Origin of the sequence: Collinsella aerofaciens, assembly GCF_028206995.1 — a bacterium.
GTDB classification, from domain to species: Bacteria; Actinomycetota; Coriobacteriia; order Coriobacteriales; family Coriobacteriaceae; genus Collinsella; species Collinsella aerofaciens_AQ.
Genome location: NZ_JAQLFL010000001.1, coordinates 1 through 115,343, shown reverse-complemented (window position 1 = coordinate 115,343; position 115,343 = coordinate 1). Strand labels below are relative to the sequence as shown.

Sequence of the window (115,343 nt, the reverse complement as noted above, 5' to 3'; positions counted from 1 at the left end):
GTGCGAATGTGCAAACGCTCGGCGATGGCACGGACGGCGGCACAGCGGGCAGCCTCGGCCTCCTCCTGCGCCGGCGTAAAGATACGGTTGCGCCCCAGCACCAAGCCAATCACATTACGCGGGCCCAGAGCGTCGACGGCCAGCGCCGCCAGCAAAGACGACGGCAAGTCGCCCTCGAGTGCCACCACAGCACGCGACGTACCGTGGGCTCGGGCGTTGTCGCGCACGGCGAGCACCAGCGCCTGCCACAGCCACTCCTCGGAACGGAACTCGGGCAGTTCGTGATCCTCCAGGGCATCGAGCATCACGCCGCGCTGAATCTCCTGAACCAGCAGGCTCTCCTCAAAACACGGCGCCTGGGCCACCACGCGACCGCAGTCGTCGAGCACAAACGAACCGCCGGTATACACCGACTCGTCATAGGCACCGACCGGCGCCATGCAGGCAAACCACACGCTGCGCTTGGATGCGATCTTGCGGTAGGCGCCGCTGCGAACGGCGGCAATGGCGGCAGTCTCGCGGTCGGTCATGTCAAACGCGTTGAATTGGAAATAGGCAATGAGGTCGACGCCGGTCGGCAACATCTCGAGCTCGCGGTCCAAGTCAAAAATCACGGCGATGCGCACGCCGTCCACGTCGAACACCGGCGGCGCCCAACGCGTGTCGTTGTTCTCGCCACGCTGCAGGGCAATGCTCGAACGCGCCGGCACCACATGACCGTCCTTGAGCATCATGTAGTCGAGCAGCGGCTGGCCCTCAAACGAAACCGCCGCGGGCACGATGCAGATCATGTCAAGCTCCTGGATACGCTCGGCGACACCAGTCAAACCGGCAAGCACGTCGTGCTCAAAGTCAGCAGCGCCCACCAGGCCACCGGGCATGGCGCCCATAAAGAGCGGAGCCGGAACGCACAGCACGCGCGCCCCGCGCTCGTGGGCCAGACGAGCCTGGTCCTCGATGCGGCCGCAAATGCCCTCAATATCCCCAAGGCGCATATCGATCTGTGCAAGCGCGAGCTTCATGGCTCAGCCCTTTCCGTCGTAAACCATCGAAATCGTAGTAAAAGCGCCGGCCGCATAATGCAGCCGGCGCTTGCATGTGCATATGCTAGCTATGATACCCCGAGCGGGGGCGCGCTCCTAGAATGTCGCGGACCACAGCCCGTGCAGGTTGCAGTAGGCATAGACGGTACCGGTCTTGGAGCCGCCCGCGAAAAACGTCGCGGGTTTCATGCCGGGCTCAAGGTAATGGACCTCTAAGCGGCCCTCGGCCTCAAGCGCGATCCACTCAATGTAGTGCTCGGGCAGGCTGGGGTGCTCGACCGAGCCAACGCGTGCGCGAATCACGTGACCGTCGCGCTCGGTCTCGACAACAGGCACGTGCTTCTCGTGCGCCGCGTCCTCAGTGTTTGCAGTCAGTTCCGTGCAACCGGCAGGGGTCGCAACGCCGTCGCCAAGGGCAGCGATGAGCTTGCCGTCAGGGTCCTTAAAGAATTTCGCCATGATGTTCTCCTTTGCTGATGTGCCAATGTTCTTGATGGTTCTTATGCCCAAAGGCAGACAAACCATCCACGGCATTGCAAATGAACACATAACGGATCAGGCAAGCGGTCGGGCCAAAATGCGTCGACCGTCCTGCCCATTCCAGCAGTCCCACCCCGCGCGCGGCTAGCGCCCGTCGCCGCCGAGCAGCGCCAGAACATCCTCGCGGGTAAACAGCGCCGACGAGATGCCGTCGCCGCCGAGCACGCTGTTGACCAGGTCGCGCTTGGACTCCTGCATCTGCATAATGCGTTCCTCAATCGTGTCCTTGGCGATGAGCTTGTACACGGTCACGGTATGTTGCTGGCCAATACGATGCGCACGGTCGGTCGCTTGGTCCTGCGCCGCCACGTTCCACCACGGGTCGTAGTGGATGACCACGTCGGCCGCCGTCAGGTTAAGGCCCACACCGCCCGCCTTGAGCGAGATCAAAAAGACCGGCACCTCGCCCGCCTGGAACTGTGCGACCATCTTGGCGCGGCTCTCTTTAGACGATGCGCCCGTGAGCTTGAGGAAGGCGATATCCTCCTTGGCCAGGCGCTTGCCAATGATATCGAGCATGCCCGTAAACTGGCTGAACAACAGGATGCGATGACCACCGTCGAGTGCGCCGTGCACGAGCTCCATGCACGTATCGAGTTTGGCGCTCCCCGCCTTGTAATCCTCGTAGTGTAGACGCGGGTCGCAGCAGATCTGGCGCAGCTTGGTGAGCTCGGCGAGTACCTTGAGCTTGTCTTTCTTAAACTCGGATGCCTCGCGGTGCTGCACTTGCTGGGCAATGCGGTCCTGGTTTGCCAGGTAAAGCTTGCGCTGCTCACCGGCGAGCTGAGCCACGACAGTGTCCTCGATCTTTTCGGGCAGATCGGCCACCACGTCTTCCTTGACACGGCGCAGCACAAACGGCGACACGAGTGCCTGCAGGCGAGCGGCGCTGTCGCCCTCGGAGTGCTCGACCGGACTTTCGAAGCGCTTTGCAAACGATTCACGCGTGCCCAGCAGGCCCGGCATCAAAAAGTCGAAGATGCTCCAGAGCTCGGATAGGCGGTTTTCGATGGGCGTGCCCGTCAGAGCAAAGCGCACGCCGGCAGGCAGGCGCTTGGCGGCGCGAGCCACCTGGGTGAGCGGGTTTTTAATGTACTGGGCCTCATCGAGCACCACACGGGCAAAGTTCTGCTCGACGTACTCGTCGATATCGCGCCGCATAAGGTCATACGACGTCACGACCACGTTATGCTCAGCCACGCCGGCAATCTGCACGCGGCGCTGCGCCTTGGCGCCCACGATTGCGCAAACATCGAGCGAGGGCGCAAAGCGCTCCAGCTCGGCAGTCCAGTTGTACACGAGCGAGGCCGGGCATACCACGAGCGTGGGCTTGATGTCCCCCGCCTCCACGCGCGCCAGGACATGCGCGATCATCTGGAGTGTTTTGCCCAGGCCCATGTCGTCGGCCAAGATGCCACCAAGGCCCAGGTGTTCGAGCGAGCCGAGCCACTGGTATCCGTCGACCTGGTAGCCACGCAGCGTGGCCTTGAGCGAGGCAGGTACCGTAAAGTCCATCTTGCCGAGCGTGTCCAGGCGCTCGACGGTACGGCGGAACGCAGCGTCGCGATCGGCCTCAAGCGCCGGCGTGCGCGCAAGCATGCTGTCGACGAACAGGGTACTCGACGCGGGAAGCGACACGCCGTCGAGCAGGTCGACAGCATCGACCCCCAGATCCTCGGCAAGGCCAAACGCGGCGCGCGCCCCCTCATCCAGGCGAATGATATCGCCCGACGTGAGACGCGCAAACGTCTGGTGACGCTTGTAGGAGTCGAGGTAGATGGCAAGGTCCGCAGCCGAAAGCCCGCTCGCGCCCAGCTCGACATCGAGCAAGTTACTCTTGACGGTGGCGCGCACCGAGAGCTTGGGCGCAGGGCGGACCGAAATCTGGCGCAGGCGGTCGCTGAGCATGACCTCTCCAAGCTCGGACAGGGCAGACAGGCCCTCGGTCAGCAAGTGGAACAGGCTCTCGTCATCGCGCTCCTCAAACGCCAGGCCGCCCTCGCGGAAATCAAAGTACAGGGCAGCCGTGTCCATAACGCGAAACTCCGCCAGCGTATCGCGGGGCGGAACGCCGGGGCGTTGCTCTTCGAAAGGACTGCCCGGAGCACCAAGACTAAAGAGATCTGCCGACCAATCGCCGTAGGCCACCGTAATCTTGCAGGTCACAAGGCCATCGTCGACGCCAATCGCCATGGCAAAACTCGGCTCGGGCGCCACGGCGTCAAGTACGGCGGGAGCGGTCAGGTCGGTGTAGTCGCGCAAGATCGGCAGCGCCATGCGGCAGAACTCGCCCACCTGGTCGGCGGCGATATGGACCGGCATGCGGCAGGGCAACAAGTGCGATAGGAACGGCGCCGCATGCTGGGCAAACGCCGTGTCGGTACGGCGCGCGCGGCGCGTATCGACCAGATAGGCTGCGTCGCCTGCGACAAAGCAGTACGTATCGGCCGGCAGGCGCAAGTCGTAGCTGCCTCCCGCCGCCGGTGCAATCTTGGCGGCAAGGAGCGGCGGGCGCTTAGCCGGGACTTCGCCCTCCCCCTGCGGCGACGGCTCGACTGCCACCTCGTAGGTGCGATGCGTCGTCGTTCCCCGCGACCAAGCAGGCTCAAAGGACATGGTCCTGCCGCGCAGCAGGTCCAGCACGGACACGATGGAATGCTCGGATACCGGCAACTGACGCTCGGCGACAAAACCGTTGCGGACAAAGTCATACGACGCCGAGCGCGAGCTCGTAATATCGCCTAGGTAGGCGACCGTCATTGCGATAAAGTCGAGCAGCTTTGTCGACACGTCATCGAAAGCCTCGGGCACATGGGCAAACGTAAGCTTCTTGCCATAGGAGAACGTACCGCCGCGCACATAGGCATCGGCCATGCCGTCGATATCCTTAACCACGTAGGACACCGAACCGCTACGAATGCGAAACTCGAGCGCCCAGTTAAAACGATCGGCAAACAGCGGATTGTAGTACGGCACCAGCGAGGGCTCCAGCACCGCTTTGGGCGCATCGGGGTCAATGGTGCTGGCGAGCTTGCGACGCATGACCGCGAGCTCGTCCATGCGCGCGTCCGAAAGATCGGAAAGCGCCGCCACAAGGCTCGGGCTCGTGGGGACGGGCGCCGGGAAGGGAAAGTTGGGGTTGACCGCAGATGCGGTGGGCGCGGAGCGCGTGGGCTGCTTGGACTGTGCGGGCGGTACTGTAAACGTGCGGACCGGCGTGCGCAAACCCTCGACGGGCTCGGCGCCACTGGCATCCAGATACGCCAGCGCCGTGGCGATGGCGTGCTTGCACATGCCGGAATAGCGGAAGGCGGCGGGGCAATCGCAGTCGTAGTCGATAACCTCGTGCTCGTCCATGTCGAGCGCCACGTGCGTCTTGTACAGGTCGCCGCGCGAGCCGCGCACCGAGCCCTCGATGTTCACGTTTTTGGAGAAGCGCGAGCCGGAGTCCTCAAACGACAGCACGGCACCGTTGAGCATGAGCGAACGCCCCTTCATAAAGGTGCCGCTCAACGCCGCCTCTTTGCGAAGCGCCTGCACAAACGTCCCCTGTGCCATCACTTCCTCCAATCTCGCGCGGACCAGCAAGGTCGCCCTTAGATCACCGTCACGCGGCCTTGGTTACCCACGATGGCCTTGGCCTCTGCCAGCAGCGGAATCGAGCGTGCGTTGACCTTGGCCGGCACCTCGGCACGCAGTACGCGCCCGTCCACCTGCTCGATAAAGATCTCCACGCGGTCGCCGCCCGGGTTGGCGGTAAGCACCGTGGCAAGACGCGCCATATTGCCCTGGCTAAAGCGGCTGTTGGGCACCATGACCTCAAACACCTTGGGCTTGTTGTTCTCCTCGTTAAGCTCAAGCGGCACGATCTCCTGCGCGATGATCTGGTCGCCGCGGTCCGAACGCTCGAGCTTGCCCTTAATGCGAACAAACGCATCAGACAGCTGCGCACCGGTCTCGGGATCGACCTCGCCGTACAGGTATCCCTCGGCCTCTTTGTAGGTCTTGGGGAACACCACGACCGTGGCCTCGCCTTCCATGTCCTCGAGCTGCACAATACCCATGGGGTCGCCGTTTTTGGTCACGCGCTTGGACACGCTCGAGACCATGCCGGCCCACCACAGCGCCTTGCCCTCGGGAATCTCCTGGTTGATGGTACCGCCCGTGGGGTTTTGCACCTCGTAGCCGGTATCGATCTGCGAGAACGAGAAGTCGCGTGCCTTGGCTAGTGCATACTCAAACGGGCGCAGCGGGTGGTCCGAGACATAGATGCCCAGAACCTCCTTCTCCTGGCTCAGCTTAAGGTGACGGTCCCACTCCTGGCCGTCCGGATCGGGCACGCTCACCTCAAAGCCCGAGCCCTCAACGTCGCCAAACATATCGAAGAACGACGTCTGGCCACTCGCGCGATCTTTCTGGCGCTTTACCGCGGCATCGATGATGTTCTCGGGGTTGTTCTTATCCACAAAGTGCATCATCTGACGACGCGGATACCCCGTGGAGTCGAAAGCACCTGCCTTGATGAGCGATTCGATCACGCGACGGTTAGCCTGGCTCGAGTCCACGCGCTCGACAAAGTCGTGCAGTGTCTTAAACGGGCCGCCCGCCTCGCGCTCGGCGATAATCGCCTGCGCCACGCCAGTGCCCACGCCGCGGATGCCGGCCAGACCAAAGCGCACGCCCTCCTTGGTAGCCGTGAACTCGGTACCCGACTCGTTGACATCTGGCGACAGCACGGGGATGCCGTCATGACGGCACGCCGAGACGTAGTGAACGATCTTGTCGGTCTTGCCCGTATAGGACGTCAGAACGGCCGCCATGTACTCGTGCGGATAGTGCGCCTTGAGCCACGCCGTCTGCATAACCAGGATGGCGTAGCCGGCGGAGTGCGACTTGTTAAAGGCGTAGGACGCGAACTCTAGAACATCGTCCCAAATCTTCTGGGCGACCTCGCGCGTGTAGTTGTTCTTGATAGCGCCGTTCATCCAGTGGTCGTAGGTGGTCTCGTCCGAGCCATCCTCCCAGTGGAGCACCGTCGAGGTGAGCAGCTTGATCTTTTTCTTAGCCACGGGCTTACGGATACGCGAGTCCGATTCGCCCTTGGAGAAGCCGCACATCTCGACGGAGATGAGCATAACCTGCTCCTGGTAGACCATGGTGCCGTAGGTTTCGCCCAGGATGTCGTCCAGACGGTCGTCATAGGAGACGGCCGGCTCTTTGCCGTTCATACGGTTGATATAGGACGAAACCATGCCGGCGCCCAGAGGGCCCGGGCGGTACAGGGCAATCAATGCCACGACGTGTTTGTACTCGGTGGGCTTCATGTTCTTGATCGTGGCCGTCATGCCGGCGGACTCGACCTGGAAGACGCCGGCGGTGTGGCCGGAGCCCATGAGCTTAAAGATCTCGGGGTCGTCAAAGGGAATCTCTTCCTCTTTGATGTCGATGCCGAAGTTCTTTTTGATGTTGGCCTTGGCCTTGGAGATAACCGTCAGCGTACGCAGGCCCAGGAAGTCCATCTTGAGCAGGCCCATGTCGGCAACGGTATGGCCCTCGTACTGGGTAATCTCGACGCCGCCCTTGGTATCGAGCTTGGTGGGCACGTGCTCGTTGACGGGGTCGCGGCAAATCAGAACGGCGCACGCGTGCACGCCCTCGCCACGGGTAAGGCCCTCGATCGAGAGCGCCGTGTCGATGATGCGGCGGGCGTCGTCGTCCTTTTTATAGGCCTCGGCAAAGTCGGGGTTAAACAGATCCTCTTTGCCGGGTTGTTTTTCGAGTACCTGCTTGAGCTTGACCTTGGGGTCGCTCGAGACCATCTTGGACAGGCGCTGGCCCATGTAGACCGGGTAGTCCAGAACGCGCGCGGCATCGTTGATGGCCTGCTTGGCCTTGATGGTCGAGTAGGTGATAACGTGGGTGACCTTCTCGGGGCCGTAGAGCTGGCGAACGTGCTCCACGACCTCGAGGCGCCGCTCATCGTCGAAGTCCATATCGATATCGGGCATCTCGGTACGCTGCGGGGACAGGAACCTCTCGAACATCAGGCCGTTCTCGAGCGGGTCGAACGCGGTGATGTTCATGGCGTAGGCGACGATAGCGCCGGCGGCCGAGCCACGGCCGGGGCCGACGCCGATGCCGTTGTCCTTGGCCCATTGCACGTACTCGGCAACGATGAGGAAGTAGGCGGCAAAGCCCTTGTCGCAAATGACCTTGTATTCGTACTCAAAGCGCTCTTTGATGTTGACGCCACCGATTTCGCGTGTGGCCCAGTCATCGCCATAGTGTTGGCGCAGGCCCTTCTCGCACTCGCGGCGGAACTGGCTCTCGTGCGTCTCGCCGGGGTCGAGCAGCGGGAAGCGCGGCAGGATGATGGAATCCCAGTCCAGCTCCACGTAGCACTTGTCGGCGATCTCGAGCGTGTTGTCGCAGGCCTCGGGGCAATACGGGAACATCGCCCGCATCTCCTCCTCGGTCTTCATGTAAAACTCCGAGCCGGTCATGCGCATGCGGTTGGGGTCGTCGACCTTGGCGTTCATGCCGATGCACATGATGACGTCCTGTACGGGCGCGTCCTCGCGGCGCAGGTAGTGGAAGTCGTTGGTGGCGATGACCTTGACACCCACCTGTTTGGCAATGTCGATGAGCGTGCGGTCCATCTGCTCGTCGGTCAGGCCGTTGTCGGTGGTAATACCGTGTTCCTGGATCTCGATGTAAAAGTCGCCAGGGTCGAAGGTGTCGCGGAAGGTCTCGGCCCACTTGACGGCGCCCTCCATGTCACCGCGGTCGATGTACTTGGGGATGATGCCCGCGATGCAGGCGCTCGTGCAGATCATGCCCTTGGCGTGGCGGCGCAGGTTGTCGAGCGTCACGCGCGGCTTGTAGTAAAAGCCCTGCACGGCGGCCTCGGAAACCGTCTGCATCAGGTTGACGTAGCCCTCCTGGTCCTTGGCCAGAAGGATCATGTGATAGAGCTCGGGCTTATGGTCGCGGGCGAGCGTCTCGTCCGGCGTAAAGTAGACCTCGCAGCCAAAGATGGGCTTGATGACCAGGGGCGGCTTGAGCTCGTCGATATTGCCCTTCTCGTCCCACATGGCCATGTCCTTCACATACTGGGCATGCTCGCGCGGGTTTTCCTCGGGATCGGGCTCCACCAGCTCGTCGCGGCGGTCCTTTTCCAAGAAGGCCTTGTCGTGGCTCCAGGTTTTGTACTCGGGCGTATTGTGGTTGACGGCGTCGCAGGCCAGCGCCAGGTCGGGCACGCCATACATGTAGCCGTGGTCGGTAATGGCCACGGCGGGCATGCCCAGCTCAACGGCACGGTTGACCATATCCTGGATACGGGTTGCGCCGTCGAGCATGGAGAAAACAGTGTGATTGTGCAGATGGACGAATGCCATGTAATGAGCTCCGATGCGGGTTCGTGTGCTGACTGAACGATTTTACCGCACGGCGCGGACGGCACCCGAACCTAGCCAAACCAACACGGCTCCTCTTGCAGTTGCAGTGAAATACGGACTGTTTGGCGGCTTTTTTGGCCAAAACAGTCCGTATTCCACCGCAAGTTATCTGAGGGCTAGAAGTTGTAGGTGACCACTTGAGGTTCGGCGGGTTCGACGAAGAGGGTCGGATCCGGCTGCTCCACGCGGACGAACTTGACGGTCACGGCCTCAAAGCCCGCCTTGTGCAACACGTCGGCGTAAACGCGCGCCTGCAGGGCGTGCTTCTCGAGCAGCTGGTCCGGCGTCTCGTCCGGCGTGCCGCCCGTCTTGTAATCAATGACCAGGGCGCGCGACGGATCGGCCGGGTCGGTGGCCAGTGCATCGATGGCGCCCTCGGCATAGGCACCGTAGCGAGCGATGTCCTCGTCCTCGCAGCCCAGCGAAAAGAACGGCACCTCGGCGCGAACGCACGGCCACGCGAGCAGGTCGGCACGAACAGCCGACTTGAGCCAGCGGTCCAGGGCAACGTCGAAGCGTTCGCGCTGCTCCGGCGTCAGGCGCCACAAGCGTGCCAGCGCATCGGCACGCGCGGCGGGCAACGCGTCGGCACCCATCTCGATGAGCCACTGGCAGGCGGCGTGGAAGGCCGAGCCCAGCGCCATGGGATTGCCGGCGGGCTCGACAGCGGCCACGTCTGCATCCGTCATCTCCGAGCCATCCGACTCCGCATCATCGCCAGCCTCGTCCATGGGAACACGAGCCTCGGCGGCACGGTCTTCCGTCTCGGCATGGAGTGCCGCGGCGATTGACGAGTAGCTATACGAGTCACGCATCGGATACGGACAGATGCCCATGCGCACGCCCACCGCCTGGGGATACACGAGCTCAAACGCATCGGGCTTGGGGTCGGCAGGACCGGGGACGATTGTACTGGCCGAATCGTCGGCAGCATCTGCATCGGCATCGCCACGAACAAGCCTGCCCTCGGCATCCAGCGAAGCGTTGGCCTCAAACGCCTGCTCGCCAAAGGTAAAGCCCGCGAGCGAAATGAGCTCGTAGTCGCCCAGATGGGAGTTGTCGAACACCAGGCGGTCGGCATCGAGCTGCGGCATATCCAGAGCGTCGGTCGGCAAAATACGGCGCAGCACATCGTAGGTCAGATCGGTCTCGACATCGAAGGTCGGCGCCGTCACCTTGCCGCGGCTCACGCCGGCATCCATCGCCAGAATGACCAGCTCACGCGCTCGCGTCATGGCGACATAGAGCAGACGAGCCCGCTCCTCGAGCGAAAGCTGCAGGTCGTCGTTGCGCAGGCGAGCAAATGCCTCGGCGGGAGAACCCGTCGCACAGACGTCCTCCATGAGCTCCGGCGGCAGCCACAGCGACGTGCCCTTGCCCTTAAACGCGTGCTCAAACTGCTTTTTGACGTCGTCACCCTTCACAAAGGTACCGTCGGCGAGCTTAACGCCGCCGAAGCGTGCCGGCAGTGCCACGACCTGCGCTCCGCCCTCGACGCGACCCATCTGTGCCGCACCCGAGGACTTACGCACGCCAAAGCACTCGGCGACCGCCACGACCGGATATTCCAGACCCTTGGAGGCATGCACCGTCATGATGCGCACCGCGCCGTCGCCTTCCTCGTTGAGGGCACCTGGGGCTTCCTTGCCCGCCAAGAAGCGGTCGAAGGCCAGCGCGATGGAACGCGGCGAGTTGCCGAACTCGGCCTCCTCCTCGGCCACGGCGTCGAGTGCCTTGAGCACGTTGGCGGCAATGGCCTTGCCCTCGGGACCACGCTGTGCCAGACGTACAAACCAGCCGGAGGCGTTGACCACGTCGTGCGCGATGGCGGCGAACGAATCGCGGCCCACGCGACGAAGCGCATACCGCAGCACCTCGCGGGCGCGCGTCACGAGCGGCAAGTCTTGCAAACCCGGCACATCGGAATCGCTCATGATGCCCGCATCGATGTTGCGGCGCGACGTCTCGCCCGTCTGATCGTCGAGTTTGGTCGCCAGCGCCAGGAACTCCTGGGCGCCGAGTGCAAACATCGGCGAGGCGAGCAGCGGCATAAGGCCCTGCGCCGTATCGGCCGGATTGGCGAGCGCACAAACCAGGGCGCGCACCGTCTGCACCTCGGCTGCTTGGGCAAAGACCGAGCCGCCCGCGATGACGCAGTCGAGCCCCTGGTCGCGGAAGGCCTGGGCGTAGACGTCGGCGTTGGTCATGCGGCCCAGCAGCAGCACCATGCCGCCCTGGGGCTGGCCGGCATCGGCAAGCGCGCGGAATCGCTCGGCGATCGCACGGGCCTTGGCCTGTGTGCGTTCCTGCGTACTGCCGCCGGCAACAAAGAGGGCCTGGCGACGCGAGGCGTCTGCCACCAGCGTGTCCTTGCGGCCGTCGCTCGCCTCAAGATCCAAAAAGCCCTGCATCAGGCCGCCGTCATCGCCGTCGAAGACGCGTGCCACGTAACGCAGTACCTCGTCGTGGCTGCGGAAGTTGCGCACGAGTTTGACGAGTTCGCCGGCAGGGGCGTCGACCACGGCAGTCGCCTCGGGCGCGGCAGACGAGCCCACCTTGCGCTCCTGACGACGGAACACCTCGACCTCGGCGCCACGGAAGCGATAGATGGACTGCTGCGCATCGCCCACGGTGCACAGCGCGCGCTCCCCCGCACCCGTCAGGTAACGGATCAGATCGACCTGCATCTGGTCGGTATCCTGAAACTCATCGATCATGACCATCTTAAAGCGGCCCTCGTACGCAGCACGGATGGCAGGGTAATCGCGCAGGGCCTCGTAAGCCATACGCAGCAGGTCGTTATTATCGAGGGCGGACTGGCCAGCCTTCAGCGCGCGATACTCGGCCTCCACGGAACGGGCCAGGCCCACCAGCGCATCGAGCGCCGGGCCACCACAGGCAAGCACGATATTGATAAATGCATCGGCGGCCTCTGCCTTGAGCAGTTCGGCCTGCTCCTTGGGGAATGCCTTGCTCGCCCGCGGCATGCCGCACGACATCATGAGTCGCGCCGCATCGACCATGGTCTTGTCGCTCGCCTCGAACGCGTCGATGGCATCGAGCGCCGCCTGCGCCTTCTCGGTCGAGGACTTGCTTGCGCCCAGCGCCGCGCGATAGGCATCGGCGAGCGCCGAGGTATCGGCCTGGCCGCGCGCCACGCGCACGTCGTCCATACCGCCCGGCAACTGGCTCGACAGCTCCAGCAGGTCGCGCACCAGGCCCTTGATGGTCGTGCCGGTGCCAAAGGAACCGCCCTCGCCCGCCATGGGATACCAGGCATAGAGGGCCTTGAGCGATGCCGCGAGCTCGGGGGCGGCATCGGGTGCCGTCGCGCGGGCCAGCACGTGCTCAACAGCCTGGTCCATAAGCTCGTCGGTATCGGTGAGCACCGTGAACTCGGGGTCGATGCCCAGCTCCAGCGCATGCGCGCGCAGGATACGCGAGCACATGCCGTGAATGGTCGAGATCCACGCGTCGTCGACGGTCAGTGCCTCCTCGTCCATGCCCTCGTCGATAAGCGCACGGCGCACGCGGTCGCGAATCTCGGCCGCGGCATCTTTGGTAAAGGTAATGGCGAGCACCTGGTCCAGATGCTCAACGAACGGACCGGATTCGGGCGAGAGCGCATAGACGATGCGGCGCGTGAGGGTAAAGGTCTTACCCGAACCGGCGCCCGCCGAGACAAACAGCGGGCGGTCGAGCGTTTTGACAATCTGCAGCTGTTGCGGCATCAAAGTCGAAAGATCCATGGTCTACACGTCCCTCCTTACAAACGTTCCTTCGTGGTTATACGAGCAGCGCGCATGCGCGGCCTGAGCCGACGCCGGGTCGACGGCGGCAACGTTGCCCGCCTCGAGCTCGCGCAGGCGCTCGGCGATGCCGGCCTCCACGCGATCGAGCAGGGCATCGAAGTCCATGCTGCCGCCCTCGCCCGGGAAGCCCTTCTTGAGGCCCGGGATGCGACCGTCACCGCGCTCTTCCTCGAGCAACTCGGCGCTCGCCGCACCGCGCAGCGCGGGCTTGCCGCCCTTGGTCGAAAAATAGAGCGCTGCACGGGTATCCAAGCCCAGTGCCCGACGCATGGCCTGCGCGTAGATGAGCGTTTGGGTATGGGGCGGCAGCCAGCGCGGGTCGTCGATGGGAGCCTCGCCCGTCTCCTCGTCACGCACCGTGGGGTCGGCAAGCTTAAACTCCTCAACGCCCGAACGATGCTTGTAGTCGATTACCACGGCGCGGTTCTCGGCGTCCACATCCACGCGGTCGATGCGCCCGCCGAGCGGCCAACCGGCATACTCGACCTTAAGCTCATTAAAGGCGAACTCAAGGTAGCGTGGCGCAAAGGGGGCAAGTGCCTCGGACTCGTAGGCGAGCACGCCTTCCAGCTGCGGCAGAATCTCGGCCACCTGACGTTCCTCTACCGGAGAGAGCGGCACGAGCGGACCCTCGGCACCGCGCTTGCCGGCGTGCTCGGCCAAGGTCTCGTCAAAGACCTCGCGCAGCAGCTCCTGTGCGCGCGGCAGGTTCTCGGGCGTCACGCGCTCCATGCCCTCTTGGGGCAGACGGGCATGCAGATGCTCCAGCACGTCGTGGACAAAGTTGCCCTTCTCCATGTTGCCAAAGCCCGCGTCGATAGACTGGGGCTTGACGCGATACGACACGAACCAGCACAGTGGGCAGGTAGAATAGGCCTCGATCTGCGAGGCGGACGTCAGACGCGGCACGAGCGGCGCGTCCTCGCCCTCGCCATCGCGACGGCGCAGGACCAGATACGGAATGGCTTCATCGCTCAGATGCTGAGGAGCTTCGCAGGTCACGCGCTCGCGCCTAAAACCTTCGCCTGCAGCGGGATCAAAGTCGGCGATGATATCGCCCTCGCCCACGCGCGTGGGCTTGGCAGCGCCAGCGGCCTCGGCATGTGCCCGCAGCTCGGTCCATACGGCTGCCGGGTAGCACTCGCGCGCCTGGCGATCGTGCGTCACGCGGGCGAGCGCGACCGGACCGCTCGCCGCCTGCATCGCACGGCCAAAGCGCACGCGCAGCAGGGCGGCGGGCTCCAAAGACACGCCGTCGCGGCGCAGCTCGGCCGTCAATGTGGCAAGCGGGCCCTCTTCGTGCGAAAGCGGATAGCTGTCCAGGTCGACATCGGCAAACAGCACGGCATCGTAGCCGCCAGGACGCAAAACCGACGCATCGGCAAGCGACACGAAGCGCACTTGTGCCCGTGGCGTGCGATCGACCTCGTAGGTCGCGTAATCGTAAGCGGTACTGCGCTTGTCCACCTTGGTTCGAACGCCGTCGAGAACCGGCACGGTCGCGGCCTGCGACACGTCGAGTGCGCGAGCATCGTTCATAAGGATGTCGATGACATGACGCAGCAGAGCCGTCTCTGCCTGGCGACGGGCCTGGCCGTCAAGGCCGCCTAGGGCGCGATCGGGCAGCGCCTCGGCAACGGCGAGCATGGCCTTGAGCGCCGTCACGGGTTTGTCGCGCCACAGCGCCTGAAACACGTCCGAGACCACGCATGGCACGTTCTTAAACCAGTTATCTTCGCTAGCGGCCTTGCGGGCGCCCCTCACCTGGCCCTGCACGCTCTGCAGCAGGCTCTTGACGCCCGCAGTGGTTTTGTTGCGCGACAGGCGCATGTTCTTGTCGAAGCCGCGGGCGCTCGCGGCGTCGGCACCCGAAAGCGGGCTATAAATCCAGTCGGTAAGCTCTGAAGCGGGCCACCACTCGGTCTTGGAAGCGGTGCCCTCGTCGGCGGCTTTCATACGCTCGATCAGGTTGGCGAGCGCCGTAAACTGCCTGCCCGCGATGGACTGGGAAAACGCCGTGAACTCAGTCGTCTCGGCCGCAATGTGACGCGCCGCCAGACGAGAGGCGAGTTCGCCGAACAGCTGGGGTGCCCGGGCAGAAACAACGAGCACGCGCACGGGGTCGGCAGAAGCGCCGTCGACCTCGGAACCCCGGCACGTTTTTACCAGATCATCAATTGCGTCCGCATAAGCATGAGCACGGGCATGGGGGCCAGCGACCTCAATAAAGGCAGGCTGAGCGGCGGTCCCGTAAGCGGCATCAGACGCGCCGACACCCTCCCCTAGCGGCGCGATCTCAAACAACACATCGCGGGCATCAAATGCCGTGGCAAGCTCCTCGCGCATCGCCGCCTGCTCGCGGGCAAGCAGCACGACGACCTCTCCCCCATTGTTCGCCACGGCAGACAGCAGCTCGAGCAGACCGTGCGTAAACGACGTGATACCGCGCACGCATACGGCGCGAGTGCACGCCGGCAGACTATCGGCCAGGACACTGGTCATAATGTCAGCTGCCTCGCAGGGCTCAACCATATCTCGACGGTCCAAACCGCCCGCGTAGGCGCGCAAAAGCTCGAACAAACGAGCCTCGGCATCGCTTTTTGGCTCAGGCTGGCAGTTGTCGCCACGGCATCGTTCGGCACCCGTCCCCGCAACGCCCGGCAACACGTCGCGGGCCATGCGCGCGAGCATGCGCACTGTGCCCTGGCTGCGCGAAAGCGGCTGCAGAGCGGCGTCGTCGCGGCGGTCGATCATGTCCGAGAACAGCATCTGGCGCTGAAGGTTGTCCACAAAGCTGCGGCCATCGCCCATAAGCTCCCACAGCGAGCTGAGCCACGATGTGGGCGTCTTGTAGTCGACACCCAGTGAAACCCCGGCTTCCGCCGCATCATGGCGGCACAGGTCGAGCTCGGCAAATGTTGGCGCCAACAGAACAGCGCGCCCGTGGCGGGCAACCAGGTCGGCCAGTAGCGCCGCCTCGGCATCGCTCAAATCCGTGCCGGCATTGGTGGTATAGATTCGAACAGGCATGGTCCTCCGCTCAAACTGTTCGCAATAATCAATGCATCCATCCTACCCGCCCAAGCGGACAGATTTGCCCCACGCCAACAGATTTGATCCCTTGAGGACGGAGGAAAATGGATCACAGAGGGGGTCAGTCTAACCCGGTGATTCGTTTTCCTCCGTCCCCAAGGGATCAAAAAACCGCCCCCGGAGGGACGGTTCTTCGTAATTCAATGTTGTCGCTGGCCTACTCGCCATCCTCCAACTTAATGAGGATCTTGCGGTAGCCACCGTACTCGCCGTTCAGCGCCTTTGAAACGCGGCTCACCGTGGTGGACGAAGCGCCGGTACGGGCCTGAACCTCAACATAAGGCTCGCCCTCGTCCAAATAGCGCGCAACCTGCAAACGCTGAGAAAGGTCGCAAATCTCGCGCGGCGTGCAGATATCGGTCAAAAACGCTTGGATATCCTTCTCGTCGTCCAAAAGGCTAAATGCGTGGACCAGCTGCTTGACATCAGGCTTGTCAAACATGTTCTCGATATTCATCGATCACCGCCAAACCCGCCAAAAGGCATCGAAGTTGATACTGACATCGGGCATCGTTCACCCGTTCTATGCAATAGGGCAACGCCTGTGGCTTTTGCCCGTAGCAGTGTAGCACACCACCAAACTAAAGCGACAAGACTCTCTGCCAGCGGCGCGTTTTTCAGGACGAACGCCGTTTAGAAACCATATGCGCACGTAAGCTCCACGAATATTTGAGACAATGGGCGCCCAAACACCGCGGCGCGCCCGCGCAACCATCCAGGTCGCCGCCGTAAGCCGCTTCACGCGACGCCAGCAATCCCGGCGCAAGAAAGGATTCACGCCATGCGCTTTATGCTTAACTGGCTCTTCACCTCGATCGCCATCGCGATCGCCACGTTTCTCGTCCCCGGTATCCAACCCTTCGGCTTTGCCGAGACCTGGGTCTGCTTTGCCTTTGTGGGACTGTTCCTGAACATTGTCGATTCGTTCGTCAAACCGTTCCTCACGGTCATCTCGCTGCCGCTCACGATCATTACGCTGGGCATTTTCCAGCTTGTCGTCAACAGCTTTATGCTTGAGCTCGCGAGTTACCTGTCGGTCAACCTGCTGGGCGTCGGCATCTCCATCGCCAGCTTTGGATCGGCCTTTATGGGCAGCATCCTGGTGTCCATCACGCGCAGCATCCTCGACAGCATCGCCGAGGACTAAAACGGCCATTCCGGCCGTGTCCGTCTCAACAGCCCAAAACGAAGGCCGCCCATCGCAAAAATGGGCGGCCTTCTTATTTGCCAAGTCTCAAAGGGCGAGAAAATCTACCATTTCCACCCCGTCCCCAAATGCAGGTGTGGGTTAGATGACGTAGTCGTAGCCATGGTTGGGAGCGACAAGTTGATCGAGCGTCACACCGTCGAGGTAGTCGTTGATGAGCTTGTCCAGGTTCTTCCACACGTCGAGCGTGGGGCACTCATCCGAACGCGAGCAGCCCTTGCAGTCGCCATCCAGGCAGGCGACCGGCGCCAGACTGCCCTCGGTCAGGCGCAAGATCTCGCCCACCGTGTATTGCTCGGGCGGGCGCGTGAGCACATAGCCGCCGCCCTTGCCGCGCATGCCCGAGAGCATGTTGGCGCGCACGAGCGTAGCCAAAATGTTCTCGAGATATTTCTCGGAAATCCCCTGTCGCGCCGCGATCTCTTTGAGCGGGATGCGACCGGCTGCCTGGTGCTCGGCCAGATCGACCATAACGCGCAGGGCATATCTGCCCTTAGTAGAAACCAACATGTATAGTGCTGCCTTTCGGTCATTTAGTCCGTAGAAATTCTAGCCGAAATATTGGTTTTGAAAATACCCGTTCCGGTCAAGATGGTTAATCGACTCGTAATAATCTTCTATTTCCTATTGCGTTACTAGGCTTTACTGTCTACTATGCTTGCCAACAGCAAAACGAACAACCCATAAGGTTTGTGGGTTTCGCTGCTACACACACCGTAAAACCACACGGTATCCAGTCATTTGAACACTTTGGAGGTTCACCATGAGCAATGTTTACACGTCCATCGATCAGCTTATCGGCCACACTCCGCTTCTGGAGCTCACTCACTTTGAGGCCGATGAGGACCTCAAGGCCCGCGTGCTCGTCAAGCTGGAATACTTCAACCCCGCCGGCTCCGTCAAAGACCGCGTCGCCAAGAACATGATCGACGAGGCCGAGAAGGCCGGCAAGCTCGTGCGCGGCGGCGACTACACCATCATCGAGCCCACGAGTGGCAACACCGGCGTCGGCATCGCCTCGGTGGCGGCGGCTCGCGGCTACAAGGTGATCATCACCATGCCCGAGACTATGTCCGTCGAACGCCGCAAGCTTATGCAGGCATATGGCGCACAGCTCGTGCTCACCGACGGTTCCAAGGGCATGAAGGGCGCCATCGCCAAGGCCGAGGAACTGCAGAAGGAGACGCCAAACAGCATCATCGCCGGCCAGTTTGTGAACCCCGCCAACCCCGCCATCCACAAGGCCACGACCGGCCCCGAGATCTGGGATGACACCGACGGCGAGGTCGACATCTTCGTCGCCGGCGTTGGAACCGGCGGCACCGTGACCGGCGTGGGTGAGTTCCTTAAGGAGCAGAACCCCGAAATCAAGGTCGTCGCCGTCGAGCCCGCCACTTCCCCGGTGCTCTCCAAGGGCCAAGCCGGCCCGCACAAGATCCAGGGTATCGGCGCCGGTTTTGTGCCCGACGTCCTCGACACCCAGGTCTATGACGAGATCATCCCCGTCGAGAACGACGACGCCTTTGCGACCGGCCGCGCCGTGGGCCACAAGGAGGGCGTGCTCGTGGGCATTTCGTCCGGCGCCGCCGTGTGGGCCGCGCTGCAGCTGGCCAAGCGCCCCGAGAACGAGGGCAAGACCATCGTGGCCCTGCTTGCCGACACCGGCGAGCGCTACCTGTCCACGGCGCTCTTCCAGGACTAGGGCCTGTCGCCCATAGGTTGAGCCCACGGACGAGCCGGTCTCCTCTCTCCCGGCAGTCTGAGCCCATCCAATCAGGGTGTCCCACGAGACGCCCGAACTTGCTACAATGTCTGCGGCGCGGAACCAGCCTCCCGCGCCGCTTTTCTTTTTTGGCCACATGCCACCAAGGAGAACCTCCCCATGCACAACAAGCGCGTGCTCGTCGCCATGAGCGGCGGCGTCGATTCCAGCGTGACCGCGTACCTGCTCAAAAGCCAGGGCTACGAATGCGTCGGCGCCACCATGCGCCTCACCTGCCCCGCGCCCGATCCCGCCACGGGCATGAGTAAGGTCGACCGCGACATCGCCGATGCGAAGGCCGTCGCCGAGCGTCTGGGGATACCCCACCATGTGCTCGACTTGCAGCAGACCTTCGACCACAGCGTTATCGAGCGCTTTGTGAACGCCTACCAGGAGGGGCTGACGCCCAACCCGTGCATCATCTGCAACCGCCACATAAAGTTTGGCACGTTGCTCGGTGCGGCGCTGGACATGGGCTGCGACTACATCGCAACGGGTCATTACGCCAAAACAAGCCAGACAGTAGACGGCACCTGGCAGCTGCATCGCGGCGAAGATCCCAAAAAGGACCAGAGCTACTTTTTATATTCGCTTACGCAGGAGCGCCTGGCGCACACGATCTTTCCGCTGGCAGGCCTAGACAAAGAGCGCGACGTGCGCCGCATAGCCGCCGAGCAAGGCTTTACCAACGCCCAGAAGGCCGAAAGCGAGGACATCTGCTTTATTCCAGACGGTGACTACGCGGGCTATATCGAGCGCCGCTGCGGACATCCCGCTGCACCGGGCGACATTGTGTGGCGCGACGGCAGCGTGGTCGGACGCCATAACGGCGCGTTGCGCTATACCATCGGCCAGCGCAAGGGCTTGGGCGTCGCGATGGCGCATCCCGTGTATGTGACGGGCGTCGATGCCGCCAACAACACCGTGCATCTGGGCGAGGCCGAGGACCTAACGGCCACAGCACTCACGGCCGACGACTGGATCTGGAGCGCCCCTGCCGACCGCATGGAGGCAGAACTCGATGCCGGCGGCATTCGCGTGGGCGCCAAGTACCGTTACCGTCAGAAAGACCAAGCAGCGACCCTTACGCGCGGCGAAGACGGGCAAATGCTGCTGACTTTTGACGAGCCGCAGCGAGCCATCGCCCCCGGCCAGGCCGTTGTAGTCTACCACGGCGACATCGTCCTCGGCGGCGGCACGGTGACCGGCGCACTTAAGTAGCCCCATCCCCTTCATAAATTGCGGTGAAATAGGGACTGTTTAAGCGTTTAAAACCGCCAAACAGTCCCTATTTCACCGCAACTTAGAGAGGACGGCCTCGGTCGGTACTGCCGTATCAGCCGAGGCCGCTGCATCGCTAGCGCTGTACGTAGGCGCGGACGAGCTCGAAGGTGTTGCGCACGCCGTCCATGTGGCTACGCTCGTAGTTGTGGCTCGCATACACGCCGGGGCCGATCAGACCATGGCGAATGTCGTAGCCGGCAGAGAGCGTGGCTTCGACGTCCGAACCGTAATGCGGATACACGTCGATAGCGTAATCGAGCTCAAGCTCGCGCGCGATATTGGACAGCGCCGTCACCAGGTCGTAGTTGTACGGACCGCCCGAATCCTTGGCGCAGATCGACACCATGTGCTCGGTGCAGCCTAGGTCGTCGCCCACGCAGCCCATGTCAACGCTGATCATCTCGCGCGTGTCGGCCGGCACGAAGGCGCCGCCGTGACCCACCTCCTCGTACACGGTAAAGAGCAGCGAAACCTTACGCGAAAGCGTCACCTCGCCAGCGGCGACGGCACGCGCCAAGCCCAACAAAATGGCGGCCGATAGCTTGTCATCCAGGAAGCGGCTCTTAATGTAGCCGCTCTCCGTCACCGTCGTGCGAGGATCCATAGCGATGATGTCGCCGGTCTGAATACCCAGCTCGAGCACATCGTCCTTGCTGTCGACGTTCTCGTCGAGCAAGATCTCCATGTTCTTCTCGATGGTCTTGACCGGCTCGTCGGCCACGTGCGCCGAAGGCTCGGTGTTAAGAACCACGCCCGTGTAGACATTGCCGTCGCGCGTGTAGACGGTGCAGTTCTCGCCATCGGCCGTAGACCACTGATGCCCACCGAGCGTCGTGGGGCGCAGGCGGCCATTGTCCTTAATGGAACGCACCATGGCGCCTAGGGTATCGACATGGCTCGCCAGTACGAGCGGCTCGCCCTCGCCGCCAAGCTCAACGAGCACGTTACCCTTATTAGAACGCTCAGGCCCAAACCCCATATCGCGCAGGGTCTCCATCAGATAATCAGTCGCCGCACGAGTAAACCCCGTAGGCGAAGCGATAGAAGTCAGCGTCTTAAGCTGTCCTGCGATATAGGAGAGCGTCTCCTCTAGAGAAGCATCAATATTAGAAGTCATATGCATCCTTCCAAGTAAAACTAAGACCGAGTCCCGATTTTAACCGTTCTGCACGTGCAATGCCCCAGGAGCCGAGCCGCCTCCAGACGTCCCCGCACCGGTTTTGTGCACGTGCACGGTTTACAATCTCAATCTTGCATAAATCCTATTGGTATTTGCATAGAAATGAGGCATCTTTTTGCTTCGTCTCAGGGTGCCCCACCTTGGACCGTGCAAAAAACGGAGTATTCAGCACCGTGGGCCCCAACGGCCCCATCACGAACGACAAAACGACGCGGTTACAGCAGTGTTGCAGGTCGTCGCAAAGCAGAAACTCAGTAACAACCCCCTCCACTCATCGATAGCCCGCCCACAATGGCTGTCGATGGGCGCCTGCGGATCACTACCGCCCATTCACAACGTTATGCATTTTTAAGAGCTTGTTGAATACTCCCAAAAATGCACGCAGGGAAGTGCACCACCTATCCGCAGCGGGCAGTACGCCTTGGTTTTGTCCGTCTCAGGGCATCGACGCAGCACAAAAAGCCCCGCCGTGCGTAGCACGGCGGGGCCAGCGGCACGTCAAAAGACCATACACCTACGGGCGAAGGACCACCAAACTGGGCTAGGCAGCCGGGCAGATCTTCTTGAAGAGCTCGATGACGTCGTCGAGCGTTGCCTCGCGCGGGTTACCCGGGAAACAAGCGTCGGCCATGGCGTCCTTGGCCAGGACCTCGATCTCGTCAGCCTTCATGGCCTCGCAGACGTGCGGGATGTTCACGTCGGCGGAGAGCTGCTTGACGGCGGCGATGGCGGCGTCGGCGGCCTCGGCGGTGCTCATGCCCGTGGTGTCAACGCCCATGGCGACGGCAACCTTGGCCAGGCGCTCAGCGCAAACCGGCTTGTTGAACTCCATGGCGATCGGCAGCAGCATGGCGCAAGCGACGCCGTGCGGGGTGTCGTAGTGAGCGGACAGGGTGTGAGCCATGGCGTGGTCGATGCCCAGGCCAACGTTGGAGAAGCCCATGCCGGCGACATACTGGCCAAGGGCCATGCCCTCGCGGCCGGAGCCGGGCTGGCCGGACTTGGCCTCGGCGACGGAGTCACGCAGGTTCTCGCTGATCAGCTTAATAGCCTCAAAGTGGAACATGTCAGAGAGCTCCCAAGCACCCTTGGTGGTGTAGCCCTCGATGGCGTGGGTCAGAGCGTCCATACCAGTGGAAGCGGTCAGGCCGGCGGGCATGGAAGCCATCATGTCGGGGTCGACGACGGCGACCTCGGGGGCGTCGTTGGTGTCGACGCACACGAACTTGCGGACCTTCTCGGGGTCGGTGATGACGTAGTTGATGGTCACCTCGGCAGCGGTACCGGCGGTCGTCGGCACGGCGATGGTGAACACGGCGTGGTTCTTAGTGGGAGCAACGCCCTCGAGGCTGCGGACATCGGCGAACTCGGGGTTGTTGATGATGATGCCGATGGCCTTGGCGGTGTCCATGGAGGAGCCGCCACCGATGGTCACGATAGCGTCAGCCTCGGCGGCCTTGAAGGCCTCGACGCCGTCCTTGACGTTCTGAATCGTGGGGTTGGGCTTGATCTCGGAGTAGAGGCTCCAAGCGATGCCGGCGGCGTCGAGCTCGTCGGTCACCTTAGCGGTAACGCCAAACTTGACCAGATCGGGGTCGGAGCAGACGAAGATCTTCTTGTAGCCGCGACGCTGGAGCTCGCCGGGGATCTCCTTGATGGCGCCGGAACCATGATAAGAGATGGTATTGAGAACGAAACGATTAGCCATTGATAGCCTCCCATCGTGTGCGGGGCATCCATTACGCTCCACGCTATGAGTCCCATCCTAACGCTTTTGAAACAAAAAACGCGTGAGAACGTCAAACTATTTAAAGCGTTTCAACAGACGATGAAAAATATTGCGGCAAAGGGACAGCCCCTTTGCCGCATTCGGTTACTTTCGGCAGCCCTCTTTCCAAGCCTCGGCCGCAACCTTCCAGCGTAAGCGCAAGTCGCGCTCGCGGTCGATGAACATGATGGCAAACGCGACAAACAGCAGCAAGCTCGCCACGACGATGGCGTGCAGGCCCATGCGCTCAATGCACCAGTTGCCCAACACGGCGCCAAACACAAAGGTAAAGATCACGCCAAAGTACAGCAGGCCGTTTTCCAAAAAGCCGCGCCTGTGGGTGATGATGTAATCGTCCACGTTTTGCAGCGCGTTGCGCAAGTTGCCGATACACATGGTCGTAGCGATGCCGTGACCGTGGATCTTGCGGAAGCTCTCAACTTGCATGCCGCAGGCAAACGAGGTAAGGCAGTTGGCGAGCAGGTTGTAACCGCCACCGGGGATAAAGCTCACGCCCAGCAAGATAACGGCTTCAAAAAACACCGTCACCTGGCGCCAGTGAATCACGCTGCCAAACCGCTCGTGCACCAAGTCGGCAAGCATAATGCCCACGGCAAACGACACCACGGGGAAGAAATAGCGTCCCGCCAGCGCCCAGTTGCCCTCCGAGATGCTCACGCCCACGAGCAGGATGTTGCCTGTCTGCGCGTTGGCGAAAACATGGTCGCGCCCAATGTACGAATACACGTCCATAAAGCCACCGGCGAGCGCCAAGATGATGCCCAGCTCAATAGACTCCGATATCTGTTTGGCACGCTGCATCGTCGTGCATCCTCCTTGTTGACGACTCTCTCGTGCGTTGGCGGAAACATAGCCGCCGTTCATACTGTAACCCATTGACAACATGGCGTGCGCGCGAGACGGGTTCTCCAACGCGCAGATACACAGTCTGGAAACAAACAGCGGGCGCGGCGCCGACACCCGCACCGACACGCCGATCCGCCAGCCCATGTACTCCACCAGTCTTTTTAGCGCCGTCCCAAAAAGACTGGTTACAATTACGTGCAGCATACTAACAACGGGAGGAATCGTGGCAAAAAAGCCCCAGGACGCTCAGCACAACCAGCACGGCAAGCATGCCCAGCGCGGCCAGCAGCAAAAGCGCGGCGGCAAGGCCCAGGGCGGCCACGCCGCTCATACCCCGGCAGCGCCCGCCCGTCCCTGGCGCCCGGGCCGCGATAAGTTCCTCCCCGTCAGCCGCGCCGATATGGACGCGCGCGGCTGGGACCAGTGTGACTTCGTCTACATCTGCGGCGACGCCTACGTGGACCACCCCAGCTTTGGTATGGCCATCATCAGCCGCGTACTCGACGCGCACGGCTACAAAGTGGGCATCATCTGCCAACCCGACTGGACCGATCCCGCCAGCATCAGCGTGCTCGGTGAGCCACGCCTGGGCTTTTTGGTCAGTGCCGGCAACATGGACTCCATGGTCAACCACTATTCGGTGACCAAGCACCGCCGCCACACCGACGCCTATACCCCCGGCGGCGAGGAAGGTCACCGCCCCAACCGTGCCGTCACGGTCTACGGCAATCTCATCCGTCAGACGTTCAAGGACGCCCCCATCATCATCGGCGGCATCGAGGCGAGCCTGCGCCGCCTGGCCCACTACGACTACTGGCAGGATAAGCTCAAGCGCTCGGTGCTGCTCGACTCGGGCGCCGACATCCTCATCTACGGCATGGGCGAGCACGCGATCGTCGAGATCGCCGACGCGCTCGACGCGGGGCTGCCCATCGATCAGATTACCTATATCAATGGCACCGTCTACCGCACCAGCTCGCTCGACGAGGTCTACGACTACGACCTGCTGCCCAGCTGGGACGACCTTGCCGCCGACAAGCTCAACTACGCGCGCAGCTTTAACGTGCAGCAACAGAATATGGACCCCATCACCGGGCATCGCCTGGTAGAGCCCTACCCCAACAGCGTCTATGTGGTGCAAAACCCGCCGTCGGCGACGCTCACTACCGATGAGATGGACGAGGTGGCCGAACTCCCCTACGCACGCGACTGGCATCCCGATTACGACGCGGCGGGCGGCGTGCCGGCCTTTGCTGAGATCAAGTTTTCCATAAGCTCCAACCGCGGCTGTTTTGGTGAGTGCTCGTTTTGCGCCCTCACCTTCCACCAGGGCCGCGTGTTGCAGATGCGCAGCCACGACTCGATCATGCGCGAGGCCGAGCTGCTCACGCGCGATCCCGAGTTTAAGGGCTATATCAACGACGTGGGCGGACCGACGGCCAACTTTAGCCGCCCCGCCTGCGACAAGCAGCTCAAGCACGGCGTGTGCAAGAACAAGCGCTGCCTGTGGCCGAGCGTGTGCAAGAACATGGTGGTCGACGAGACCGGCTACACGCAGCTGCTGCGCGACCTGCGCCAGCTGCCGGGCGTCAAGAAGGTCTTCGTCCGCAGCGGCATCCGCTTTGACTACACCATGGCCGATGCCTCGGACGAGTTTTTGCGCGAGCTGCTGGAACACCATGTCTCGGGCCAGCTGCGCGTAGCGCCCGAGCACGTGAGCGACGCGGTACTGTCCGTGATGGGCAAGCCGAGCCGAGCTGTCTACGACGCATTCTGCCGTAAATTTGAACGCTTGAATCGCGAATACGGACTCAAGCAGTACGTGGTGCCGTATCTGATCTCGAGCCACCCCGGCTCGACCATGAAGGAAGCCGTGGACCTTGCCGAAGCCGTGCGCGACATGGGTTACATGCCCGAGCAGGTGCAGGACTTCTACCCCACACCGTCCACCATGTCGACGTGCATGTACTACACCGGCGTGGACCCGCGCACCATGAAACCGATCTATGTGGCGCGCGACCCGCACGAGAAGGCCATGCAGCGCGCGCTCATCCAGTATCGCAAGCCCGAGAACTACAAGCTGGTACGCGAGGCGCTGGAAAAGGCTTGCCGTCGCGACCTGATCGGCTACACCAAGCATTGCCTGATCCGTCCCGTGCCGCCGCGCCCGGGCGAGACGTCTGCTGGCGGTGGGCATGGCGCAGGCAAGAAGGGCGGCAAGGCCCACGGTGGCGCCGCTGGCAAGGGGCCTAAGGGCAGCAAGGGGCACAGCGGCATGTCGCGCGCGCAGAACACTGCCGGGCGCAACCGTGCAGCTCAGGGGCGTCAGGGTGCCAACGGAGGCGGCAGGCGCAACTAGGGAAGCGGTGCGCTCGCTGCGTCCATCCCACACGCGTGGCGCAGCGAGCGCATCGCCTCAACGAGGATGACGCCGGCGATAGCGACCGTAATTGCCACATCGAGCGGCGTGTTCACAAACCAGAGCAACGTCATGAGATACGACCCGGCATTAAAGGCAAAGTGCAGCAGGATCGTGTAGCGGAGCTTTCCGGTCGTCACGAGCACCCAACCAAAGATGAGGCCGGCGGCGCCGGCGTAGCAGCCCTGCACCCAGTTCATATGCATAAAGCCAAAGATGGCCGCCTGCAGCACAATCGCCGCGGCGATACCCCACGTGCTTGGGGCCGCCCAGGGCACCATGGCGCCGCCTTGCGCGCTCGCACGACGCCGGCGCTTCCAAAGTGGGCGGCACTGCGGATTAAACGCTCGGAGCGAAAACTCAAAAATAATGCCGCGCACCAGCAGCTCTTCACAAAATGGGGCGCCGAGCACCGTAGTCAGGACGGCGAGATAGCTGGTGTCGCCCATGCCTGTTTCCTCGACAAGCTCGCTGTAGTCGGCCGCGGCCTCGGGCAACAGCGACAGCGCGGCGTCGGTCACGTAACCAACGACCACCTGCAGGGCAAGGCCAATCACGATAACGCAGGCGATGCGTTTCCACGCCCCACGCGCTCCCCCGCCGAGCGGGTGCTCGCTTTGCCGGCGTGCCATAAACGAACGCGGCCACAGATAACGCCACCACAGCAGCGCCATCAAAAACGACGCCATCTGCGCGGCAGCCTGAAGCAATTGAATGCCGAGGTCATCGATCGAAAAACCCATGAACACTGACGCGACGCCCAGAGCGGAAAACAAAACCACGCTCAGGGCAATATCGGCAGCGACGACGCCAAAACAGGCAAGCGCCCAAATCATCGCATTGAGCATGCCGACCTCCTCCCGACGACTAGTCATTGGGGACGTTCTTCAACGACTAGCTGTTGAGGACACTCTTTGCCAAAGGCCCCGTTGGGCGAGATGTCAAACGGAAAGGTGCCGCAGCGATTGAACGCGGCGATAAACATGCGGATGGCGTTGGACGGCGTGGTGCCCACGAGCTGAGTTGCCGCCGCGAAGGCTGCCTTCTCCTCGGGCAAGACCTTCGCGACTACGGGGGTCATGTGTTCTGCCATGGCGCTTCCTTTTTGAAACGACGGTAGTGCGGATAGATGCGGGCCACGCGGCTGGGCGACGGGCTGTGAAGGCAACCCGATTGGCCCGCATCCGGAGTTTGTTTCTGCGGCGTTGGTATTACTTGGTATTCCTAAATATTACCCCGCAGATAGAATACCACACCCGACCCCATGGGAACGGAGGAAAACGAATCATTTTGTAGCTGAGTTAGTATTTAGAGCGTGATGATGTCCGAGATATCGAGGGCCTGAGCGTCGGCGACATCGTGCGTGGCGAGCAGGAGCATGCGGCCGTCGAGCAGGTCGAGCACGACCTCGGCGCATGCGTCGCGTGCGGCGGTATCTAGACCGGTAAAGGGCTCGTCCAGAATAACGGCGCCGCCCGGGCACAGCAGGGCTCGGGCAATCTCGACGCGACGGCGCTGCCCGCCCGAGAGCTCGGCCACACGAGCATGTACATCGATCCCCGGTACCAGCAGGTGCAACAGGGCTGCGGCACTCGAGGCGTCCACGTGCGCGTCGGCACACGCCAGTACGTTATCCAAGGCAGAAGCGTCCTCGACCAGGCGTACATCCTGAAACACCATCGAGCACGGCGCGCACTCCCCCGCCGCCAGCGCAAGCAACGTCGACTTGCCCACACCCGAGGCGCCCATCACGCAGGTACGTCCACCGGCGGGCACACGAAGCGCCAGACCGTCGAGCGCCGCCGCCCAGGGCGCACGATCGCCCACGGCAAGCGCAAGCTCCGCCGCAGCGCCTGCGCCAGCAGAGTCGCCCGAATGCCCGCGAGTACCACGCCCATGTGCCCACACGGCAGCACGCCACGCCGCGGGCCCCGAAGCTCGCAGCAACCACACCAGCACGCGCTCGCACGCCCACGAGGCAGCAACGACCAACACGGTCCACGCCAGCAGGTCCGCCGTCTCGATGAGCAGCTTTGCCTGATAGATGCGCTCACCCACGGTGCCCCACCGCCATGCCGATCAGCTCCGCCGCCACGCCGGCCTTCCAGCTCATGCCAATCACGGCGCGGGAACACGAAAGCACAAACGGCAGGACCTCGCGCCAGGTGTGGGCGCAAAACAGACGCCAACCCCGCACGCCATGCAGACGAAACATCTGCTCCAGCGGCTTATCCGCTTGCGCCAAGCCCTCGACCAGCGAAAAATACACGCCCGGAAGTGCCATCAAAAAGACCGCCGCAATGCTCACGCGCGCCGACCCCAACCAAATGAGCAGCAGGACCACCACGCAGGCAACCGGTGTCGCCTTAACAAACGAAAGCGCCGGCGCCACCAAGCGGGCAAACGTCAGCGATCGCACCGAGACTCCCGCCAGTACGCCGCCGCACACCGCGGCAAGCGCCAGCCCGCCCAAGATTCGCGCACCCGAGCCTGCCAGAATCGCCCATGTGCCGGCATCGCATACCAGTCGCAGCAACGCCACCACGACAGCGCCCGGCCCCGGCAAAATCAACGGCTGCGCCACGAAACCCGCCATCAGCACCCACACGGCAAGCCAAAAGGCGGCAACGGCACCTGCTGCCGCCACCGCCTTCATACGCTCTGTCATTTGTCGAGCAAACGCACGCACGGGCTACTCCATGTAGTAGAAATCGTCAGCCGGGAGCTTGCCGCCCACGGCGCTCGCGTCCGCATCGGCCAGCACCTGCAGGTACCCACCGAGCGCCGCCTTCATATCCCTCCCCGTCTGGCACACGAGCATGCACCCGGGAATCGCCTTTTCGGCAATCGCGGCGTTATCCACGATATCCGCATCGACCACGGCCTGAGCCCAGTCCGCCGGCGCCGCGTTCACGGCCTCAACGCTCGCAGCATGGCAGCTCAGGAATTCCGCCACGGCCTCGGGATGCTCCTCGGCAAAGGCACGGCGCACCACGGTCACGCCCGTCAGCAGGCGCGAGCCCGTGTCACCCGCCAGCTCATCCCACACATCGGTCAGGCTTACCGGAGCCGACAACTTGCCTTCGCTCTTTGCGATGGCAGCGGTCTTGAACGGCTCGGGCAGCACGCCCACGGCAGACGGATCGGCAAGCAGGGCCGACAGCACCTCGGTGGGCTCGCTCTTAAACTCAAGCGCCACCTGGCCGGTCAGGCCCGCGCGCTCCAACAGGTAGTTCATGACGTACTCCGGCGTGGTGCCCTTGCCCGTCATGTAGACGGTATGGCCCGCCAGATCGCCAAACGAAGTAACGTCCGCGTTACCCGTCACCACGTTCAGCACGCCCAGCGTGTTGATATCGATGACCTGCACCGCACCCTCGGTCTTGTTGTAGAGTACGCTCGCCACGTTGGCGGGCACCAGGGCGATATCGATATCGCCCTGAATGACCTTGGGCACAATCTCGTCGGCGGCAGTGTTGATCGCAAAGTCGAACTCATTGTCCGTGGCACCGTCGGCCGCCTGGTCCATAAACTGCACCAGCCCAATCGACGTCGGACCCTTGAGCGAGGCGACGTGCACCTCAACCGGCTCGGCAGCGGCACCGTCAGCGGCAGACCCGGCAGCCGAGCCCGCGGCAGACCCGGCACCGGCAGCCCCGCCGCCACAGCCCGCGAGCGCAAGCGACAGGGCGCCCGCGGCGAGCGCCGAGGCAAATCCTCGGCGCGTCATCTCAGCATCAAACGCACGCATCGCTAGCACGCCCCCTCGTTGGGCATCGTCCACGCATGATGGTCGGTATGCAGCAACTCCTCGGCCAGCGGCGAGAGCGGCGCACCCAAGAACTCGCGATAGCATGCCTGAACATCGGGGTTCTCGTGCGAGAAGCGAATGTCCGCAGCGGCGTCCAGGCCCCACAGCACCTGACCGCGCTCGGCTGCCAGCTCGCAGCCGTCGTGAATGGGCTGACCGCCGCCACCGACGCAGCCGCCCGGGCACGCCATAACCTCAACGAAGTCATAGCTCACACGGCCGTCGCGAATCGCGTCGAGCAGGCGGGCGGCGTTGCCCAGCCCGTGTGCCACGGCGACGCGCACCTTAGTGCCATCGATATCGGCGACGGCTTCCTTCCAGCCGTCGAGTCCGCGCACGTCGGTAAAGAAATCGGCATCCGGGTTCTTGCCCGTCACCAGGTAATAGGCCGAGCGCACAGCGGCTTCCATCACACCGCCCGTGGCGCCAAAGATCACGCCTGCGCCCGTGCCAAAGCCCAGCGGCGTGTCGAGCGGCTCCTCGACCAGCGTGTCCACGCTCACGTGGCTCGCGCGGATCATGCGCACCATCTCGCGCACCGTCAGCGCAACGTCCACGTCGGGCGTGCCGTCCTCGCCCACCATGCTCGGCAGCGCACACTCGGCCTTCTTGGCCGTGCACGGCATAACGGACACCACGAACAAGCGCTCGGGCTCCACGCCCAGCACCTTGGCGTAGTAGGTCTTGGCGATGGCGTCGAACATCTGCTGCGGCGACTTTGACGTGGAAAGGCTGTCGACAAACTCCGGATAGCGCGCCTTCACAAAGCGCACCCAGCCCGGGCAGCAGCTCGTAAACATGGGCCAGCCGCGACTGTCACCCTCGCCCTTGGCGACGGCGCCCAGGCGCTCGAGCAGCTCGGAGCCCTCCTCCATAATGGTGAGGTCGGCCGAGAAATCGGTGTCGAACACGTACTCAAAGCCAACGCGGCGCAGCGCGCAAGCCAGGCGCTCAACGGTGGCCTCCTCGCGCGGAATGCCGAGTTCCTCGCCCCAGGCGCTGCGCACGGCAGGCGCGATCTGCACCAGCACGATCTTGTCGGGATTAGCGAGCGCGTCAAACACGGTCTCGGTATCGTCGCGCTCGCGCAGTGCGCCCGTCGGACAATGCGTAATGCACTGGCCGCACGCGACGCAATCGGTCTTGCCGATCGGTGCGCGCCCGCGGGTACCCACGGCGGTATGTGTGGCGCGGTTGGTCAGGTCCCAAATCCCTAGGCCCTGCACGCTCTCGCACACCTTGATGCAGCGCATGCATTTAATGCACTTGTCGTTTTCGCGGATGATGGGGAAATCGAAATCCCAGCCCTCGCCCGCCAAATGCCTTTGATACGGCAGATAGAAAATGCCCAGGTCGTTGGCGATGGTCTGCAGGTTGCAGTTGCCGCTGCGCACGCAGCTCGTGCACTGCGAATCGTGCTGGGACAGCAGCAGCTGCACGTTGGTGCGACGGGCCTCGCGGGCCTTGGGGCTGTTGGTGTGGACCACCATGCCGTCGAGCACGTAGTTGTTGCAGGCGGCAACCAGCTGGTCGCAGCCCTCAACCTCGACCACGCACACGCGGCAGCCACCGATCTCGTTCAGATCGCGCAGATAGCACAGGGTGGGAATCTGGATGCCGACGGACTTGGCCGCATCCAGGATCGTGGTATGCTCGGGAACCACGACCTCGCAATTATCGATAGTGAGCTTGACCATGTTGTGCGCTCCGTTTTCGCTGTTGTCGCCGACGGTGGTTTTGTTGAGCTCTACCATTCCAGGTTCCTCCCTCCGCGGAACGCGCCAAAGCCAAAGTGGTCGCAGCGCAGGCAGCGGCTCGCCTCCTGGCGCGCCTCCTGCTCGGTGAGACCCTGCTCGACCAGATTCCAATCGTGAATGCGCTCGCCGGCCTCGCGCTCGCTCAGCTCGCAGCGGCCGCACTCGTGCTTGCCCTTAAACTGCACGGTCGGCAGCTCAACGTCGAGCTTGATCTTGTGGTCGAAGCCCAGGTAGCGGTCGATATTTGCCGAAGCCACGCGGCCGGCGTTGATGGCCCGGATGACGGTGGCGGGGCCGGTCTGGCAGTCGCCGCCGCTAAAGAGGCCATCGAAGTTAGGCACGGCGCCGTCCGAATCGGTGACCACGCAGCCCCACTTGCAGGCGATGCCCATGTCCTCAAACGGCTTGGAATCGATGTCCTGGCCAATGGCCACGAACACGCGCTCGCAGGGAATGACGCGCTCGGGCGTGGCGGCGGCACGCGGGGCCGGACGCCCACGACGGGGCTCACCGATAATCTGCGGCTGCACGCGCAGGCCACTCACGCGACCTTCCTCGCCCGTCTCGATAGCGAGCGGGGCGGTGAGCTCCAGAACCTCGCAGCCCTCGGCCTGGGCGCCGGCAATCTCGGCATCCTGGGCCGTCATGTCGCAGATTCGACGGCGGTAGACGATGCTCACCTTTTCGGCACCGCAGCGCACGGCAGAGCGAGCCACGTCCATGGCCACGTTGCCGCCGCCGATGACGCACACGCGCTGGCCGCTCAGGTCGGGCAGCTCGTCGTCTCCAATGGCACGCAGCATCTTGACGGCCGACTCCACACCGAGCGCCTCTTCGCCCGGAAGGCCGAGCTTCTTATCGTTGTGGGCGCCAATGGCCAGGTAAACGGCATCGAACTCGTCGCGCAGGCGGGCAAGCTCCTCGCCGTTGACGGAGTGGTCGAGTTCCACGTCGATGCCGGCGCTCAAGATCCAGTCGATCTCGGCCTGCAGGCGCTCGCGCGGCAGACGGTAGCTCGGAATGCCATAGCGCAGCATGCCGCCCAGGTGGTGGCGCTGCTCATAGATGGTCACCTTATGGCCCATCACGGCCAGGTAGTAGGCGCAGGAAAGGCCGGCCGGGCCGCCGCCGATCACGGCGATGCGCTTGCCGGTATTGTCGGCCACGCTGGGCTTGTAATCGTTGAGGTCACTGTGCTCAACGGCAAAGCGCTTGAGGGCGAGGATGTTCATGGGGTCGTCGACCATGCCACGGCGGCAATGCATCTCGCAGGGATGCTCGCACACCAGGCCGCAGACGAGCGGCAGCGGGTTATTCTTGCGGATGACCTTGACGGCATCGGCATAGCGGCCGGCCTCGACGAGCGAAATGTACCCGGGAATGTCGACGTGCGCCGGACAGCCCGAGACACACGGGACGCGGGCCTCGCGGTCAAAGCCGCAGGAGTGCTCGCGAATGTGATGCTCAAAATCGTCGCGGAAGCCGCGAATGGCCGTGAGCGCCATGGCGCCGGCCTCGTAGCCGATGGCGCAATCGCTCGAAAGGTAGATGGTGCGGGCCGTGCGCTCAATCAGGTTGAGTGTGGACTCATCGGCGCGCCCTTCGAGCACATCGGCGAGCAGGTCGCTCAGCGCGCTTAGGCCCACGCGGCAGGGCGTGCACTTGCCGCAGCTCTGGGTGGAGCACAGGTTGACGAGCGCTGCCGTAAACTCCACGGGACACGGGGCGAGCGAGCTCACCGCCAGACGACGTCCGAGCGCATCGTGCAGGTCGTCCATGACGGCCTGAGCGTGGCTGCGTTCCATTACATGCAGTCGAGCCATAAGATCCCCTCTCACATGGCAGCCCGGAGGCGAGGCCGGGCGAAGTTGCTACACGCACAACACTGACCTAAAAAGTTGTTAGGTCTCCACGCAGTTCGGCAGGCGGCATGAAATGTCACCCTCAGCGGTGAAATAGAACATTACCGCAGATAAATGCCATATTTGATAAAACGCGTTACCAAATTGCAATATTCAATGTGAAAAAGAGCGCCTTACTATTTTTCCTTTTTGATCCGTTTTCCTCCGTCCCCTTCGGATCACATGATCCCTTGGGAACGGAGGAAAACGGATCGTTTTTGGTGCAAAAGGGCCAGGTTTGTTTGCACCAATCTCACTTGCGCTAGATAAAGAGCTCGCATTCCTTCCGCACGACGCAAACCTTGCTCAGCATCTGGGAAACAGCGGATAGCTTGTTGGGATCAAGCTTACGAGCGCCTCGCGGACATACGGCAATGCAGCGCATGCAGGAGATGCACGCCTCGCCAGCTGCTCGTTTGGGGTCACCCTTGTCGATAGCACAAACGGGGCACGCCGCGGCGCATGCACCGCAGGAGACACAATCCCCTGTTGCCTCGGGTGCCATGCGGTGACCTCCGGCTTGTTTATAAGGACGATTGCCGGGGATAGAGGGCTCGGACGCATCCTCAGCCAACAGCTTTTGCTGAATTTGCTGCGCAAACTCTGCGAGCTGCGCCGCATCCTGCGCATCCGGACGACCGGCAGCAAACTGTCGCGCAATGGAATGTTCTGCAATGGCCGCAACTGCCGCGATCACCCGGAATCCCGCATGCTTCGCAACGTCCTCCAGCTCTACGAGCGTGTCCTCAAACGCGCGGTTTCCGTATACACAAACCAAAACAGCCCGAGCCCCGTTGCCGCGCACCATGCCCAACCGGTCAGCCACCACAGCCGGGATTCTACCGGCATACGCCGGCACGGAGATAACAGCCACGTCGTCCTTCGTCATCGAGACCTCGTGGAAATCCAACCCGCTATCGGTCAGATCGACGGTAACAGTATTCTTGTCCAGCGCTCCAGCCACAAGGCAAGACACCTTCTCCGTTCCACCCGTCGGACTAAACACAATTTCGAATACGCTCATCTAGACACCCTCCCCCTACGCTCAGCAACGCGTCAAGCCGTTTTCACATCCAGCCAGAGTATACGGCACGTGGGGTCCCCGTTTTAATGCACCAAGCACCCCAATGCACCCACCCTACGCTGTCTGCCTCTTCATTTTGCATAAATTATGGTACAGATTGTATATATTTACGGAATACCGCTGTGTTCTCCTGAGGTACCCCATCCTGGCCCGTGCAAAAAACGGAGTATTCTGCAACGTGACCACGCTAGCACCGCCGCGGGTGGGCAAAACTGTAGGGCGCCGTATCATTCTAAGTCCCGACATGGCGAAAATACGCGCCCCTGCTCCGGAAAACGGCGAAATCTGACTCAGAACGCTCGCCAGGGATATCCGAAGGCCACCGTTGGCGACGTCGGATCATATGCAGACAACTCGAACTGCAGAATACTCCAAAAAATGCACGGCGCACCCCATGGGACCCATTGCCGCATGGCAGAAAACAGGTCCACGGCATCCTCTAGATGCATTCCCGAGGAAATCACATTTGAACTAGCGATCGGATACGACAAGCAAAAAGGGCCCCGAGCGTAGTTGCTCGGGACCCTTGGTTCACCTCGCTCTAGCGGGCGATGCGTATGTTACTTGCGCTTGCCGCCGCCGTCACCGGGACGACGGGAGCTGCTACCACGCTTGCCGCCACGGCTGTTGCCATAGCTGCCGCGGTTATCGCGACCGCCGGCGCGGCCGCCACGGGAACCGGCCTGGTTGCCGCCGCGACCACCACGGTAGCCGCCGCGACGCTCTTCGCGGGTATCGTCGTAGTTGCGCCAGTCATCGCGACGATCGCGGCTGGCACGCGGATCACGACGGTCGCGCAACTCGTTAGAACGACCAGCGCCGCCGCGGCCGCCATTGCCGCGAGCACCCTCGCGACGCTCGCCGCCGCGGCTACCGCGCTCTTCAAAGCGCTTGCCGCCACGGGACTCACCGCCACGGGCAGCACGCTCACCACGACCCTCGCCGCCGCGACGCTCGTCACGGCCGCCGCGCTCGTCATCACGACCGGAACGACGGCGGTCGCCCGAACCGCGCTTGCCACCGCGCGAACCGCGGCCCTCGTCCTCGCGCTCGACACGACGACGGCCACCGCGATCCTCGTCCTCGCGGCGGCGGCGATGTGCCTCGCCCTGGAACTGCTTGGCACGACGCTCGGCACGGTTGCCACGCGGGGCCTGCTCGACAGCACCGCCGCGCTCCTCGGCAGCCACCTCGCGGGCCACGCTCTCAACAGCCTCGTCCACGCGAGCCTGAACGCCTTCGCGCACGCGGGTCTTGCCGCCGCGCTTGGGACGGCTCGGACGCTCGCCATCGCCGCGACGCTCGTCGCGACCGCGGTTGGAACGACCGGCCACATCGCCGTAGTCATCGCCGTTGCGTTTGCCGTCGCGACGCGCCTGCTCAAGCTTCTTCTTGCTCTTGGACTTGCCGCGCTTGGTCTTCTTCTTCACCTTAAAGGCGGCAGGATCGCGCTCGGGGTCAACGGCGGGCGGGTTGGGACCCACGTGCAGGTCGCCGGCTTCGTAAATATCGGCCGTCTTGTCCATGAGCTTCTCGATCTCGTAGAACTCGTCGACGTCCTGCTCGGTCACAAACGTGATGGCCCAGCCCAGCTCACCGGCACGGCCCGTACGGCCAATACGGTGGATGTAGTCGGTCGGCTCGGCCGGCACGTCAAAGTTCACGACGTAGCGCACGTCGCTAATGTCGATGCCGCGGGCGAGAACATCGGTTGCCACCAGCACGTCGACGGTACCGTCGCGGAAGGCCGAAAGGGCACGCTCGCGCTGGGCCTGGCTGCGGTTGCCGTGAATCGCGGCGGCCTTGATGCCCTTACGCTCCAGACGACGGCAGCAGCTGTCGGCGCGGTGCTTGGTGCGCATGAAGACGATAGTGCGCTCCGGGCCCTCCTTCTTGAGGAACTCGGGCAGCAGGTTGTTCTTGGCCTCGATGGACACCGGGAATACAAACTGGTCGACGGTGTCGGCGGTCGACGTAGCGGGCGCGATCTCCACGCGGGCCGGGTCGCTCACTAGATCGGTGATCTCGCCCACGGCCTCCTCGTCGAGGGTCGCCGAGAACAGCAGCGTCTGGCGCTCGGCCGGCGTCTCGCGCACAATGCGGCGGACGGCGGGCAAAAAGCCCATATCGAGCATGCGGTCGGCCTCGTCGAGTACCAGCACTTTGACCTCGCCCAGGTGGCAGGCACCCTGCTCGATCAGATCGACCAGACGGCCCGGCGTTGCGACCAGGATGTCGCAGCCGTACTTAAGTGCCGCGGTCTGCGGCTTGTAGCTCACGCCGCCCACGACGGTCACGGCAACATGGCCGGTGACGTCAGCGATTTTGCTTGCGACCTCGTCGATCTGCTGGGCAAGCTCGCGCGTAGGGGTGATGACGAGCATCACGGGGCCGCGGCCGTTGCCCTCGGGCTTTTTAACACCGCGACGGCGGTTGCGGCCGCCGCGCTCGCGCACGGGTTTGGGAGAAGCGATGTGCTCCAGATTGTTCATGGTCGGCAGCAAAAAGGCAGCCGTCTTGCCGGTGCCGGTCTGAGCGGCGGCAAGCAGGTCACGGCCCTCGAGCACCACGGGGATGGAGCCGGCCTGAACAGGCGTTGGCGCCGTGTAGCCCAGGTTCTCGATAGCACGAAGCATCTCGTCCGAAAGTCCCAGCTCGTCAAAGGCGGGCAGGCTCTCGGTAGCGGACTCGACGGCCTGGGCAGCATTGGCCTCATCGGCGGCATCGAAGGCAGCCTGGGTCATGGCCTCGCGGGCCTCGTCCAGGATCTCGGCGTCGGTGACGTCAGATACAGAATTACGCATATGTTGTTGTTCCTTATCTGCACGCGCAATGGGCACGGCATGCGGCCGCGCGGGCGTGCTTGGTAGTGCGCTAATACATACAAAAACGGGTGCGCACAGAGAGGACGTTGCTCAGCACGCTGGCGATCGCTTTGGCAGCCCTATCACGCGCCGTCCAGACGCAGCAGCTCTAAGCGATGGAGCAGATTCGCCGCTGGTTAGTATACCCGTGCATCGCATGCCCCCACGTAAACCACAGATGACGAAGCGAACGGGGCGGGCTCGAGGTGGGCCCGGCCGATTGTCTCAATCTGTAACATCTACAGGGCAAATCTTCCTCTACGTGTTACAGATCGAGACAAACGGTCGACACGGTTCACAAACGTCTCAATCTGTAACAGTTACCGAGTAAAATCGGTCCTAATTGTTATAGATCAAGACAGAGGGGGATTTCCGTCCAGTCCAAACCAAATCTCTCAGTCTTCCTGCAATTTCGAACATGTGGCCTATAATGTTGCTTTGGTTACGCTGTATATTGCGCAGCCATTTAATACGTCGCCCACCGGGAGCCATTAATTCCTATCGCCATATTGGCTAGGAAGCAATCAAAGGAGGTATCCGTGGCAGCAGAGACGCCTTGCTCGGTCCTCTATAACGATATTCGCTCGTTCGGCGGTCTTAAACATCTCGAGATCGCCCGAATGCTCATCAATGGAAACTCTTATCTCGGCAGTACCCTGCTCGAGAAATGCTCTTCCAACCGCTCGTATCTCACCCGTTACATCGTCCATCGCAAGCCTGACCAGTGCGCGCCCGCCATCTACAGCGACTTTACCGTCACCACGCTCAACCTTTCCGCGGCAATCTGCAGCAAGCTCGGCGGCGGCGAGTCCGCCTATCGGGCAATCGCCGAGCACTATCGCGGTCCGGCCGCCAACGAAATGATGTCGGCTCTCGCCAGCTACAAGCTGGACAGCCGCCTATATGCAAATGCCCTCAATCGCATCGACAACTTTGACGGCAATGCCGTGCGCGAGAAAAGCACGCTTTACCTTATGCTCTTTGTGGCAACGGGGGCGCTCGCCGATCCCGTTCAGGGCGTGGCCACCGTCGAGCGCTTTTGCGACAGCAAGACGGGCGGGCACTTTGGCACCACCGAAACTACCGTCGGACGTGGCTTTATGAGCAGCCTGGAGCAGCCGCGCACCGTCGCCCCCAACCTCGGTCTGCTCAGAACCCATGCCGACAACTGCGCCGACATGCAAATCCATCCCCTCACACGCGATCCGCGCGGCACCGTGATTGGTTCTTTGCCCAAAACCTCGCCCAGCATCACCGATGTAGGCGCCGACGCCTCGCGCGAGCATCTTCGTATTTGGCTCGAGGGTGAGCACTGGTACGCCCAGGGCCTTGGATCGACCAACGGCACAGTGCTCGAATCGGGCGCGGGCGACGGCGATATTGTGATTGAGCCGCCGCGCGACCAACGCGAGCCCGGCAAAGTCTATCCCCCCGTGGAAATCGCCAACAGCGACAGGCTCCATCTGGGTCTCTACACGACATTCCTTGTCATTGTGGACTAGCGCGGACGGCGATCGGAAGACGGTCGCCGTCCGTCTTTCGTCTTCTACCTTCTGCGTCGTAAACGACAATACTCAGCGGTATACGTGAGCAGTGCGGCTATCATGGTACTTTACCGATATCCGCACTGCTCACGTATACGCACGGCAACCCATGCCAGACAAAGGAACGCCATGGATACTACCGATAGCGCCTATGGCGACAAACTCATCCGTCTTGACACGTTCGACACCGCCGTGGCGGTCGACCCCAGCGCCGAGGACGACGCCAAGCGTCGGTTTATGACGCTTATTCTCCAGACGGACCACCGCAACAACGGCAATATCGGGCACGTGCTTCGCGCGACCAACACAAGCGGCGAGGTCTTTGCCGTCAAGCTGCTCAAGGACAACGCCATCCTTTCCGGCCAAGCCCCCGACCGTTCCGCCGAGCAATCGGCAGCGCACCTGGCCAACACCGCTGCGCTGTTCGAGGAGTACCGTCATCTGTGTACCGTCTCGCACCTGCGCGGATTTCCGCGCGTCTACGGCTACGGATCGTGCGAGGATGACCCGCTCATCCTCATGGAGTGGGTCGAGGGCACCTCACTCAAGCAGGCGCTGCCCCTGCTTCCTCACGACGCCTCGGGCGGGCTGACCACCCAGATGGTCGCCGCCGTCGGAAACGCCGTGCTTCGTGCGCTCTTGATGACCCAAGGCCTTGTGAATCCGGTCGTCCATCGCGACCTGTCGCCTGCCAATATCATGTTCCGCACCACCAGCCGAACGCTCGAGCAGCAGATTGCCGATTGTTCCTTTGACCCCTGCCTCATCGACATGGGCTCCGCGACCATGGCTCTCGGCGACGACACGATCACCCGGCGCGCCGACATCTGGCGCTTTGCCACGCCCGCATACGCCGCGCCCGAGATGCTCACGCAGGATATCGAAGGCATCGCGGCCCTTCGCCGTTCGCCGGCAATCGATGTCTACGCGCTTTCGAGCATTCTGTACCAGCTCTACAGCGGTCGCAAACCGTTTGACTTTGAGTCGACGGACGCCGCTGCAACCGGCTCGTTCTATCTCGTAAAGACCAAGACCAAGCCGGCGCCGCTCGAGCCGCGCTGCGAGGGCGATGAAGCGCTCGTCCAAATCATCATGAAGGGTCTCTCAGTCGAGCAGTGCGATCGTCCCACCGAGCAGCAGATGCTCGAGGTGCTCTCGGCATACCTCACCGATGCCGAATCCGAGGGCCGCGAAGGCGCGGGCAATGACGCCGCAATCGACATCGACTCCGGTACGCACCTTAAGGTCGACGTCGCCGGCGAGCGCGCGCGAGAGATCCTGGAGCAGGCCCGGCACGATGCCATGACCCGCCGCCGCTTTATTATCGGTGGCGTCGTTGCAGTCGTTGCGGGGCTCAGCGTCATTGGGGCGGCGACCCATGGCTTTGGCATCCCCGACTACCTGGACGGCATCCGCGGTGCGCTTGACGACTACACTTGGGATCAGCTGCAGGAGATCTCGCTCAAGATTAAGGCCGCCGAGACCCGTAGCGAGGCACGCGAGATTGCCAAGCGCTATCATCTGCTCGATGACAACGGGCATATCCCCTATCCGTGTACCAAGCGCGTGAAACTCACCAACGGGCTGGAGGTCGGCGCGCAGCTTGTGGGCATCCGTCACGATGAGCTTCTGGACGGTACGGGCAAGGCCGGGCTGACGTTTATATTCGACGCGGGTATTGCCGAGCGCAACGCTGCAGCTGAACCGCCGAGCGCCGGCTGGGTAGATTGCGAGCTGCGGGAATGGCTCAACGGCGACGGCCTTAAGCTGCTGCCCAACGAGTTGCGCGCACTCATTAAAGGGGTCAAGAAGGTCTCGAACAATGTGGGCGCCGCCAACAGCGCATCGTGCCTGAGCGAGTTGCCCGCAACCCTTTGGCTGCCCGCCATGGTCGAGCTGTGCGGTACACAACCGCCCGATTCGTTTGCCGAGGACTATCACTACCTGGCAGACATCTACAACGGCGAGGGCAAGGAGTATCAGCTCTTCCGCGAGCTCAAGGTGAGCCCGTATTCCACGAACGAGACGATGGTCCGCCAGTGGAAGGGCAAGGACACCTGTTGGTGGGAGCGCACGGTGAGCCCCGACACATCGGAGAGCGAAGGCACGCTCTATATGAACCGCGTGGGGCACGACGGCGACGTCTTTACGTACGCAACGCCTGCGGAAAAGCCAAACAAACGAACCTGTGTGATCCCCGGGCTCTGTATCTAGGGAGCGGGCATCTTGCCGTGACGGGACCCCTCCCCGGCAATTGTCTCAATCTGTAACAGTTAGAGGTCATTTTCCCTGCTAGATGTTACAGATTGAGATGATTGGTTGGGACGATCCATCGGCCAACCATCCATCCTCATCTGTAACGAAATGTCATATATTTCTTTCTGTACTGGACACCCCCAGGGGGTATGGGTGTATAGTATCGGCAGGTTAACAATTCCAATACCGAACCACAGAAAGGAGAAGCCATGGCTCAAGATAAATTCGATGTGGGCGGCATGACGTGCGCCGCCTGCCAGGCGCACGTGGACCGTGCCGTGAGCAAACTCGACGGCGTCCAAAGCGTCGCGGTCAATCTGCTCGCCGGCTCTATGCTGGTGGACTACGACCCTGCGCAGGTCTCCCCCGACGACATCTGCACCGCTGTCGACCGCGCGGGCTACTCAGCCTCGCCCATCAGCACGGGCACCGACGCTGTCCAAAGCGGAAGTGCGCAAGCCAGGTCCGGCGCCGCCCATATGGAGTCGCCCACCAAAAAGCTGGAGGCCGCCGCCTCCGCCATGCGCACCCGCCTCATCATCTCGATCATCTTCCTCATCCCGCTGTTCTACATAGACATGGGGCACATGCTTGGCTGGCCGCTGCCCGGCGTCTTCACCGACCATACCCACAGCATGACGCTCGCCCTCACTGAGCTCGTCCTGCTCATCCCCATCGTCTATGTCAACGACGCATACTTCATCAACGGCTTTAAATCGCTCGCGCATGGCGCGCCCACCATGGACGCCCTCATCGCCGTCGGCGCCACCGCGTCTATCGCCTGGTCGCTCTACGCCATGTTTATCATGGCCGACCAACTGGCCGCCGGACAGGTCCACGAGGCCATGATGACGGGCATGGACAATCTGTATTTTGAGAGTGCGGGCACAATCCTGTCGCTCGTCACCGTGGGCAAATACCTCGAGACGCGCAGCAAATCCAAAACCGGCGGCGCCATCGAAGCGCTGATCGACCTGGCGCCCAAGACCGCGACCGTCGTGGCCGAGGACGGCACCGAGTCCACCGTCGACGTCGACGCCATCCTTCCCGGCCATGTCCTGCGTGTGCGCCCCGGCGAGTCTATCCCTGTCGACGGCGTAGTACTCGAGGGCGCGTCGGCCGTGGACGAGAGTGCGCTCACCGGCGAGTCCATCCCCGTGGAAAAGACCGCCGGCGACACCGTCAACGCCGCCACGGTCAACCGCACCGGATCGTTTACCTTCCGCGCCACGCGCGTGGGCTCCGACACGTCGCTTGCCAAGATCATCCAGCTCGTCGAGGACGCCAACGCCACCAAGGCGCCCATCGCCCGCATGGCCGATAAGGTCGCCGGCGTGTTTGTGCCCGTGGTGTTCGTAATCTCGGCCGTGACCTTTGCGGTGTGGATGGCACTGACCGGCAGCGTGAACGAGGCGCTCACCTCCGCCGTGGCGGTGTTGGTGATCAGCTGTCCGTGCGCACTCGGCCTGGCCACGCCCGTCGCCATCATGGTGGGCACCGGCAAGGGCGCCGAAATGGGCATCCTGTTCAAAAGCGCCGAGGCGCTGGAAAACCTACGCAGCGTGGGCACCGTGGTGCTCGACAAGACGGGCACGGTCACCCGCGGCAAGCCGGCCGTGACCGATATTGTGGTTGCCGCGCGCGCCGACGGCTCGCCCGCCATGAGCGAAAAGGCGCTGCTCAAGTTAGCCGCCGCGCTGGAGCGCTCGAGCGAGCACCCGCTGGCCGAAGCGATTATGGCCGAGTGCGAGGCGCGCGGAATCGTGGCGCGCATGGTCGAGGACTTTGCCGCAGTGCCTGGACGAGGCGTTACGGCGCGCGAGGGGCAGAATGTCATCGCAGCCGGCAACGTGCGCCTGATGAACGAGCTGGGCGCGGAGGTGCCCGCCGGTCTTGCCGAGCAGTTCGCTGCCGAAGGCAAGACGCCGCTGTTCTTTGCCAAGAACGGTGAGCTTGTCGGCACCATCGCCGTGGCCGACGAGGTCAAAGAGACGAGCGCTGCTGCCATCGCCGCATTGCGCAAGCTCGGCGTCGATGTGCGTATGCTCACCGGCGACAACCGCGTGACGGCCGAAGCCATCGCCCGCCGCGTGGGACTGAGCAGCGAACAGGTCATCGCCGACGTCCTCCCCGCCGACAAGGAACGCCACGTGCGCGAACTGCAGGGTGCGGGCAGCAAGGTCGCCATGGTGGGCGACGGCATCAACGACTCCCCCGCCCTGGCGCGCGCCGACGTGGGCCTTGCGATCGGCACCGGCGCCGACATCGCCAAGGAGGGCGCCGACGTGGTACTCATGCGCAGCGACCTCATGGATGTTGCGCGGGCCATCGAGCTGTCGCGCGCCACGATCCGCAACATCAAGCAGGACCTGTTCTGGGCACTGTTCTACAACGGCATCGGCATTCCGCTCGCCGCGGGCGTGTTCTTCCCGCTCACGGGATGGCAACTCTCGCCGATGTTTGGCGCCGCGGCCATGAGCCTGTCGAGCGTGTGCGTCGTAAGCAATGCGCTGCGTCTGAAATCCTTTAAGCCTAAAGTGGCAAAATAGGCTAACCATTAAGTCCATTTAGAACGGGTTTTCCAGGTGCCCGAGATTGACCTGAAAGAGGAGCGACGCGTACTTTGGTACGCGAGCGACGGCTTGAAGGTCAAGGTCGGGTGCCTGGGAAAGCCGACACAACAGAGAGGAATACCCATGCGTTACACAATCAAGACTTCCGGCCTCATGTGCGGCCACTGCGACGCCACTGTCGAGACGGCACTGCTCAACGTGGCCGGCGTGACCGACGCCGACGCCGATCACGAGACTCAGACCGTCCAGGTGGAGTGCGCCGACACCGTGACCGCCGAGCAGCTCGCCGCCGCTGTCGAGGGCGCCGGCGAGAAGTTCCACGCCCTGTCCGTGACCGCCGCGTAGCAGCTACCAGAAGCATTCGACCCCATCGACCAGAAACGAGGACCCGCCATGATGGCAGACCACAAATCGGTGACCCGCATGCTCAAGACGGCACGCGGCCAGATCGACGGCATCTTGCGGATGGTCGAGGAGGACCGCTATTGCGTCGATATTTCCACGCAGCTCATGGCCACACAGGCGCTCCTCGCGCGCATTAACGCCGACGTGCTCAAGGCGCATATCGAGGGCTGCGTGACTTCGGCAATCGAATCGGGCGACGAAGACCTCAAAGCCGCCAAACTCGCCGAAATCGAACGCGTCGTCGACAAACTCTCCAAGTAATTGGGGCATTGGGGACAGGTACGTTTGCACCGTCTTGGTATTCCGGGGACAGGTATGTTTGCACCACATTGGTGCAGATTAACCTGTCCCCCTTGCTCTAAATCGGGTATAAAGGCGTGCAGCATATCGAACGAAAGGCAATTTGCATGAATGACTTTATGAAGGGTCGCAATGGTGCCGATGAACTCACCATCGTGATGGGTTTTGCCGGCATCGTCATCGCGATGATCGGATCGATAGCCCGCATCCAGTGGCTCAGCTGGATTGCCATCGTCGTAATCGTGATTGGCGTGCTGCGCGGCCTGTCCAAAAATATCGACGCACGTCACAAGGAGAACGAGGCCTTTGTCGCCGCGACTGCAAACGTACCCGGCTTGGGCAAGTTTGTAGCTAGCTTGGGCGGCGGAGCTGCAGCGGCCAACGCCTCGCGCGCAGCCGGTACTAGCAAGGAAGACTTTGAACGTGCCAAGCGCACAGCCAAGAAGATGTGGAAGGGCCGCAAGACCACGGCCTATCTAAAGTGCCCCAACTGCGGCCAGATGCTCTCCGTTCCCAAGGGCAAAGGCAAGATCCGCGTCACCTGCCCCAAGTGCCATGCCAAGATGGAGACGCGCTCATAGCTGCCATACCATGGGACAAATAAAAGCCGAGGCCTCGCACTGGGACCTCGGCTTTTTCTGATTATGACAAAAGGATTGTCCCTTTGTCGCATCGCCATATCGCGCGCTTACGCCACGCCATCGCGGGTAAGCTCCTCGGCCAACGCCTCGGCAGGCATGGCCATAATCGCGTCGAGCTCGGCGTCCACCTCGGGAATACGCTTCACCTTGAGCTTGCGCACCAGATCACCGCGACACATCACGTGCGTCGGATCACGCAGTGCGCACAGGTCATCGAGCGGGTTCTCGCGCGTCACCAGGATATCGGCGGCCTTGCCGCACTCGATTGTGCCGGTCTCGCCGCCCAGCCCCAGCAGCTCGGCATTGACCTGCGTGGCCGTATGCAGCGCGAAGGCGTTGCCCACGCCGACATACTTGGCAAAATAGGCCACCTCACGCCACATGTCGTACTGCGTCACGAACGGGCAGCTCGAGTCCGTGCCAAGGCCCACCTTAACGCCAGCTTCCAGTGCGGCACGGGCGCTCTCGATGATGCCCGAGCACACGATGTCACCGTTCTTCTTTTGTGTATCGGTCGAATGGGTCTTTTCCGGGTCGAGCAATACAAACGGCAGCGCCGGGCTGATCGTGCAGGTAACGCTGGGCGCACGCCCCTCGAGCTGCGTGCCCGCGGCGCCACGGTACAGTTCCATGATCTCGGGCGTCAACGGAGCGCCGTGCTCGATCGTATCGACGCCGGCCTGAAGCGCAGCGTTCACGCCTTCGGTGCTCTCGACATGGGCCATAACCGGCAGGCCCACCTCGTGCGCCGCCTTGCACGCCGCCGCGGCAACCTCGACCGGCATACGCAGCACACCCGGCTCGCCCACCTCGGTAGCGTCGAACACGCCGCCCGTCACGAACAGCTTGATGACGTCGGCACCGCGCGCATACAGGTCGCGCACCTGTTCGGCCGCCTCGGCAGGGCTGTTGGCCACCTGGGCGAACAAGCCCGCACCATGGCCGCCCGGCACCGTTACGCCCGTTCCCGGCGCCACCAGGCGAGGACCTTGATACTTGCCGGCATCGATAGCATCGCGCACGGCCAGATCGGCAAACAGCGGGTCGCCCGCGCCGCGCACCGTGGTCACGCCACTTGCCAGTTGTTGTTGGGCGCTGCCCTTAAGAATATGGCGCACAATGGCGCGCCCCACGGGATTATCGAGCTTCTTCATCAGCGCGCCCGCATCGCCGGCCGAGACAGGCTTGCCCGAGCCGCACAGGTGCACGTGCATATTGATGAGCCCGGGCATGAGATACGCACCGGCCAGGTCGATAACCTCGGCACCCGCTGGCGCCTGCGCCACAGCACTCGGCCCCATCCAGGTGATGACGCCGCGCTCAACAGTCACGGCCATATCGGGTTGCGGCTCCATATGCTCCGAACCATCCAGAATGGTCGCATTGATAAACAACGTGGGACGATCGGCAGACGCCATATCGAGCTCCTCCCTCACGATTAACTTGAACATTTGTCCATTATTATCCAGCGCGGCAGGGTTGCTGCGGACATATCGGCTAACGGAGGGAAGAGGGGATGTGGGGGACGGAATACGTTGCAGCCCCACCCCAGCAACACCAGGGAAATGTCTCGAACTGTAACAGGTACAGGGTTATTGGGCCCCTTGATGTTACAGATCGAGACATTCGGTCGACGTTTCACCGGTTTGTCTCGATCTGTAACAGTTACGAGCTCAAATAACCTCTAAACGTTACAGATTGAGACAAAACCTCTCAGCGCCCATACCACTGACGTCTCCACTCCTCAGCCAATTCAGCCTGCCGAGGAATACCCGCCAGCCTCATTTTCTCGACCAGCTTCCCCGGATTCTTGAGCTCATCAAACGTAAACCGAAGCACCTTGTGCCCGAGCATTGTCAGATGAGATTCCCGCTGACGCTCTGCCACGAATGGGTCTACCGACTCCCGGCCCCCGCCGCTCTGCAGGGTGTACTTCCCCTTTCCGTCGAGCTCGCCGATGACACACGTCCCGTCCTCGAGCTGCCAAAAATAGTCGACGCGAAATACCTGGCTCGGATCGAGCGGGTCGCGAAACTCAACCTGCAGCTCCGGAACTAGAAAGCCGTACGCAATAAAGAACGCTCGGAACCGAGACTCGCCGCCGTTTTCGGACAGCCCGTCCGCATACGACGCAATCACCTGTGCCCTGCGATACCCTCGCCTGCCCTCGCAATCGGCGCGGAGGCGCTCGCACAAATCCCAACGTGATACGCCTTTCGCCCGCAGTGCAGAATCGGCAATCGCCAACCCGTAGGAGAACGGCGCACGCAGTAAGCAATCCTCCACCGTGCGCCAAAACGACGTCACCCGCACGCCATCAACACGCTCGAGCGCGCCCGCCATCTGCGGACGCAACAACCTGCACCCGCTGCTCAACGTCACCGAACAACCCGTCTTAACAAGAAAGCGCGGCCCGAGCAGATCATTCGGCACCTCCAAACCCCACAAAAGCGCCGCGTCATAGCCCCAAAACGCCCAATCGGGATGAAATTCCGCAAGCCCTTTGATAGTCCTCAGCGCTCGCTCCGCCGACGTCAATGCATCCCAATCATGCTGAAAACAGAACAGGTACGGCTCGGGCTCCGCGATATCGTCGGTTCCAACATGGCGTCGCAGCCACATGAGCTCGGTATTGTCATGCGTTGCGAACAGCGCACCTTGCTTGGCCGTCTCCGTGAGCCGCGCGAGCATCCTGTTCCGCGCCAACGTGTTGCGAGTCGTATGTTTGTGTTTGAGAACGGTATTAGACACTTCCATCACCACCACGTCAGACAAATGGACCTTCGTCACCGTTACCTCCGCTGACAAATGTCTTGATCTGTAACAGGAAGACAGTCTTTGAGCCTCTAGTTGTTACAGAACAAGATCTTTCGGCAGCCGCCAACCTTCCGTCTCAATCTGTAACAGTTACGGGCCCAAACAGCCGCCAAACGTTACAGATTGAGACAAAGTCAGGGCAGCAGGGCGACGCCAGTCACATCCCCTACTCCCACTCCTGCTCGTAGATGTTGAGGGACTTTACGTAGCGCCCCTGGGCGCCCATGATGTCGCGGACCAGGCGCAAAAAGAAGCTGATGCACGAGGTGTCAAAGCCATCCTGCAGGTCCTCCGGATGCACCGCACCAGGCCCATCGACCGCCGTGTCACTCAGGCGTGCGATGTCATACAGATAGAGTTGTCCCGCCGTCAGCCAGACATCGTCGACGCAGGCGAGGCGCACCGCAATCGCTCCGTCGCTCCAATGCTCCTTTTGCACGATATGCGGATCGTAGACGTCAAAGCGACGGTCGGTGTGTGTGTCCTTCAGCGCGACCATACCAGTCGCAGGATCCTTGTCCAAAATACCAAAGCGCGAGAAATACTGCGTGTCGCATACCTGCTCGAGCCGCTTGAGCGAGGCAGGCGAAAGCGATGCCGGCGGCTCATCAACATACAGCTCGAGCAGCGTCTTGCCATGGCGATAGGGGCGCTCGAAGAGCAGCCAATCGGTAAATGCCATGTTGTAGGCCATGATTTCGTTTTGGGAAGGCTCGGTGCAATAGCCGAGCCACGGGTCGACAATGATCTCGAACTGCTCGCGCGCCGGCTCCAAAAACTGGAACTTCCGCAGCATCCAAAAATGGGCCATGTCGGCAATATCGTTGCCGACGGCTTCAGCCAGCTGCGCTCGGTCTAAAACGTGGTCAGTCACGGCATCCTCCTCAAACTGATGAACCTCAATTTGAGCTTACGAGGAGGGTGGGCAGCCACGACCAGCGCGGGCAAAATAGGCCTCCGGCTGCAAACCAGATGCTGACCAAACACTTGACGGGACACTTGACCGAATGAGCGCACCGCAAAGAAACCGCAGGTAGATATAGACAGTCAGTTCACTCATTTGAGGCAAACGCCCGCTACCACCACAGAAAGAGCAGAGTAGCACAGTCGCAAACGTCGACGAATGAACACTTGCACGTCGGCAAATGACAAAGTCGCCTGCGAACTCGCAAGGAGTGTCCCCGAATGCCGGCACATAAGGAACGTCCCCAGCTGCCGGCACTTGGGGACGTTCCTTTTGGGCCGGCATTCGGGGACAGCCCTTGACGATTCAGCTGTGGACAGCCGCCTTACAGCTCCAGCGCGTCGGCGACTTCGGCAGCGCAGGCCAGGGCGTCGGCCATAGCGTTCACCACGAGCGAGCTGCCGTTACGAGCGTCACCGGCAACATACACCGGCGCGGCATCCACAGCGACGCCGCCAACACGCGCCGCAAGATGCGAGCCCTCGGCGGCCATCACAGGCAGCGGACGACCAGCAGTGGCAACGGGCACGCCAACGGCGTCGAACACACCGTGCTCTGGGCCCGTAAAGCCGCAGGCGATGAGCACCAGCTGGGCCGGCACCTCGTGCTCGGAGCCCGCGATGCGCTCGGGCTTGCCAGCCGACCAATCCAGATCGACCACGCGCAGGCCCGCGGCCGCGCCCTTCTTGTCCAGCAGCACCTCGAGCGTATCCACGCCCCAAGCGCGCATCTCGCCGCCCATGACAGCGATGGCCTCCTGCTGGCCGTAGTCGGTCTTCTTAACGTTTGGCCACTGCGGCCAGGGGTTGCTCGCCGCGCGCGCATCAGGCGCCGCCGGCAAGAACTCAAACTGGCGCACGCTGCGCGCACCCTGACGTACCGCGGTGCCCACGCAGTCGTTACCGGTATCGCCGCCGCCAATGACCACGACGTCCAGGCCGTGTGCATCGACGACAGGCTCGCCGCCATCGAGCACCGAGACGGTCGAGGCCGTCAGGTAGTCCACGGCATACACCACGCCGGGTGCGTCAATATTCTCAGCAGCCAGCCCACGCGGGGCGCGAGCACCGGCAGCCACCACGACGGCGTCAAAGCCATTGAGCTTGGCCGCCACCGCAGGGTTCGTAACGTCAGCACCCAGCTCGAACACAATGCCCAGCTCGCGCATGAGCGCCACGCGACGCTCGACCACGGACTTCTCGAGCTTCATGTTGGGAATGCCGTACATGAGCAGACCGCCCGGGCGGTCGTCGCGCTCAAACACAGTCACGCGGGCCCCACGACGCGCAAGCTCCCATGCTGCCACCAGACCAGCGGGACCGGAGCCCACCACGGCAACCGTGGGTGCACCCTCCCCTGCCGGCTCAAAGCGGTGCGGACCGCCATTTGCCCACTCATGGTCGCTAATCGCGCGCTCGTTGTCATGGATCGTCGTGGGCTGGCCATCGACCGAGCCCAGGTTGCATGCGGCCTCGCACAGCGCCGGGCACACGCGACTCGTGAACTCGGGCATGGGCGAGGTGAGTGACAGGCGCTCGGCAGCCTCGTCCCAACGGCCGCGGTACACCAGCTCGTTCCACTCGGGAATCAGGTTGTGCAGCGGACAGCCGCTCGGACGTGCCTTGCCAAAGCTCGCGCCCATCTGACAAAACGCCACACCGCACATCATGCAGCGACTCGCCTGGGCACGGCGCGCGTCGTCGTCGAGCTCCACGTACAGCGGATCGAAATCGCGGCTGCGCTCCTCCACGGGGCGCAGCTCATGGGTCACGCGATCGATATCAAGAAAAGCACCGGGCTTACCCATGGCACTTACGCCTCCTTCTTGGTCGAAGCAACAGAGCTGGCGGTGGCGGGCGCAGCGCCAGCGACACCACCCGCCACATCAAAGCGAGCGACATCCGCGGCACTCGCGCGGCCGGTCACAATGTCAAACGCCAGCTCCTCGGCCTGCGCATGCGTCTTGCCCACGGCCTCGGCGGCGGCGACAATCGCCAGCACGCGCTCGTACTCGGTTGGAATGACCTTCACAAAGTGCTTGCTCATCGTCTCAAAGCTGTAGAGCAGCTTAATACCGCGCGGGCTCTGCGTCGCGTCCACGTGCTCCTGGATGAGCGCACGAATCTGCGCAAGCTCACCGGCCGTCGGGGCTTTAAGCTCAACGCTCTCGTGGTTCACACGGGCATCGAGCGTGCCGTACTGGTCAAAGACGTAAGCCACGCCGCCCGTCATGCCGGCGGCGAAGTTCTGCCCGACCTCGCCCAGGATGAGCGCCAGACCTCCCGTCATGTACTCGCAGCCATGGTTGCCGCAGCCCTCGACCACCACCGTGGCACCGGAGTTGCGTACGCCAAAGCGCTGGCCGGCCAGGCCGTTAATGAAGCCGCGGCCACTCGTAGCGCCAAAGAACGCAACGTTGCCCACGATGATGTTCTCGTCGAACTTGTAGGTCGCATGCGGGTTGGGGCGCACCGACACCTCGCCGCCCGAAAGGCCCTTGCCAAAGTAGTCGTTGGCGTCGCCGCACACGTTGAGCGTAATGCCGCGCGGCAGAAAGGCGCCAAAGCTCTGACCGGCCGAACCATCGCAATCGATGGTGATGGAGCCGGCGGGCAGACCCTCGGGATGCGCCTTGGTCACCGCGTTGCCCAAGATGGTGCCCACGCAACGGTTGACGTTGGCGATATCGGCGCGGAAGCGAATCGGACGCAGGTGCGCACGGGCATCGGCCGTATAGGGCACAAACAACGTGGAGTCGAGCGTCTTGTCGAGCTCACTGTCCGCAGCCATCTGCGGCAGGAAGTGACGACCGTCGGCACCCGGGATGTGGGCACCGAACTCGCAGGTCGCGCTCGCCAGCACGGGCGACAGATCGAGCAGGTTGGCCTTGCGGTTGCCCGGGACCTCAATCTGGCGCAAGCACTCGGGATGGCCGACCATCTCGTCGACGGTGCGGAAGCCCAGGCTCGCCATGACCTCGCGCAGCTGCTCGGCAACAAAGAGCATAAAGTGTTCGACGTGCTCGGGCTTGCCGCGGAAGCCGCGACGCAGGCGGCAGTTTTGCGTGGCGATGCCGGCCGGGCAGGTATCCTGCTGGCAGTCGCGCTGCATAAGGCAGCCCATGGAGATGAGCGGCATGGTCGCAAAGCCAAACTCCTCGGCACCCAGCAGGCAGGCGACGGCGACGTCGGTGCCGTCCATGAGCTTGCCGTCGGCCTCGAGTACCACGCGCGAGCGCAGGCCGTTTTGCAGCAACGTCTGTTGAGCCTCGGCAAGGCCAAGCTCCAGCGGCAGACCGGCGTGCCAGATCGAATCGCGCGCCGCAGCACCGGAGCCGCCGTTGTGGCCGCTGATCAAGATCTTGTCGGCGGCACCCTTGGCCACACCGGTGGCGATGGTGCCAACGCCGGCCTCGCTGACCAGCTTGACCGACACGCGTGCGCCGGGGTTGGCGTTCTTAAGATCGAAGATAAGCTCCGCCAGGTCCTCGATGGAGTAGATGTCGTGGTGCGGCGGAGGCGAGATCAGGCCGATACCGGGTGTGGACTGACGGACCTCGGCAATCCAAGGGTAGACCTTCTTGCCGGGCAGGTGACCGCCCTCGCCGGGCTTGGCGCCCTGGGCCATCTTGATCTGAATCTCGAAGGCGCTGCACAGGTAGCGGCTCGTCACGCCAAAGCGCGCGCTTGCCACCTGCTTGATGGCGGAGTTCTTGGAGTCACCGTTAGCCAGCGGGGTCTCGCGACGCGAGTCCTCGCCGCCCTCGCCCGAGTTGGAACGGCCGTGCAGGCGGTTCATGGCGATGGCCATGCACTCGTGTGCTTCCTTGCTGATGGAGCCGTACGACATGGCGCCGGTGTTAAAGCGGCGGACGATGTTGAGCGCGGGCTCGACCTCGTCGAGCGAAACCGGCGTGCGACCGCTGGCATTAAAGTCCAGTAGGTCACGCAGGCGCACAGCACGGCCGGTGCGGTGCAGGCGGGCGCTGTACTCCTTAAAGGTGTCGTAGCTGTCCTCACAGCAGGCGGTCTGCAGCAAGTAGACAGTCTGCGGATCGATGAGGTGATCCTCGCCGCCGAGCGGGCGCCACTTGGTCAGGCCCAACGTGGGCAGCTGATCGGGAGCCGGGCTCTTAAGGATAGCGAGCGCGGCGTCGTAGCGCTCATTCTGCTCGCGCTCGACGTCCTCGACACCCATACCGCCCACACGGCTCACCGTGCCGGCGAAGTACGCGTTGACGAACTCCGGAGTGAAGCCCACGGCCTCGAAGATCTGCGCGGAGTGGTAGCTCTGCACCGTGGAGATGCCCATCTTGGACATGATGGAGACGATGCCGGCGGTCGCAGCCTTGTTGTAGTTGGCGATGCCCTGCTCAGCTGTCACGTCCAGATCGCCGTGCGTCGCCAAGTCGCGAATGCACGCATGCGCGTTGTACGGATAGATGCCGCTCGCGGAGTAGCCCACCAGCGCCGCAAAGTCGTGCGGGGACACGGCGTCGCCACACTCCACCACGATGTCGGCAAAGGTACGCACGCCGGCGCGGATCAGGTGGTTGTGCACGCAGCCCACGGCGAGCAGCGACGGTACGGGCACCTCGCCCGCAGCGGCGCGATCGCTCAACACCACGATGTTCACGCCGTCGCGAACCGCGGCCTCAACGTCCTCTGCAAGCTGCTTGAGCGCAGCCTGCAGCGCACCCTCGCCGGCATCGCGGCGGTAGACGGCACGGAAACGGCGGGTCTTAAAGCCCACGCGGTCGATGGCGCAGATACGCTCGAACTCCTCCTCGCTCAGCAGCGGACGCTCCAGGCGCACCAGCTGGCAGGCCGTACGGGAGTCCTCGAGCAGGTTACCGTGGTTGCCCAGGTAGAGCGTGGTCGAAGTGACCATATGCTCGCGCAGGGCGTCGATCGGCGGGTTCGTGACCTGAGCGAACAGCTGATAGAAGTAGTCGAAGAATGAGCGCGTCTTCTTGGACAGGCAGGCCAGCGGCGCATCGATACCCATCGAGGCGAGCGGCGCCTTGCCCTGCTGGGCCATGGGACGCACGACTTCGTCAACATCATCCCAGTGATACCCGAGCTTGGCCATGCGCACGGCGGCGGGCACCTCGGTATCCTCGGCGGGTGTTGCCGCAACGGGCTCATCGAGCGCGTCAACGGTCAGCGTCTCCTCGGCAATCCAGTCGCGGTAGGGTTTTTCCTTGGCATAGCGGGCGCGCAGCTCATCGTTGTAGATCACGCAGCCGCGGGCAAAGTCAACCTCGAGCATCTGGCCCGGTCCCAGACAGCCGCTCGTCAGGATGTTCTCGGGGCTCACCTCGATGGTGCCCACCTCGCTTGCCAGCATAAAGCGACCGTCGCGCGTCACATAGTAGCGGGCGGGACGCAGGCCGTTGCGGTCGAGGGCAGCACCCAGGGTACGGCCGTCGGTAAAGGCGATGGCGGCCGGGCCGTCCCAGGGCTCCATGAGCATGGACTGGTAGGCGTCGTAGGCGCGGCGCTCCTCGCTCAGGCTGTCGTTGTGGTCCCACGGCTCGGGCAGCAGCATGGACGCGGCACGCGTGAGCGGACGGCCGTTCATGACCAAAAACTCAAGCACATTGTCCAGAATCGCGGAGTCGGAGCCCTCGCGGTTGATGATGGGCATCACGCGCTCAAGATCGTGCTGCAGCACGGGGCTGTACAGGTTGGGTTCGCGGGCGCGAATCCAGTTGACGTTGCCCTTGAGGGTGTTGATCTCGCCGTTGTGGATGATAAAGCGGTTGGGATGCGCGCGCTCCCAGCTGGGCGTGGTGTTGGTGGAGTAGCGCGAGTGGACGAGCGCCACGGCCGTTTTGACAGCGGCGTCGTTGAGGTCGATGAAGAAACGACGCATCTGCGTGGCGACCAGCATACCTTTGTACACGATGGTGCGCGAGCTCATGGAGCACACATAGAAGATCTTGTCGCGCAGGGCGAACTCAGCGTCGGCCTTCTTTTCGATGGTGCGGCGGCACACGTACAGGCGACGCTCAAAGGCATCGCCGGCGGGCGTGTCGTCCGGACGGCCCAGGAAAGCCTGCAGGATAGTAGGCATGCAGGCGCGGGCCGTCTCGCCCAGGTCGTGCGGGTCGACCGGCACCTCGCGCCAGAAGAGCAGCGGCACGCCGGCTTCGGCGCAGCCCTCCTCAAACACGCGGCGGGCATCCTCTACACCCTTGTCGTCCTGCGGGAAGAACAGCATGGCCACGCCATAGTCGCCCTCTGCCGGCAGAATCTGACCGCACTTTTGAGCCTCTTTACGGAAAAAGTGATGCGGAACCTGGAACAGGATGCCGGCGCCGTCGCCGGTGTTCTTCTCGAGTCCCGTGCCGCCGCGGTGCTCCAAGTTGACCAGAATGGACAGTGCGTCGTCCAGGATCTGGTGATGGCGCTCGCCGTTGATATCGGCAAGCGCGCCGATGCCACATGCATCGTGGTCGAATTCGGGGCGATAAAGGCCCTGCTGCTGAGCGGAATCTGCCTGCATCGCGATCCTCCCCTAGGTGTTAGACAGTCAGTTGAATAGGCATACTAGGGGCATCGCCGGCCCGTTGTGTTTCCCACCCGTTTCGAAACAATCGCGTAACGCACGCCCTACGAGTGGACACCGCCGACCTCAAGGACGGCAACAAGGGCCCCAAGTTCGACCTGTAAACTCACCGCTTCAAACATCTCAATCTGTAACAGGAAGACCCAATTTTGGCGCCTAGATGTTACAGATTGAGATGTTTTCGAGAGACGGTTCCGAATGTCTCGATCTGTAACACGAAGGGCCGGTTTTTGCAGCTAACTGTTACAGATCGAGATTTTCCATAGGACCATTTCTTCCTGTCTCGATCTGTAACACCTAGGTCCAATTTCCATCCCTAGTTGTTACAGATCAAGACATTTCGGCAACTCCTTTCCCCATCCTATTCAAATACAACAATTTTGTTAGTCTCGGTTAACCTTTAAGCCTAAAACGGGTATCCTTTGCGGCGTCAAACAAACGGCACGCAGGAGCGCACCATGCTCAACCATCTCAAACAACACTTTGGCTCCCGACGCACCGGTGGTCACGGAGGCCTAGACATTGCGCGGCACATCGGCCCCGGGCTGCTCGTGACCGTCGGCTTTATCGACCCGGGCAACTGGGCCTCCAATATGGCCGCGGGCTCGCAGTTTGGCTACGCGCTGCTGTGGATCGTCACACTGTCCACGATTATGCTCATTGTGCTGCAGCACAATGCGGCGCACCTGGGTATCGTCACGGGCGCCTGTCTTGCCGAGGCCACGACACGTTACCTCCCCCGCTTCGTTGGACGCACGGTGCTCGCCAGTGCCTATCTCGCGACCATCGCCACCGCCATGGCCGAAGTCCTGGGTGGCGCGATTGCCCTTCAAATGCTCTTTGGGCTGCCCGTGCGTGCGGGCTGCGTCATCGTGGCGGCAGTATCGATGGCGATGCTCATGACGAACTCCTGCAAGCGTGCCGAACGCTGGATCATCGCCTTCGTAGGCGTGGTAGGACTCTCGTTTTTGGCCGAGCTTGCACTAGTCAAGGTCGACTGGCCGCAAGCCGCCGCAAGCTGGATCACGCCCAGTATGCCCACTGGCTCTGCCGCGATTATCGTGAGTGTCCTGGGTGCGGTCGTTATGCCCCACAACCTCTTTCTACACTCCGAGGTCATCCAATCCATGCACTTCGAAGGCCAAGGCGAGCAGGTTATCGAAGAGCGTCTGCGCTATGAGCTCTTCGACACGCTCTTTTCGATGGGCGTGGGCTGGGCAATCAACTCGGCCATGGTCATCCTGGCCGCAACGACCTTCTTTGCGCACGGCATGGTCGTAGACGACCTCGCCGTCGCAGCGGACACGCTCTCCCCCATTCTGGGTCCAGCAAGCTCGACAATCTTTGCGGTGGCGCTGCTGTTTGCGGGCCTCTCGAGTAGTGTGACGGCAGGCATGGCGGCAGGCACCATCACCGCGGGCATGTTCGACGAGGAATACGACATCCACGACCGACATTCCTCGATCGGGGTGGCGGCCTGTTTCGCCGGCGCAGTGGCGGCGTGTCTGGTCGTCCCAAATCCTTTTGAAGGTCTCATCTGGAGCCAGGCACTGCTGTCGCTTCAGCTGCCGATTACGGTCTTTGTGCTCATACGGCTCACCAGTTCACGCCGCGTCATGGGCAAATACGCCAACTCGCGCCCGCTCAACACGCTGCTCGTAGGAATCGGTGCCATCGTGACGATTCTCGACATCGTGCTGCTAACGGGGATGTAATTGGGATGGCGTGACTGTCCAGATATAACGTCTCAATCTGTAACACGTAAGGCCGTTTTAAACCGTCAGATAAATCAAAAGGGTCCCGGCCGGAATATCCGGCCGGGACCCTTGGACAGAGCTATGTTCGGCTTTCGCCGTGTGCCTGCGAGTTACTCCTCGACGAGCTCAAACTGATCGGGACCGACGCCGCACACCGGACACACGTAATCCTCGGGCAGCTCGGGCGTGTCGACCTCAACCTCGTAACCGCAAACGGTGCACACAAACTTATACGTCTTCTTCTCCTCAGCCATGATGTTCTCCTCTCGAACGTGACTGCTGGTGTACTTGCTTATTAGTATATATTCTCAATAATATAATGCAAGTATTTTTAGAACATTTCTAGCCTTGATACGACGAAGCCTTGGGCGGCGTCTTGCCCTTTAACACCTTGTGGTAGTAGTCATAGGTCAGCGGGGCCTCGCCGCTCAGACGCTCGGCATCTTCGACCTCACCGATAAAGAGCAGGTGCGTGCCCACATCCACGGTATCAATCAGACGGCAGCTAAACAGCGCCGCCGCGTGCTCGGGCACATAGGGCATGCCCAGAGTGGTCTCGTGGGTCTCATACTTGGCAAACTTGTCGTAATCGCTGCTGGTGCGGAAGCCAAAATTGCCGATATAGAGCATGTCGGCGGTCTGGTCAATCACGGTCAGCGCAAAAGCCTTAGCCGATGCGATTACGCCGGACGTGACATTTTCCTTGTTCACGGCAATCGAGATGCGCGGCGGGGCGGATGTCACCTGCACCGCTGTGTTGATAACGCAGCCGGCACGCAGCCCGTCCGCCGCGGCGCTCACCACGTACAGGCCACTCGGCATGGTAAAGAACGCAGTTTTGTCCATAACGATCACTCCCCTAGCTCGGGTTGGAACCTCATGGATGTATGTACCCACAAAAAAGGCGACGCCCATAACGGACGCCGCCTTTGAGACATATGTGTCAGAACAGTAAGAAAGATGAGACGCCCGCAGTTGCGGTGAAATAGGGACTGAATAGCCCCTCAAACAGGCAAAACAGTCCGTATCTCACCGCAACTTATATAGAGCGCCTACCGGTTACGTTCCTTGAGGGCGCGGTCGATCTCGCGTTGGACATCACGCTTGGCCATGTCCTCGCGCTTGTCGTAGAGCTTCTTGCCGCGACCCAGACCCAGCAGCAGCTTTACGCGGCCGTCGGTATTAAAGTAGAGCTCCAACGGAACCAGCGCATAACCACGGTTGCGAAGTTTGCCGTCAAGAAAGTCGATCTCCTTGCGGTGCAGCAGCAGACGACGCCGACGGTCGGGATCGCGATTCCACACGCCACCATGGCTATAAGGGTGGATATGCAGTCCGACGAGCCAGCACTCGCCGCCACGAATCAGCGCAAAAGTGTCAGTGATCTGACAGGCGCGCTCGCGAATCGACTTGACCTCGGTGCCGCTCAGCTCAATACCGCACTCAAACGTCTCATCGATAAAGTACTCGTGATGTGCCGAGCGATTCTTGGAAATGAGTTTGCGCTCGCGCTTACTGGGCATCGCCGGCCTCCTTGGCGCCATCGGAACCCTTGCCCGTAGCTTCGCGCTTTGCCTTGCGCTCGGCATTGAGCTCGGCATCGCTCTCGCGCACCAGTTTAATAATCGCCGCGCAGGCCTCCTCGCCCACCAAGTCGCGAGCACGCACCGTCAGGCGCGTCGCCTCCTGCTTGTCGCCGTCGCTTGCAGCATCGGTCGCGCACATAATCAGGCAGATGGCAATCTCGGCCGAAGGCGAGGTCGGAACGCCTTGCAGGGCCAGTTCACCCATCACGTGCTCGTCGCTCTCATCGGCGGCATCCGGATAGGTGGTATGGATCTTGTTGAGCAGGCGCGTCGTATGCGCATCGTTGGGCGCCAGGCGCAGCGCCAGACGCGCGCAGCCCACGGCAGCCGAAACGTTCTCGGTCTCGGGCTCCAAGAAGTACTGACCTAGATTGGCGTAAGCGCGGGCGGCGCACTTGCCATCGCTTGCACGCTCCAGCACCGAGAACGAGAGCGATGCCCATTCCTGCTTGTCCTCGAGAGCGCGGAACAGCTCGGCCAGATCCAGGCGGTAGTTGCAGTTCATGGGGTCCCAGCGCACGGCCTGCATCAAGGCGTTGCGAGCACTCACATAATCCTGCTGGCGAATGTAGGCAAACGCCATGTCAGAGTACAGGCGGTCAAACGGCACCTCGACCTGCACGAGCTCGCGCGGATCCTTCTCCACGCGGCGATAGGCCAAGCGCTCAAACTTGCTATCGAAGCTAAAGTACTGGCGCTTCTCCTCCGTCTTGCACTCGGCGTCGATATACTCCTCGGCGAGCTCCACCAGACGCTCCAGCAGCGGCGTCGCCGTAGCCAGGTCGCCCTGCGCCAGATAGTTCTCGGCATACGTGATGTCTTGCAAGCTGATGGGCAGATCCATGGCTACTCCTCGATCTGAGCGAAACACGGCAGGCGCCGTATATACGGTCAATACACAAAACCCGGGTCTCTTACGAGGCCCGGGCGTTCAATTTTGGTAGCCCGTACCAGATTCGAACTGGTGATCTCCGCCTTGAGAGGGCGGCGTCCTAAACCGCTAGACGAACGGGCCATATGTAGCAAATGCAATGGCTGGGATGGAGGGAGTCGAACCCCCATTGACGGAACCAGAATCCGCTGTCCTGCCATTAGACGACATCCCAATGACTGCATCGCTGCGCTCGGCTGTGCCTTTGCGCAAGAAAGAAATATACGGGAAGTCTCGCCGTGACGCAAGCCCCAATTTTGACTTTTTTGAAATTCAGTCAAATTGGCCTTATTTAGTCCAACCCGTGAAGGACCTGTGAAGCCGACCGCTGTACACGAGGGGCAAAACGCCGCGAGCGGTAGCCGTCAACCGTTGGCAGATTCTACCGCGAAAACGATAGCACCAGGCAACACAATCGAAGTATCAATGATCGCGTAGATATCGAGGCGCCATGGACGAAGAGCTTGATTACCTATGGGAGACCCTGGGCCTCGAGATCACTGCTGACCTTTGGCCCGAACGGGACAAAATCCATCCCACACTGCGCCCCGCCATTACTGTGGTGCAGGCAAAATACCGCCGTGCATCCTTTTTGATCATGCGGATGTCATGGCACGCGGGACTCCCCGACCTTAAGCGAATCCAGGCAAGCCTCGTCGAGTTGTCCGGCATGCCGACCGTCATATCCGAGGCGCACCTGGAGCAGCGTCAGCGCGAGCGACTGCAACAGCAGCGGATTCCCTTTATCTGCCCTGGCGTTCAGGCATATCTGCCCTTTATGGACGAGGAGTACTGGAGCGGCAAGCCCAACAAGCACGTAAAGGTCTACGATCCGCACGAATGGGCACAGCTTGAGGATTAGCGCATATGCCCGCCAGCCGGGATAGTGCGCATGCCCGCCAACCGGAAAGCTCATCCCGGAATTTACGTCCAGAACGGGACGCGCTTTCCCCTAGAGGCCCGCTCAAACTGGGATACGGTTTCCGCTAGCCCCTTCAACCGGAAACTGCGTCCCGGAATCCGAGCTCAAAACGGGACGCACTTTCCGCAGCCACTACAGCAGCACCTCGGTCCAGGTCGCTTCCTTAAACCCGGGAATCGCAAAGTCGTCGCCCACCAGTAGCGGACGCTTGACCAGCATGCCGTCGGTCGCCAGCAGCTCGTAGCACTCCTGATCCGTCATGCCCGCATCCAGACGCGCCTTCAGGCCCAGCTCTCGATATTTCATGCCCGACGAATTAAAGAAGCGCCGCACCGGCAGCCCCGAACGAGCAATCCAGGTCGCAAGCTCATCAGCCGTGGGATTGTCCAAAACGATATCGCGATCGATATACTCTACCCCATGTTCGTCCAGCCATGCCTTGGCCTTCTTACAGGTCGAGCACTTGGGATATTCAACAAACAATACCGCCATGGGATTTCCTTTCTTAGAGAAAACAGGTGTCTGGAAAACTGCACATCGACGACCGCTCGCGATTGCAGCCGTTATTGTAGTCAATGTCGAAGCATAGGCAGTCGCGATGTCTCGTCTTAAGGCTAGCGCCTCGCATGGGCGCCGATCGGCCGAGTCGCATGGCGCACCAACGCCGCTGCCAGCAATACCAACAGCATGGCGGTGACATAGCCCGCAGCATCGAATCCTAAATCGATAACGTCGAAATGCCTGCCGGGAACAAAGATCTTATGCACCTGATCGCCAACGGAGCAGGCGGCGCAAAAGAGCAATACGGGCACGCAACGGGAGCATACGCTCCACGGATGCCTGGAAAGGCAAACCACGACCACGGAGGCGAATAATCCGACGAAGAAAAACTCTACGGTATGGGCAACGCGACGGACGTTTGTGCCCACCCACATGCGAATGGAAGCAAGTCGGCCAGACCGGACATTCGAGGCAGCCGAATCGGCGCCCCCGGTCATTCCGTTCTCTGTCTGGGCTTCACCTGTGGCATCAGCAGCCTGAACGCCCGTAGCCTGACCCTCCACCACACGCGCGGTGGACTCGCTCAGCAACGACGTCTCCACCGCATTTTGCTCCGTCAGCACCCAGATGCCCGCCAGCGTTGCAACGAACAGAACAATTGCGGTCCATCCGATTATTTGTTTTACGCGCGCCAAGGGCCAACCTCCTTTTTTGAATATCAGCGAGTGTAGCCCCAAATGGCATCGTCACCGTATCAAAATTTGAATCGCAACAGGAAGCGACAAAGCGACGCAAACCCCTACCCCGCCTCGCGCATCCAGCGATCGAACGTCCCCACGCACACGCCCAGGCACTTTGCTGCCTGGCTGCGGGTAATATCGCCTGCCTCATAGCTATCGCGCACCAGCTCAAACTGAGGAGGGCACGGCTTGCGAGGTCGACCGAAACGAACCCCTCGCGCCCGCGCCGCTGCAATTCCCTCCGCCTGGCGCCGATGGATATTCTCGCGCTCCACCTGCGCCACGTAGCTCAGCAGTTGCAGCACAATATCGGCAATCAGGGTGTTGGTCACATCCGGCGCGCCGCTGGCCCTAGCGCGCGTGTCAAGCAATGGCATGTCCAATACCACAATGGCAACCCCGAGCTCCTTGGTAATGCGTCGCCATTCCTCAAGAATCTCGGAGTAATTACGACCAAGTCGGTCGATAGAAAGCACCACCAGCACGTCCCCGTCTCCCAGGACGTGCAACAGCTCGCGATAATGCGGTCGATCGAAGTCCTTGCCGCTCGCATGGTCGGCATAAATATTCGCTGAGCCCACGCCATAGGCGCCCAGCGCATCCAGCTGCCGATTCAGATTCTGATCGCGCGAACTCACCCGCGCATACCCGTACACCGTCGCCATCTCATCCCCGCTTTCTTGTAAACCTGCCAAAAGGGACAGGTTTATTTTGGTAGGTTTTACCTCTCAAATAGCAGGTAAGCGGGCGGCCGAGCAGACGGCAAGGTAGCCACTATTCAAATGCGGAGGGCGACCCCGAAAGACCGCCCTCCGCTCCCCCACCATGAGTCGGGATTTAGCTAATGGATAAGCTTAAAGTCCAAGTGTCCACGCGTGGTATTGACGCGCGAGACCTCGATAATCACGCGCTGGCCCAGTTCATAGCGAGTCCCCGTGTCGGCGCCCGTCAGCGTAAGCGCGTCCTCGTCGAACTCGAACCACTCGTTGCCCAGGCTCTTAATTGAAACCAGGCCCTCGACCTGTGTTAGGTCCAAGCGCACAAAGAGGCCCATGCTGCTAACCCACGAGACGGTTCCGGCATAGCGCTCACCCAGACGGTCCTCATAGTACTGGGCAATCTTGATCTTTTGCGTCGCATGGCTGGCGGCATCTGCCGCGCGCTCGGCATCGCTACATGCGCGGCAGATCTGCGGCAGAATGCGCGGCAGCGACTCACGCCCCTTGCCGATCAGCCGCGGCGTACGGACCAAGGCGTCCTTGCCGCCGAGCTGCTCATAGGCCAACTGCAGTTTGAGCACGCGGTGCACCACTAGATCGGGGTAGCGACGGATGGGACTCGTAAAGTGACAGTAGCACGGCGCGGCGAGCGCAAAGTGGCCCTCGTTGCGCGGCTTGTACAGCGCGCGCTGCATGCTGCGCAGAAGCAGCGTGTTGACGAGCGGTGCGTTGGCCGTACCGGCGGCAGCATCAACTGCAGCCTGCAGCTCATCGGGGCTCCCCAGGGCAATACCGGCAGCACGGCGATCGTCGATGATGCCTAGCTGCGCCAGCGCAACGGCAGCACCGTGCAGGCTATCGGGGCTCGGATCCTCATGCACACGATAGCAGGCCTCGATATCACGGTCTGCCAGCCACTCTGCAACGCACTCGTTGGCGAGCAGCATGGCTTCCTCGATAAGCGACGTGGCACACGAACGCTCACGCGCCACAATCTGCACGGGCACTCCGTCCTCATCCAATAGAGCGCGAATCTCGGCTGTGTCAAAATCGACTGAGCCGCGGGCGCGACGAATACGACGGCGAAGTTCGGCGAGTTCGTTAGCGGCGACAAGGAAATCGCCGAGGTCGATGTTGTAGCCGCGGGCGGCCTCCTCGCACGCAAGACCGCGCTCAAGCGCTTCCTCGCGCGAGGTCTCGGCAGCCGCAACATCCTCGGCTGCACCCTCCAGCACCGAATACTCAACCGCGCCGGCACGCACCAGCAGCGCCTCGGCGCCGTCATAGTCCATACGCACACGCGAGCGAATCACGCTGGAATACGGATCGTAATGCCGCACGCGACCCTGCGCATCGAGCTCGATATCGACGGTAAACGCAAGACGGTCCTCGTCAGGGCGAAGCGAGCACAGGTCACAGGACAGGCGTTCGGGCAGCATGGGAAGCACGCGATCGGCCAGATACACCGATGTCGTACGATGGCGAGCCTCAAGATCGATATGCCCGTCCCAAGCCACATAGTGTGAAACGTCGGCGATATGCACACCCAGCTTGTAGCCACCCTCGGGCGTGCGCTCCAACGAAATGGCATCGTCAAAGTCGCGCGCGTCGACCGGGTCGATCGTGATGACAAAGCGGTCGCGCAGATCGCGGCGGAGCGGGTCCTTAAGCGCCGCGGACACATCGAGCGAAAGCCCCTCGGCCTCGTCCAGCGCGGCCTCGGGATAGCTATCGGTATAGCCGTAACGCGCCATCACATATTGAACGCCCAAATCGGGCGCGTCATCTCCGCCAATGCGGCGTTCGATCGTCACAGTGCCCGATTCCAGGCGCGTCGGGTAGGTCAAAATGCGCGCGACAACGGCATCACCCGGGTGGACACTCAGACGATCCGCCGAGGTATCCTCGGGCAAAATGAAGAAGTCGGCCTTCAAGCGCGAATCGAGCGGCTCGATCACACCGAGCGGACCGGCGGTCTGGTACGTACCCACCACGCTTATGGCTGCGCGCTCAACTACGCCCTCGATCACGGCGCGACGCTCGCCATGCGGGCTATTCTTAATGCTCACGGCAACGGTATCGCCGTCCATGATCTCACGCTTGCCGCGACCCATGACCTTGTAGTCGCCATTCTCGGTTATGACATAGGCACTGTGCTCATGGAGCTGCACGCGCCCGGTCAGGCTCGGACGGCGTTCGCTGCGCACCGGCCCGCGCTTATTGCGAGCTCCACGCTTATGCTTGTTATTGCGCCCCATGGCGCCTCCTAACTATCGATTGCGAACTCCAAAGAGTCTACCCAAATGATTCGCTTTCCTGCCGTCCCCTAGGGATCAAAAAACGGGCCGCCCCATAAGAGACGACCCGTTGGAAGGGATGAATTCCAGGCATGCCTACACGCGCAGGTAGCGACGCATGGCGATGGCAGAACCAAAGAGGCCGATAATCACGCCGACCAGAATCAGCGCAGCATAGGTCACCAGGTAGTACTGCATCGGCAGGGCAAACGACATCCAGCCGATGCTCTCCTGCAAACGCGGAATCATCAGATTGCGCAGCAGCTCCAGAACGCCGATGGAAAGCAGCGAGCCCAAAATGGCCTGCAGTACGCCCTCGGTGATAAACGGGCCACGAATGAAGCCGTTACTGGCGCCGACCAGACGCATAATCGCAATCTCACGACGACGCGCCGTAATGGACAGGCGAATCGTGTTGTTGATAAAGATGAACGCGATAAAAGTCAGCAGGCCAACGAGCACCACGGCGGCGATGCGGATGTAGTTGGTCACCTGGAACAGGCGGCTCACTCCCTCCTGGCCGTACAGCACGCTCGCGTTGACGTCGCCGTCATCCACGATCTTCTGGAAATCGGCATCCTTCTTGAGCTTCTTTGCCGTGCTCTCGACCTTGGACGGATCGTCCATCTCAATAGCGAAGGAAGCCGGCAGCGGGTTCTGGCCATCGAGCGCGCTCATGGTGGCGTCGGCGTTGCCCGACATCTTGCTCGTATACTCGGCCAGCGCGTCGTCCTTGTCCTTATAGGTCACGGACTTGACGTTATTCCACGTCTTAAGCTCGGCCTCAAAAGCCTGAACATCAGCCTGATCGGCGTCATCGCTAATGAACGCGTTGATGACAACCTGATCCTCGACGGTGCCGATCACGGAGTTCAGCATCGCAGAGCCCATGATGAACAGGCCGATGATAAACAGCGAAAGGAAGATCGTGATGACGGCGCCGAGCGAGGTAGTCCAGTTACGGAAGAAGTGGCTGATTGCCTCTTTGAAGGAGTAGCCCACGTTAGTTGGTGCCATAGTTGCCGTAACCTCCCCTCTCCTGGTCGCGGATGACGTGGCCGCCCTCGAGGGCGATCACGCGACGGTGCATGCTATCGACCATCTCGCGGTCGTGCGTGGCGACGATCACGGTGGTGCCGGTGCGGTTAATACGCTCAAGCAGTTTCATGATGCCCAGCGAGATCGCCGGGTCGAGGTTGCCCGTGGGCTCGTCGCAGATCAGCAGCGGCGGACGGTTGACCATAGCACGGGCGACGGCAACGCGCTGCTGCTCGCCACCGGAAAGCTGGTCGGGCAGCGAGTCCATCTGATCGGCCAGACCGACCAGGCGCAGCACCTCGGGCACCTGGCTGCGAATGACGCCCTTGGGCTTGCCGATGCACTGCAGGGCAAACGCCACGTTTTCGTAGGCGGTCTTTTGCGGCAGAAGCTTAAAGTCCTGGAACACGGCGCCAATCTGGCGGCGCAGGAACGGAACCTTGCGGTTCTTGATCTTCATGAGGTCCTGACCGGCAACCAGGATGCGGCCGCTCGTCGGCTTGACGTCGCGGTTGAGCGTCGACAGCAGCGTGGTCTTACCCGAGCCGGAGTGACCGACCAGGAAGACGAACTCGCCCGGATAGATCTCGATGTTGATGTCGTCGAGTGCAGGCTTGTTGGGCTGTGCCGGATAGATCTTGGTGACATGCTCCATAAGGATGACGGGCTCGACACCGGCCTGCTTGGCCATCTTCTTGCGGCTGGCCTGCGGATCGATGGGCGCAAACACCGACGTAAAATCGGGGTTGTTGAGCGCGTTATCGAGGCTTGCGACCTCGGCGGCCTGATCGCTCTCGACCACCGGGGCAGCAGGCTGCGTGGGGTCGGGAATAGCGGCAAAGAGACCGGACTGCGCAGGCTGAGGAGCCGGCGTCGCAGGGGCCATGGGGTCGGGAATAGCGGCCATGGTAGGCTGCGGCGTGGCGGCGCCAGCCTGAGGCTGCTCCACGCGAGCGGTCACGGCCTGAACGGGCTCAAAACCCGCCGCGCCGGAAAGCGCGACATCGCTGGTTGGATTGTAGGCAAAGGGATCGGATGCCGGCTGTGCCTGATCTGCCGGCTGAGCGGGGGCCTGAGCAACAGGCTGGCCCTCTGAATCCGGAGTGGCGAAACGACTGCCCTGGACGCCTGCCTGCGTCTTGGGGGCATCATCGCCCGCACCGGAGGTACGGAAGTGGTTACCCACTGGTGCTCCTTATCGTCGTGCGTTTAAACTACATGAGCGCTTTGTATTTTAGCAGCATTAGCTTTGCTGCACATAAGAAGCATGGCGTGCTTAGGGATCCCGTCGGCCGGACACAGGGTTACTCTCCAAATCGTCCTCGGACATGTCGGAGCCCCCGCTGCGCGCTTCGCGCGGCGGGGGCTCCTCCGTCCTGCGGAAAGATTTGGAGAGTAACCCTGTGCCCGGCCTGCGATAACTAAGGGGTCGCTGCGTTTATCTTGGGGTGCTGCATATACAAAGCTGGAAGGGTCTGAATTGCGCTTTGTCGATATATGTCCTTTTCCCTGATGGGACCGTGCTTGAGGGGCGTCTTCATAAGTTGCGGTGAAATAGGGACTGTTGAGCCTTTAGGCTGGCAAAATAGTCCTTATTTCACCGCAACTGAAACAGGGGCGCCCTCCAAGAGAGCGCCCCTGCCGGGTTTCCATAGTACTGGCGAAGCAGTTTTATAGTTCTGGCGAAGCAGTCCTTGAGATCCACCTTGCCTTATGCCAAGAACTCCTTGGTGGTCGCCACGATATTGGCGGCGTCCAGGCCGTACTTGTGCAGGAGCTCGGCGCCCGGGCCGGACTCGCCGAACGTGTCGTTGACGCCGATCTTCTTGAGCGGCGTCGGGCACTGCTCGCACAGGACGTCGGCAACGGCACTGCCCAGGCCACCGATCACGGAGTGCTCCTCGACGGTCACGACGTGGCCGGTCTTGGTAGCGCTCTTGACGACCAGATCGGCGTCGATGGGCTTGATGGTGTGCATGTTGATGACCTCGGCGTCGATGCCCTCGGCAGCGAGCTGCCCGGCGGCCTCAAGGGCCTCGCCGACCATCAGACCGCAGGCAATGATGGTAACGTCGGCGCCCTCGCGCATGACGATGCCGCGGCCCAACTCGAACTTGTAGGTCTCGGGGTCGTTGATGACCGGCGAGGCCAGACGGGCAAAGCGCATGTAGACGGGGCCGTCGCACTCGTAGGCGGCGCGCGTCACGGCGCGAGCCTCGACGTCATCGGCGGGAACGATGACGGTCATGCCGGGAATGACGCGCATAAGGGCGATATCCTCGCAGCACTGGTGCGTGGCACCGTCCTCGCCCACCGAGATACCGGCGTGCGTGGCGCCAATCTTGACGTTGAGGTGCGGATAACCGATGGAATTACGGACCTGCTCAAAAGCGCGGCCGGCGGCAAACATGGCAAAGGTGCTCGCGAAGGCAACGCGACCGGTGGTTGCGATACCGGCGGCAACACCCATCAGGTTGCTCTCGGCAATGCCCACATCGAAGAAGCGGTCGGGGCAGGCAGCCTTAAACTTGCCGGTCTGCGTGGCGGCGGCCAGGTCGGCGTCGAGGACCACAAAGTCATCGTGCTCGTTGGCGAGCTCGACGAGGGCCTCGCCGTAGCTTACGCGCGTGGCGATTTTCTTGACATCTGCCATCCTAGAGCTCCTCTCCGGCGGCCGTGAGCTCTGCCATGGCCTGCTCAAACTGTTCATCGTTGGGGGCCTTACCGTGCCAACCCACCTGGTTCTCCATAAAGGAGACGCCCTTGCCCTTTGTGGTCTCGGCGATAATGGCGGTAGGCTGACCCTTGGTGGCGCGGGCCTCGGCAAAGGCGGCGCGGATCTGGTCAAAGTCGTTGCCGTCGGCGAGCTCCACCACATGGAACTTGAAGGCGCGGAACTTGTCTGCCAGCGGCATGGGGTCGTTGACCTCCTCGACGGGGCCGTCGATCTGCAGGCCGTTGTGGTCGACGATCACGCAGAGGTTGTCGAGCTGCTGGTTGCCGGCAAACATGGCGGCCTCCCAGACCTGGCCCTCCTCGCTCTCGCCATCGCCCAGCAGGGCGTACGTGCGGTAAGTATCGCCCCAGTGCTTGGCGGCAACGGCCATGCCCACAGCGGTGGAGATGCCCTGGCCGAGCGAGCCGGTGGACATGTCGACGCCCGGGGTGTCGTTCATGTTGGGGTGACCCTGCAGGTGGCTGCCGATATGGCGCAGCGTCTCGAGGTCCTCCTTGGGGAAGAACCCACGCTCGGCGAGCACGGCGTACAGGCCCGGAGCGCAATGGCCCTTGGAGAGCACAAAGCGGTCGCGATCGGCCTTGCGGGGATTAGCTGGGTCGACGTTCATTTCCTCAAAGTACAGATAGGTCATGATGTCGGCGGCGCCGAGCGAACCGCCCGGATGGCCGGACTTGGCAGCGTGCACGCCGGTGACGATGCCCTTCCTTACCTCGTTGGCAACCTTTTTGAGCTCTTCGTCGCTCATTGTGCCTTCCTTTCATCCTCTTAAGACAAGATGCGCACGGCACCGAAGGTAATCCCAACACAGCCGCAATGCACGTACGTCATTCATTATGCTGGAAACTGGAAGCTTTACCAGAGTATTTATCATTATTTGAACAATTGAGCAGGCAGAACCGCTGATGAAACGGTTTATCAATGTGAACGTCTTTTGGATGGAACGCAGTCGACCCTACGCGCTAATGTCCTTGAATCCCTCGCCGAAGGCTTCCGTAACGTCGGCAACCGTCACGATGGCATGAGGATCGCGCTCGCGCACGATCGTCTTGAGGGTATTGAGCTCTCGACGGCTCACGATGACCATAACCACTGGCTTCTCGGCACCCGAATACATGCCAGTCGCCTTAAACTTGGTACAACCACGACCCAGGCCATACATGATATCGGCAGCGATATCAGGGAACTTGTCCGAGATGATGAGTACCATACGGCGTTTGTTGCCACCATCGACCACGGCATCGATCACGTAGCCGCTAATGACCATCGAAAGGCCTGCATACAGTGCGTTTTCGATTGAAAAGACCGGAGCCGATAGCGCGCATACGGCAACATCGATCGCCATGACGGTCGAGCCCACCGGCAGTGAGGTGTTACGCGAGATGATCTGGCCAATCGTGTCCGAGCCGCCGGTGTTGGCGCCGGCGCGCAACACCATGCCGTAACCGATGCCCGTAATAATGCCGCCCCACATGGCAGGGAGCATCAGGTCCGCATCCGCCAGAGGTGCTACAAACGGGGCGAACAGATCGGTAAAGAAGCCCAGCAGCACAAAGCCCGTCGCGGTCTGCACCACGTAGAACATGCCGCCCTCGCGCATAACGACCAACAACAGCAAGGCGTTCATCACGATCGTCTGAATACCAACGGGAAGCGATAGGCCGCGCGATGCACCGACCGCCTGGATAATGGTGGCAAGGCCCGTAACGCCACCGGCAGCAAGGCCGTTGGGAATCAAAAACAGGTCGGTCGCAATAGCGGCCAGAGCGCACCCCAACATAATCTGGGGCAGGTCGTGAAAGAAGTTCATCGAAAGAATGCGCTTGATGTCCAGACGATATGCCATGCTGCCTCCCTCAAAAAAGCGTACCCAAACGGATGCGCTTCGAACTTCTTGCTGTATTCGATTCTACCGATTCGCCGGACAAAAACCACCCCTGCGCAGGGTTTATTCTGGATACAAACCCGTCCAACCGTTGGGCTTAGCATCGGCTTGAAGCTGCCCGATGTTTTAGACCTCCGAGCCTTCTGCATCGGCGTTGCCGGTGGCCCAACGATGGTAGCCAATAACAAACGGGTCCAGGTCGCCATCGTCAAGAACGGCCTCGACATTGCTGGTCTCCACGCCCGTGCGTAGGTCCTTGACCATCTGGTACGGGTAGAGCACGTAGCTGCGAATCTGGTTGCCAAAACCAATCGTGGTCTTGGGTCCGCGAATCTCATCCAGGGCCTCGGCGCGCTTCTCGAGCTCAATCTCGTACAGGCGAGCCTTGAGGATCTGCATGCACGCGGCCTTGTTCTGGATCTGGCTGCGCTCGTTTTGGCAGGTGACCACAATGCCGCTGGGAAAATGCGTCACGCGCACGGCGGAGTCAGTGGTGTTGACGCCCTGACCGCCCGGGCCGCTCGCGTGGTACACGTCCACGCGGATGTCGTCGGGACTGATCTCGATGTCGATATCATCGGGTAGCACGGGGATGACCTCGACGCCGGCAAACGTGGTCTGGCGGCGCTTCTTGTCGTCGGTGGGGCTAATGCGAACCAAGCGGTGGACGCCGGCCTCGGCGCGCAGCATGCCAAATGCGTCCTTGCCCTCGACGGTAAAGGTCGCGCGGTCGATGCCGATGACCTCGGCCGCGGGACAGTCGTTGATGGTGACCTTCCAGCCGCGACGCTGGCAGTACTTCATGTACATCTTAAAGAGCATGAAGGTCCAGTCCTGGGCCTCCAGACCACCCTGTCCGGGCTTGATAGTCACAATGGCATCGCCGTGATCGAACTCACCGGTAAACCAGCTCGAAAGCTCAAGCTCATCGATGGCACGGGCCAGGCGCTCAGCCGTGGCTGTAGCCTCCTCGCGAAGGGCGACGGCGTCGGGGTCATCCCCCATCTCCTCGACAAGCTCCAGCGCGGCGCGGGCATCGGAAAGCTCGCCGCGCGCGGTGTCCACGGCAGCGATATCTTCCTTGGTACGCGCGATCTCCTCCATGGTGGCACGGGCGGCGTCGGCGTCATCCCAAAAGCCAGGGGCAACGCTTTTGGCCTCGAGCTCGGTCACACGGGTACGCTTCTCGTCCAGGTGGAGATACGACTCGACCTCGCCGAGCCGGTCCGCGAACGCGTCCAGCTCGGCGGGCGTTATCTCTAAAGCCTCAGCCATTAACGATTCCTGCCGTGGCAGTACTTAAACTTCTTGCCGCTACCGCAGGGGCACGGGTCGTTGCGGCCCACGTTGACGTACGGATCGTCGCTCTCGGACTTGCGATAAGTGGTCACCTTGCCACCGTTGTTGACGGCAGCCGGACCACCCTGGACAGCCGTGCGGGCCTGCACCTGCGCCTGCTTGCGCAGCACCGAGTCGCCGTTATCACCATCGACCTCGGCAGGACCGGAGAAGCGCGCGCCCTCGAGCGCGGGCTCCTCCTTGTGCTCCACGGCACGCGGGGCAGCCTTGATCTCGATGCGCAGAACCGTGCGCAGGTAATCCTCATACATGGTATCGACGAGCATCTGGAACGCGCCGTAGGCCTCGGTCTTGTACTCGACCAGCGGGTCGCGCTGGCCAAAGCCGCGCAGGCCGATGCCGGTCTTGAGGTAATCCATCTCCTGCAGGTAGTTCATCCAGCGGGTATCGATGACGCGCAGCATGACCTGGGTGTTGAGCTCGCGCATCAGGTCCTCGCCCAAGCGCTCGGCCTTAGTGTTGTAGCACTTCTCTACGTAAGCCAGGACATCGGCAGCCAGGGCCTCATAATCCTCGTCGGGGAACTTCGGCGTATCGATGTGGCCGGTGAGCTCCACAACCCACTTGCGCAGGCCCTCCAGGTCGCGCTCGCCATCGTGACTGTCCTTGGTGCAGAACTCCTGCACGCAGCGGTACACGGTGTCGTGCATAACCTCGGTGATGTGGTCGGTCAGGTCCTTGCCGTCAAGAATCTTATTGCGCTCGGCGTAGATGACCTGGCGCTGCTTGTTCATGACGTCGTCGTACTCAAGGACGCTCTTACGCATGGAGAAATTGATGCTCTCGACCTTGTGCTGGGCGCTCTCGACGGCCTTGGAGATGATCTTGTGCTGGATGGGCATGTCGTCGCCCATGTCGGCCGTGACCATCATCTTGGAGACGCGGTCCATCTTGTCGCCACCGAACAGGCGCATGAGGTCGTCCTCGAGCGACAGGTAGAACTGGGTCTCGCCCGGATCGCCCTGACGGCCGGAGCGGCCGCGCAGCTGGTTGTCGATACGGCGGGACTCGTGGCGCTCGGTGCCGATAACGGTCAGGCCACCGGCGGCAAGCACGCGCTCGCGCTCGGCCTTGCAAGTCTCCTTGGCCTCGGCGTTAAACTGCTCGAGCTGCTCGGGCGTCACGTCCTCCATGGTCAGGCCCTCGTACTCCAGGCGCTCGCGCACCAACTCGTCGGGGTTGCCGCCCAGCAGGATGTCGGTACCACGACCGGCCATGTTGGTGGCGATGGTCACGGCGCCGTAGCGTCCGGCCTGGGCCACGATGTGGGCCTCGCGTTCATGGTGCTTGGCGTTGAGAACCTCGTGCGCGATGCCGCGCTTGGTAAGGGCGGCGGACAGCTTCTCGGAGCTTTCGATGGAGACGGTGCCCACCAGGACCGGCTGTCCCTTGGCGTGACGTCGCTCGACGTCGTCGGCAACGGCGTTGTACTTGGCCTGGATGGTACGATATACCAGGTCCTCGTGGTCCACGCGCTGCACGGGCTTGTTGGAGGGGATGACCTCGACGGGCAGCTTGTAGATCTCGCGGAACTCGGCATCCTCGGTAAGTGCCGTGCCGGTCATACCGGAAAGCTTGTCATACAGACGGAAGTAGTTCTGCAGGGTGATGGTGGCCAGGGTCTGGTTCTCCTCGCGTACGAGCACGCCCTCTTTGGCCTCGATGGCCTGGTGCAGGCCCTCAGAATAGCGGCGGCCCTCCATGATGCGGCCGGTGAACTCGTCGACGATCTTGACCTCGCCGTTAGTGACCACGTACTGCTTGTCGCGATGGAACATGTACTGGGCCTTCAGCGCCTGCTGCAGGTGGTTGACCAGCTGGCCCGAAAGGTCGGCATAGATGTCCTCGATACCCAGGCGGCGCTCGATCTTCTTAAGGCCGCGCTCGGTGGCGGCAATGGTGTGCTTGGCCTCGTCCATGACATAGTCGCCCGTGGGCTCCACGTCCTCGGTGGCGGTGAGCATGTCGTGCGACACGTCCTCGCCGCGCTCAAGGCCGCGCACGGCACGCGCGAAGTCCTTGTAGGTGCTGGCGGACTTGGTGCCGGCACCCGAGATGATGAGCGGCGTTCTGGCCTCATCGATCAGGATGGAGTCGACCTCGTCGACGATGGCGTAATGGTGGCCGCGCTGCACGCGCTGCTCGGGGCGGGTGACCATGTTGTCGCGCAGGTAGTCGAAACCGAACTCGGAGTTGGTGCCGTAGGTGACGTCTGCCTGGTAGGCCGGACGCTTGAGCTCGAGCGGCATGTTGTTCTGGAGCAGACCGACGGTCATGCCCAGGTACTTGTAGATGCGGCCCATCCACTCGGAGTCGCGCTTTGCCAGGTAATCGTTGACGGTAACGACATGCACGCCCTTGCCGGCGATAGCGTTGAGGTAGCCGGCCAAGGTGGAGACGAGCGTCTTGCCCTCGCCGGTCTTCATCTCGGCAATATGACCCTCATGAAGCGCCATGGCGCCGATGAGCTGTACGTCAAAGTGGCGCATGCCCGTGATGCGCTTGGAAGCCTCACGCACGGTGGCAAAGGCCTCGGGAAGCATGTCGTCGAGCGACTCGCCGTTGGCGTAACGCTCGCGGAACTTATCGGTCTGGGCGCGGAGTTCCTCCTCGGTCATCTTCTCAAACTGGGGCTCAAGACCGTTGATCTGGTCGACGATCTTGTAGTAGCGCTTAAGGTCCTTATCGGATCCAAAGGACAGCAGCTTTGACATGAATCCCATGTGGTTTTCCTTTTTGGCCATCGCCCACGCCGTGCAGCTGCGGACGAGTTAAACACAGATGATTTTACTTTAGCCAAACAAGGCGCGGCCTATACGGTCGAGCTCGACCGCCACGTAATAACTACGACCCGACCGACCTGCCAAAAAGGGACTGGTTTATTTTGGCAGGTTTTATCTGGGAAAACGCCGTCACTCTGCCATTTGGTGCAAACCAACCCGTCCCCTTCGCACCAATCTGGTGCAATGGGGACAGGTTGGTTTGCACCAATAAAATGAAAAGGGCCGCGCACCCAAACGGATGCGCGGCCCTCATGCCATGAATGCGAGTGTTTCCGCGGCGAGCTATTTACTCAGCAGCCTCGGTGGTCTCGGCCTCGGCAGCGGCCTCCTCGACGGGAGCCTCTGCGGCCTGCTTGGCAGCCTCCTCGGCAAACTTAGCAGCACGCTTGGCCTTCTCGGCAGCCTTAGCCTCAGCGGCGGCCTTGCGAGCGGCCTCGGCCTCAGCAGCCTTGGCGGCCTTGGCAGCCTTGGCCTCCTCGGCCTTCTTGAGCTGAGCGGCAGCGGCGCCACCGAACTTGTCGGCGAAGCGCTGGACGCGTCCACCGGTGTCGACGAACTTCTGCTGGCCGGTGTAGAACGGGTGGCACTCGTTGCAAAGCTCGACCTTCATCTCAGACACGGTAGCGTGCGTCTTGAAGGTGTTGCCGCAGGAGCACGTCACCGTGCACTCGACATACTGGGGATGGATACCCTGCTTCATGGTAGGACTCCTTATTAGTCAGGCGCTGGTTACCGATCAGCGCATAAGGCGTCTTGGTTTCCGACCAAGACAACAAACTCGGCTATGGTACCACGGCGCCGCGCGTCCCACAAAAGGTTCACGGTCTTTGCGTAACGCGGCGTGGCCAACCGCGGCGAACACGCACCCTGTCGCCCCTTCGCCCATGTTGCAGACGTGTAACGCCGCAGTAAGCACACCCCTTTTGGCGCCAGACGGGTACAATGATGAACACTGTACCGTAGCGGAGCGCCCCCGCGCGCCGCAACCACGCGAAAGGGTTTCCCATGGCCGAGATCTCGTCCTCCCGTATCGTCATCACCGTCCTTGGCAAGAACCGCCCCGGCATCGTCGCCGGCGTCACCCGTGTCCTGGGCGAGGCCAACGTCGACATCCGCGACATTACGCAGTCCATTATCGAGGACATCTTCACCATGACCATGCTGGCCGACACCGCCGAGTCCAAGCTCGACTTCGCCGAACTGCAGAAGGCCCTGGCCGAAGCAGGCGAGCTTTCGGGCGTCAACGTGTCCATCCAGCGCGAGGACGTCTTTAACTTTATGTACCGCCTGTAGCGAGCAAGCCGCTGGGGATAGCCTGACGCGCGCATGCCCATGCAAGTCACCCCGATGCGGCCCGGAGAGGAGCGCGCATGGCCTACGACGCCAAGAAAATCTATTACCGCTTCGATGACCACTTGAGCCGCCTGGTTCTGGATTACGAAGCAAGCCGCCAGATTTCGCCTGAGAGCGAAAGCCTCTACCACGGCCTGCCGACCGACCCTTATGACGAGGGCCTGTTTGTCGAGCACAATGTCAAGCGCGGCCTGCGCAATGCCGACGGCTCGGGCGTGGTCGCGGGCCTCACTCGCATCTCGGATGTGCACGGCTACAACAAGGTCGACGGAAAGGTCGTGCCCGATCAGGGCAAGCTCACGCTTCGCGGCTACAGCATCGAGGATCTGGTCAACAATGCCCAGGCCGAGAATCGCTACGGCTACGAAGAAGTCGCCTATCTGCTTATCACGGGTTCGCTGCCCAACAAGGAAGAGCTCGACGGCTTCTGCGAGCGCCTGGGCGCCTTTAGACATCTGAGCGACGAGTACGTTAAAGAGTTCCCTATGACCACAGTGTCGTCGAGCATCATGAACGTGCTCCAGCGCGCCGTACTGCTGCTCTACGCCTTCGATGCCGAACCAGACGTGATCACGCCTGAGCACGAAATCGACGTCGCCATTTCCATGCTCGCACGTCTCCCGCGCATTGCCGCCTTCGCACACATGGCCTCGGTCGCCAAGCTTCGCGGCTCCGAGGTTCACGTGCCGCACCCCACGCCCGGTCTCTCCACCGCCGAGACCATCCTGCAGGTCCTGCGCGGCGGCATGGCGTTCACCCGCGACGAAGCCATGCTGCTCGACGTTATGCTCATGCTGCATGCCGAGCACGGCGGCGGCAACAACTCCACCTTCGCTTGCCGCGTGCTGTCATCTTCGGCCACCGACCCGTATTCCGCCTACGCCGCGGCTATCGGTTCGCTCAAGGGCCCGCGCCACGGCGGTGCCAATGCCAAGGTCGTGTCTATGCACGAGGACATCCGCGCGCATGTCTCCAACTGGGAGGACGAGGACGAGGTCGCGGCCTACCTGGGCAAGATCCTCGACAAGCAGGCCTTCGACGGCACAGGCCTCATCTACGGCATGGGCCACGCCGTCTATACGCTCAGCGACCCGCGCGCCGAGGTCTGCCGCCGTTACGCGCGCTCACTGGCAGCCAAGAAGGACTTGGGCGAAGAGTTCGCGCTCATCGAGCGCATCGAGCGCCTGGCACCCCAGGTCATGCGCGACCACGGCATGACCAAGCCTATCTGCGCCAACATCGACCTGTACACGGGCTTTATCTACAAGATGCTCGGCGTGCCCGAGACGCTCTTTACGCCGCTATTCGCCGTCGCCCGCATGGCCGGCTGGTCGGCACACCGCATGGAAGAGCTCTTCTGCGCGCACCGCATCATCCGCCCCGCCTACCGCCCGGTTATCGAGCCGCTGGAGTACAAGCCACTCGCCGACCGATAGGACGCGGACCGTTATAGATCTTGAGCGTGGCCAGGGACCCAAGCCCTTGGCCACGCTTTTTTGCCAGTAGAAAGGGCTGCATCAAATGATTGTGTTTTCCGATATGGACGGAACGCTGCTGACGAGCGATAAGCAGATGAGCGACGCCACTTGGGCAATGCTCGACGAGCTCGCACATCGTAGCATCGAGTTTGTCCCCTGCACGGGGCGTCCGCTGTCGGGCATCTTTGAGCCCATTCTCGCCCATCCCGCCGTGCATTACGCGGTCTGTGCCAACGGCGCCAGCGTCTGGCAGCTCGACGACGATGTGCCCACCGACGCCTCGTGCGCCACGCGCATCTTGAACCGTCCGCTCGACCGTGGCATTGCCCACCGCATCCATCGCATTGCCGCCGGCCACGATGTGACCTTCGATATCTTCGCGGATGGACAGTGCTTCCTCCCCCGCTCGCTTTACGGGCGCCTGGATGAGTTCTGCGGCGGTGACCCCCACATCGCGGCTTCGCTCAAGCGCACACGAACACCGATCGACATGGATATCGACAGCAAGATCGACGAGGTCGAGACGCTCGAACGCATCGCCATGTACTGGCACGACCCGGCCGATCGCGACGCCATCGCAGCAGAGCTCGACACGCTCGGAGGCATTGAGGTCACGCGTTCGTACGCCATGAATATCGAGGTCATGGGTGAGGGCGCCACCAAGGGAACGGCCCTCACGTGGTTATGCGAGCATCTGGGCGAGCGTCTCGCCGACGCCTGGGCGTTCGGCGACAACATCAACGACATCCCCATGCTGCAGGCAGCGGGCCACGGCATGGCCATAATCAACGCCGAGCCCGAGGACCGCGACGCCGCCGACGCCATCACCGAATACGACAACGACCACGACGGCGTCGCCCGCACCATCATGGCCGCCCTCGCCTAGTCATTGGTAGTCATTGGGGACGTTCTTAAACGACTAGTCGTTGGGGACACTCTTCGCAAAAAGCTGCAAGGACTGTCCCCAGCTGCCGGCAGAAAGGGAACGTCCCCATCTGCCGGATTAGGAGAGACTCTCCAGCACGCGACGGAGCTCATGCTGAACGGCGTGGTCGCGGTTGCAGCCTACGACGCGATCGGCCACCGCCTTGAGCGCGGGGCGCGCGTTTTCCGTCGCGCAGCCCGTGCCGACAAAGCGAATGATCTCGTAGTCGTTCATCGAGTCGCCAAACGCCATGACCTCGTCGCGTCCAATGCCGTAATGCTCCGCGAGCTGTGCGATACCCGAGGCCTTCGACACACCAGGCTGCATGGCATCGATCCACGCGTTGCCCGAAGGCGCAAAAGTAAAGAGCTGACCAAGTTCGCGCTGTAGCACGTACGCACTGTCCATAACCGCACTGTCGTCGCAAAAGATACTCGCTTTGATGATATTTACGCTGGGATCGGGCAGCTCCCAAATACGCTCGGCATTGGGAAGGTCCTTATCGACCTCACGCACGAACTTGCACTCGTCATCGAGCAAGAAGGACTTGGTTCGGTCAAAAAGCGCAAGATGCAGATTGGGAAACGTCGCGACGGCCTGGGCGAGCCTTCGAATCGCCAGGTGCGAATACACCTCACGGTCTACCATCTTGCCGTCGGCGAAGACCTGGGCACCGTTAGCGGCGACAAAGTCCATCTTGTCGCGAACGGGCGCAAAGAACTCGCACAGGCGATCGTAGCGGCGGCCTGACGATGCGGCGAAATGCACGCCATGCTCGCGTAGCGCCAGAATCAGTTCGTAGGTCTCGGGAGGCACCTGGCCGTTTTCGTCAAGCAGTGTGCCATCCATATCGGATGCAATCAGTTTAAACATAGAAAAGCTCCCTTCGGACTTGTTGGAATCGAACGTGTATCCGATTCCAACGTACCCAAAGGGAGCTCAAATAAGACTCCGCGGGCGTAAACGTTACAAGGACCTGGCAAATAGCTCACACATGTCAGAGGTCCCACAATCGCAGCGTCAGGCGACACGCCAAAGAGTGTCCCCGACGACTAGTCATTTAAGAACGTCCCCGATGACTAGTCGGCGTAGGTGAAGGTCGTGACGTCGAACATGCCCTCGGGGCGGATGCGGAGCGTCGGGATGACCGGCAGGGGCAGGAAGATGATGCCCATGATGGGGTCGAGCGGCGGCTCAATACCCATGGCGCGCGCCTTGACCATAAAGTCGTCGTGCTGCGCGGCAACGTCCTCGGCCGTGCCTTCGCTCATAAGGCCACCGAGCGCCAGCGGAATGCGCGCCACGACCTCGCCGTTACGCACCAGCACGTGACCGCCCTGGCCCACGGCCTCGACAGCAGCCATCATATCGGCGGCATTGTCGCCCACCACGCACACGTTGTGCGAGTCGTGGCCGATCGTGGAGGCAATGGCGCCACCCGTGATGGTAAAGCCGCGCACCCAGCCGCGACCGATATGCTTACCGACCAGGCCCAGGCCAGCGGGGCCGTCGCCGTCGGCGCCCTCGGCCTGCAGCGACGCGCCGCGGCCATGGCGCTCAATCAGCATAATGCGACGCAAGTCCTCGTCAGTCTCGGGACGAACCATGCCCGTGATGGCCTTACCCGGCACCACGTCAATCACGGCCTCGCCCTGCTTAAAGGCATAGTCGAATACGTCGAGCGAAAGCTTCGGCAGCTTAACGGAGGCGCGCAGCTCATCGGCAAGGGCCTCAACCTCGGCCATCTCGGGTGCAATCTCGCCCACAAAGGTGCCGTCCTGCGCCACCAGGGCACCGGCGGCATATACGCGATGCGGAGCCGTAGCAAACGTCAAGTCATTGAGCACCAGCAGGTCGGCACGCTTGCCCGGGGCAATCGCACCACGGAGCTCGTGCGGGTCGCAGCAGCCGTGATCCAGGCCAAACGCCTCGGCCGTGGAGAGGGACGCCATAGAGATAGCGACCACGGGGTCGATACCGGCCTCAATCGCCACGCGGCAGGCATTGTCGATCATGCCGGTCGCAAGCGCATCGGAAGGGGCGCGGTCGTCAGTCGCAAAGCAGCAGCGGCGGGCGCGCGCGGGATTCTCCAGCAGCATCGGCGACAGGTTGGCCAGGTCATGGCTGCACGTACCCTCGCGCAGCATCACGTACATGCCACGAGACAGCTTGTCGAGCGCCTCCTCGGGAATCGTCGACTCGTGGTCGGCGATAATGCCCGCCGCGGCATAGGCATTGAGGTCCTTGCCGGCAACGAGTGGCGCATGGCCGTCGACCTGCTTGGACGGCGTCTGGTTGGCAGCGTCGATACGAGCACAGGTCTCGGGATCGGCCATAAAGACGCCCGGCAGGTTCATCATCTCGCCCAGACCAAAGACATCGCCCGGATGCTCGGCAAAAAACGCCTGCATATCGGCAGCCGAAATAACGGCACCGGCCTGCTCATCGGGCAGCGCGGGCACGCACGAAGGCATCATGTACTTGATGGAGATGGGTGCGCGGCGGCCATCCTCAATCATAAAGCGCAAGCCGTCGAGACCGGCAACATTGGCAATCTCGTGGCTGTCGGCAATGGCGGTGGTGGTACCGCGCGTCGCGGCCATGCGAGCATACTCGGCGGGACGGATGTTCGAAGACTCGATATGCAGATGTCCGTCAATAAAACCGGGAGCGAGATAGCGACCCTGGCAGTCGATGACCTCAGTTGCCTCGTAGGTGCCAGCGGCATCGTCGCGACCATCGTAGAGCACGCCGACGATCACACCGTCCTTGACGGCAACGCTACCGGACGCCACACGCTGGCCATACACGTCGACGATCTGTGCATTGGTAAACAGCGTGTCGACGGGCACGCGCCCCTCGGCGGCCTCGATCACAGACCTCATGACCTCAACGGACATACATACTCCTTTAGCCGTAGAAAAAGCTGCGGAGCGGACAGACCTTCACCGCAGCAAACCAATAGCCATTGTATGCCCAAACGATGGGTCAACAATACGCCCCTCCGCTTAACGGCACACGCCACTTGGTGCAATGGGGACTGCCGCTGAGCACCAATACAAGGAGTGTCCCAAAGTGTCAACAACGGGAGCGCCGATGTTTTGGCAACGACAGCGAGCGGGCCGCATTTGAGACAAGGTGACGTGAAACGAAAGGGCGCTGACCTTCTGGTCGCGCCCTTGAAGTTGAACGTCAGATTGTCCAAATGCGGCCCGCGCAGCGTCGGCCGGCCCGCCGTTCGTTAGAACGGCGGAACTAAATCAACTTGAAGCCCTTGCGCTTGCCCACGGAGAGGGTGTCGCCCAGCTTGAGGGCGCTGGGATCGATGTTATAGCTCTTGGGAGCCACGGCCTTGCCGTTGATCTTGACGCCGCCGCCGTCGATATCGCGGCGGGCCTGGCCGGCGCTAGCAGAAAGACCCAGGTCCTTGAGCAGGCCGGCGAGGTAGATCTGGCCCTCGTCGTTGACGGTCAGCTCAACGTGCTTCTCGGGGAAGTCGGCGAGCTGGCCCTCCTTGAACACGCGGTCGAACTCGGCCTGAGCCTCGTCGCCGGCACCGGCGCCGTGGTAGGTGTCGCACAGGTCGCGACCCAGAGCGCGCTTGAGCTCGTAGGGGTCGGCAGAACCATCGGCCAGGGCAGCGTCGATCTTGTCGACCTCGGCCGGGGTGAGCGAGCTCGCCAGGCGGTAGTACTTGCCGATCATCTCGTCGGGGATGGACATGGTCTTGCCGAACATATCCTTGGGAGCGTCGGTCAGGCCGATGTAGTTGCCATAGGACTTGGACATCTTGCGCACGCCGTCGGTGCCCTCGAGCAGCGGCATGGTGAGCGCGATCTGCGGCTCCATGCCCATCTTCTCCATGAGCTCGCGGCCGGCGAGCAGGTTGAAGAGCTGGTCGGTGCCGCCCATCTCCACGTCGGCCTTAATCTGAACGGAGTCGAAGGCCTGCATCACGGGGTACAGGAACTCGTGCAGGGCGATCGGCGTCTGAGACTGGTAGCGCTTAGTAAAGTCGTCGCGCTCAAGGATGCGGGCGACGGTGAACTTGGAGCATACCTGCAGCAGACCGGCCAGGTCCATCGAAAGGATCCAGTCACCGTTGTGCACGATGGTGGTCTTCTCGGGATCCAGGATCTTCATAGCCTGGCTCACGTAGGTCTCGGCATTGGCCTCGATCTGCTCCTGCGAAAGCTGCGGACGCGTGGAGTTCTTGCCCGAGGGGTCGCCGATCAGCGCGGTGCCGTTGCCGATGATGAGGGTAACGTTGTGGCCCAGGTCCTGGAACTGACGCATCTTGCGCAGCGGCACGGCGTGGCCCAGGTGCAGGTCGGGGCTGGTGGGATCGACGCCGAGCTTGATGTTGAGGGGCTCGCCCTTCTCAAGCTTCTTGCGAAGGTCGGCCTCGGGGACGATCTGCGCGGCGCCCGAGGTGATGATACGCATTTGCTCGTCAACAGACAGCATTGGGTATCCTCCTTTTGCTATAGCACCCTCACCGGATACGGCGGTGCTGGAAGTCCATAAACTCTCATATGATAACAAACTGACGCGACGCGGCACCTACGACAGGAAAATCCTCGTCCTGCCGCACGCGTCAACGGCGACCGGCAGACGTGTACCGTCACGCTCGACCAGATAGCGTACCTGCCGACGGCGCAAGCAGTCGCGGCAACGGACCTGTCCCGTCGCATCGGTAGCGCAGACGCCCTCGGCGGTCAGCAGGCAGTGCTCGCACACCATAAGCTCGGGACGGTCGGCGTCGACCGGACCCCAGACGCCGGGTTCAGCAGCCAGTTCGGCAATACGCTCCGCATCATTGCCGAGCAACTCGGCCGGCAAGTACACCCGCCCCGCACCGAGTCCGCGCAGCCAGGTAAGCGTGGCCCGATTCGCGCAGAACACCGGCGCCGCCACGTCAAACGTCACGCCCAGCTCGCGAGCGATCACCACCTGTCCCAGGTTGCGGCAGACAACGCGCCCGGCACGCTGCATCAGTGAGCGGGTCCGGTCAGCGTCACCCGTGCGGCACACCTCGTCAAGCACCACAACGGCGTCGGACAAATCGAGTTCTCCGCGCGGGTCGGCATCCATCAGTTGCCAAGCAAAAACCATGCGAGCGGGAGCCGCGCACTCCACCAACTCCGTCGACGCACCGCCATCCACCGCAACGTCCTCAAAGGGCAGTACCTCAACGGCACGTGCAACGGGCGCAATCGCATCTGCCTCGGCCCGCATGCGCTCCAACACCGCCGCCGTCTGATCCAACACGCCGGCGCTGCGAATCAGGTACACCTCGCAGCCCGCGTCCACCTTACGCTTGCAATGCACGACGACGCGCTTCCCCGCTGCGGCATCCACCGGGCAGGGCACCTGCGGCCAGCGCTTGGGCACATCGGAATGCGCGTCGGCACCCGGATAGAACCGAATCTCGAGCGTGTCACCCGCCGCCACGGCGGCATCGAGCTCGACGGTCACTTCCTCGTGGCCAACGGCCACCAGGCGTCCCACGCGCACACCTTGGTTGATCGCACGCTCAAAGCTCATAAGCTCGGCGCCCGAACGCCCCCGCAGATACGCGTCGGTAAACCCACGGTTGAACGACCTTCCCAGCTCGCGCTCAAGCTCTTCCACGGCACCGGGGTCCCACGCGCCGTCGCACAGCATATCGAGCGCCCGGCGCCACACCCGCACCACGTTGAATACGTAATCGGGGTTCTTCATGCGCCCCTCGATCTTGAGCGACGCCGCGCCGGCATCTACAAGCTCGGGCAGATGCGCAATACCCAGATAGTCGCGCGGGCACAGCAGGCGATCTCCCTCGACGGCGACAACACTCTGTCCCGCCTCGTCCACCAGGTCGTACGCCAGACGGCACGGCTGCGTGCAGTCGCCGCGCATCGCCGAGCGCCCACGCCGCAGGGCCGAGAACTCGCACGCCCCCGAATATCCGATGCAAATCGCACCGTGGCAGAATACCTCGATGGGCACGCCCGTGGCACATAGCGCCGCAATCTCGTCGACCGTCAGCTCGCGTGCCGTCGTCACGCGCTCGACCCCAAGCTCATCGGCGGCAAGCCGCACGGCGCTCTCGCTATGAGCGCCCGCCTGCGTGGACAGGTGAATCTCGACCCCGGGAATCGCCGCGCGCAGTGCACAGGCCAGCCCGGCATCGGCGACAATCAGAGCATCGGCGCCCAGCTCCAGTGCATGAGCTCCCAACGCCACCGCGTCGGACAACTCATCGTCAAACACGAACACGTTGAGCGTTACGTACACACGCACGCCATGGACATGCGCCACGGCGCAGCCGCGCGCAAACTCGTCATCGGTAAAACCGTGCGCGCTCACGCGGGCGTTAAAGCCGCCCAACCCCGCATAGATGGCATCGGCACCCGCGGCGATGGCCGCAAGCATCTGGTCGAGTCCGCCCGCCGGCGCCAGCAGCTCGGGCAGCGCCGCACCGGTAGCATCCAATCCAGTCTCGTATTGTCCGCTCGGCCCCATAGCCCGAATCGCCATCGGAAAACTCCTTACCAAGGTATGCATTCACTCTGAAAAATGCCGTCTTCCAGCATACACGAGGCCTCGCGCGCCCCGTTTGGTTTATCGTGTAATAACTTATGTCCATCCTGCCCCGACGGCACGTCCGCCGTCCGGCACGACATACCTGGAGGTCAATATATGGGTCCTCGCCAACGACAGGGACGCAGCCGTTCAAAGACGCACGCTCTGCCCATAATCCTGCTCTCGTTTTTGGGCTTTTTGCTTATCGCGGGCGTGGCATTTGGCATCGGCATGGTCGGCAACGTCAACCGCTGGCTGTCCGATCTGCCCGACTACACCGACGCCAACGCGTATCTGGTGAGCGAGCCCACCGAGATCGTCGACTGCAACGGCAACAAGATTGCGAGCTTCTACACGCAAAACCGCAAGTCCATCACCAAGGACGAGGTCTCCCCCTACGTGCTGCAGGGCACCGTTGACGTCGAGGACGAGCGCTTCTACGAGCACGGCGGTATCGACCTGTGGGGTATCGCGCGTGCTGCGGTGGCAACCCTCGGCGGCGGACACGAAGGCGCCTCGACTATCACCCAGCAGCTGGTGCGCAACACCATCCTGCAGGAGGAGCAGTTCGACTCGACCATCGAGCGTAAGGTGCGCGAGGCCTACATCGCCGTCAAGATGGAGGACATGTACTCCAAAGACGAGATCCTCATGATGTACCTCAACACCATCTACTACGGCCACGGCGCCTACGGCATCGAGGCCGCAGCCGAGACCTATCTGTCCAAGAGTGCCGCCGACCTCACCCTCAGCGAGGCCGCGCTGCTCATCGGCCTTCCCAACTCGCCCTCGCAGTACGACCCCACGGTCAACCCCGACCTAGCGCTGTCCCGTCGCAACAAGGTCCTCGACAACATGTTGCGCCTGGGCCACATCACGCAGGAGGAGCACGATGCCGCACAGGCCGAGCCCATCACCCTCAACGTGACCGAGATTTCGGGCAGCGGCGTCGACGTATACTCGCAGCCCTACTTTGTCGCCTATGTTAAGCAGCTGCTGGAGCATGAGTTCTCGACCGACGTGCTCTTTAAGGGCGGCCTGACCGTCAAGACCACCATCGACCCCACGATGCAGCAGGTGGCAGAGAATGCCGTCCGCGAGCAGCTCGACACACTCTCACTCGACGGCCTGGACATGGGCATGGTCGTCGTCGACCCCAAGACCGGCTACATCAAGTGCATGGTGGGCGGCTACGACTACAACGCCGACGAGAACCACGTAAACCATGCCACAGCCAAGCGTCCCGTCGGCTCCACCTTCAAGGCCTTTACGCTGGCAACTGCCATCCAAAACGGCATGAACCCCAACGTCACCCTCAACTGCAACTCGCCGCTCAAGGCCAAGGGCACCACGACCGAGGTCCAAAACTACGCCAACCATAGCTATGGCAACATCACGCTTAAGCAGGCAACGGCATACTCCTCCAACACCGGCTACATCCAGGTGGCGGAAGCCGTCGGCAACAGCAAGATCATCTCACTCGTCAAAAAGCTCGGCATCGATCCCGCCAAGGACAACATCGAGGACGTTCCCGTCATGACGCTCGGCACCGGCTCGATCTCGCCGCTCGAGATGGCCGCTGCCTACGCGACGTTTGCCAACGGCGGCTACTATCGCCAGCCGATCGCCATCACCGAGATTGACTCTCGTACCGGTTCGGTGCTGTACCAGCACACCGACAATCCCTCACAGGTGCTTACCGAGGGCGAGGCCGCCGCGGTCACCGATGTTCTGTCCGGCGTCATGCAGGGCGGCGGTACGGGTGCTGCCGGCGCCCTGAGCGTCAACCAGCCCTATGCCGGCAAGACGGGCACCACCGACAACACCACCAACCTGTGGTTCTGCGGCTATACCCCGCAGCTGGCGTGCGCTCTGTGGACCGGCTATTCCGCGGGCGAGATCCCCATCCAAAAATACGGCACAGATCTGCTGGGCGACAGCACCAACCTGCCTGTCTTTAAGCGGTTTATGAACACCGTTCTGACCGGTACCGAGCGCGAGGAGTTTGCGACCGGAACGGCGCCCACCTACAAGAACAACAGCGTCTGGAAGTTCTACGGCACCAACAACTCCAAGAAGACGGAGAACGACGACAAGGACGAGAACGAGGACGAAGAGGAAACCACCACAACGACTACCACGACGACCACGACCACCGAGACCACGGGCGGCGACACCACCGGCGGCACCGGTACGACCGGTGGCTCGACGGGCGGCTCCACTGGTGGTTCGACCGGCGGCGATGGCGGCACGCCTACGCCTACGCCTACACCCACTCCCGACCCCTCGCCCACGCCTGACGATACGGTCGGCTAGAAATCATCTGGCCATAAGCAACAAGGCCCCCGAGCAGCTTATTAAACTGCTCGGGGGCCTTTTTTGTTTAAAGCGACCTGATGGGCGGTCTTTATACCGGCAGACAAAAAAGGGGGTACCGACCAACGTCGATACCCCTTACAAGCCACTATGTCAGCGCGCACAGTGCCGAGCGCACGACCCGCACGCCTACTTGCGAGAATTGCTCAGCTTATTGATCAGCGCCTCAAGACGCTCGCCGTCCTCGGCCGTCTGGGCAATAACCAAAATCGTATCGTTGCCGGCAAGCGAGCCAAGCACATCGGGCAGCTCTGCCGCATCAACAGCGGCGGCGATGCCGGAAGCCGTGCCAGGCTGAGCCTTAATCATAACCAGATTATCGGTGCGCAGAACGCCCGTTACGAGCTCGGAAACCATACGCTGCAGATGCAGGTCCTCTGCCAGAACATAGATGCCCTCAGGGAGCTTACGCAGCCCCATATCGGCAATATCGCGAGAGACAGTCGCCTGCGTGCAATCAAAGCCCATAGCGCGGAGCTCATCGACCAGCACGCGCTGCGTGCGAACGTCCTTATTGCGCACAATATCTCTAATGGCATCCTGGCGCCCATTGCGTTTTTTAGCCATACAAACCCTCTCTCCAAAAGATGGCGGAGACAATCAATCAGTGATTGAATAGTTTAACGCTATTTGAAGGCTTTTGTGTATAAGAACGCATTTCGAAACAATTCTATGCAAATTTGTTTCGAAATGAGCCGTTTAGGCGGTTTTTGCGCCCGTCCGGTTAAGAAAAGCTGCCAGATGCGTACATATCACGCAGCGCGCGGGCTTGGCGCTGGCGATCGGCCCAAACAACAGACCGAGTCCCCGATGGTTATCCTTGAGCGCGGCGACCATCTGACGGGTTCGAGGCGCCTCGAGCATATCACGCATGCGGGCGGAACGCTCGATTGACGACACCCCATGCGGGCTCAGACACAAATTCTCGATGCAGGCGACCAGTCCGGCAAAGTAGAACTTCTGGCTTGCCAGCTTGAGCCGACCACCGCTATCTGCTTCCGAGAGTGAGTCCGCAAGCTCGTCGAGCGCTCGGGTATCATCGGATACCTTGGCATACATGGTGGGATCAAAGGCATCTGTAAGCTTAGGTGCCGCCGCGTGGAAACAAGCATCGCCGCAGCCGGACACGCATCGTGCCTGCGAAAGCGCGCATGCCATAAACCCAACTGTGCGAAACACCTTGTCGCACAAAAGGCATGCCTCAAACAGCGAGCGGCTGTACATCACGCCAGAGGTCTGAACGACAAGGCCGCCTAAAATCAACTGAGGCAGCCCGGCCACCATCGAAGATTTGCCATCAATGGAAATATGAGCAGCATCCAAGACGCGCGAATGACGCTCGCGATGCACATCGTATCGATCGAGCGACACCGAGGGGAGCACAATGTCTGCCGCAGTATCGCACGCGATATCGACCATCTTGGAAAGGGTCTGCGGAGCAAACCACTCATCGGCGTTCATGGCGATGATTTGAGAGCCACGCGAGGCAGCAAAACCGGCACGAAGACAAGCACCGCGCTTCGCGTCCTCGACGTCAATCAAATCAATATGGATGTCCCTGTCGGCAGCAACTTGAAGCGAATGGCGCACACCGGGCGCAGCATCGCGGCAAACAACGACAATCTGCAAATCGTAGAGGTCTTGGTTCTGGATACTCTCGAGCGCACGCATCGCATAGCTGGGCGAACCTTCTACCACAAGGATCACCGAAAGTCGCGGATGCGAGCCACGTCGAACCAAGTTATCCGTCCTCTCGACAGCAATGAATCAAACCGTGGTTCATGGTACACCCCGACAATAAAAGCAATTAGACACCGGTTGTATTGCACGCCAAGAACAGATGTTGCACACGCGCAGCCCACAGATGACGGGTGTCGACGCACGACGCGTCGAGCCCTCCCCTAGTCGAGCACGACGAGCTCGGCGGGATCGTAATCCACGCCCATAAACGTAAGGCCGCAGGCAGGAGCCGTGGGGCCCGCAGCGGTACGGTCGCAAGCATCGATGACCTCGCGAATCCACTCGGATTCACGGCGATGCATGCCAATCTCGACAAGCGTGCCCACGATCGTGCGGACCATCGAATGCAGAAACGCATTGCCCTCGATGGTAAACGTCAGGATGTCCTCGCCAAACGCAACCTCATGGCCAAACTCGGCACGCATCACGCAGCGATGCGTGGGCTTGCCAACGGCCGAGGCAACCTTGCAAAAGCTTTTAAAGTCCTGCTCGCCCAGCAGCGCGGGGCAGGCAGCAGACATAGCCTCAACATCCAAGGGATAGCGATGCCACCACACGGCACCCCGTGAGAGCACGGGACGCGCGTCGCGATCGGCAATACGGTACGTATACGTACGGGAACGCGCATCAAAGCGTGCAGAAAAGCCTTTACGGGCCCTGTAGACCTCGTTTATGGCGACATCTTTCGGCAGCAGAGCATCCATGGCCCTCAGCCACCTACGGCGCGTCAGCGCAAGCTCAGCGTCCGTTACGGGCACGCTGATGTACTGCGCCACCGCATGCACGCCGGCATCGGTGCGCCCCGCACACGTCAGGTCGATCGGACGGCGCAGGAGCGTCTCGATAGCGCGGCGCAGCTCGCCCGCAACCGTCGTCTGACCAGGCTGCTCGGCAAAGCCGCTATACGGCGAGCCATCGTAGCCCACGCGAAAGACGAGCGTGGCATCGAGCTCGGAAATCGAATTGAAATCAGACGGCGCAGTCATGGGCGCTCCCAACAAACAAGTAACGGTATCGCGACAAAAAAAGAGGGGTACGCGAACGTACCCCTCGAATATAGCCTATGCAGACGGAAAGTCTACTCAGCGGTCTCCTCAGCAGGAGCCTCCTCGACGGCCTCGACCTTCTTGGGAGCAGCGGCCTTCTTGGGGGCCGGAGCGGCCTTCTTGGCCTTAGGCGTGCAAGGCTCGGTGACGAGCTCCATGATAACGATGGGAGCATTGTCGCCCTTACGGTTACCGAGCTTCATGATGCGGGTGTAACCGCCGTTGCGGTCCTGCCACATGCCCTGAGCAGCCTTGTCGAAGATCTCGGCAACGAGCTGCTTATCGCCGAGCTTGGCAATAGCCAGACGACGAGAGTGCAGGTCGCCCTTCTTGGCCCAAGTGATGATCGGGTCGACGACCGAACGCAGCGCCTTAGCGCGGGTCTCGGTGGTCTTGATGCGGTCGTTCTCGAAGAGGGCCTTAGCAAGGCTCTTCTTCATGGCCTTGGTGTGGCTCGCATCGGTGCCGAGCTTCAGGCCCTTCTTAACGTTGTGACGCATGGTCTAGTTTCTCCTCAAATATGCGAAGCATTAAGCCTTCAGGCTCAGGCCCATGGACTCAAGCTTGTCCTTCACTTCCTCGATCGACTTAACACCGAAGTTACGGATGTTGAGCAGATCGTTCTCCGAGAACTCAACGAGCTGACGGACCGAGTGAATGCTGGCGCGCTTAAGGCAGTTGTAGGAACGGACGGAAAGGTCCAGATCCTCGATCTGCTTGTCCAGCTCGGCGTTGTCGTTGGTGACCTCGGGAGCGAAGATCGAAGCCTCCTCCTCGACCTCGGGGGTCTCGGCAAGGTTCATAAAGGCGGCCATATGCTGGTTGATGATATTGGCAGCCTGGACCACGGCGTCGCGCGGGGCGATGGAGCCGTTGGTCTCGATCTCGAGGACAAGGCGGTCGTAGTCGGTGTGCTGACCGACACGGCAAGCCTCAACGAGCTTGGCGCAACGGGAAACCGGCGAGTACAGCGAGTCGACGTGGATCACACCGATGGGATCGTTGTCGCGCTTGTTGGCCTCGCCAGAAACATAGCCGCGGCCATAGCCGATGCGCATGCTCATGGTGAGATGGCCACCCTCGGTGAGCGTAGCGATGTGCTGCTCGGGGTTGACCAGCTCAAACTCGGACGGAATAAAGAAGTCCGCACCGGTGACCTCGCAGGGGCCGTCAACCGAGATGGTGGCGGTCGCCTCGTCGGTCGTGCCGAGAGCCCTGAAGACAAGACCCTTGACATTCAGGACGATGTCGGTGACATCCTCGACCATGTTAGGGATGGTCATGAACTCGTGCTGCGCACCATCGATCTGAATAGCCTCGACGGCGGCACCCTCGAGCGAGGACAGAAGAACGCGACGAAGGGAGTTACCCAGCGTATCGCCGTAACCACGCTCGAGCGGCTCGACGGAGACACGAGCAGACGTCTCGTTGATCTCTTCGACCTGAACCTGAGGCCTAATGAATTCTGACATGTATTACCTCCAGCCTCAGCAGCCCGGATGGACTACTTAGAGTAGAGCTCGACGATGAGCTGCTCGTTGATATCACCGCTGATCTGCTCACGCGTCGGCAGAGCGAGCACGTTACCAGACAGCTTCTCGATATCGACCTCGAGCCAGCCAGGGACCTCAAAGCGCTCGGAGGAAATCAGGGCCTCCTTGATGGGGAGGAGGTCACGGAACTTCTCGCCGACAGCGACGACGTCGCCGGCCTTGACGCGGTAGGACGGGATGTCCACGCGCTTGCCGTTCACGGTGAAGTGACCGTGACGGACGGACTGACGAGCCTCTTTGCGGGTGCGGGCGAAGCCAAGACGGAAGACGACATTGTCGAGGCGAGACTCAAGGATAATCATGAGGTTCTCACCGGTGACGCCGTTCATCTTGCGGGCCTTGTTGAAGTAGCCGTGGAACTGCTTCTCCAGAACGCCATAGATGAACTTGACCTTCTGCTTCTCGCGCAGCTGCATGCCGTACTCAGATTCCTTGCGACGGCGCTTGGGCTGACGGATAGATTCCTTCTTGCTGCTGTAACCGAGCTCAGCGGGATCGATCCCGAGCTGACGGCAGCGCTTAAGAACAGGAGTCCTGTCGATTGCCATATTGATACGATCCTTTCAGTTACACGCGGCGACGCTTCTTGGGGCGGCAGCCGTTGTGCGGAATGGGGGTCTTGTCCTGGATGCTCGAGACCTCGAGGCCAGCAGCCTGGAGGGAGCGGATGGCGGTCTCACGACCGGAGCCGGGGCCCTTGACGAAGACGGAAACCTTCTTCATACCGTGCTCCATGGCCTGCTTGGCAGCAGCCTCGGCAGCCATCTGGGCAGCGAACGGCGTGGACTTACGGGAGCCCTTGAAGCCCACCTGGCCAGCCGACTTCCAGGAAATGACGTTGCCCTGGGGATCGGTGATCGAAACGATCGTGTTGTTGAACGTAGAACGAATGTGAGCCTGGCCCACGGAAATGTTCTTACGGTCCGCGCGCTTCAGACGGGCAGCGCGAACGTTCTTCTTAGCAGTAGCCATCTATCTAGCGCTCCTTATTTCTTCTTCTTAGCACCGATCTGACGCTTCGGGCCCTTGCGGGTACGAGCGTTAGTGTGGGTGCGCTGGCCGCGGACCGGGAGGCCCTTGCGGTGACGAAGGCCGCGGTTGCAGCCGATGTCCATAAGGCGCTTGACGTTCTGGTTGCGCTCACGGCGGAGGTCGCCCTCAACCATGATCTGGTTCTTATCGATATAATCGCGGATGGCGTTAACCTCATCCTCGGTGAGGTCCTTAACGCGCGTATCCACGTTAACGTTGCACTCGACGCAAATCTTCGTCGCAGTGGTGCGGCCGATGCCGTAAATGTAGGTCAGACCGATCTCAACGCGCTTCTCACGCGGGAGGTCGACACCATTAATACGGGCCAACGTAGTCTCCTCTCTTAACCCTGACGCTGCTTATGACGGGGGTTCTCGCAAATGACGAGGACCTTGCCATGGCGCCTAATGATTTTGCACTTATCGCACATCTTCTTGACCGAAGGACGTACCTTCATCGTTCTTCCTTTCGGTAGCGCTCAAACTACTTCCCTACTATCTACTCGCCCAGCCGCAGGCGTTTAAAACTATGGCTGGTCTTCACACACAATCCGACCGTAGGTTGAGCTAAGCCTGCAGCCGGAAATGGAGTGCGTGTATGCGTGCCGCTATTTGTAGCGATAGGTGATGCGGCCGCGGGTCAGGTCGTACGGGGAAAGCTCCACGACAACCCTGTCACCGGGGAGAATGCGGATGTAATTCATTCGGATCTTGCCAGAAATGTTGCACAGAACCGAATGACCGTTCTCGAGCTCGACCTTAAACATGGCGTTGGGCAGCGGCTCTTTTACCGTACCCTCGAGCTCAATTGCGTCTTCCTTCTTCACAAGCAATCATCTTTCTCTAGAAAACGACAGCAATTGAGTATTCTACAACACGTATGCACGCATCGTAATAACTTCGTAATGGCTCCACAACTAAATGGAACTTGTTACATTTGAAATGTTAAAGCGTACATTTGACGCAAGCCCTACATTTCACCGCCCTGCAAGGAACACCAAGCACCTTGCGCATCCGTGGTGAGAATCACCGGACCGTCATTGGTAATAGCGACGGTGTTCTCGTAGTGCGCGGCGGGCAGGTGGTCGTTGGTCGTAACAATCCAACCGTCGGAGCCCGTGCTCACATGGTTGGAACCCATCGTAACCATCGGCTCGATGGCAATGACCATGCCGGCCTGGAGTCGAACGCCCCTCCCCTTCTTTCCATAGTTAGGAACGTTGGGGTCCTCGTGCATCACGCGGCCAATGCCATGGCCCACATAATCACGAAGCACGCCGTAACCGTGAGACTCGGCGAGAGACTGAACGGCATAACCGACGTCCCCGATATGGTTACCGGGAACGGCCTGCTCGATAGCAGCCTTAAGGCAATCGCGCGTGACCTCGCACAAAGCCTTGGCTTCAGGCGTGGGGGTGCCGACGAAAAACGTCCAAGCGTTATCGCCGACCCAACCGTCGACAACGGCTCCCGTATCGATGGAGATGATATCGCCATCGCGCAGGATCATGTCGGGGTTGGGAATACCGTGGACCACGGCATCGTTGATCGATGCGCAAATGGTCCCCGGGAACCCGCCGTAACCCTTAAAGGCCGGGGTGCCGCCATGCATGCGGATAATCTGCTCCGCGAGCTGATCGAGCTCAAAAGTCGAAACGCCGGGGCGCACCATGGCTCCAACGTGGCGGAGCGCCATCTTAGATAGCGCTCCTGCCTTCTTCATCTGCTCGATTTGCGTTGCAGACTTAATCTTGATCATAGACCGAGAGCCTCTTTGACATCCCCGTACACGGTCTCGCGAGCCTGGTCACCGTTGACCGACTTGAGCAGACCCTGGCCACGATAGTAGTCGACGAGCGGGCTCGTGGACTTCTCGTAGACGTCGAGACGGTTCTTGATGGTCTCGGGCTTATCGTCGTCGCGCTGATACATCTCGCCTGCGCACTTGGGGCAGGTGGCATCGGCAGCAGTGCCGGTGTAACCGCAAGCGCGACAGGTGCGACGCGAAGACAGACGATCGATAATGACCTCGGGGGCCACATCGACCAGAAGGGCACAGTCGATCTCGCGACCCATGGCGGAAAGCTCGGAATCGAGCGTCACGGCCTGGGCGGTGTTGCGCGGGAAGCCGTCGAGGATGAAGCCCTGCTGGGCGTCATCGGCGGCAAGGCGCTCCTTGACAAGATCGATCACGAGCTGGTCGGGAACGAGCTCGCCAGCATCCATGTACTTCTTAGCCTGAATACCAAGCTCGGTGCCACCCTTGACGGCAGCACGCAGCAGGTCGCCCGTGGAAATGTGAGCGACGCCAAACTCGGCGACGAGCTCCTGTGCGACGGTGCCCTTACCGGCACCCGGAGCTCCGAGCAATACGAGGTTCATGAGCAATCCTCCTCTAGCCTATTTAAAGAATCCATCGTAATCATACATCTTGATCTGGCCTTCGAGCTTATCGACTGTGTCGAGCACGACGCCGACCATGATGAGGATGGACGTGCCGCCAAATGCCTGGATCAGGTGGTTACCCGTGAAGGAGAAGATGATCGAAGGCACGATGGCGATGAGCGCCAAAAAGACAGCGCTGGGAAGCGTGATCTTGTTGAGCGCGTTCTTGATGTAGGCCGCGGTAGCCCTACCCGGACGGACGCCCGGAATAAAGCCACCCTGCTTCTTAAGGTTATCGGCCGTGTCATCGGGGTTGAACACCATGGAGGTGTAGAAGTACGCGAAGAACACGATGAGGACAACGTTAAGCACCCAGTTGAGCCAACCGGTCGAAAGCGCGGAGGCAACTGCCTGAATCCAGCCGATGCCGGGGAAGAACACGGCAATCTGAGCCGGGAAGTACAGCAGCGCCGAAGCGAAGATGATCGGCACGACACCCGCGGTGTTGACCTTGATGGGCAGGTAGGTGGTCTGGCCACCCATCATGCGACGGCCCACGACGCGCTTAGCGTAGGAGACCGGGATGCGGCGCTGGCCGCGCTCAAGGAAAACAATCAGCGGGATAACCAGCAGGATGATGGCGCAGATGATCACCATGGTGATGATGCCACCGGCATTGCCCTCGGTGCTGGAGAAGATAGCCTGCGGCAGACCGGCCATGATGTTCGCGAAGATGATCAGCGACATGCCATTGCCGATACCGCGCTGGGTGATGAGCTCACCAATCCACATGATCAGCATGGCGCCCGCGGTGAGCGTACCGACGATCATGAGGTCGAAGATGATCTCGGGAGCGCCGGCGCCATTGAAGCTGATGCCGAAGCTCTTAAAGAGGAAGAGGTAACCCACGGAGTTGAGGATTGCCAGAGCCAGGGTGAGGTAACGCGAATACTGCGTAATCTTGGTCTGACCGACCTCGCCCTCGCGGGCAAGCTCATGCAGGGAAGGCACGACGGCCTGGAGCATCTGGAGGATGATCGAGCTGGTGATGTAAGGCATGATGCCCAGCGAAAACACCGACACATAGCTCAACGCGCCGCCAGAGAAAAGATTCAGGAGGGCCATAGCACCTGCGGCGACCGAATTGTTATCGGTCGAGAAAAGGCCCAGCATCCCCTGGAAGGGAATGCCGGGCACAGGAACGTGCGCACCAATGCGGTACACGACGAGCATAGCTATGGTAAAAAGAATCTTTTCGCGCAATTCTTTGATGCGGAAAGCATTCTTAAGACCATTTAGCACGGCAGCTCGACCTTTCCGCCGGCGGCCTCGATCTTGGCCTGCGCAGAAGCGCTGACCTTGTCGACCTTGACCGTGAACTTCTTGGTGAGCTCACCATTGCCGAGCACCTTGACGGGCTCGAACTCGCTCTTGGTGATGCGAGCGGCCTTAAGAGCGGCACCGTCGACCACAGCGCCGTCCTCGAACTTACGCTCGAGACGCTCAACGTTAACGGCGGTGTACTCGATACGACGGGGGTTGCGGAAGCCCGGAAGCTTGGGCAGGCGCATAGCCAGCGGAGTCTGGCCACCCTCGAAGCCGGCACCCTTGGTGCCGCCAGAGCGGGAACCCTGGCCCTTCTGGCCGCGGCCAGAAGTGGTGCCGTGACCCGAAGAATTGCCACGGCCGACGCGCTTGCGGTTCTTGGTGGAACCGGGCGCGGGAGTAAGATCGTGAAGCTGCATTTGCTACTCCTCTACAATCTCGACAAGGTGCTTGACCTTGAAGATCATGCCGCGGACGGACTCGTTGTCAGCAATCTCGCGAACCTCGCGGATCCTGTGGAGACCGAGGGCACGGACAGTACGGACCTGGTCCTGCTTGCAACCGTTGGTGCTGCGGACCTGCTTGATCTTGATGGTGTCAGCCATGCTTAGTTCTCCTTACCGACGAACATCTCGGAGACCGTCAGGCCACGGCGAGCCGCGACGTCCTCAGGGCTGGAGAGCTCCTTGAGGCCCTCGACGGCAGCCTTGATGATGTTGAGGCCGTTGTCGGTACCGAGGGACTTGGACAGGACGTTCTTGATGCCAGCAAGCTCAAAGAGGGGACGCACAGCGCCGCCGGCGATAACGCCGGTACCCTCGACAGCGGGCTTGATGATGATGCGGCCGGCACCAAAGTGGCCGAGAACCTCGTGCGGGATGGTGCCCTGATCGGTCACCGGCACGTGGAACATGTTCTTCTTGGCATCGAGAGACGCCTTGGAGATGGCCATGGGCACCTCAGCGGACTTGCCCATGCCAACGCCGACGTTACCCTTGCCGTCGCCAACGACGACGAGAGCGACGAGGCTCATGCGACGACCACCCTTGACGGTCTTCGACACGCGGTTGATGTAAACGACGCGCTCCTCGAACTCGGAGGCCTCGCGCTGCTGCTTCTGATTACGAGCCATGTGCTACATACCTCCTAGAACTCGAGACCGGCGGCACGAGCACCGTCGGCGAGGGCCTTGACGCGGCCATGGTAGATACGGCCACCACGATCGAAGGCGACCTTGGTGATGCCGGCCTCGATGGCGCGCTTGCCAACGAGCTGACCGACCTTCTCCGCAGCCTCCTTGTTCGAGGTGTGAGTGCCCTTGAACTCGGCCTCGAGGGTCGAGGCAGAGACGAGCGTCAGGCTGGAGCCCTTGCTGTCGTCGATGATCTGGGCATAGATGTTGGCGTTAGTACGGGTCACGCGAAGACGCGGACGCTCGGCGGTACCCGAGACCTTGCCGCGAACACGACGCTGACGACGCTTGAGGCCTTCCAGCTTCGCCTTATGCTTGTTCATACGTAAACTCCTAAAAAGGTTGATCTTGCCAGCACCTGACGGGGTGCTGGTCTTATGCGAGTGAGTCGGTTACGACTACTTGGCGGCCTTACCCAGCTTGCGGCGGATGTGCTCGCCAACGTAGTGGATACCCTTGCCCTTGTAAGGCTCGGGAGGACGATGACCGCGGATCTCAGCGGCGATCTGACCGACCTGCTGCTTGTTGATACCCTTGACGTTCACGTGGGTGTTGTCGGGAACCTCGAAGGTGATGCCCTCGGGAGCCTCGACGATCACGGGGTGCGAGAAGCCCAGGGAGAACTCGAGGTTCTTGCCCTTCTGCTGCACGCGGTAACCGACGCCGGCGAGCTCGAGCTTCTTCTCGAAGCCCTCGGAAACGCCAACAACCATGTTGTGGATGAGGGCGCGGGTGAGGCCGTGGCGGGCACGGGTCTCACGCTCGTCGTCGGGACGGGAAACGGTGAGGACGTTGTCCTCGACGTTGATAGCGAGCTTCTCAAAGACATCGAGCTCGAGCTGGCCCTTGGGGCCCTTGACGACAACGTTGTTGCCGTTGACTGTCACTTCGACTCCGGCGGGAATCTGGACAGGCTTATTACCGATACGAGACACGGTGATCTCCTTTCCTTCTACCTACCGAGCGAATTACCAGACGTAAGCGATGATCTCGCCGCCGACGTTGTGCTTGCGAGCATCGCGGTCGGTCATGACGCCATGGCTGGTGGAAATAATGGCGGTACCAAGGCCACCGCGGACGCGGGGCATGTCGGCAACGCCGGTGTACTTACGCAGGCCCGGCTTGGAAATGCGGCGGATGCCGTTGATGACCTTAGCCTTCTTGGGACCATACTTAAGCGTGATGTGCAGAGTCTTCTGGGGAACGGTGTCCTCGACATCGTAGCCCTCGATGTAGCCCTCCTCGTGCAGAACACGAGCGATCTCGACGAGCTTCTTGCTGCTCGGCATGGAGACCGTGGCCTTGTTCACAGAGTTAGCGTTACGGATGCGCGTAAGCATATCTGCGATCGGGTCTGTAAGGTTCATACAGATTCTCCTTCGTTCTTGATGAACACGTGCTCTTGGTTCTTCGCCGCCCTTAACGGCAAAGCCTAACTAGCGCGTTTTCCCTGTTCCAAACGGATGCTTGAAACGCTGGTAGTGACTTACCAGCTGGCCTTCTTAACGCCGGGAAGCTCGCCCTTGAGTGCAAGCTCACGGAAGCAGACACGGCACAGGCCGAACTTGCGGTACACAGAGTGCGGACGGCCGCAGCGCTGGCAGCGCGTGTACTCACGAGTAGAGAACTTCTGCTTGCGATTGCACTTGACGATCATCGATGTCTTAGCCACTTATATCCTCCTCACATAGAGTATTGTTCGCCCCAAGCGCCGCCCCCTTGTGGGAACGGCGCTTATAGGGCAGGTGAACCTATTTCTTGAACGGGAAACCGAAGGCGTCCAGAAGGGCCTTGGCCTCCTCATCGGTATTGGCGGTGGTCACGAAAGTGATGTCCATACCGCGCTGGTGATCGACGGAGTCGAAGTCGATCTCGGGGAAGATGAGCTGCTCGGTGACGCCCATGGAGAAGTTACCACGGCCGTCGAAGCTCTTGGCGGAGATGCCGCGGAAGTCGCGGATACGGGGGATCGCGACGGAGGTCAGACGATCGAAGAACTCCCACATACGGTCGCCACGCAGGGTAACCTTGCAGCCGATCGGCATACCAGCGCGCAGGCGGAAGGTAGCGATGGACTTGCGGGCACGGGTGATCATCGGCTGCTGGCCGGTGATGGCGCGCAGGTCGCGCACGGCACCGTCGATGGCCTTGGAATCGGTAGCGGCCTCGCCGACACCCATGTTCACGACGATCTTCTCAAACTTGGGGATCATCATGACGTTCTCGTACTGGAACTTGTCCTGAAGCTGCTGCTTGACCTCGTTGTTGTACTTGGTCTTCAGACGCGGCACATACTTCTCTTCTGCCATTGTTCACTCCTTCTTGGGGTTTTAAGCACGGGGCATGGCCACGATGGGTTGTCCTCGTGCCTCCTGGCTGCATCCGCGCCGCTCATGGCATTTCGCGGTTTGGACTCGACGCAGCAGGAGCCGACAAAACAATCGGTACTATACGCGCATTGGGTGCGTATTTCCAGAAAAACCTCGTCTGCCTGCACAACTCCACAACTCCCCCGCACAAATGGGTCCCAAAAAGCAGTTGCGGTGAAATAGGGACTGTTTGGCGGCCTAACAGGCTTAAACAGTCCGTATTTCACCGCAACTTATTGGTGGGGATGCGATTAGCGCTTGCGGGGGACGAGCTTGGTGCGGCGCAGGTGGATCATCTCGGCGGCGATGGAGATGGCGATCTCCTCGGGATCTTCGGCCTGGATGGCAACGCCGATCGGCAGGTGCAACTCGTCAATCTGGTCCTGCGTAAAGCCCTCCTGCTCCAGGCGGGCGCGCACAAAGGCCGTCTTGCGACGCGAGCCCAGACAGCCCAGGTAGGCGGGTTTGGCGCGCATGGCCTGAATCACCACATCGATATCGGACTTGTGGCCTGCTGTGGCCACGACCACCAAGTCGCGCGGACCGATGGGACACAGCTCGCTCAGGTTCTTGTAATCGACCAGGCGACGATCGTAGACACCGGGCACCCATTCGGGCGTCAGCGTGCCGGGGCGGTCATCGCACGCCACAACGGCAAAGCCCGCCGCCGTGAGCACGCGCGCCGTCGCGGCGCCCACGTGTCCGCAGCCAAAGATGTAGGTCAGGCCCTCGGGGCAGAGCGTCTCGATGTGCGCCGGGGGAATCTCGGAGGCGGCGTTGGTGTAGGTGACCTTACTCCCCTCCTCCACCAGCGAAAGCTCGGGGCAGCCGGCAATGGTATGGCGCGATGTCTCGCCATGGTACTCGACCACATCGCCCTCGAGGGCCTGAATGACAAACGGTTCAAAGTCGATGACGAAGTCGCCAATGCGTCGATACGCCAAGACGTCGGCAACCGACTGGAACAACGGCACCTGCGATACATCCAGATGCAGATAGCACAGGCAGATGGCTCCGCCGCAGATCATGCCGGTATCGGAGTTCTCGCCGCCCATGGTGTAGCGGACCAGACGTGACTGTCCCGCGCTCAGGAGCTCGCGCGCCTCGTTCAGCGCAAAGCGCTCAATCTTGCCGCCGCCGATGGTGCCCGCCTGGCTGCCATCGGCAAAGACGGCCATCCAGGCGCCCACGCCGCGCGGCGATGACCCTGCCGTGCCGGCCACGACCACGAGTTCGCACGTCTCGCCAGCACGCAGAGCGGCAAGCGCCGCATTCACAACATCGAGCTTTTCCATTGCCGCCTTCTATCCTCTAAAGACATCGGTGAGCATAGCGAGTGCCTCGAGCACGCCGCCGCCGACCGACGTCGCTTTGTCCGAAATATAGTTGATATAGCTGGCATCGCCGCGCGGGTCGACGTCGGCGCATTTAAAGCCCTCGGTCACCTGAACGCCGTCGGCCAAAAGACCGCGCAAGCAGCCGTCAATCTGCGTGACCATGGGAGTATCGCCCGCGTAGCCAATCACGTCTCCAGCGCGCACGATGTCGCCGATTGCGCGGTCGGACCGAAACACGCCGGCGGCGGGGCTGTGGATAACGCGCTCCTTGCCAAAGCCGGCGATAATGCCCGGCACGCCCGTGTTGGGCTGGGGCGAACCTTGGGTAATGACACGGCCCAGAAAATGCCCGCGCATGGTCTCGACCACGGCGTCGCAATCGACCGGCGCGGTAAAGCCCGGCCCCACGGCGATGACGGCAGGCGCCATGTCGCGCGTGGTGCCCAGGTTGCGCTTGGCCAAAATCGCGTCGACCACAGCCGCGGGTTTCAGCTCGCCGAGCATCTTGGCCTGGGGGTCCACCACAACGGCGACGTCTCCCGCTTGGGTAATCTCGAGTGCCTCAGCCGGCGTCTGTGCCAAGCGAGCGCGAATGCCTTCGACCTCGACCTCGCCCAGGCGAATGGCCTCGCAAAAACTGATTGTGCGGCGGATGCACGTGGGAACCGCGATATCGGCCATAACGACCGACACGCCGGCGCGTACCAAGCGAGCGGCGACGCCCGTGGCGATATCGCCGGCACCGCGAATATAAACGAGCATTCCCGGGGCACCTCCCTGTGCTACGGTTTGAGCAGAGCAAAAGCGGTTCGACCGCTACTCTGATGATTATTTATTATCACAGTATTATACGGCGGTGAACAGATGGAAACGGTTAGCGGCAATCTTGCCTCGGCGCTCAGGATCGAGCCGGGCATTACCGCGATTATCGGCAGCGGCGGCAAGTCGACGTTGCTCAAGACGCTCGGCCTTGAGCTTATGCGCGCTGGCGGCCGCGTGCTCCTCTGCACCACCACGCATATGTTTCCCGTCGCCGGCGTGCCATGGGACGGGTCGAATCGTCGCCTGGACGCCGCACCCTGGAAGCCGGGCGCCTCGCATGTCCCCGGTTGCACCTGCGAGGCCTGCGCGGGCATGAGCCGCGGAAGTATCTGCCAGGCAGGCGTCTTGGACCCGGAGACAGGCAAGCTCTCCGCCCCCGCCGAGCCGCTCGGTGAGCTGGCACAGCGCTTTAGCTACGTCTTAGCCGAGGCGGACGGCAGCAAGCGGCTCCCGCTCAAGGCCCACGCCGCCTGGGAGCCGGTGATTCCCTCTGGCACGGCCAACACCGTCTGGGTCGTCGGCGCCTCGGGGCTCGGCAAGCCCATCAACGAAGCCGTCCACCGCACCGAGCTCTTTTGCGAGCGTTGCGGCTGCAAGCTCACCGACATCGCCACACCCGAGCGCGTCGCCCAGGTGCTCAATGCCGAGATGCAGGCGCTGGGGCTCAGCACCGCACGCGTCATGCTCAACCAAGTCGACACGCTCAGCGACCCCACGATGGCAGATCGCTTCGAGGCAGCCCTCGGCCGCCCCATCGTCGCCACCAGCCTCAAGTAGCCAGCCCCTGCTAGCGGGGCACGTAGCGACCGGGCTGGGCTCCGGTGGGCTCGCCGTCGCGCGCGGCCAGCACGCCGTTCACAAACACAGCCTTGGCGCGACCGTGCGCCTCAAAGCCCTCGAGCGGCGTGTAGTCCACGGCCTGATGCTGCGTCGCCGCGCGAATGGTCCAGCGCGCCTGGGGATCCCACACGCACACGTCAGCATCGGCGCCCTCGGCCAGACAGCCCTTACGCGGGTACATGCCAAACACGCGCGCCGGGTTCTCGCTCATCAGGCGGCACAGATCCTCGGGTCCCAGCTGTCCCTCAAAGCTCGTGGCAATCGCGACGGGACGGTGCTCCACGCCGGGCCCGCCGTTGGGAATCGCGCGGAAGTCGTCGCGCCCGCGGTCCTTTTGCCCGTGCAGATTAAAGCTGCAGTGGTCGGTGGCGATGGTATCGATCTCGCCGGCCACAAGCGCCTCGCGCAGGGCCGCACGGTCGCCGGCATGGCGCAGCGGCGGACTCATCACATACTTGGCACCCGCAAAGCCGTCTTCCCCCTGCTCCAGATAGCAGGTGTCGTCGAGCATCAGATATTGAGGGCAGGTCTCGACATAGATGTTCTTCTGTCCGCGCGCCTTGGCAGCGCGAATGGCCTCGAGCCCCAGCTTGGTCGAAAGGTGCACCACGTTGACCGGAGCGTCCCCGGCCAAGTGTGCCAGATACAGTAGGCGACTCACGGCCTCGGCCTCACACACGTCCGGACGGCTAAGCGCATGACCCTCGGGCCCATGGATCCCCTGCTCGTACACACGCTTCTGCAGCGCGTTGACCAGCGTGCCGTTCTCGCAATGCACGCACAGGATACCGCCCAGGCGCTTGAGCTCCTCCAGCACCTCGAGTGTCTCGGCATCGTCCAAGCGCAGGTGGTCATAGGCAAAGTAAGTCTTAAACGACGATACGCCCGCCTCGCGCATGGCCGAAAGATCGGCGCGGTTGCGCTCATTCCACTCGGCGAGTGCCATATGAAAAGCGTAGTTTGCCGTGCAGGTGCCGTCGGCGCGATGATGCCACTCGGCAAGGGCATCGGGCATGGTCACGCCGCGATCGGCCGTCGCGTAGTCCACGATGGTCGTCGTGCCGCCGCAGGCAGCCGCGCGCGTGCCGGTCTCAAAGCTATCGGCCGTCCAATCCATGCCAGTCCAGCACTGCATGTGCGTGTGGCCGTCGATAAAGCCGGGAAACACCCAGCAGCCCGTGGCATCCTCGACGGTATCGCCCTCGCCCGGCTCGATTGCCGCGGCAATCCGCGCAATCTTATCGCCATCCATGGCAAGATCGGCGCGGCGAAGCCCCCGGGGCGTCACGAGCGCGCCGTTTTTGATGATGATCATAATTGCTCCTTATTGATTGATGCTGTTGGCCACGCGATCAAAATACGAGCAGGCGGCGATATGCTCCGCTATGCGTCGCTGTCCCTTGGCGGTATCGACGTCCCACAGCTCGTAGGCACGTGCCTCGACCAGCACCACGTCGGTACGGCCCTTGAGGGTCGAACCGCCGCCGTCCTTGCCCTCAAGACACATAAGTGCATCGAACAGTTCCGCCGGAAAGAGCACCGGGCTCGAAGGCTCACCGTTGCACGCAAGACGCACCGGGTGTTTACGGCCACGCTCCTCAAACGCGCGAACCATGGCCTCAAAAGAATCCGCGCTCACAAGCGGCTGGTCGCCCGGCAAAAAGAGACAGCCTTTCCAGTTGCGTTGTGCCCCCCACGAAAGGCCCGCACGGACGCTTTGGCTGCGCAGCTCGGCATCGTGCAGCACGCACGGGCAATGCTTGTCCTCGCAAATCTGAGCGACCTCGGGCCAACGCGTCGAAACCACGACGTCAAAGCCCTGGGGAACCGAATCGATGGCCCGGGCAATCAGCGGCTCGCCATAGATATCGGCAAGCATCTTGTTAGAGCCAAACCGCTTGCCCTCGCCCGAAGCCATAATGACGCATCCAAGTCTCATGGTGATACCTCCCCCGAAACCATCGTACCCATAACTCGCGCCGCGGGCATCCACATCGAAAGCGCTTATCCCGCACGCCCGCGATGCAAAAAAGGGCACCCCGCCGGTTGGCAGAGCGCCCCCTTTACATGGCTTACCTCAACCCGGCTTTAGGCCTGGAGCCAACGGGCGGTGTTGCGCTCGTCGAGGGCCTTGAGGGTAGCGGCGGGATCGGCAACCTTCTGCAGGAACATCATGGCTGCGATGGCGTACGGCTTGTAGCTGGCCTCCTTGTACATGCCCACGCGGTGCATGTCGAAGACGTCGGCGTTGACCTCGCCGTGCTCGCAGGAGACACCGGAGATGTCGGCGGGCAGCGGGTGCATAAAGATGGTGTCCTGGCCGTTGGCAGTCTTCTCCATGAGCTCAGTCGTGGAGCACCAGTCCTGATGGGTGGCGTTCTGGGCGAGCAGCTCCTTCTCGAGCGCAGCGATGCCGGCGTCGTCGCCCTCGGCGTACAGGTTGGTGCGCTTCTCCATGGCGGCAAACGGAGCCCAACTCTTGGGGATCACGATGTCGGCGCCCTCGAAGGCCTCGGCCATGGTGTTGACCTGCTTAAAGGTGGTGCCGGACTCGGCGGCATAGCCCTTGGCGCGCTCGACGACCTCGGGCATGAGGTCGTAGCCCTCGGGGTGAGCCAGGGTGACGTCCATGCCAAAGCGGGGCAGCAGGCTGATCAGCGACTGCGGGCAGGACAGCGGCTTGCCGTAAGAGGGCGAATAGGCCCAGGTGACGGCAACCTTCTTGCCCTTGAGGTTCTCGAGGCCGCCAAACTCGTTGATAAGGTAGAGCATGTCGGCAGAGGACTGCGTGGGATGATCGGAGTCGGACTGCAGGGAGATGAGCGTGGGACGGTGATCCAGAACGCCATCCTCGTAAGCCTGCTGGACAGACTCGGAGACCTCAGCCATGTAGGCGTCGCCCTTGCCGATGTACATGTCATCGCGGATGCCGATGACGTCGGCCATGAAGGAGATCATGGTAGCGGTCTCGCGGACGGTCTCGCCGTGAGCGATCTGGGACTTCTTCTCGTCCAGGTCCTGCAGCTCAAGGCCGAGCAGGTTGGCGGCCTTAGAGAAGGAGAAGCGCGTACGGGTGGAGTTGTCGCGGAACAGCGAGACGGCCAGGCCCGAATCGAAGATCTTGGACGAAACGTTGTTCTCGCGCAGCTCGCGCAGAGCGTCGGCGACGATGTAGAGCGCCTTGAGCTCATCGGTGGTCTTATCCCAGGTGTGCAGGAAGTCGCTGCCGTACATACCCTTAAAGTCGAGGCCGTTCAGCTGCTCGACGAGCTCGGTAAACTTGGCGTCCATGGAAATGTCCTTTCTAAAGATGAAACGATCGCAATGAGTAGATGTGCTCCGGCATGCGCGTGTGGCTAGAACATGCAGAGCACCATGACGAGGACCCGCTACCGTTGAGGAAGCATGGGAGATAACGACCGCGGGCCCCAAGTCAACAGGGGGTGCCGGGGGCATAAACTGTCCCTGGCTCAACAAGATCGAGGAATGGGACTAGTCGATCTTGTTGTTGGTCAGACCGGCGCGGAACACGGTGGCATCGCCATCGGCCTGGCTCGGATCGTAGAGGTTCAGGGCAGCCACATACATGGCGGCAGCGGTGACCAGGTCGTCCTTGTAGGTGACCTCGTTGGGAGCGTGAGCCTGAGACTCGGCACCCGGGCCAAAGCCGACGCAGGGGATGCCGTAGCGGCCCTGGATGGAAACGCAGTTCGTGGAGAAGGTCCACTTGTCGCACAGCGGACGACCGGTGCGCTTGTCCATGCTGGGCTCGCAGCCGATGCGCTCGTCACCGAACATAGCCTTATGGGCGTCGACGAGGGCCTTGACGTGCGGAGCGGTCTCCTTGTTGATCCACGTGGGGAAGTAAGCCTCGGTCTCGTAGACCTCACCGGTCCAGGACGGACGGTCGTACATGTACATGGAGACCTTCACGTCGTCGCCGTACTTCTTGGCTGCCGGCAGGTTACGGATCTCGTCCAGGCAGGACTCCCAGGTCTCACCGGCGGTCATGCGACGGTCGATGGAGATGGCGCAGGAGTCAGCGACAGCGCAACGGCTGGGGCTGGTGTAGAAGATCTGGCTGACGGTGCAGGTGCCGCGGCCCAGGAAGCGGGCGTCCTCGAAGTGCTCGGGGTTGTACTTGGGATCGAGCATCTTGACGAGGCCCTTGATGTCGGTCGACTCGTCGCAGCCGTTGTTGTTGAGAGCGCGAACGTCGGCGATGATGTCGGCCATCTTGTAGATGGCATTGTCGCCGCGGTCGGGAGCAGAGCCGTGGCAGGAGGTGCCGTGAACGTCGACGCGGATCTCCATGCGGCCGCGGTGACCGCGATAGATGCCGCCGTCGGTGGGCTCGGTGGAAATGACGAATTCGGGCTTAATGCCGTCCTTGTTGTAGATGTACTGCCAGCACATGCCGTCGCAGTCCTCTTCCTGGACGGTGCCGACGACCATGATCTTGTAGCCCTCGGGGATGAGGCCCATGTCCTTCATCATCTTGGCAGCGTAGGTAGCAGAAGCCATGCCACCCTCCTGGTCGGAGCCGCCGCGGCCATAGATGATCTCGTCGGTCTCGTAGCCCTCATAAGGATCGGCATCCCAGTTATCGATGTTGCCGATGCCGACGGTGTCGATGTGAGAGTCGATGGCGATGATCTTGTCGCCCTCGCCCATAAAGCCCATGACGTTACCCAGGCCGTCGACCTTGACCTCGTCATAGCCAAGGCTCTCCATCTCGGCCTTAATGCAAGCGACGACCTCACCCTCCTCGCAGGACTCAGAGGGGTGAGAGATCATGGCGCGCAGGAAGCGAGTCATATCAGCACGATGGGACTCAGCAGCAGCCTTGATAGCGTCGAAATCGAGTTCTTTAGCCATTGTTCATAACCTTTCAAACTAAGGAATCTACCTGTGAGGTGGCGGAGCGATACCTATTTACTCCGCCCCAACGATTAGCAAGTGGGGTATTCGCCTTCCCAGACGATGCGACGGTACTGATCCGGATCGGTGTCACCTTCCGTGGAGAAGCAGAGCACGGAGCTCGTCTTATCCAGGCCGATGAGCTCTTTGAGCTCGGCGTACTCAGGATCGAGCATGAGGGTCTCGACCAGGCCAGTGGTCACCGCGCCGGACTCGCCGGAGATGACGCGCGGGTCGCCCTTCTCGGGGGCGCCCAGGGTGCGCATGCCGCGAGCGGTGACCCAGTCGGGGCAGGACACGAAGGCGGTGGCATGGTTGCGCAGGATATCCCAGCCCAGGATGTTGGGCTCGCCGCAGCACAGACCGGCCATGATGGAGGGCATGTCACCGTCCACGATACGCGGATCGCCGTCGCCGGCGGCAGCGCCCTTGTACAGGCAGGCGGCCGGAGCGCACTCGACCACGACGAAGGTGGGCGGGTTATCGGGATACAGGTTGGTGAAGTAGCCCACCACGGCGCCGGCGAGCGAACCCACGCCAGCCTGGACAAACACGTGCGTCGGGCGGTTGATGGCCATCTCGCGCAGCTGCTCGGCAGCCTCGGAAGCCATGGTGCCGTAGCCCTCCATGATCCAAGACGGGATCTTCTCGTAGCCCTCCCAGGCGGTGTCCTGAACGATGACGCCGCGCTCGCAGGCGTCGGCCTCGGCGGCGGCCATGCGCACGCACTCGTCGTAGTTGACCTCTTCGATGGTCACCGTTGCGCCCTCGGCGGCGATGTTATCGAAGCGGGGCTTGGTGGAACCCTTGGGCATGTGAACGACGGCCTTCTGGCCCAGCTTGTTGGCAGCCCATGCCACGCCGCGGCCATGATTGCCGTCGGTAGCGGTAAAGAAGGTGGCCTGGCCAAAGTCCTTGGCCAGCTGGTCGGAGGTCAGGTAATCGAAGGTGCAGTCGGCAACGTCCTTGCCGGTCTCGTCGGCAATATAGTTGGCCATGGCAAACGAGCCGCCCAGGACCTTAAAGGCGTTGAGGCCAAAGCGATAGCTCTCGTCCTTAACGCACAGGTTGGACAGGCCCAGACGCGCGGCCTGGCCGTCCAGGCGGGCAAGCGGAGTGACGGTGTACTGGGGGAACGACTGGTGGAAGGCGCGGGCCTTCTTCACGTGGTCGAGACTCATGATTCCCAAGTGCTTGTCATCGCTCTTGGGCATCGTGTTGCTCGCCCACTGGATCTTATCGGCCATACGGTGAACTCCTTAAGTTCTCTCTTGCCGGCCCCCGCATACGCGTTTCAGCCCGATCCCATTCACACGGCTGAACTTTTATGTGGATGCCAAACAAAAAGTTTGTTAGTAATGTTCTATCACACTTTTTGATTGGCATACCTAACGAATTGTTTGTTGCCGTAATCGGTACTTTTTCGCCGCCGAACGGTCACACAACGCAGCGACGCTTTCGTTATTTGCGAACAGGTGTGGTTTATGGCACAGTGAGCCCAAACTAATTTTTAGGAAGGTACCCATGACCCCCGCACAGATTGAGTTTTACAAGCGCCTCGCACACGGCCTGGCGCTCCAATTTGGCCCCAACTGCGAAGTCGTCGTCCACGATCTGGAGACCGAGGACGTAGACCACTCCATCGTAGTGATCGAAAACGGCCACGTCAGCGGGCGCAAACTGGGTGACGGCCCCAGCCATATCGTGTTTGAGTCCATGCACGAGGGCGCCACCGATGTACACGACCGCGAGCCGTACCTCACTAAAACCACCGACGGCAAGCTGCTCAAATCGTCGACGATCTTTATCCGCAACGACGAGGGCAAGCCCGTCGGCATTTTGGGCATCAACTTTGACATTACGCTTATGAAGGCTTTTGAGCGTTCGCTCGACGCCTTTACCGGCACCGGCGGCACGGGCTATACCGAACCCGAGCCCATTACCAAGAATATCGGCGACCTGCTCGAAGACCTGCTGCACGAGTGCGAGCAGTTTGTGGGCAAGCCCGCGGCACTCATGACCAAAGACGAGCGCATTCGTGCCATTGGCTACCTTGACCGTCGCGGCGCCTTCCTCATTTCCAAGTCGAGCGAGCGCGCCTGCGAGTTCTTTGGCATCTCCAAGTACAGCTTCTATAGCTACCTCAATGAGGCCAAGGCGGCGGCCGGCGACAAGTAGGCACTCGCCTGGATTACCCTCCCCTTTTGGGCGCGAGTTCTGGAAAGCACGAATCCAAGACCGAGCCGCTTGGGAAGTTCCATATAATCGATGTCATTAGCATTTCGAAAGGATGGAACAGAATGGCGTTGAGCAAGGCATCATGCACCGGTCGCGGATTGATTCCGGCAATTGGTGGACATGTGCACCGCATGTTCGATGAGAGTGAAGACGACCTGTTTTCGCTGAGCCTTGACGACGTGATGAATGATCGCCCGTGGACCGCCGACGAACTCATGGGCGGCGGGGCTCGCCCGTCAAACCCCAATCCCGCACTTGCGCCTAAGACCGCATCTGCGCCGACTCCTGCGCAGTTGGCTGTTTCGACACCCGCGCCTACGCCCGCACCCACTTCGGCGCCCACGCCCGCTCCCCGCCCCGCAAGCGACCCGTCCGAGACGGCGGCATTTCTCGCTGCAGCGACGCAGGGCAAATCGGCCGACAGCACTGTTATGTACAGCGCCCAGCAGTTGCCTGTTCCTGCGGCACGCAAGCCTCCGGTCGCAAGGCTCGATGAGCCCGTTGCCCGTCAGGTTGCCTACGATTCCTGGGCTGCAGCCGATCTGGATGAGACCTCTACCGGCATGCCGGCGCTCGACGTTCCAGTTAACCCGCTTTTTGCCGCCAACACGAGCGCCGCGGACTATGAAGGCGGTGCGACATATTCCGATTATTCCGATGACTATGCTGGCAACGGTCGCATCGAGACCGAGGACTATGGCACCGCATCGAGCGATTATCTCAACGATCCGTACGCTGCCACGCCTGCACCGGAATATGACCCGGAGGCCGCGTCCGCGCCGGCGTATACCAAAAGCACGGGCGAAGAGCGCTTCGCCGATTATTACGCCGAGGAAAAGGCGCTGCGTTTCTCGGAATTTCCGCAAGCAGTCAAGGTTGCCTTTATCGCCATTGTCATTGCCCTGCTCGGCGTCATTGCGTTTGAGGGATTCCGGCTGTTCTCCGGCCCCACCCAAGCGGAGTCGGAGACCCAGCAAAAAGAGAACGATGACGAGTACCTGGACATCAACACCCTCAAGGGCGACCCCAACGACGGAGACGACGAGTAACAGATGCCGAAAACTGAGGGTCGTAGACCAAATCAACCCCGTGCGCTCATTGCCGCACGGGGTTGATTTTTGTCCGCGCGCGCTGATAGACTCCATCGTGCCCGCAAGGAGCGGGCGCGTTTTATCCAGAGTCGGGGTAGAGAGTTGGCTCCACGATCCCGACGCCAACCGGCCAAGAGGCACGGTGGCCCTGCCAGCATCGATGAAAGGAGTCCGTATGGACATTTTCTCTGTGCGCAGCGAGCGCAACTTCCACAATCTGGCAGCGAAGCCAAAACGAATGCATCTTCTGGACGGGCCGAGCGGCTATGCCTCGGCCATGGTCAAGAGCAGTCTCTCCCACCAGATGCGTTTTACCGTGCAGCTGCTCGAGGAAGAGCTCTGTGCTGCTGGAAATCCGCACGTACTGCAGATCAAGCTGCTCGGAGACGACTCGCGCGAGCCGTCCAGCTGGAAGTTCTTTGCCGACGGCGTGTGCGTCGCGGACGGATCCGGTGCCTTTGCCCGCGAGTGCTTCTGCGAGGGAGCCGAGGTATTCCTGGACCTGTGCCGAGATGCCGTCGAGGCTGCCGAGCTGTGCCAGTGGAGCCAGAGGGAGTACGAGCTGTTGAGTGCGGCCCGCAGGATCGTAAGGGTGTAGACGGGCGGACGAGCCATCGACGATTTTGAGCTGGCAAGGGCCGGGAACTAGATTCCCAGCCTTCAACCTAGCACTGCTTTATGAGATCGAGCACCGCAGGAATGTCATCGGCATTCCGAAGCGCAACGTAAGTGGGTAAGCCCGGGCCAAATCCACCCTGCGTACGCTTGTCCTGGCACATGTCCTCTGGATCCGTTAGATCATCCACACTCTTTGCCAAGCCAACGGCAATCCAACCACCGTTGCTGGTCCTGCCTTCTAACACGGCATGCAGTTTTCGCTTGCCCGACCTGAAGCCTACATAGTACTTAGCTATGTAGGACTCCCACGAAGGGTTACCACTCAGAACGGACTCGCGCACCTCATCGAAAAGCTTCTGGTTGAGCCCACCTTCGGCAAAGGTGGGGTGATTCTCCTGCAGAGTCCAGATAGGAGCCTCATCAGACTCCCCGCGAGAAGGACGGTACTTGTCGACGACGTCTGCCGGAAGGTCGGGATATTTCCATATCTCACACGCCTCTTTCGCCAGCTCGTTCGCGCGCTGTCCAATCTCTTCCTCACCCCATTTTTCACGCGAGGCGATCGACTTGTTCAGGTAGAGCGGACTGCACTTAAATCCGACGTCAGGCAGATTGAGCTTGTCCGAGAACGACCGGTTTGAGTACTCCTGGTTGTAGCCCGTCAGCGTAAGATTTCCCAAGTTGTTGCACAGCCTGTCGTGGACGTCTTCCCAGTTCTCACCAAGCGATTCCTTCCAGCCGTGCTCATCATCGATCGTCTGGGGCATGATGTGCTCGATCTGGTAATCGTCGGCTGAGATGGACTCCTTCGGGTGGTGCCAGTTCTCCATGCGTTCCAGGTAATAGCGCTTTTTAGAGAAGCGGTTGTAGCAGTCACGCGTCTTAAACTCCTCGACAAAATGCTCGTCTGTCGGAAAGTATGCGGTCATACCGCTGCTGTGGATAAGGAGCATCGCCGTAACGTACTCCTCGATATCGTCCTGCTGCTCGAGATTGCGATACATGCCGGCAAAGAAATTATTTAGGCCCGTGGTAAGTCTGCCGCAAACCGCTCGCCTGAACAGAAACGACTCGATAGTCTCGCAGATACGTAAAAACGCATTGCGGTCTAGTCCATTCCCCTCGTAAACCGAATAAAGCAACATTAAGAGGGGCCTTATCTGCTTCACGTCGAGGCTTACGATTCTGCCGAACACTCGGCGCAGTCCGTCGTCCTTCTCCTTACCAAGGAACAGACTGGCGTATCTATGTGCATACCCTCGCAGCTCCTTAAGCAGGCCCTCGGTGTCACCATCGTAGTCGTCGGCGAAATAGCGCTTAAACTCGTAGTAGGCCTCGTTCTCCTTCGGCATCCTATTGGGAACTTTAAGCCACAGCCAGTACCAGATAAATGCATTGAACTCGTCCTCGCCGCCTTTTCCGAACAAGCACTCGAGTGGATGCCAATAACCCTCATAAAGATTGGTCTGTTCGTCGTTGGGAAGCGACATTAGAACGTAGTTACGGATGAGGTCAATGGGCGTGAGCGGCTTGCCCTTGGAGTTCATGGACTCAAATATGAGCTGGGCATTATCAACGCCAGCGGTGAGCTTAGTGTCGATGACCTGCACGCGGTTTAGCCCCGCCCAAAGCCTTGCAGGGTCGAATGATTTCCCGTGCATCTTTTCACGGAAGAACGCATGGTTTTCGACAATGCGATCCGATTTTTCATCTGGCACGGGAGCCCCAGACACGATGGAGAACAGCGTCTCTTTATCGTCCTGCGAGAGCACCAGCTTGTAGCGTGCCAGACCGTTGTAGTCGTCATCGTTAAAGAGGTAATTTTTCCTCAGCGCCGAGATTTTGAGGTCGCCAAGGAAGCCAGCCTTGTCGGGGTTGCTCTCCAAATAGTCAGCCAAAGCTGCAATCATCAACGAAAACGTCGTCATGCGCTGCTGTCCGTCAATCAGAAGCACGCGCGAAATGCTCGTGGCAGAGCTCTCGGACTCGGGGATATAAAGCATTGACCCCACGAAGTGCGATACGCCATCACGACCCGCTCGCATGACGTCATCCCAAAGCACCTCGCACTCTTTTACACTCCACGAGTAAATTCGCTGGTACACGGGAATGACGAACTGCATCTTCGCCACGCCCATAAGGTCGAGTAGATTTGCCTCGGTTGCTTTCATTTTCGGTTGCCCCCTTTCTTGTTTACGCCGCTTGCGGTCAGTCCCCCACTGAACGAAAGGCGCTAAAGACCAGAGCATCGAAGCGCTAGAGCAACCGGGATGCTCGTCTCACTAGATTTTACAACGCTTGTCGCGAATACAGTTGAAAGCCAATCCGGTTCCGATGGCTCCCCCTATGAGAAGAAGGTGGATGCCAAGGGTCGCGTGACTAGCGATAAGTGCATCGCGAACGAAGTGCCGTTTGAGGAGCTGCCCGAGGGGTGGGCTTGGGCAAGGCTGGAAACCGTATATAACTTCATTGATTACAGGGGTAAAACACCTCACAAATCACCTTCAGGTGTTCGACTAATGACTGCGAGCAACATTCGCCAAGGCTATATTGATTACACACGCGAGGAGTATATTTCAGAAGACGAATATGCAACACGCTTGTCTCGCGGAGAGACCCACCGTGGCGATTTGCTGTTTACAACCGAAGCCCCGATGGGGTATTGCGCGATATGCGAAATGAAACGTTGCAGCTGTGGACAGCGTGTCATTACCCTTCAGAATTACGGCACAGTTGGTCCAGACAATGCCCTGTTCTGCCAAATAATTCTATCTCCACTGTTCCAAATTCAAGTTAAGGATCATGCCACGGGGACGACCGCAAAAGGAATCAAAGCAGCAGTGCTAAAAGAGCTATTTCTTCCGATTCCGCCTCTCGCCGAGCAGCGCCGCATCGTCGAGCGGGTGAACGAGCTCATGCCCCTGGTCGAGGAGTACGGTGAGCTCGAGGACGCCCG

95 protein-coding genes, 2 tRNA genes and 1 riboswitch (1 of these 98 running past the window's edge) are annotated in these 115,343 nt (G+C 61.5%); of the genes, 21 read left to right on the top strand and 76 right to left on the bottom strand.

What is annotated here, in order from left to right:
- The 7 genes from PMX60_RS00485 to PMX60_RS00455 form a co-directional block, all read right to left on the bottom strand.
- Positions 1 to 1,022, bottom strand: the 5' portion of a protein-coding gene (locus PMX60_RS00485; RefSeq protein WP_195544323.1) for an NAD(+) synthetase. 964 nt of this gene lie to the left of the window's left edge; only the first 1,022 of its 1,986 coding nucleotides appear in the window; the start codon lies at positions 1,020 to 1,022; its stop codon lies off the left edge, out of view.
- A gap of 117 nt (positions 1,023 to 1,139) precedes the next feature.
- Entirely contained in the window at positions 1,140 to 1,502 is a 363-nt protein-coding gene (locus tag PMX60_RS00480) for a desulfoferrodoxin family protein (protein ID WP_035137352.1), read from the bottom strand.
- A 165-nt stretch (positions 1,503 to 1,667) separates the two neighbouring features.
- Entirely contained in the window at positions 1,668 to 5,141 is a 3,474-nt protein-coding gene (locus PMX60_RS00475) for a DEAD/DEAH box helicase (RefSeq protein ID WP_271746501.1), read from the bottom strand.
- A 38-nt stretch (positions 5,142 to 5,179) separates the two neighbouring features.
- Positions 5,180 to 8,983 (bottom strand): DNA polymerase III subunit alpha, encoded by a 3,804-nt coding sequence (dnaE, locus tag PMX60_RS00470; RefSeq protein WP_271746500.1) that lies wholly within the window; start codon positions 8,981 to 8,983, stop codon positions 5,180 to 5,182.
- Between the two features lie 176 nt (positions 8,984 to 9,159).
- Positions 9,160 to 12,792: a UvrD-helicase domain-containing protein gene (locus PMX60_RS00465; RefSeq protein ID WP_271746499.1), complete on the bottom strand. Its 3,633-nt coding sequence runs from the start codon at positions 12,790 to 12,792 to the stop codon at positions 9,160 to 9,162.
- Between the two features lie 3 nt (positions 12,793 to 12,795).
- On the bottom strand, positions 12,796 to 15,885 hold the full coding sequence (locus PMX60_RS00460; protein WP_271746498.1) for a PD-(D/E)XK nuclease family protein: 3,090 nt from the start codon (positions 15,883 to 15,885) through the stop codon (positions 12,796 to 12,798).
- A gap of 220 nt (positions 15,886 to 16,105) precedes the next feature.
- Complete coding sequence (locus PMX60_RS00455; protein ID WP_022094855.1) at positions 16,106 to 16,405, bottom strand: YerC/YecD family TrpR-related protein; 300 nt, start codon at positions 16,403 to 16,405, stop codon at positions 16,106 to 16,108.
- A 324-nt stretch (positions 16,406 to 16,729) separates the two neighbouring features.
- Between PMX60_RS00455 and PMX60_RS00450 the strand changes: the two genes are divergently transcribed.
- Entirely contained in the window at positions 16,730 to 17,095 is a 366-nt protein-coding gene (locus PMX60_RS00450) for a phage holin family protein (RefSeq protein WP_035137358.1), read from the top strand.
- 141 nt (positions 17,096 to 17,236) lie between these two features.
- Here the strand turns inward: PMX60_RS00450 and PMX60_RS00445 are convergent, their stop codons facing one another.
- Positions 17,237 to 17,665 (bottom strand): RrF2 family transcriptional regulator, encoded by a 429-nt coding sequence (locus PMX60_RS00445; protein WP_022094857.1) that lies wholly within the window; start codon positions 17,663 to 17,665, stop codon positions 17,237 to 17,239.
- 253 nt (positions 17,666 to 17,918) lie between these two features.
- Between PMX60_RS00445 and cysK the strand changes: the two genes are divergently transcribed.
- Complete coding sequence (gene cysK / locus PMX60_RS00440) at positions 17,919 to 18,857, top strand: cysteine synthase A (RefSeq protein ID WP_055310201.1); 939 nt, start codon at positions 17,919 to 17,921, stop codon at positions 18,855 to 18,857.
- Between the two features lie 57 nt (positions 18,858 to 18,914).
- On the top strand, positions 18,915 to 20,138 hold the full coding sequence (gene mnmA, locus PMX60_RS00435; protein WP_271746687.1) for a tRNA 2-thiouridine(34) synthase MnmA: 1,224 nt from the start codon (positions 18,915 to 18,917) through the stop codon (positions 20,136 to 20,138).
- 136 nt (positions 20,139 to 20,274) lie between these two features.
- On the opposite strand, the gene PMX60_RS00430 is transcribed toward mnmA, so the two are convergent.
- From PMX60_RS00430 to PMX60_RS00420, 3 genes are all read right to left on the bottom strand, one after another.
- Entirely contained in the window at positions 20,275 to 21,318 is a 1,044-nt protein-coding gene (locus PMX60_RS00430; protein ID WP_271746497.1) for a M42 family metallopeptidase, read from the bottom strand.
- Positions 21,319 to 21,922: 604 nt separating this feature from the next.
- Complete coding sequence (gene fucO, locus PMX60_RS00425; protein WP_035137361.1) at positions 21,923 to 23,089, bottom strand: lactaldehyde reductase; 1,167 nt, start codon at positions 23,087 to 23,089, stop codon at positions 21,923 to 21,925.
- 165 nt (positions 23,090 to 23,254) lie between these two features.
- Positions 23,255 to 23,971, bottom strand: coding sequence for a YoaK family protein (locus tag PMX60_RS00420; RefSeq protein ID WP_118377270.1), 717 nt, complete (start codon positions 23,969 to 23,971; stop codon positions 23,255 to 23,257).
- Between the two features lie 268 nt (positions 23,972 to 24,239).
- Here PMX60_RS00420 and PMX60_RS00415 point away from each other — a divergent pair, with 268 nt between their 5' ends.
- Positions 24,240 to 26,375, top strand: coding sequence for a YgiQ family radical SAM protein (locus tag PMX60_RS00415; protein WP_271746496.1), 2,136 nt, complete (start codon positions 24,240 to 24,242; stop codon positions 26,373 to 26,375).
- On the opposite strand, the gene PMX60_RS00410 is transcribed toward PMX60_RS00415, so the two are convergent.
- The 9 genes from PMX60_RS00410 to PMX60_RS00370 form a co-directional block, all read right to left on the bottom strand.
- Complete coding sequence (locus tag PMX60_RS00410; RefSeq protein WP_271746495.1) at positions 26,372 to 27,310, bottom strand: CPBP family intramembrane glutamic endopeptidase; 939 nt, start codon at positions 27,308 to 27,310, stop codon at positions 26,372 to 26,374. The genes PMX60_RS00415 and PMX60_RS00410 overlap by 4 nt on opposite strands.
- Positions 27,307 to 27,528 (bottom strand): type II toxin-antitoxin system RelB/DinJ family antitoxin, encoded by a 222-nt coding sequence (locus PMX60_RS00405; protein WP_161144799.1) that lies wholly within the window; start codon positions 27,526 to 27,528, stop codon positions 27,307 to 27,309. The genes PMX60_RS00410 and PMX60_RS00405 overlap by 4 nt, the downstream gene beginning before the upstream one ends.
- Before the next feature lie 215 nt (positions 27,529 to 27,743).
- Positions 27,744 to 28,493, bottom strand: coding sequence for an ATP-binding cassette domain-containing protein (locus tag PMX60_RS00400; RefSeq protein ID WP_271746494.1), 750 nt, complete (start codon positions 28,491 to 28,493; stop codon positions 27,744 to 27,746).
- Complete coding sequence (locus PMX60_RS00395; protein ID WP_271746493.1) at positions 28,486 to 29,124, bottom strand: ABC transporter permease; 639 nt, start codon at positions 29,122 to 29,124, stop codon at positions 28,486 to 28,488. Before PMX60_RS00395 ends, PMX60_RS00400 begins: the two co-directional genes overlap by 8 nt.
- A gap of 3 nt (positions 29,125 to 29,127) precedes the next feature.
- The gene (locus tag PMX60_RS00390; RefSeq protein WP_271746492.1) at positions 29,128 to 30,186 is read right to left on the bottom strand and encodes an ABC transporter substrate-binding protein; all 1,059 of its coding nucleotides are present in this window, start codon (positions 30,184 to 30,186) and stop codon (positions 29,128 to 29,130) included.
- 2 nt (positions 30,187 to 30,188) lie between these two features.
- On the bottom strand, positions 30,189 to 32,000 hold the full coding sequence (locus tag PMX60_RS00385; RefSeq protein WP_271746491.1) for a [FeFe] hydrogenase, group A: 1,812 nt from the start codon (positions 31,998 to 32,000) through the stop codon (positions 30,189 to 30,191).
- The gene (locus tag PMX60_RS00380) at positions 31,994 to 33,826 is read right to left on the bottom strand and encodes an NAD(P)-binding protein (protein ID WP_271746490.1); all 1,833 of its coding nucleotides are present in this window, start codon (positions 33,824 to 33,826) and stop codon (positions 31,994 to 31,996) included. The genes PMX60_RS00385 and PMX60_RS00380 overlap by 7 nt, the downstream gene beginning before the upstream one ends.
- Before the next feature lie 340 nt (positions 33,827 to 34,166).
- Positions 34,167 to 34,868 carry a ferredoxin family protein gene (locus tag PMX60_RS00375; RefSeq protein WP_271746489.1) on the bottom strand — a complete coding sequence of 234 codons (702 nt, stop codon included), beginning with the start codon at positions 34,866 to 34,868 and terminating at the stop codon, positions 34,167 to 34,169.
- A gap of 680 nt (positions 34,869 to 35,548) precedes the next feature.
- Complete coding sequence (locus PMX60_RS00370) at positions 35,549 to 37,792, bottom strand: DEAD/DEAH box helicase (protein WP_271746488.1); 2,244 nt, start codon at positions 37,790 to 37,792, stop codon at positions 35,549 to 35,551.
- Between the two features lie 599 nt (positions 37,793 to 38,391).
- Between PMX60_RS00370 and PMX60_RS00365 the strand changes: the two genes are divergently transcribed.
- From PMX60_RS00365 to PMX60_RS00340, 6 genes are all read left to right on the top strand, one after another.
- Positions 38,392 to 39,354, top strand: a complete 963-nt coding sequence (locus PMX60_RS00365) for an FHA domain-containing protein (RefSeq protein ID WP_271746487.1) — start codon at positions 38,392 to 38,394, stop codon at positions 39,352 to 39,354.
- A 171-nt stretch (positions 39,355 to 39,525) separates the two neighbouring features.
- Positions 39,526 to 41,610 (top strand): protein kinase domain-containing protein, encoded by a 2,085-nt coding sequence (locus PMX60_RS00360; RefSeq protein ID WP_271746486.1) that lies wholly within the window; start codon positions 39,526 to 39,528, stop codon positions 41,608 to 41,610.
- A 251-nt stretch (positions 41,611 to 41,861) separates the two neighbouring features.
- A complete protein-coding gene (locus PMX60_RS00355) occupies positions 41,862 to 44,201 on the top strand; it encodes a heavy metal translocating P-type ATPase (protein ID WP_271746485.1) in 2,340 nt (779 codons plus the stop codon).
- 147 nt (positions 44,202 to 44,348) lie between these two features.
- Positions 44,349 to 44,570 (top strand): heavy-metal-associated domain-containing protein, encoded by a 222-nt coding sequence (locus tag PMX60_RS00350; RefSeq protein ID WP_006235338.1) that lies wholly within the window; start codon positions 44,349 to 44,351, stop codon positions 44,568 to 44,570.
- Positions 44,571 to 44,621: 51 nt separating this feature from the next.
- Positions 44,622 to 44,891: a metal-sensing transcriptional repressor gene (locus PMX60_RS00345; RefSeq protein ID WP_226812542.1), complete on the top strand. Its 270-nt coding sequence runs from the start codon at positions 44,622 to 44,624 to the stop codon at positions 44,889 to 44,891.
- 146 nt (positions 44,892 to 45,037) lie between these two features.
- Positions 45,038 to 45,511, top strand: a complete 474-nt coding sequence (locus PMX60_RS00340) for a hypothetical protein (protein WP_271746484.1) — start codon at positions 45,038 to 45,040, stop codon at positions 45,509 to 45,511.
- A 107-nt stretch (positions 45,512 to 45,618) separates the two neighbouring features.
- Here PMX60_RS00340 and PMX60_RS00335 read toward each other — a convergent pair whose 3' ends face one another.
- The 5 genes from PMX60_RS00335 to gltB form a co-directional block, all read right to left on the bottom strand.
- A complete protein-coding gene (locus tag PMX60_RS00335; protein WP_271746483.1) occupies positions 45,619 to 46,989 on the bottom strand; it encodes an amidohydrolase family protein in 1,371 nt (456 codons plus the stop codon).
- A 295-nt stretch (positions 46,990 to 47,284) separates the two neighbouring features.
- Positions 47,285 to 48,361 carry a hypothetical protein gene (locus PMX60_RS00330; protein WP_271746482.1) on the bottom strand — a complete coding sequence of 359 codons (1,077 nt, stop codon included), beginning with the start codon at positions 48,359 to 48,361 and terminating at the stop codon, positions 47,285 to 47,287.
- 193 nt (positions 48,362 to 48,554) lie between these two features.
- Entirely contained in the window at positions 48,555 to 49,262 is a 708-nt protein-coding gene (locus PMX60_RS00325) for a hypothetical protein (RefSeq protein WP_271746481.1), read from the bottom strand.
- A gap of 415 nt (positions 49,263 to 49,677) precedes the next feature.
- Positions 49,678 to 51,159, bottom strand: a complete 1,482-nt coding sequence (locus tag PMX60_RS00320; protein ID WP_055285688.1) for a glutamate synthase subunit beta — start codon at positions 51,157 to 51,159, stop codon at positions 49,678 to 49,680.
- 5 nt (positions 51,160 to 51,164) lie between these two features.
- Positions 51,165 to 55,862, bottom strand: a complete 4,698-nt coding sequence (gltB, locus tag PMX60_RS00315) for a glutamate synthase large subunit (RefSeq protein WP_271746480.1) — start codon at positions 55,860 to 55,862, stop codon at positions 51,165 to 51,167.
- Positions 55,863 to 56,383: 521 nt separating this feature from the next.
- On the opposite strand from gltB, the gene PMX60_RS00310 reads away from it, so the two are divergent.
- Complete coding sequence (locus tag PMX60_RS00310) at positions 56,384 to 57,640, top strand: Nramp family divalent metal transporter (protein ID WP_271746479.1); 1,257 nt, start codon at positions 56,384 to 56,386, stop codon at positions 57,638 to 57,640.
- Positions 57,641 to 57,792: 152 nt separating this feature from the next.
- Here the strand turns inward: PMX60_RS00310 and PMX60_RS00305 are convergent, their stop codons facing one another.
- The 6 genes from PMX60_RS00305 to PMX60_RS00280 form a co-directional block, all read right to left on the bottom strand.
- Positions 57,793 to 57,936 carry a rubredoxin-like domain-containing protein gene (locus PMX60_RS00305; RefSeq protein ID WP_035137395.1) on the bottom strand — a complete coding sequence of 48 codons (144 nt, stop codon included), beginning with the start codon at positions 57,934 to 57,936 and terminating at the stop codon, positions 57,793 to 57,795.
- A gap of 88 nt (positions 57,937 to 58,024) precedes the next feature.
- Positions 58,025 to 58,528 carry a flavin reductase family protein gene (locus tag PMX60_RS00300; protein WP_195544906.1) on the bottom strand — a complete coding sequence of 168 codons (504 nt, stop codon included), beginning with the start codon at positions 58,526 to 58,528 and terminating at the stop codon, positions 58,025 to 58,027.
- A gap of 206 nt (positions 58,529 to 58,734) precedes the next feature.
- On the bottom strand, positions 58,735 to 59,205 hold the full coding sequence (gene smpB / locus PMX60_RS00295) for an SsrA-binding protein SmpB (protein WP_006235325.1): 471 nt from the start codon (positions 59,203 to 59,205) through the stop codon (positions 58,735 to 58,737).
- The gene (locus PMX60_RS00290) at positions 59,195 to 60,112 is read right to left on the bottom strand and encodes a tetratricopeptide repeat protein (RefSeq protein WP_148332039.1); all 918 of its coding nucleotides are present in this window, start codon (positions 60,110 to 60,112) and stop codon (positions 59,195 to 59,197) included. Before PMX60_RS00290 ends, smpB begins: the two co-directional genes overlap by 11 nt.
- 94 nt (positions 60,113 to 60,206) lie before the next feature.
- A tRNA-Glu gene (locus tag PMX60_RS00285) sits at positions 60,207 to 60,283 on the bottom strand.
- Between the two features lie 17 nt (positions 60,284 to 60,300).
- Positions 60,301 to 60,374 (bottom strand) — tRNA-Gln (locus tag PMX60_RS00280).
- 276 nt (positions 60,375 to 60,650) lie between these two features.
- On the opposite strand from PMX60_RS00280, the gene PMX60_RS00275 reads away from it, so the two are divergent.
- Positions 60,651 to 61,061, top strand: coding sequence for a hypothetical protein (locus PMX60_RS00275; protein ID WP_271746478.1), 411 nt, complete (start codon positions 60,651 to 60,653; stop codon positions 61,059 to 61,061).
- 192 nt (positions 61,062 to 61,253) lie between these two features.
- Here PMX60_RS00275 and PMX60_RS00270 read toward each other — a convergent pair whose 3' ends face one another.
- The 12 genes from PMX60_RS00270 to rpmE form a co-directional block, all read right to left on the bottom strand.
- On the bottom strand, positions 61,254 to 61,613 hold the full coding sequence (locus tag PMX60_RS00270) for an arsenate reductase family protein (RefSeq protein WP_195234690.1): 360 nt from the start codon (positions 61,611 to 61,613) through the stop codon (positions 61,254 to 61,256).
- Between the two features lie 122 nt (positions 61,614 to 61,735).
- Positions 61,736 to 62,317 (bottom strand): VanZ family protein, encoded by a 582-nt coding sequence (locus PMX60_RS00265; RefSeq protein ID WP_161115424.1) that lies wholly within the window; start codon positions 62,315 to 62,317, stop codon positions 61,736 to 61,738.
- Between the two features lie 104 nt (positions 62,318 to 62,421).
- Positions 62,422 to 63,027: a recombinase family protein gene (locus PMX60_RS00260; RefSeq protein WP_138340470.1), complete on the bottom strand. Its 606-nt coding sequence runs from the start codon at positions 63,025 to 63,027 to the stop codon at positions 62,422 to 62,424.
- A 176-nt stretch (positions 63,028 to 63,203) separates the two neighbouring features.
- Positions 63,204 to 65,339, bottom strand: a complete 2,136-nt coding sequence (locus tag PMX60_RS00255) for a ribonuclease R family protein (protein WP_148332034.1) — start codon at positions 65,337 to 65,339, stop codon at positions 63,204 to 63,206.
- 135 nt (positions 65,340 to 65,474) lie between these two features.
- Positions 65,475 to 66,395, bottom strand: coding sequence for a permease-like cell division protein FtsX (gene ftsX, locus PMX60_RS00250; RefSeq protein WP_271746477.1), 921 nt, complete (start codon positions 66,393 to 66,395; stop codon positions 65,475 to 65,477).
- Entirely contained in the window at positions 66,382 to 67,602 is a 1,221-nt protein-coding gene (ftsE, locus tag PMX60_RS00245) for a cell division ATP-binding protein FtsE (RefSeq protein WP_148332033.1), read from the bottom strand. Before ftsE ends, ftsX begins: the two co-directional genes overlap by 14 nt.
- A gap of 525 nt (positions 67,603 to 68,127) precedes the next feature.
- Positions 68,128 to 69,069 carry a transketolase family protein gene (locus PMX60_RS00240; RefSeq protein WP_148332032.1) on the bottom strand — a complete coding sequence of 314 codons (942 nt, stop codon included), beginning with the start codon at positions 69,067 to 69,069 and terminating at the stop codon, positions 68,128 to 68,130.
- Between the two features lies 1 nt (position 69,070).
- Complete coding sequence (locus tag PMX60_RS00235) at positions 69,071 to 69,901, bottom strand: transketolase (RefSeq protein ID WP_117769458.1); 831 nt, start codon at positions 69,899 to 69,901, stop codon at positions 69,071 to 69,073.
- A 207-nt stretch (positions 69,902 to 70,108) separates the two neighbouring features.
- Positions 70,109 to 70,999, bottom strand: coding sequence for a YitT family protein (locus PMX60_RS00230; protein WP_195521200.1), 891 nt, complete (start codon positions 70,997 to 70,999; stop codon positions 70,109 to 70,111).
- 165 nt (positions 71,000 to 71,164) lie between these two features.
- Complete coding sequence (gene prfB, locus PMX60_RS00225; RefSeq protein WP_215694743.1) at positions 71,165 to 72,313, bottom strand: peptide chain release factor 2; 1,149 nt, start codon at positions 72,311 to 72,313, stop codon at positions 71,165 to 71,167.
- Positions 72,313 to 75,120, bottom strand: coding sequence for a preprotein translocase subunit SecA (gene secA / locus PMX60_RS00220; protein ID WP_271746476.1), 2,808 nt, complete (start codon positions 75,118 to 75,120; stop codon positions 72,313 to 72,315). Before secA ends, prfB begins: the two co-directional genes overlap by 1 nt.
- Positions 75,121 to 75,466: 346 nt before the next feature.
- Positions 75,467 to 75,880 (bottom strand): 50S ribosomal protein L31, encoded by a 414-nt coding sequence (gene rpmE / locus PMX60_RS00215; protein WP_117638071.1) that lies wholly within the window; start codon positions 75,878 to 75,880, stop codon positions 75,467 to 75,469.
- Positions 75,881 to 76,185: 305 nt separating this feature from the next.
- Between rpmE and PMX60_RS00210 the strand changes: the two genes are divergently transcribed.
- The 3 genes from PMX60_RS00210 (at position 76,186) to PMX60_RS00200 (ending at position 78,897) form a co-directional block, all read left to right on the top strand.
- Positions 76,186 to 76,473: an ACT domain-containing protein gene (locus tag PMX60_RS00210; RefSeq protein WP_006235289.1), complete on the top strand. Its 288-nt coding sequence runs from the start codon at positions 76,186 to 76,188 to the stop codon at positions 76,471 to 76,473.
- Positions 76,474 to 76,550: 77 nt separating this feature from the next.
- Complete coding sequence (locus PMX60_RS00205) at positions 76,551 to 77,969, top strand: citrate synthase (RefSeq protein ID WP_195444908.1); 1,419 nt, start codon at positions 76,551 to 76,553, stop codon at positions 77,967 to 77,969.
- 85 nt (positions 77,970 to 78,054) lie between these two features.
- Positions 78,055 to 78,897 carry a Cof-type HAD-IIB family hydrolase gene (locus tag PMX60_RS00200; protein WP_271746475.1) on the top strand — a complete coding sequence of 281 codons (843 nt, stop codon included), beginning with the start codon at positions 78,055 to 78,057 and terminating at the stop codon, positions 78,895 to 78,897.
- A gap of 117 nt (positions 78,898 to 79,014) precedes the next feature.
- Here the strand turns inward: PMX60_RS00200 and PMX60_RS00195 are convergent, their stop codons facing one another.
- The 4 genes from PMX60_RS00195 to PMX60_RS00180 all read right to left on the bottom strand — a co-directional run bounded on the left by PMX60_RS00195 (position 79,015) and on the right by PMX60_RS00180 (position 85,458).
- A complete protein-coding gene (locus tag PMX60_RS00195) occupies positions 79,015 to 79,809 on the bottom strand; it encodes a Cof-type HAD-IIB family hydrolase (RefSeq protein ID WP_271746474.1) in 795 nt (264 codons plus the stop codon).
- Positions 79,810 to 80,015: 206 nt separating this feature from the next.
- Positions 80,016 to 81,836: an adenine deaminase gene (locus PMX60_RS00190; protein WP_271746473.1), complete on the bottom strand. Its 1,821-nt coding sequence runs from the start codon at positions 81,834 to 81,836 to the stop codon at positions 80,016 to 80,018.
- 355 nt (positions 81,837 to 82,191) lie between these two features.
- Positions 82,192 to 83,403, bottom strand: coding sequence for a tyrosine--tRNA ligase (tyrS, locus tag PMX60_RS00185; RefSeq protein WP_006235283.1), 1,212 nt, complete (start codon positions 83,401 to 83,403; stop codon positions 82,192 to 82,194).
- Positions 83,404 to 83,499: 96 nt separating this feature from the next.
- Positions 83,500 to 85,458, bottom strand: a complete 1,959-nt coding sequence (locus PMX60_RS00180; protein WP_271746472.1) for a peptidase U32 family protein — start codon at positions 85,456 to 85,458, stop codon at positions 83,500 to 83,502.
- A gap of 162 nt (positions 85,459 to 85,620) precedes the next feature.
- On the opposite strand from PMX60_RS00180, the gene PMX60_RS00175 reads away from it, so the two are divergent.
- A complete protein-coding gene (locus PMX60_RS00175) occupies positions 85,621 to 87,819 on the top strand; it encodes a transglycosylase domain-containing protein (protein ID WP_271746471.1) in 2,199 nt (732 codons plus the stop codon).
- A gap of 189 nt (positions 87,820 to 88,008) precedes the next feature.
- Here the strand turns inward: PMX60_RS00175 and PMX60_RS00170 are convergent, their stop codons facing one another.
- The 23 genes from PMX60_RS00170 to yqeB form a co-directional block, all read right to left on the bottom strand.
- Positions 88,009 to 88,446: an arginine repressor gene (locus PMX60_RS00170; protein ID WP_006235280.1), complete on the bottom strand. Its 438-nt coding sequence runs from the start codon at positions 88,444 to 88,446 to the stop codon at positions 88,009 to 88,011.
- 132 nt (positions 88,447 to 88,578) lie between these two features.
- Positions 88,579 to 89,577, bottom strand: a complete 999-nt coding sequence (locus tag PMX60_RS00165) for a glycosyltransferase family 2 protein (RefSeq protein WP_271746470.1) — start codon at positions 89,575 to 89,577, stop codon at positions 88,579 to 88,581.
- Between the two features lie 203 nt (positions 89,578 to 89,780).
- Entirely contained in the window at positions 89,781 to 90,605 is an 825-nt protein-coding gene (truA, locus tag PMX60_RS00160; RefSeq protein WP_271746469.1) for a tRNA pseudouridine(38-40) synthase TruA, read from the bottom strand.
- Positions 90,606 to 90,697: 92 nt separating this feature from the next.
- Positions 90,698 to 91,165 carry a 50S ribosomal protein L17 gene (rplQ, locus tag PMX60_RS00155; RefSeq protein WP_006235277.1) on the bottom strand — a complete coding sequence of 156 codons (468 nt, stop codon included), beginning with the start codon at positions 91,163 to 91,165 and terminating at the stop codon, positions 90,698 to 90,700.
- A gap of 30 nt (positions 91,166 to 91,195) precedes the next feature.
- The gene (locus PMX60_RS00150) at positions 91,196 to 92,137 is read right to left on the bottom strand and encodes a DNA-directed RNA polymerase subunit alpha (RefSeq protein WP_006235276.1); all 942 of its coding nucleotides are present in this window, start codon (positions 92,135 to 92,137) and stop codon (positions 91,196 to 91,198) included.
- Positions 92,138 to 92,169: 32 nt separating this feature from the next.
- The gene (rpsD, locus tag PMX60_RS00145) at positions 92,170 to 92,766 is read right to left on the bottom strand and encodes a 30S ribosomal protein S4 (protein ID WP_006235275.1); all 597 of its coding nucleotides are present in this window, start codon (positions 92,764 to 92,766) and stop codon (positions 92,170 to 92,172) included.
- A gap of 19 nt (positions 92,767 to 92,785) precedes the next feature.
- Positions 92,786 to 93,190 (bottom strand): 30S ribosomal protein S11, encoded by a 405-nt coding sequence (gene rpsK / locus PMX60_RS00140; protein WP_006235274.1) that lies wholly within the window; start codon positions 93,188 to 93,190, stop codon positions 92,786 to 92,788.
- A gap of 14 nt (positions 93,191 to 93,204) precedes the next feature.
- Positions 93,205 to 93,579 (bottom strand): 30S ribosomal protein S13, encoded by a 375-nt coding sequence (rpsM, locus tag PMX60_RS00135; protein ID WP_022094275.1) that lies wholly within the window; start codon positions 93,577 to 93,579, stop codon positions 93,205 to 93,207.
- Between the two features lie 14 nt (positions 93,580 to 93,593).
- Positions 93,594 to 93,707 (bottom strand): 50S ribosomal protein L36, encoded by a 114-nt coding sequence (rpmJ, locus tag PMX60_RS00130; protein WP_006363204.1) that lies wholly within the window; start codon positions 93,705 to 93,707, stop codon positions 93,594 to 93,596.
- 150 nt (positions 93,708 to 93,857) lie between these two features.
- Positions 93,858 to 94,076, bottom strand: a complete 219-nt coding sequence (gene infA / locus PMX60_RS00125) for a translation initiation factor IF-1 (protein WP_035137443.1) — start codon at positions 94,074 to 94,076, stop codon at positions 93,858 to 93,860.
- 143 nt (positions 94,077 to 94,219) lie between these two features.
- Entirely contained in the window at positions 94,220 to 95,008 is a 789-nt protein-coding gene (map, locus tag PMX60_RS00120) for a type I methionyl aminopeptidase (protein ID WP_006235270.1), read from the bottom strand.
- A complete protein-coding gene (locus PMX60_RS00115) occupies positions 95,005 to 95,631 on the bottom strand; it encodes an adenylate kinase (protein WP_055252238.1) in 627 nt (208 codons plus the stop codon). Before PMX60_RS00115 ends, map begins: the two co-directional genes overlap by 4 nt.
- Before the next feature lie 18 nt (positions 95,632 to 95,649).
- On the bottom strand, positions 95,650 to 96,936 hold the full coding sequence (gene secY / locus PMX60_RS00110) for a preprotein translocase subunit SecY (protein WP_035137447.1): 1,287 nt from the start codon (positions 96,934 to 96,936) through the stop codon (positions 95,650 to 95,652).
- Positions 96,930 to 97,379, bottom strand: a complete 450-nt coding sequence (gene rplO, locus PMX60_RS00105; RefSeq protein ID WP_271746468.1) for a 50S ribosomal protein L15 — start codon at positions 97,377 to 97,379, stop codon at positions 96,930 to 96,932. The genes secY and rplO overlap by 7 nt, the downstream gene beginning before the upstream one ends.
- Before the next feature lie 3 nt (positions 97,380 to 97,382).
- Positions 97,383 to 97,565: a 50S ribosomal protein L30 gene (rpmD, locus tag PMX60_RS00100; RefSeq protein WP_006235266.1), complete on the bottom strand. Its 183-nt coding sequence runs from the start codon at positions 97,563 to 97,565 to the stop codon at positions 97,383 to 97,385.
- A 2-nt stretch (positions 97,566 to 97,567) separates the two neighbouring features.
- Positions 97,568 to 98,092 carry a 30S ribosomal protein S5 gene (gene rpsE, locus PMX60_RS00095; RefSeq protein WP_022094279.1) on the bottom strand — a complete coding sequence of 175 codons (525 nt, stop codon included), beginning with the start codon at positions 98,090 to 98,092 and terminating at the stop codon, positions 97,568 to 97,570.
- Between the two features lie 14 nt (positions 98,093 to 98,106).
- Complete coding sequence (gene rplR / locus PMX60_RS00090; protein ID WP_055252235.1) at positions 98,107 to 98,475, bottom strand: 50S ribosomal protein L18; 369 nt, start codon at positions 98,473 to 98,475, stop codon at positions 98,107 to 98,109.
- 75 nt (positions 98,476 to 98,550) lie between these two features.
- On the bottom strand, positions 98,551 to 99,087 hold the full coding sequence (gene rplF / locus PMX60_RS00085) for a 50S ribosomal protein L6 (RefSeq protein WP_271746465.1): 537 nt from the start codon (positions 99,085 to 99,087) through the stop codon (positions 98,551 to 98,553).
- 33 nt (positions 99,088 to 99,120) lie between these two features.
- Entirely contained in the window at positions 99,121 to 99,519 is a 399-nt protein-coding gene (rpsH, locus tag PMX60_RS00080; protein ID WP_006235262.1) for a 30S ribosomal protein S8, read from the bottom strand.
- 119 nt (positions 99,520 to 99,638) lie between these two features.
- A complete protein-coding gene (locus PMX60_RS00075; RefSeq protein WP_022094280.1) occupies positions 99,639 to 99,824 on the bottom strand; it encodes a type Z 30S ribosomal protein S14 in 186 nt (61 codons plus the stop codon).
- A gap of 79 nt (positions 99,825 to 99,903) precedes the next feature.
- Positions 99,904 to 100,461, bottom strand: coding sequence for a 50S ribosomal protein L5 (rplE, locus tag PMX60_RS00070; protein ID WP_006235260.1), 558 nt, complete (start codon positions 100,459 to 100,461; stop codon positions 99,904 to 99,906).
- Between the two features lie 311 nt (positions 100,462 to 100,772).
- Complete coding sequence (locus PMX60_RS00065; RefSeq protein WP_271746464.1) at positions 100,773 to 101,816, bottom strand: XdhC family protein; 1,044 nt, start codon at positions 101,814 to 101,816, stop codon at positions 100,773 to 100,775.
- Between the two features lie 9 nt (positions 101,817 to 101,825).
- Positions 101,826 to 102,620, bottom strand: coding sequence for a selenium-dependent molybdenum cofactor biosynthesis protein YqeB (yqeB, locus tag PMX60_RS00060; RefSeq protein ID WP_271746463.1), 795 nt, complete (start codon positions 102,618 to 102,620; stop codon positions 101,826 to 101,828).
- Positions 102,621 to 102,722: 102 nt separating this feature from the next.
- On the opposite strand from yqeB, the gene yqeC reads away from it, so the two are divergent.
- A complete protein-coding gene (yqeC, locus tag PMX60_RS00055) occupies positions 102,723 to 103,457 on the top strand; it encodes a selenium cofactor biosynthesis protein YqeC (protein ID WP_271746462.1) in 735 nt (244 codons plus the stop codon).
- Between the two features lie 10 nt (positions 103,458 to 103,467).
- Here the strand turns inward: yqeC and hydA are convergent, their stop codons facing one another.
- From hydA to dpaL, 5 genes are all read right to left on the bottom strand, one after another.
- On the bottom strand, positions 103,468 to 104,835 hold the full coding sequence (gene hydA, locus PMX60_RS00050; RefSeq protein ID WP_271746461.1) for a dihydropyrimidinase: 1,368 nt from the start codon (positions 104,833 to 104,835) through the stop codon (positions 103,468 to 103,470).
- Positions 104,836 to 104,844: 9 nt separating this feature from the next.
- Positions 104,845 to 105,459, bottom strand: a complete 615-nt coding sequence (locus PMX60_RS00045; RefSeq protein ID WP_271746460.1) for a nucleotidyltransferase family protein — start codon at positions 105,457 to 105,459, stop codon at positions 104,845 to 104,847.
- Positions 105,460 to 105,608: 149 nt separating this feature from the next.
- Positions 105,609 to 106,811 carry a knotted carbamoyltransferase YgeW gene (ygeW, locus tag PMX60_RS00040; protein ID WP_055287465.1) on the bottom strand — a complete coding sequence of 401 codons (1,203 nt, stop codon included), beginning with the start codon at positions 106,809 to 106,811 and terminating at the stop codon, positions 105,609 to 105,611.
- A gap of 201 nt (positions 106,812 to 107,012) precedes the next feature.
- A complete protein-coding gene (locus PMX60_RS00035) occupies positions 107,013 to 108,398 on the bottom strand; it encodes a YgeY family selenium metabolism-linked hydrolase (RefSeq protein ID WP_195232234.1) in 1,386 nt (461 codons plus the stop codon).
- A gap of 74 nt (positions 108,399 to 108,472) precedes the next feature.
- Positions 108,473 to 109,687, bottom strand: a complete 1,215-nt coding sequence (gene dpaL, locus PMX60_RS00030) for a diaminopropionate ammonia-lyase (protein ID WP_271746459.1) — start codon at positions 109,685 to 109,687, stop codon at positions 108,473 to 108,475.
- 277 nt (positions 109,688 to 109,964) lie between these two features.
- On the opposite strand from dpaL, the gene PMX60_RS00025 reads away from it, so the two are divergent.
- The 3 genes from PMX60_RS00025 to PMX60_RS00015 all read left to right on the top strand — a co-directional run bounded on the left by PMX60_RS00025 (position 109,965) and on the right by PMX60_RS00015 (position 112,367).
- The gene (locus PMX60_RS00025) at positions 109,965 to 110,618 is read left to right on the top strand and encodes a helix-turn-helix transcriptional regulator (RefSeq protein WP_089573552.1); all 654 of its coding nucleotides are present in this window, start codon (positions 109,965 to 109,967) and stop codon (positions 110,616 to 110,618) included.
- A 122-nt stretch (positions 110,619 to 110,740) separates the two neighbouring features.
- Complete coding sequence (locus tag PMX60_RS00020) at positions 110,741 to 111,727, top strand: hypothetical protein (protein ID WP_271746458.1); 987 nt, start codon at positions 110,741 to 110,743, stop codon at positions 111,725 to 111,727.
- 118 nt (positions 111,728 to 111,845) lie between these two features.
- Positions 111,846 to 111,936: riboswitch (SAM riboswitch) on the top strand.
- An 8-nt stretch (positions 111,937 to 111,944) separates the two neighbouring features.
- Positions 111,945 to 112,367 (top strand): hypothetical protein, encoded by a 423-nt coding sequence (locus PMX60_RS00015; RefSeq protein ID WP_271746457.1) that lies wholly within the window; start codon positions 111,945 to 111,947, stop codon positions 112,365 to 112,367.
- A gap of 67 nt (positions 112,368 to 112,434) precedes the next feature.
- Here the strand turns inward: PMX60_RS00015 and PMX60_RS00010 are convergent, their stop codons facing one another.
- Positions 112,435 to 114,558 (bottom strand): DUF262 and DUF1524 domain-containing protein, encoded by a 2,124-nt coding sequence (locus tag PMX60_RS00010; RefSeq protein ID WP_271746456.1) that lies wholly within the window; start codon positions 114,556 to 114,558, stop codon positions 112,435 to 112,437.
- Between the two features lie 99 nt (positions 114,559 to 114,657).
- Between PMX60_RS00010 and PMX60_RS00005 the strand changes: the two genes are divergently transcribed.
- Positions 114,658 to 115,343 (top strand): restriction endonuclease subunit S (locus tag PMX60_RS00005; RefSeq protein ID WP_271746455.1); only part of this gene is annotated, 686 nt, incomplete at its 3' end.

Excerpts from the sequence above, each read along its gene's own strand:
- PMX60_RS00480 (WP_035137352.1), bottom strand. The coding sequence starts at position 1,502 with ATGGCGAAATTCTTTAAGGACCCTGACGGCAAGCTCATCGCTGCCCTT.
- PMX60_RS00475 (WP_271746501.1), bottom strand. The coding sequence starts at position 5,141 with ATGGCACAGGGGACGTTTGTGCAGGCGCTTCGCAAAGAGGCGGCGTTG.
- dnaE (WP_271746500.1), bottom strand. The coding sequence starts at position 8,983 with ATGGCATTCGTCCATCTGCACAATCACACTGTTTTCTCCATGCTCGAC.
- PMX60_RS00465 (WP_271746499.1), bottom strand. The coding sequence starts at position 12,792 with ATGGATCTTTCGACTTTGATGCCGCAACAGCTGCAGATTGTCAAAACG.
- PMX60_RS00460 (WP_271746498.1), bottom strand. The coding sequence starts at position 15,885 with ATGCCTGTTCGAATCTATACCACCAATGCCGGCACGGATTTGAGCGAT.
- PMX60_RS00455 (WP_022094855.1), bottom strand. The coding sequence starts at position 16,405 with ATGAATATCGAGAACATGTTTGACAAGCCTGATGTCAAGCAGCTGGTC.
- PMX60_RS00450 (WP_035137358.1), top strand. The coding sequence starts at position 16,730 with ATGCGCTTTATGCTTAACTGGCTCTTCACCTCGATCGCCATCGCGATC.
- PMX60_RS00445 (WP_022094857.1), bottom strand. The coding sequence starts at position 17,665 with ATGTTGGTTTCTACTAAGGGCAGATATGCCCTGCGCGTTATGGTCGAT.
- cysK (WP_055310201.1), top strand. The coding sequence starts at position 17,919 with ATGAGCAATGTTTACACGTCCATCGATCAGCTTATCGGCCACACTCCG.
- PMX60_RS00430 (WP_271746497.1), bottom strand. The coding sequence starts at position 21,318 with ATGACTTCTAATATTGATGCTTCTCTAGAGGAGACGCTCTCCTATATC.
- fucO (WP_035137361.1), bottom strand. The coding sequence starts at position 23,089 with ATGGCTAATCGTTTCGTTCTCAATACCATCTCTTATCATGGTTCCGGC.
- PMX60_RS00420 (WP_118377270.1), bottom strand. The coding sequence starts at position 23,971 with ATGCAGCGTGCCAAACAGATATCGGAGTCTATTGAGCTGGGCATCATC.
- PMX60_RS00410 (WP_271746495.1), bottom strand. The coding sequence starts at position 27,310 with ATGACTAGTCGTCGGGAGGAGGTCGGCATGCTCAATGCGATGATTTGG.
- PMX60_RS00405 (WP_161144799.1), bottom strand. The coding sequence starts at position 27,528 with ATGGCAGAACACATGACCCCCGTAGTCGCGAAGGTCTTGCCCGAGGAG.
- PMX60_RS00390 (WP_271746492.1), bottom strand. The coding sequence starts at position 30,186 with ATGCGTGCGTTTGATGCTGAGATGACGCGCCGAGGATTTGCCTCGGCG.
- PMX60_RS00385 (WP_271746491.1), bottom strand. The coding sequence starts at position 32,000 with ATGGTAGAGCTCAACAAAACCACCGTCGGCGACAACAGCGAAAACGGA.
- PMX60_RS00380 (WP_271746490.1), bottom strand. The coding sequence starts at position 33,826 with ATGGCTCGACTGCATGTAATGGAACGCAGCCACGCTCAGGCCGTCATG.
- PMX60_RS00370 (WP_271746488.1), bottom strand. The coding sequence starts at position 37,792 with ATGCGTAATTCTGTATCTGACGTCACCGACGCCGAGATCCTGGACGAG.
- PMX60_RS00360 (WP_271746486.1), top strand. The coding sequence starts at position 39,526 with ATGGATACTACCGATAGCGCCTATGGCGACAAACTCATCCGTCTTGAC.
- PMX60_RS00355 (WP_271746485.1), top strand. The coding sequence starts at position 41,862 with ATGGCTCAAGATAAATTCGATGTGGGCGGCATGACGTGCGCCGCCTGC.
- PMX60_RS00350 (WP_006235338.1), top strand. The coding sequence starts at position 44,349 with ATGCGTTACACAATCAAGACTTCCGGCCTCATGTGCGGCCACTGCGAC.
- PMX60_RS00345 (WP_226812542.1), top strand. The coding sequence starts at position 44,622 with ATGGCAGACCACAAATCGGTGACCCGCATGCTCAAGACGGCACGCGGC.
- PMX60_RS00340 (WP_271746484.1), top strand. The coding sequence starts at position 45,038 with ATGAATGACTTTATGAAGGGTCGCAATGGTGCCGATGAACTCACCATC.
- PMX60_RS00335 (WP_271746483.1), bottom strand. The coding sequence starts at position 46,989 with ATGGCGTCTGCCGATCGTCCCACGTTGTTTATCAATGCGACCATTCTG.
- PMX60_RS00320 (WP_055285688.1), bottom strand. The coding sequence starts at position 51,159 with ATGGGTAAGCCCGGTGCTTTTCTTGATATCGATCGCGTGACCCATGAG.
- gltB (WP_271746480.1), bottom strand. The coding sequence starts at position 55,862 with ATGCAGGCAGATTCCGCTCAGCAGCAGGGCCTTTATCGCCCCGAATTC.
- PMX60_RS00310 (WP_271746479.1), top strand. The coding sequence starts at position 56,384 with ATGCTCAACCATCTCAAACAACACTTTGGCTCCCGACGCACCGGTGGT.
- PMX60_RS00305 (WP_035137395.1), bottom strand. The coding sequence starts at position 57,936 with ATGGCTGAGGAGAAGAAGACGTATAAGTTTGTGTGCACCGTTTGCGGT.
- PMX60_RS00300 (WP_195544906.1), bottom strand. The coding sequence starts at position 58,528 with ATGGACAAAACTGCGTTCTTTACCATGCCGAGTGGCCTGTACGTGGTG.
- smpB (WP_006235325.1), bottom strand. The coding sequence starts at position 59,205 with ATGCCCAGTAAGCGCGAGCGCAAACTCATTTCCAAGAATCGCTCGGCA.
- PMX60_RS00290 (WP_148332039.1), bottom strand. The coding sequence starts at position 60,112 with ATGGATCTGCCCATCAGCTTGCAAGACATCACGTATGCCGAGAACTAT.
- PMX60_RS00275 (WP_271746478.1), top strand. The coding sequence starts at position 60,651 with ATGGACGAAGAGCTTGATTACCTATGGGAGACCCTGGGCCTCGAGATC.
- PMX60_RS00270 (WP_195234690.1), bottom strand. The coding sequence starts at position 61,613 with ATGGCGGTATTGTTTGTTGAATATCCCAAGTGCTCGACCTGTAAGAAG.
- PMX60_RS00260 (WP_138340470.1), bottom strand. The coding sequence starts at position 63,027 with ATGGCGACGGTGTACGGGTATGCGCGGGTGAGTTCGCGCGATCAGAAT.
- PMX60_RS00255 (WP_148332034.1), bottom strand. The coding sequence starts at position 65,339 with ATGGGGCGCAATAACAAGCATAAGCGTGGAGCTCGCAATAAGCGCGGG.
- ftsX (WP_271746477.1), bottom strand. The coding sequence starts at position 66,395 with ATGGCACCAACTAACGTGGGCTACTCCTTCAAAGAGGCAATCAGCCAC.
- PMX60_RS00240 (WP_148332032.1), bottom strand. The coding sequence starts at position 69,069 with ATGGCAGATGTCAAGAAAATCGCCACGCGCGTAAGCTACGGCGAGGCC.
- PMX60_RS00235 (WP_117769458.1), bottom strand. The coding sequence starts at position 69,901 with ATGAGCGACGAAGAGCTCAAAAAGGTTGCCAACGAGGTAAGGAAGGGC.
- PMX60_RS00230 (WP_195521200.1), bottom strand. The coding sequence starts at position 70,999 with ATGGCATATCGTCTGGACATCAAGCGCATTCTTTCGATGAACTTCTTT.
- prfB (WP_215694743.1), bottom strand. The coding sequence starts at position 72,313 with ATGGCTGAGGCTTTAGAGATAACGCCCGCCGAGCTGGACGCGTTCGCG.
- secA (WP_271746476.1), bottom strand. The coding sequence starts at position 75,120 with ATGGGATTCATGTCAAAGCTGCTGTCCTTTGGATCCGATAAGGACCTT.
- rpmE (WP_117638071.1), bottom strand. The coding sequence starts at position 75,880 with ATGAAGCAGGGTATCCATCCCCAGTATGTCGAGTGCACGGTGACGTGC.
- PMX60_RS00210 (WP_006235289.1), top strand. The coding sequence starts at position 76,186 with ATGGCCGAGATCTCGTCCTCCCGTATCGTCATCACCGTCCTTGGCAAG.
- PMX60_RS00205 (WP_195444908.1), top strand. The coding sequence starts at position 76,551 with ATGGCCTACGACGCCAAGAAAATCTATTACCGCTTCGATGACCACTTG.
- PMX60_RS00200 (WP_271746475.1), top strand. The coding sequence starts at position 78,055 with ATGATTGTGTTTTCCGATATGGACGGAACGCTGCTGACGAGCGATAAG.
- PMX60_RS00195 (WP_271746474.1), bottom strand. The coding sequence starts at position 79,809 with ATGTTTAAACTGATTGCATCCGATATGGATGGCACACTGCTTGACGAA.
- PMX60_RS00190 (WP_271746473.1), bottom strand. The coding sequence starts at position 81,836 with ATGTCCGTTGAGGTCATGAGGTCTGTGATCGAGGCCGCCGAGGGGCGC.
- tyrS (WP_006235283.1), bottom strand. The coding sequence starts at position 83,403 with ATGCTGTCTGTTGACGAGCAAATGCGTATCATCACCTCGGGCGCCGCG.
- PMX60_RS00180 (WP_271746472.1), bottom strand. The coding sequence starts at position 85,458 with ATGGCGATTCGGGCTATGGGGCCGAGCGGACAATACGAGACTGGATTG.
- PMX60_RS00175 (WP_271746471.1), top strand. The coding sequence starts at position 85,621 with ATGGGTCCTCGCCAACGACAGGGACGCAGCCGTTCAAAGACGCACGCT.
- PMX60_RS00170 (WP_006235280.1), bottom strand. The coding sequence starts at position 88,446 with ATGGCTAAAAAACGCAATGGGCGCCAGGATGCCATTAGAGATATTGTG.
- truA (WP_271746469.1), bottom strand. The coding sequence starts at position 90,605 with ATGACTGCGCCGTCTGATTTCAATTCGATTTCCGAGCTCGATGCCACG.
- rplQ (WP_006235277.1), bottom strand. The coding sequence starts at position 91,165 with ATGCGTCACAACGTTAAGAAGGGCCTGAAGCTCGGCACCGATGCGAGC.
- PMX60_RS00150 (WP_006235276.1), bottom strand. The coding sequence starts at position 92,137 with ATGTCAGAATTCATTAGGCCTCAGGTTCAGGTCGAAGAGATCAACGAG.
- rpsD (WP_006235275.1), bottom strand. The coding sequence starts at position 92,766 with ATGGCAATCGACAGGACTCCTGTTCTTAAGCGCTGCCGTCAGCTCGGG.
- rpsK (WP_006235274.1), bottom strand. The coding sequence starts at position 93,190 with ATGGCTACTGCTAAGAAGAACGTTCGCGCTGCCCGTCTGAAGCGCGCG.
- rpmJ (WP_006363204.1), bottom strand. The coding sequence starts at position 93,707 with ATGAAGGTACGTCCTTCGGTCAAGAAGATGTGCGATAAGTGCAAAATC.
- map (WP_006235270.1), bottom strand. The coding sequence starts at position 95,008 with ATGATCAAGATTAAGTCTGCAACGCAAATCGAGCAGATGAAGAAGGCA.
- PMX60_RS00115 (WP_055252238.1), bottom strand. The coding sequence starts at position 95,631 with ATGAACCTCGTATTGCTCGGAGCTCCGGGTGCCGGTAAGGGCACCGTC.
- rplO (WP_271746468.1), bottom strand. The coding sequence starts at position 97,379 with ATGCAGCTTCACGATCTTACTCCCGCGCCCGGTTCCACCAAGAACCGC.
- rpmD (WP_006235266.1), bottom strand. The coding sequence starts at position 97,565 with ATGGCTGACACCATCAAGATCAAGCAGGTCCGCAGCACCAACGGTTGC.
- rpsE (WP_022094279.1), bottom strand. The coding sequence starts at position 98,092 with ATGGCTCGTAATCAGAAGCAGCAGCGCGAGGCCTCCGAGTTCGAGGAG.
- rplR (WP_055252235.1), bottom strand. The coding sequence starts at position 98,475 with ATGAACAAGCATAAGGCGAAGCTGGAAGGCCTCAAGCGTCGTCAGCGT.
- rpsH (WP_006235262.1), bottom strand. The coding sequence starts at position 99,519 with ATGAACCTTACAGACCCGATCGCAGATATGCTTACGCGCATCCGTAAC.
- rplE (WP_006235260.1), bottom strand. The coding sequence starts at position 100,461 with ATGGCAGAAGAGAAGTATGTGCCGCGTCTGAAGACCAAGTACAACAAC.
- PMX60_RS00065 (WP_271746464.1), bottom strand. The coding sequence starts at position 101,816 with ATGGAAAAGCTCGATGTTGTGAATGCGGCGCTTGCCGCTCTGCGTGCT.
- yqeB (WP_271746463.1), bottom strand. The coding sequence starts at position 102,620 with ATGCTCGTTTATATTCGCGGTGCCGGCGATATCGCCACGGGCGTCGCC.
- yqeC (WP_271746462.1), top strand. The coding sequence starts at position 102,723 with ATGGAAACGGTTAGCGGCAATCTTGCCTCGGCGCTCAGGATCGAGCCG.
- hydA (WP_271746461.1), bottom strand. The coding sequence starts at position 104,835 with ATGATCATCATCAAAAACGGCGCGCTCGTGACGCCCCGGGGGCTTCGC.
- PMX60_RS00045 (WP_271746460.1), bottom strand. The coding sequence starts at position 105,459 with ATGAGACTTGGATGCGTCATTATGGCTTCGGGCGAGGGCAAGCGGTTT.
- ygeW (WP_055287465.1), bottom strand. The coding sequence starts at position 106,811 with ATGGACGCCAAGTTTACCGAGCTCGTCGAGCAGCTGAACGGCCTCGAC.
- PMX60_RS00035 (WP_195232234.1), bottom strand. The coding sequence starts at position 108,398 with ATGGCTAAAGAACTCGATTTCGACGCTATCAAGGCTGCTGCTGAGTCC.
- dpaL (WP_271746459.1), bottom strand. The coding sequence starts at position 109,687 with ATGGCCGATAAGATCCAGTGGGCGAGCAACACGATGCCCAAGAGCGAT.
- PMX60_RS00025 (WP_089573552.1), top strand. The coding sequence starts at position 109,965 with ATGACCCCCGCACAGATTGAGTTTTACAAGCGCCTCGCACACGGCCTG.
- PMX60_RS00020 (WP_271746458.1), top strand. The coding sequence starts at position 110,741 with ATGGCGTTGAGCAAGGCATCATGCACCGGTCGCGGATTGATTCCGGCA.
- PMX60_RS00015 (WP_271746457.1), top strand. The coding sequence starts at position 111,945 with ATGGACATTTTCTCTGTGCGCAGCGAGCGCAACTTCCACAATCTGGCA.
- PMX60_RS00010 (WP_271746456.1), bottom strand. The coding sequence starts at position 114,558 with ATGAAAGCAACCGAGGCAAATCTACTCGACCTTATGGGCGTGGCGAAG.